General features: G+C 70.0%; 105 protein-coding genes, 1 tRNA gene and 2 pseudogenes (2 of these 108 cut by a window edge). 46 read left to right on the top strand and 62 right to left on the bottom strand.

What is annotated here, in order from left to right; genetic code table 11:
• Positions 1-155, bottom strand: the 5' end (the start) of a protein-coding gene (hsaA, locus tag LX14_RS03495) for a 3-hydroxy-9,10-secoandrosta-1,3,5(10)-triene-9,17-dione monooxygenase oxygenase subunit (protein WP_253645881.1). 1027 nt of this gene lie to the left of the window's left edge; the window shows 155 of its 1182 coding nt (coding positions 1-155); the start codon lies at positions 153-155; its stop codon lies off the left edge, out of view.
• 198 nt (positions 156-353) lie between these two features.
• Between hsaA and LX14_RS03500 the strand changes: the two genes are divergently transcribed.
• The 4 genes from LX14_RS03500 to LX14_RS03515 all read left to right on the top strand — a co-directional run bounded on the left by LX14_RS03500 (position 354) and on the right by LX14_RS03515 (position 3980).
• Positions 354-1556, top strand: coding sequence for a 3-ketosteroid-9-alpha-monooxygenase, oxygenase component (locus LX14_RS03500; protein ID WP_253645882.1), 1203 nt, complete (start codon positions 354-356; stop codon positions 1554-1556).
• Position 1557: 1 nt separating this feature from the next.
• Positions 1558-1932, top strand: coding sequence for a hypothetical protein (locus LX14_RS03505; protein WP_253645883.1), 375 nt, complete (start codon positions 1558-1560; stop codon positions 1930-1932).
• Positions 1933-2015: 83 nt separating this feature from the next.
• Positions 2016-2813, top strand: a complete 798-nt coding sequence (locus LX14_RS03510; protein ID WP_253645884.1) for a VOC family protein — start codon at positions 2016-2018, stop codon at positions 2811-2813.
• 243 nt (positions 2814-3056) lie between these two features.
• A complete protein-coding gene (locus LX14_RS03515) occupies positions 3057-3980 on the top strand; it encodes a type IV toxin-antitoxin system AbiEi family antitoxin domain-containing protein (protein ID WP_253645885.1) in 924 nt (307 codons plus the stop codon).
• Positions 3981-4154: 174 nt separating this feature from the next.
• On the opposite strand, the gene dmpG is transcribed toward LX14_RS03515, so the two are convergent.
• The 3 genes from dmpG to LX14_RS03530 all read right to left on the bottom strand — a co-directional run bounded on the left by dmpG (position 4155) and on the right by LX14_RS03530 (position 6956).
• Complete coding sequence (dmpG, locus tag LX14_RS03520) at positions 4155-5204, bottom strand: 4-hydroxy-2-oxovalerate aldolase (protein ID WP_253645886.1); 1050 nt, start codon at positions 5202-5204, stop codon at positions 4155-4157.
• Between the two features lies 1 nt (position 5205).
• Positions 5206-6105, bottom strand: a complete 900-nt coding sequence (locus LX14_RS03525) for an acetaldehyde dehydrogenase (acetylating) (protein WP_253645887.1) — start codon at positions 6103-6105, stop codon at positions 5206-5208.
• Positions 6106-6167: 62 nt separating this feature from the next.
• Positions 6168-6956 carry a 2-keto-4-pentenoate hydratase gene (locus LX14_RS03530; protein WP_253645888.1) on the bottom strand — a complete coding sequence of 263 codons (789 nt, stop codon included), beginning with the start codon at positions 6954-6956 and terminating at the stop codon, positions 6168-6170.
• Between the two features lie 135 nt (positions 6957-7091).
• Here LX14_RS03530 and kstD point away from each other — a divergent pair, with 135 nt between their 5' ends.
• Both kstD and chsH3 read left to right on the top strand, forming a co-directional pair.
• On the top strand, positions 7092-8819 hold the full coding sequence (gene kstD / locus LX14_RS03535; RefSeq protein WP_253645889.1) for a 3-oxosteroid 1-dehydrogenase: 1728 nt from the start codon (positions 7092-7094) through the stop codon (positions 8817-8819).
• Positions 8819-9679, top strand: a complete 861-nt coding sequence (chsH3, locus tag LX14_RS03540; RefSeq protein WP_253645890.1) for an enoyl-CoA hydratase ChsH3 — start codon at positions 8819-8821, stop codon at positions 9677-9679. Before kstD ends, chsH3 begins: the two co-directional genes overlap by 1 nt.
• 3 nt (positions 9680-9682) lie before the next feature.
• On the opposite strand, the gene LX14_RS03545 is transcribed toward chsH3, so the two are convergent.
• Positions 9683-10291 (bottom strand): TetR/AcrR family transcriptional regulator, encoded by a 609-nt coding sequence (locus tag LX14_RS03545; RefSeq protein ID WP_253645891.1) that lies wholly within the window; start codon positions 10289-10291, stop codon positions 9683-9685.
• A 99-nt stretch (positions 10292-10390) separates the two neighbouring features.
• Complete coding sequence (locus LX14_RS20600) at positions 10391-10522, bottom strand: hypothetical protein (protein WP_301283153.1); 132 nt, start codon at positions 10520-10522, stop codon at positions 10391-10393.
• A gap of 171 nt (positions 10523-10693) precedes the next feature.
• Between LX14_RS20600 and LX14_RS03550 the strand changes: the two genes are divergently transcribed.
• Positions 10694-12361, top strand: coding sequence for an MFS transporter (locus tag LX14_RS03550; protein ID WP_253645892.1), 1668 nt, complete (start codon positions 10694-10696; stop codon positions 12359-12361).
• Between the two features lie 9 nt (positions 12362-12370).
• Here LX14_RS03550 and LX14_RS03555 read toward each other — a convergent pair whose 3' ends face one another.
• From LX14_RS03555 to LX14_RS03585, 7 genes are all read right to left on the bottom strand, one after another.
• Entirely contained in the window at positions 12371-14065 is a 1695-nt protein-coding gene (locus LX14_RS03555; RefSeq protein WP_253645893.1) for an AMP-binding protein, read from the bottom strand.
• Positions 14062-15237 (bottom strand): lipid-transfer protein, encoded by a 1176-nt coding sequence (locus LX14_RS03560; RefSeq protein ID WP_253645894.1) that lies wholly within the window; start codon positions 15235-15237, stop codon positions 14062-14064. Before LX14_RS03560 ends, LX14_RS03555 begins: the two co-directional genes overlap by 4 nt.
• Positions 15234-15692 (bottom strand): hotdog family protein, encoded by a 459-nt coding sequence (locus LX14_RS03565; protein WP_253645895.1) that lies wholly within the window; start codon positions 15690-15692, stop codon positions 15234-15236. The genes LX14_RS03560 and LX14_RS03565 overlap by 4 nt, the downstream gene beginning before the upstream one ends.
• Positions 15689-16738: a bifunctional MaoC family dehydratase N-terminal/OB-fold nucleic acid binding domain-containing protein gene (locus LX14_RS03570; RefSeq protein ID WP_308214065.1), complete on the bottom strand. Its 1050-nt coding sequence runs from the start codon at positions 16736-16738 to the stop codon at positions 15689-15691. Before LX14_RS03570 ends, LX14_RS03565 begins: the two co-directional genes overlap by 4 nt.
• On the bottom strand, positions 16735-17901 hold the full coding sequence (locus tag LX14_RS03575) for an acyl-CoA dehydrogenase family protein (RefSeq protein WP_253645896.1): 1167 nt from the start codon (positions 17899-17901) through the stop codon (positions 16735-16737). Before LX14_RS03575 ends, LX14_RS03570 begins: the two co-directional genes overlap by 4 nt.
• Before the next feature lies 1 nt (position 17902).
• Positions 17903-18949 carry an acyl-CoA dehydrogenase family protein gene (locus LX14_RS03580; protein WP_253645897.1) on the bottom strand — a complete coding sequence of 349 codons (1047 nt, stop codon included), beginning with the start codon at positions 18947-18949 and terminating at the stop codon, positions 17903-17905.
• A gap of 219 nt (positions 18950-19168) precedes the next feature.
• Complete coding sequence (locus tag LX14_RS03585; RefSeq protein ID WP_253645898.1) at positions 19169-20299, bottom strand: beta-ketoacyl synthase N-terminal-like domain-containing protein; 1131 nt, start codon at positions 20297-20299, stop codon at positions 19169-19171.
• A gap of 277 nt (positions 20300-20576) precedes the next feature.
• Between LX14_RS03585 and LX14_RS03590 the strand changes: the two genes are divergently transcribed.
• On the top strand, positions 20577-23078 hold the full coding sequence (locus tag LX14_RS03590) for a sensor domain-containing protein (protein WP_253645899.1): 2502 nt from the start codon (positions 20577-20579) through the stop codon (positions 23076-23078).
• Between the two features lie 21 nt (positions 23079-23099).
• Here LX14_RS03590 and LX14_RS03595 read toward each other — a convergent pair whose 3' ends face one another.
• Complete coding sequence (locus LX14_RS03595; protein ID WP_253645900.1) at positions 23100-25304, bottom strand: acyl-CoA dehydrogenase family protein; 2205 nt, start codon at positions 25302-25304, stop codon at positions 23100-23102.
• Positions 25305-25505: 201 nt separating this feature from the next.
• On the opposite strand from LX14_RS03595, the gene kstR reads away from it, so the two are divergent.
• The 4 genes from kstR to LX14_RS03615 all read left to right on the top strand — a co-directional run bounded on the left by kstR (position 25506) and on the right by LX14_RS03615 (position 29636).
• Positions 25506-26153 carry a cholesterol catabolism transcriptional regulator KstR gene (gene kstR, locus LX14_RS03600; protein WP_253645901.1) on the top strand — a complete coding sequence of 216 codons (648 nt, stop codon included), beginning with the start codon at positions 25506-25508 and terminating at the stop codon, positions 26151-26153.
• On the top strand, positions 26150-27313 hold the full coding sequence (locus LX14_RS03605; RefSeq protein WP_253645902.1) for an iron-containing alcohol dehydrogenase: 1164 nt from the start codon (positions 26150-26152) through the stop codon (positions 27311-27313). Before kstR ends, LX14_RS03605 begins: the two co-directional genes overlap by 4 nt.
• Before the next feature lie 33 nt (positions 27314-27346).
• Positions 27347-27793, top strand: a complete 447-nt coding sequence (locus LX14_RS03610) for a DUF6264 family protein (protein ID WP_308214066.1) — start codon at positions 27347-27349, stop codon at positions 27791-27793.
• A 64-nt stretch (positions 27794-27857) separates the two neighbouring features.
• Positions 27858-29636, top strand: coding sequence for an acyl-CoA dehydrogenase (locus LX14_RS03615; protein ID WP_253645904.1), 1779 nt, complete (start codon positions 27858-27860; stop codon positions 29634-29636).
• Positions 29637-29658: 22 nt separating this feature from the next.
• Here the strand turns inward: LX14_RS03615 and LX14_RS03620 are convergent, their stop codons facing one another.
• The 4 genes from LX14_RS03620 to LX14_RS03635 all read right to left on the bottom strand — a co-directional run bounded on the left by LX14_RS03620 (position 29659) and on the right by LX14_RS03635 (position 33455).
• Positions 29659-29991: a DUF3140 domain-containing protein gene (locus tag LX14_RS03620; protein WP_253645905.1), complete on the bottom strand. Its 333-nt coding sequence runs from the start codon at positions 29989-29991 to the stop codon at positions 29659-29661.
• Positions 29992-30102: 111 nt separating this feature from the next.
• Positions 30103-31062: a ferritin-like domain-containing protein gene (locus LX14_RS03625; protein WP_253645906.1), complete on the bottom strand. Its 960-nt coding sequence runs from the start codon at positions 31060-31062 to the stop codon at positions 30103-30105.
• Between the two features lie 151 nt (positions 31063-31213).
• The gene (locus LX14_RS03630) at positions 31214-31969 is read right to left on the bottom strand and encodes a DUF8017 domain-containing protein (RefSeq protein ID WP_253645907.1); all 756 of its coding nucleotides are present in this window, start codon (positions 31967-31969) and stop codon (positions 31214-31216) included.
• Between the two features lie 292 nt (positions 31970-32261).
• A complete protein-coding gene (locus LX14_RS03635) occupies positions 32262-33455 on the bottom strand; it encodes an FAD-dependent monooxygenase (RefSeq protein ID WP_253645908.1) in 1194 nt (397 codons plus the stop codon).
• A gap of 67 nt (positions 33456-33522) precedes the next feature.
• Here LX14_RS03635 and LX14_RS03640 point away from each other — a divergent pair, with 67 nt between their 5' ends.
• Positions 33523-33987 carry a MarR family winged helix-turn-helix transcriptional regulator gene (locus tag LX14_RS03640; RefSeq protein WP_253645909.1) on the top strand — a complete coding sequence of 155 codons (465 nt, stop codon included), beginning with the start codon at positions 33523-33525 and terminating at the stop codon, positions 33985-33987.
• 107 nt (positions 33988-34094) lie between these two features.
• Here LX14_RS03640 and LX14_RS03645 read toward each other — a convergent pair whose 3' ends face one another.
• Positions 34095-36623 (bottom strand): ATP-dependent Clp protease ATP-binding subunit, encoded by a 2529-nt coding sequence (locus tag LX14_RS03645; protein ID WP_253645910.1) that lies wholly within the window; start codon positions 36621-36623, stop codon positions 34095-34097.
• Between the two features lie 311 nt (positions 36624-36934).
• Here LX14_RS03645 and LX14_RS03650 point away from each other — a divergent pair, with 311 nt between their 5' ends.
• Positions 36935-38374: an acyltransferase gene (locus tag LX14_RS03650; RefSeq protein WP_253645911.1), complete on the top strand. Its 1440-nt coding sequence runs from the start codon at positions 36935-36937 to the stop codon at positions 38372-38374.
• 39 nt (positions 38375-38413) lie between these two features.
• Here LX14_RS03650 and LX14_RS03655 read toward each other — a convergent pair whose 3' ends face one another.
• Together LX14_RS03655 and LX14_RS03660 are read right to left on the bottom strand one after the other, a co-directional pair.
• Complete coding sequence (locus tag LX14_RS03655) at positions 38414-39367, bottom strand: SGNH/GDSL hydrolase family protein (protein ID WP_253645912.1); 954 nt, start codon at positions 39365-39367, stop codon at positions 38414-38416.
• On the bottom strand, positions 39364-39786 hold the full coding sequence (locus LX14_RS03660) for a winged helix-turn-helix transcriptional regulator (RefSeq protein ID WP_253645913.1): 423 nt from the start codon (positions 39784-39786) through the stop codon (positions 39364-39366). Before LX14_RS03660 ends, LX14_RS03655 begins: the two co-directional genes overlap by 4 nt.
• Positions 39787-39903: 117 nt before the next feature.
• On the opposite strand from LX14_RS03660, the gene LX14_RS03665 reads away from it, so the two are divergent.
• Entirely contained in the window at positions 39904-40752 is an 849-nt protein-coding gene (locus LX14_RS03665; RefSeq protein ID WP_253645914.1) for an SDR family oxidoreductase, read from the top strand.
• A 4-nt stretch (positions 40753-40756) separates the two neighbouring features.
• Here LX14_RS03665 and LX14_RS03670 read toward each other — a convergent pair whose 3' ends face one another.
• On the bottom strand, positions 40757-41374 hold the full coding sequence (locus LX14_RS03670) for a TetR/AcrR family transcriptional regulator (protein ID WP_253645915.1): 618 nt from the start codon (positions 41372-41374) through the stop codon (positions 40757-40759).
• A 67-nt stretch (positions 41375-41441) separates the two neighbouring features.
• Here LX14_RS03670 and LX14_RS03675 point away from each other — a divergent pair, with 67 nt between their 5' ends.
• Both LX14_RS03675 and LX14_RS03680 read left to right on the top strand, forming a co-directional pair.
• Entirely contained in the window at positions 41442-42323 is an 882-nt protein-coding gene (locus LX14_RS03675; RefSeq protein ID WP_253645916.1) for an alpha/beta fold hydrolase, read from the top strand.
• 78 nt (positions 42324-42401) lie between these two features.
• Positions 42402-42599 carry a hypothetical protein gene (locus LX14_RS03680; RefSeq protein ID WP_253645917.1) on the top strand — a complete coding sequence of 66 codons (198 nt, stop codon included), beginning with the start codon at positions 42402-42404 and terminating at the stop codon, positions 42597-42599.
• A gap of 24 nt (positions 42600-42623) precedes the next feature.
• Here the strand turns inward: LX14_RS03680 and LX14_RS03685 are convergent, their stop codons facing one another.
• The 5 genes from LX14_RS03685 to LX14_RS03705 are packed head-to-tail and all read right to left on the bottom strand — an operon-like array spanning position 42624 to position 51142.
• Positions 42624-43364, bottom strand: a complete 741-nt coding sequence (locus tag LX14_RS03685) for a TetR/AcrR family transcriptional regulator (protein ID WP_253645918.1) — start codon at positions 43362-43364, stop codon at positions 42624-42626.
• Between the two features lie 20 nt (positions 43365-43384).
• Entirely contained in the window at positions 43385-44965 is a 1581-nt protein-coding gene (locus LX14_RS03690) for an FAD-dependent monooxygenase (protein ID WP_253645919.1), read from the bottom strand.
• Between the two features lie 9 nt (positions 44966-44974).
• On the bottom strand, positions 44975-46696 hold the full coding sequence (locus LX14_RS03695; protein WP_253645920.1) for a (2,3-dihydroxybenzoyl)adenylate synthase: 1722 nt from the start codon (positions 46694-46696) through the stop codon (positions 44975-44977).
• Positions 46693-49014, bottom strand: coding sequence for a hydantoinase B/oxoprolinase family protein (locus LX14_RS03700; protein WP_253645921.1), 2322 nt, complete (start codon positions 49012-49014; stop codon positions 46693-46695). The genes LX14_RS03695 and LX14_RS03700 overlap by 4 nt, the downstream gene beginning before the upstream one ends.
• A gap of 4 nt (positions 49015-49018) precedes the next feature.
• Positions 49019-51142, bottom strand: coding sequence for a hydantoinase/oxoprolinase family protein (locus LX14_RS03705; protein WP_253645922.1), 2124 nt, complete (start codon positions 51140-51142; stop codon positions 49019-49021).
• Between the two features lie 206 nt (positions 51143-51348).
• On the opposite strand from LX14_RS03705, the gene LX14_RS03710 reads away from it, so the two are divergent.
• Genes LX14_RS03710 through LX14_RS03725 form a run of 4 tightly spaced genes read left to right on the top strand, consistent with a single transcriptional unit; the run spans position 51349 to position 54302 of the window.
• Positions 51349-52104, top strand: coding sequence for a maleate cis-trans isomerase family protein (locus LX14_RS03710; RefSeq protein WP_253645923.1), 756 nt, complete (start codon positions 51349-51351; stop codon positions 52102-52104).
• A gap of 50 nt (positions 52105-52154) precedes the next feature.
• Positions 52155-52811, top strand: a complete 657-nt coding sequence (locus LX14_RS03715) for a VOC family protein (protein WP_253645924.1) — start codon at positions 52155-52157, stop codon at positions 52809-52811.
• Positions 52808-53077 carry a hypothetical protein gene (locus tag LX14_RS03720; protein ID WP_253645925.1) on the top strand — a complete coding sequence of 90 codons (270 nt, stop codon included), beginning with the start codon at positions 52808-52810 and terminating at the stop codon, positions 53075-53077. The genes LX14_RS03715 and LX14_RS03720 overlap by 4 nt, the downstream gene beginning before the upstream one ends.
• Positions 53064-54302 (top strand): alpha/beta fold hydrolase, encoded by a 1239-nt coding sequence (locus LX14_RS03725; RefSeq protein WP_253645926.1) that lies wholly within the window; start codon positions 53064-53066, stop codon positions 54300-54302. Before LX14_RS03720 ends, LX14_RS03725 begins: the two co-directional genes overlap by 14 nt.
• A 7-nt stretch (positions 54303-54309) precedes the next feature.
• Here the strand turns inward: LX14_RS03725 and LX14_RS03730 are convergent, their stop codons facing one another.
• The 3 genes from LX14_RS03730 to LX14_RS03740 form a co-directional block, all read right to left on the bottom strand.
• Positions 54310-55071, bottom strand: a complete 762-nt coding sequence (locus LX14_RS03730; protein ID WP_253645927.1) for a VOC family protein — start codon at positions 55069-55071, stop codon at positions 54310-54312.
• A 62-nt stretch (positions 55072-55133) separates the two neighbouring features.
• Positions 55134-56078 (bottom strand): lipase family alpha/beta hydrolase, encoded by a 945-nt coding sequence (locus tag LX14_RS03735; RefSeq protein ID WP_253645928.1) that lies wholly within the window; start codon positions 56076-56078, stop codon positions 55134-55136.
• Positions 56048-57055, bottom strand: a complete 1008-nt coding sequence (locus tag LX14_RS03740; protein ID WP_253645929.1) for an esterase/lipase family protein — start codon at positions 57053-57055, stop codon at positions 56048-56050. The genes LX14_RS03735 and LX14_RS03740 overlap by 31 nt, the downstream gene beginning before the upstream one ends.
• Before the next feature lie 101 nt (positions 57056-57156).
• On the opposite strand from LX14_RS03740, the gene LX14_RS03745 reads away from it, so the two are divergent.
• Entirely contained in the window at positions 57157-57651 is a 495-nt protein-coding gene (locus tag LX14_RS03745; RefSeq protein ID WP_253647873.1) for an RNA polymerase sigma factor, read from the top strand.
• Positions 57648-58901: a VOC family protein gene (locus LX14_RS03750; protein WP_253645930.1), complete on the top strand. Its 1254-nt coding sequence runs from the start codon at positions 57648-57650 to the stop codon at positions 58899-58901. The genes LX14_RS03745 and LX14_RS03750 overlap by 4 nt, the downstream gene beginning before the upstream one ends.
• 21 nt (positions 58902-58922) lie before the next feature.
• Here LX14_RS03750 and LX14_RS03755 read toward each other — a convergent pair whose 3' ends face one another.
• From LX14_RS03755 to LX14_RS03775, 5 genes are all read right to left on the bottom strand, one after another.
• Positions 58923-59810 (bottom strand): alpha/beta fold hydrolase, encoded by an 888-nt coding sequence (locus LX14_RS03755; protein ID WP_253645931.1) that lies wholly within the window; start codon positions 59808-59810, stop codon positions 58923-58925.
• Between the two features lie 21 nt (positions 59811-59831).
• A complete protein-coding gene (locus tag LX14_RS03760) occupies positions 59832-60023 on the bottom strand; it encodes a ferredoxin (protein WP_253645932.1) in 192 nt (63 codons plus the stop codon).
• Between the two features lie 10 nt (positions 60024-60033).
• Entirely contained in the window at positions 60034-61440 is a 1407-nt protein-coding gene (locus LX14_RS03765) for an aldehyde dehydrogenase family protein (protein WP_253645933.1), read from the bottom strand.
• A gap of 139 nt (positions 61441-61579) precedes the next feature.
• A complete protein-coding gene (locus LX14_RS03770) occupies positions 61580-62833 on the bottom strand; it encodes a cytochrome P450 (RefSeq protein ID WP_253645934.1) in 1254 nt (417 codons plus the stop codon).
• Positions 62834-62869: 36 nt separating this feature from the next.
• Positions 62870-63277 carry an SCP2 sterol-binding domain-containing protein gene (locus LX14_RS03775; protein ID WP_253647874.1) on the bottom strand — a complete coding sequence of 136 codons (408 nt, stop codon included), beginning with the start codon at positions 63275-63277 and terminating at the stop codon, positions 62870-62872.
• Between the two features lie 158 nt (positions 63278-63435).
• Between LX14_RS03775 and LX14_RS03780 the strand changes: the two genes are divergently transcribed.
• Positions 63436-63990 carry a TetR/AcrR family transcriptional regulator gene (locus LX14_RS03780; RefSeq protein ID WP_253645935.1) on the top strand — a complete coding sequence of 185 codons (555 nt, stop codon included), beginning with the start codon at positions 63436-63438 and terminating at the stop codon, positions 63988-63990.
• Positions 63991-63994: 4 nt separating this feature from the next.
• Here LX14_RS03780 and LX14_RS03785 read toward each other — a convergent pair whose 3' ends face one another.
• The 5 genes from LX14_RS03785 to LX14_RS03805 all read right to left on the bottom strand — a co-directional run bounded on the left by LX14_RS03785 (position 63995) and on the right by LX14_RS03805 (position 67624).
• Complete coding sequence (locus LX14_RS03785) at positions 63995-65284, bottom strand: M18 family aminopeptidase (protein ID WP_253645936.1); 1290 nt, start codon at positions 65282-65284, stop codon at positions 63995-63997.
• A 32-nt stretch (positions 65285-65316) separates the two neighbouring features.
• Positions 65317-65997: a phosphoribosylformylglycinamidine synthase subunit PurQ gene (gene purQ, locus LX14_RS03790; RefSeq protein ID WP_253645937.1), complete on the bottom strand. Its 681-nt coding sequence runs from the start codon at positions 65995-65997 to the stop codon at positions 65317-65319.
• Positions 65994-66233, bottom strand: coding sequence for a phosphoribosylformylglycinamidine synthase subunit PurS (purS, locus tag LX14_RS03795; RefSeq protein WP_253645938.1), 240 nt, complete (start codon positions 66231-66233; stop codon positions 65994-65996). Before purS ends, purQ begins: the two co-directional genes overlap by 4 nt.
• A 114-nt stretch (positions 66234-66347) precedes the next feature.
• The gene (locus tag LX14_RS03800; protein ID WP_253645939.1) at positions 66348-67055 is read right to left on the bottom strand and encodes a DUF2334 domain-containing protein; all 708 of its coding nucleotides are present in this window, start codon (positions 67053-67055) and stop codon (positions 66348-66350) included.
• An 80-nt stretch (positions 67056-67135) separates the two neighbouring features.
• Entirely contained in the window at positions 67136-67624 is a 489-nt protein-coding gene (locus tag LX14_RS03805; RefSeq protein WP_253645940.1) for a glutathione peroxidase, read from the bottom strand.
• A 173-nt stretch (positions 67625-67797) separates the two neighbouring features.
• Here LX14_RS03805 and LX14_RS03810 point away from each other — a divergent pair, with 173 nt between their 5' ends.
• The 3 genes and pseudogenes from LX14_RS03810 (at position 67798) to LX14_RS03820 (ending at position 70921) form a co-directional block, all read left to right on the top strand.
• Positions 67798-68304: a MarR family winged helix-turn-helix transcriptional regulator gene (locus LX14_RS03810; protein WP_253645941.1), complete on the top strand. Its 507-nt coding sequence runs from the start codon at positions 67798-67800 to the stop codon at positions 68302-68304.
• Positions 68301-69772: pseudogene (locus LX14_RS03815) on the top strand (DHA2 family efflux MFS transporter permease subunit). Before LX14_RS03810 ends, LX14_RS03815 begins: the two are co-directional and overlap by 4 nt.
• Before the next feature lie 399 nt (positions 69773-70171).
• Positions 70172-70921: a putative endonuclease domain-containing protein gene (locus tag LX14_RS03820; protein ID WP_253645942.1), complete on the top strand. Its 750-nt coding sequence runs from the start codon at positions 70172-70174 to the stop codon at positions 70919-70921.
• Positions 70922-71031: 110 nt separating this feature from the next.
• On the opposite strand, the gene LX14_RS03825 is transcribed toward LX14_RS03820, so the two are convergent.
• Together LX14_RS03825 and LX14_RS03830 are read right to left on the bottom strand one after the other, a co-directional pair.
• A complete protein-coding gene (locus LX14_RS03825) occupies positions 71032-73137 on the bottom strand; it encodes a S9 family peptidase (RefSeq protein ID WP_253645943.1) in 2106 nt (701 codons plus the stop codon).
• Positions 73134-74027 (bottom strand): phosphoribosylaminoimidazolesuccinocarboxamide synthase, encoded by an 894-nt coding sequence (locus LX14_RS03830; RefSeq protein ID WP_253645944.1) that lies wholly within the window; start codon positions 74025-74027, stop codon positions 73134-73136. Before LX14_RS03830 ends, LX14_RS03825 begins: the two co-directional genes overlap by 4 nt.
• Before the next feature lie 58 nt (positions 74028-74085).
• Here LX14_RS03830 and LX14_RS03835 point away from each other — a divergent pair, with 58 nt between their 5' ends.
• Together LX14_RS03835 and LX14_RS03840 are read left to right on the top strand one after the other, a co-directional pair.
• On the top strand, positions 74086-74385 hold the full coding sequence (locus tag LX14_RS03835) for an Rdx family protein (protein ID WP_253645945.1): 300 nt from the start codon (positions 74086-74088) through the stop codon (positions 74383-74385).
• Positions 74386-74454: 69 nt separating this feature from the next.
• Entirely contained in the window at positions 74455-74976 is a 522-nt protein-coding gene (locus LX14_RS03840) for a mycothiol transferase (protein ID WP_253645946.1), read from the top strand.
• A 1-nt stretch (position 74977) separates the two neighbouring features.
• Here the strand turns inward: LX14_RS03840 and purB are convergent, their stop codons facing one another.
• The 3 genes from purB to LX14_RS03855 form a co-directional block, all read right to left on the bottom strand.
• Entirely contained in the window at positions 74978-76408 is a 1431-nt protein-coding gene (gene purB, locus LX14_RS03845; RefSeq protein WP_372505245.1) for an adenylosuccinate lyase, read from the bottom strand.
• A gap of 63 nt (positions 76409-76471) precedes the next feature.
• Positions 76472-77068, bottom strand: coding sequence for a TetR/AcrR family transcriptional regulator (locus LX14_RS03850; protein ID WP_253645948.1), 597 nt, complete (start codon positions 77066-77068; stop codon positions 76472-76474).
• A 94-nt stretch (positions 77069-77162) separates the two neighbouring features.
• Positions 77163-78353, bottom strand: coding sequence for an aminotransferase class I/II-fold pyridoxal phosphate-dependent enzyme (locus LX14_RS03855; protein ID WP_253645949.1), 1191 nt, complete (start codon positions 78351-78353; stop codon positions 77163-77165).
• Positions 78354-78448: 95 nt separating this feature from the next.
• Here LX14_RS03855 and LX14_RS03860 point away from each other — a divergent pair, with 95 nt between their 5' ends.
• Positions 78449-79348, top strand: coding sequence for an alpha/beta hydrolase-fold protein (locus tag LX14_RS03860; protein WP_253645950.1), 900 nt, complete (start codon positions 78449-78451; stop codon positions 79346-79348).
• Positions 79349-79356: 8 nt separating this feature from the next.
• Here LX14_RS03860 and purD read toward each other — a convergent pair whose 3' ends face one another.
• From purD to LX14_RS03875, 3 genes are all read right to left on the bottom strand, one after another.
• Positions 79357-80613, bottom strand: coding sequence for a phosphoribosylamine--glycine ligase (gene purD, locus LX14_RS03865; protein ID WP_253645951.1), 1257 nt, complete (start codon positions 80611-80613; stop codon positions 79357-79359).
• A 32-nt stretch (positions 80614-80645) separates the two neighbouring features.
• A complete protein-coding gene (locus tag LX14_RS03870; protein ID WP_253645952.1) occupies positions 80646-81893 on the bottom strand; it encodes a low temperature requirement protein A in 1248 nt (415 codons plus the stop codon).
• A gap of 264 nt (positions 81894-82157) precedes the next feature.
• Entirely contained in the window at positions 82158-82649 is a 492-nt protein-coding gene (locus LX14_RS03875) for an FBP domain-containing protein (RefSeq protein ID WP_253645953.1), read from the bottom strand.
• A 168-nt stretch (positions 82650-82817) separates the two neighbouring features.
• On the opposite strand from LX14_RS03875, the gene LX14_RS03880 reads away from it, so the two are divergent.
• Positions 82818-84173: a styrene monooxygenase/indole monooxygenase family protein gene (locus tag LX14_RS03880; RefSeq protein ID WP_253645954.1), complete on the top strand. Its 1356-nt coding sequence runs from the start codon at positions 82818-82820 to the stop codon at positions 84171-84173.
• 73 nt (positions 84174-84246) lie between these two features.
• Here LX14_RS03880 and LX14_RS03885 read toward each other — a convergent pair whose 3' ends face one another.
• The gene (locus tag LX14_RS03885) at positions 84247-85401 is read right to left on the bottom strand and encodes an LLM class flavin-dependent oxidoreductase (RefSeq protein WP_253645955.1); all 1155 of its coding nucleotides are present in this window, start codon (positions 85399-85401) and stop codon (positions 84247-84249) included.
• Between the two features lie 133 nt (positions 85402-85534).
• Here LX14_RS03885 and LX14_RS03890 point away from each other — a divergent pair, with 133 nt between their 5' ends.
• Genes LX14_RS03890 through LX14_RS03900 form a run of 3 tightly spaced genes read left to right on the top strand, consistent with a single transcriptional unit; the run spans position 85535 to position 88948 of the window.
• Positions 85535-86758, top strand: a complete 1224-nt coding sequence (locus LX14_RS03890) for an LLM class flavin-dependent oxidoreductase (protein WP_253645956.1) — start codon at positions 85535-85537, stop codon at positions 86756-86758.
• A complete protein-coding gene (locus LX14_RS03895; protein WP_253645957.1) occupies positions 86755-88101 on the top strand; it encodes an NtaA/DmoA family FMN-dependent monooxygenase in 1347 nt (448 codons plus the stop codon). Before LX14_RS03890 ends, LX14_RS03895 begins: the two co-directional genes overlap by 4 nt.
• Positions 88102-88135: 34 nt before the next feature.
• A complete protein-coding gene (locus LX14_RS03900; RefSeq protein ID WP_253645958.1) occupies positions 88136-88948 on the top strand; it encodes an alpha/beta fold hydrolase in 813 nt (270 codons plus the stop codon).
• Here the strand turns inward: LX14_RS03900 and LX14_RS03905 are convergent.
• The 9 genes from LX14_RS03905 to LX14_RS03945 form a co-directional block, all read right to left on the bottom strand.
• Positions 88932-91061, bottom strand: a complete 2130-nt coding sequence (locus LX14_RS03905) for a glycosyltransferase family 39 protein (protein WP_253645959.1) — start codon at positions 91059-91061, stop codon at positions 88932-88934. The genes LX14_RS03900 and LX14_RS03905 overlap by 17 nt on opposite strands.
• A complete protein-coding gene (locus LX14_RS03910; protein ID WP_253645960.1) occupies positions 91058-92365 on the bottom strand; it encodes a bifunctional glycosyltransferase family 2/GtrA family protein in 1308 nt (435 codons plus the stop codon). Before LX14_RS03910 ends, LX14_RS03905 begins: the two co-directional genes overlap by 4 nt.
• Positions 92366-92469: 104 nt before the next feature.
• Positions 92470-93303 carry a hypothetical protein gene (locus LX14_RS03915; RefSeq protein ID WP_253645961.1) on the bottom strand — a complete coding sequence of 278 codons (834 nt, stop codon included), beginning with the start codon at positions 93301-93303 and terminating at the stop codon, positions 92470-92472.
• Between the two features lie 10 nt (positions 93304-93313).
• Positions 93314-93739: an HIT family protein gene (locus LX14_RS03920; protein ID WP_253645962.1), complete on the bottom strand. Its 426-nt coding sequence runs from the start codon at positions 93737-93739 to the stop codon at positions 93314-93316.
• A gap of 195 nt (positions 93740-93934) precedes the next feature.
• Entirely contained in the window at positions 93935-95287 is a 1353-nt protein-coding gene (locus LX14_RS03925; protein ID WP_253647875.1) for a sensor histidine kinase, read from the bottom strand.
• Between the two features lie 83 nt (positions 95288-95370).
• The gene (locus LX14_RS03930; RefSeq protein WP_253645963.1) at positions 95371-96069 is read right to left on the bottom strand and encodes a response regulator transcription factor; all 699 of its coding nucleotides are present in this window, start codon (positions 96067-96069) and stop codon (positions 95371-95373) included.
• Between the two features lie 98 nt (positions 96070-96167).
• The gene (locus LX14_RS20850; RefSeq protein WP_253645964.1) at positions 96168-96707 is read right to left on the bottom strand and encodes a methylated-DNA--[protein]-cysteine S-methyltransferase; all 540 of its coding nucleotides are present in this window, start codon (positions 96705-96707) and stop codon (positions 96168-96170) included.
• Positions 96704-97921 (bottom strand): winged helix DNA-binding domain-containing protein, encoded by a 1218-nt coding sequence (locus LX14_RS03940; protein ID WP_253645965.1) that lies wholly within the window; start codon positions 97919-97921, stop codon positions 96704-96706. The genes LX14_RS20850 and LX14_RS03940 overlap by 4 nt, the downstream gene beginning before the upstream one ends.
• A gap of 10 nt (positions 97922-97931) precedes the next feature.
• Entirely contained in the window at positions 97932-98336 is a 405-nt protein-coding gene (locus LX14_RS03945) for a RidA family protein (protein WP_253645966.1), read from the bottom strand.
• A 78-nt stretch (positions 98337-98414) separates the two neighbouring features.
• On the opposite strand from LX14_RS03945, the gene LX14_RS03950 reads away from it, so the two are divergent.
• Entirely contained in the window at positions 98415-99239 is an 825-nt protein-coding gene (locus tag LX14_RS03950; RefSeq protein WP_253645967.1) for a formate/nitrite transporter family protein, read from the top strand.
• Between the two features lie 150 nt (positions 99240-99389).
• Here the strand turns inward: LX14_RS03950 and LX14_RS03955 are convergent.
• Positions 99390-99461: transfer RNA gene (locus tag LX14_RS03955), tRNA-Thr, on the bottom strand.
• Between the two features lie 9 nt (positions 99462-99470).
• Here LX14_RS03955 and LX14_RS03960 point away from each other — a divergent pair.
• The 4 genes and pseudogenes from LX14_RS03960 to otsB all read left to right on the top strand — a co-directional run.
• Positions 99471-100904 (top strand): annotated as a pseudogene (locus LX14_RS03960) (threonine/serine exporter family protein); the annotation flags it as partial.
• A gap of 239 nt (positions 100905-101143) precedes the next feature.
• Positions 101144-101317, top strand: coding sequence for a hypothetical protein (locus LX14_RS03965; RefSeq protein ID WP_253645969.1), 174 nt, complete (start codon positions 101144-101146; stop codon positions 101315-101317).
• Positions 101318-101383: 66 nt separating this feature from the next.
• Positions 101384-102865: an alpha,alpha-trehalose-phosphate synthase (UDP-forming) gene (locus tag LX14_RS03970; protein WP_253647876.1), complete on the top strand. Its 1482-nt coding sequence runs from the start codon at positions 101384-101386 to the stop codon at positions 102863-102865.
• A gap of 128 nt (positions 102866-102993) precedes the next feature.
• Positions 102994-105552, top strand: coding sequence for a trehalose-phosphatase (otsB, locus tag LX14_RS03975; RefSeq protein WP_253645970.1), 2559 nt, complete (start codon positions 102994-102996; stop codon positions 105550-105552).
• Positions 105553-105652: 100 nt separating this feature from the next.
• On the opposite strand, the gene LX14_RS03980 is transcribed toward otsB, so the two are convergent.
• The gene (locus tag LX14_RS03980) at positions 105653-106474 is read right to left on the bottom strand and encodes a transglutaminase-like domain-containing protein (protein ID WP_253645971.1); all 822 of its coding nucleotides are present in this window, start codon (positions 106472-106474) and stop codon (positions 105653-105655) included.
• A gap of 112 nt (positions 106475-106586) precedes the next feature.
• On the opposite strand from LX14_RS03980, the gene LX14_RS03985 reads away from it, so the two are divergent.
• A complete protein-coding gene (locus LX14_RS03985) occupies positions 106587-107342 on the top strand; it encodes an SDR family NAD(P)-dependent oxidoreductase (RefSeq protein WP_253645972.1) in 756 nt (251 codons plus the stop codon).
• Between the two features lie 7 nt (positions 107343-107349).
• Here the strand turns inward: LX14_RS03985 and LX14_RS03990 are convergent, their stop codons facing one another.
• Both LX14_RS03990 and LX14_RS03995 read right to left on the bottom strand, forming a co-directional pair.
• Entirely contained in the window at positions 107350-108660 is a 1311-nt protein-coding gene (locus tag LX14_RS03990; RefSeq protein WP_253645973.1) for a L,D-transpeptidase, read from the bottom strand.
• Positions 108661-108742: 82 nt separating this feature from the next.
• Positions 108743-109804 (bottom strand): UDP-N-acetylmuramate dehydrogenase, encoded by a 1062-nt coding sequence (locus LX14_RS03995; RefSeq protein ID WP_253645974.1) that lies wholly within the window; start codon positions 109802-109804, stop codon positions 108743-108745.
• A 25-nt stretch (positions 109805-109829) separates the two neighbouring features.
• On the opposite strand from LX14_RS03995, the gene LX14_RS04000 reads away from it, so the two are divergent.
• The 6 genes from LX14_RS04000 to LX14_RS04025 all read left to right on the top strand — a co-directional run.
• On the top strand, positions 109830-110333 hold the full coding sequence (locus LX14_RS04000) for a DUF2505 domain-containing protein (protein WP_253645975.1): 504 nt from the start codon (positions 109830-109832) through the stop codon (positions 110331-110333).
• 25 nt (positions 110334-110358) lie between these two features.
• Positions 110359-110868, top strand: a complete 510-nt coding sequence (locus LX14_RS04005) for a DUF2505 domain-containing protein (RefSeq protein ID WP_253645976.1) — start codon at positions 110359-110361, stop codon at positions 110866-110868.
• 26 nt (positions 110869-110894) lie between these two features.
• Positions 110895-111683: a class I SAM-dependent methyltransferase gene (locus LX14_RS04010; protein ID WP_253647877.1), complete on the top strand. Its 789-nt coding sequence runs from the start codon at positions 110895-110897 to the stop codon at positions 111681-111683.
• A 62-nt stretch (positions 111684-111745) separates the two neighbouring features.
• Positions 111746-112549 (top strand): carbon-nitrogen hydrolase family protein, encoded by an 804-nt coding sequence (locus LX14_RS04015; RefSeq protein ID WP_253645977.1) that lies wholly within the window; start codon positions 111746-111748, stop codon positions 112547-112549.
• 102 nt (positions 112550-112651) lie between these two features.
• Positions 112652-113686, top strand: coding sequence for an LmeA family phospholipid-binding protein (locus LX14_RS04020; RefSeq protein WP_253645978.1), 1035 nt, complete (start codon positions 112652-112654; stop codon positions 113684-113686).
• A protein-coding gene (locus LX14_RS04025; protein WP_253645979.1) for a cryptochrome/photolyase family protein crosses the window boundary here: on the top strand, positions 113671-114009 show its beginning. 1185 nt of this gene lie beyond the right edge of the window; 339 of the gene's 1524 nt are visible here — the first part of the coding sequence; it begins with the start codon at positions 113671-113673; its stop codon lies beyond the right edge, outside the window. The genes LX14_RS04020 and LX14_RS04025 overlap by 16 nt, the downstream gene beginning before the upstream one ends.

Consider the following 114009-nt stretch of genomic DNA (forward strand, 5'->3'; position numbering starts at 1 on the left):
ACCAGCTTGAAGAAGCCGACCTCGTCCAGGCTGTCGATCGTCTCGACCGGGATGCGACGCTGGTCCTCGCACTCCTGCGCGCGCTTCTCGATCTCCGGGAGCAGCGCGGTGATCCTCTCCAGGACCTCTGCGCCGGCCTCACTCCGCTGCGACATCGCCTGAACTCCTCCGTGTCGGGGCTGTACGATGGCCAATATTAGAACACGTTCTCGTTTGTGTCGAGGTCGGTGCGTTCGGCCTCGTCAGAGCGGGAAACGGAAGCGATACCAGTGGCGTCGAAACGCCGGTTTTTGTAACATGTTCTCGTATCGGCAGCACCGTCGGCGCCCGCGTCGGCCAGGAGGAGGTAGGCGATGACCACATCGCAGGACGACGTGGCGGTCCGCGAGATCGACACCGGGACCCCACCCACGCGATTCGCCCGCGGCTGGCACTGCCTCGGTCTGGCATCGGAGTTCACCGACGAGAAGCCGCACGCGGTACAGGCTTTCGGCACCAAGCTCGTCGTCTGGGGTGACCAGACCGGCGAGATCAAGATCCTCGACGCGTACTGCCGGCACATGGGCGGCGACCTGTCGCAGGGCAGCGTGAAGGACGGGAACATCGCGTGCCCGTTCCACGACTGGCGCTGGAAGGGCAACGGCCGCTGCGCCGGCGTGCCCTACGCGAAGCGCGCACCGAAGCTCGCCAAGACGCGGGCCTGGCCGACGATGATCCGCAACGGGCAGCTGTTCGTCTACAACGACCCCGAGGGCGACCCGCCGCCCGAGGACGTCGTGATCCCCGAGATCGCCGAGTACGCCACCGACGAGTGGACCGACTGGACGTGGAACCGCATCGTCATCGAGGGCTCCAACTGCCGCGAGATCATCGACAACGTCGTCGACATGGCGCACTTCTTCTACATCCACTACGCCCTGCCCGACTACTTCAAGAACGTCTTCGAGGGTGAGACCGCCGCGCAGTACATGAACTCCCGCGGCCGGCCGGACATCGAGCTGACGTCCGCCTACGGCGACAGCTACCTGCGCTCCATCGCGGCGTACTACGGCCCCGCCTACATGCTGAACCCGATGCATCAGACCTATGGCGAGTACGCCATCGAGACGATCCTCACCAACTGCCACTACCCGATCGACAACAACTCGTTCGTGCTGATGTTCGGCGTCATGGCGAAGAAGCCTGCGGGCCTCACCACCGAGCAGGCGACCGGGATGGCCGCCAAGATCGCCGAGGGCGTCGAGGTCGGGTTCCTGCAGGACGTCGAGATCTGGAAGCACAAGAGCCGCATCGACAACCCCCTCCTCGTCGAGGAGGACGGGCCGGTCTACCAGCTGCGCCGCTGGTATGAGCAGTTCTACGTCGACAAGGCCGACGTCACCGAGGAGATGACGCAGCGGTTCGAGTACGAGATCGACACCACCAAGGCCTTGGAGAACTGGGGCATCGAGGTCGAGGACAACCTGCGCCGCAAGGCCGAGGGCGAGGACACCGAGGCCTCGGTGCGGGCCGAGCAGGAGAAGCTGTCGGCGACCAACGACGCCGCGAAGGTCTGAGATGACCCGCTCGGTGGAGGCGCAGGGGTGGGCGAAGGCCCCAACCTTCGCCGACGACCCCGAACGCCAACAGCTGGTGGCCGAGCACACCCGGCGCGACCGGTCGCACTATCTCGACGGCGGCCTGCACGAGATCGAGTGCCGGGCCTGCCACTCCTGTGTCCTGGTGAAGAAGATGTCGCCGTCGCAGACGAGCGTCCAGTGGACGGCCCAGGCGCGTGCGGGGTGCACCGAGCTCCGCGCGGTGCGCGAGTCGGGTGGAAACCCTGCGATGACACCGACCTGTGGACGGCTCTCGGCCAGCATCGATCACGGGGTCGCCGAGGGCATCATCCCGCCGCACGGCCCGTCCGACGATCCCGACGGCTATCTCTGACCCCCGCGACCTGACCCCTGCGATGATTTCTCGCGTCCGGCCCGGTCTGTACCGGTGACCACCCGACTGCGAGGAGATCCGCCGTGACCGACTACTCCGCACCCGCCGGTGCGCCCATCTGGTTCGACCTGATGAGTTCCGACCCCGCGCGAGCCGCCGACTTCTACGGCGGGTTGTTCGGGTGGCAGGTCGAGGCGCCCCGCCCGGAGTTCGGTGGGTACCAGAACTTCACACGCAACGGCCGACGCATCGCCGGGATGAGTCCGGTGATGGACGGAGCCGGCGTTCCCTCCGACGTGTGGTCGGTGTACCTGCACACCACCGACGCGGCAGCGACCACCGCGGCCGCGGAGAAGGCCGGCGCCCAGGTGCTGTTCCCGCCGATGGCGGTCGGGACCGAGGGGACGATGGTCCTCGTGTCCGACCCGGCCGGCGCGGCCATCGGGTTCTGGCAGCCCGACGAGCACCTCGGTTTCACCAGTTGGGGCGAGCACGGTGCGCCCTACTGGTTCGACTGTCTGACCAAGGACTACGCGGCGTCGACGGCGTTCTACCCGGCGGTCACCGGCGTCTCACTCCTCGAGGTCGGCACCGGCGGAGATCCGGACGCCGTCGGGCCGGATCGCTACTCGCAGATGATGTTCGGGGAGACGGGATACGGCGGGATCATGGACGCCGCGACGCTCCTGCCGGCCGAGGCCCCGTCGTTCTGGCAGGTGTACATCATGGTCGACGACGTCGCCGCCGCGACCGCACAGGTCACCCAGCTCGGCGGCGAGGTGATGATGGCCGGCGAGGACACCCCGTACGGCACCCTCGCCTCCGCCAAGGACCCCATGGGCGCGATCTTCTGCTACGCCTCGCCTCCCGCCGGCATGTAGTCGCCGCGCCGGCGCGAACCCGCGTCCTTCCCGCGAACCCGCGTCGTGTTCGGCGCGGGTTCGCTCGTTCGACGCGGGTTCGGGGCCGAGCGGCAGCACCCGCGCCATTCGTGCGGTCCCGCGCTGTGCTCGCTGACCCGTGCCCGGCAGGCCCACCCGCGTCGAGCTTCGCGCGGGTTCTCTTGCTCGACACGAATTCGTGCCGGCATGGATCCGAACGGGTGGCCGGAACGTCCAATCAGCATGCTGAACATCCCCATCGATCGGCACGGGATCGTGCTCCGCAGTCACGCCGTCGCGGCCGGTGTCAGTGACAGCGAGTTGGCGCAGGCGGTCGCCCGCGGCCAGCTGGTCCGACTGACCCGCGGTGCGTTCGCAGTCGCCGTGAACCGCAGACCGCGCGAACACCACCGACTCGCGGCGATCGCGGTGGCGGCGATCTGCCCCGACGCCGTCCTCAGCCACCAGTCGGCCGCGACCGTCCTGGGCCTCGAGATGCTCCGCCCCGACCTGGAGCGCGTGCACCTCGGCGTCGGGATCGGCACAGGTGCACACCACACACCGACACGTCACGAGCATGAGGTCGACCTCGGCACGGGCGACATCCTGGTCCGCGACGGGGTCCGGGTGACGTCGCTGGAGCGAACCGCCGTCGACGTGGCGTGCACATCGGCGATGGGGTTCGCCGGCGCGCTCGCCGTGTTCGACTCGGCCCTGCGGCTCGGCGCCGACCGCGACCGCATGGCCGGGATGCTGCTGGCCGCCCGACGTGGGGTGGGGCCTGCGCGGCGCGCCCTCCGGCACGCCGACGGACGCGCGGAGAACCCCGGTGAGCCGTGGGGCCGCGCGCAGATGATCGACGCCGGGTTGCCCGTCGACGATCTGCAACGGGAATTCGTCGACGACGACGGCCGGTTGGTCGCACGCACCGACTTCGCATGGCGCGACGTCCTGGTCGGCGAGTTCGACGGGATGGTCAAGTACCAGAAGCACCTGCGGCCCGGCGAGACGCCGTTCGAGGCGATGCGTCGCGAGAAGGATCGCGAGGATGCCCTCCGGAGGATGGGAATCATGGTGATCCGTTGGACCTGGGACGACCTGGTCCACGGCCGGGTGGTCCCGATGGTCCGTGAGTGGCTGACCCGTCTGGGGCTGATCGCCGCCTGACCCCGCCTCGTTCGCGAGAACCCGCGCCGAGCACGGCGCGGGTGGGCCTGCACCGCGCGGGTGCGGGAGAAGACCGCGGTGCGACAGGAACGACGCGGGGATGGCACCCGCGGCGGGCTCCTGAACCCGCGTCGTGCAGGGCGCGGGGTGGCGAGGTCGGCGCGGGAACGCCGGTCAGACTCCGGCGTTGGCGTCTTGTTTCTTGCGGAGTTCGAGGGCGATGTCGATGAGTTGGTCCTCTTGGCCGCCGACGAGTTTGCGGGCGCCGGCCTCGAGGAGGATCTCCGCCACCGAGACGCCGTACTTGGCGGCATGACCCTCGGCGTGCTTGAGGAACGAGCTGTAGCAGCCGGCGTAGCCCATCATCATCGCGGCGCGGTCCACGAGGCACTCGCTGGGCATGATCGGCGCGACGACGTCCTGGGCGGCGTCGGCGATCTTCATGAAGTCGATGCCGGTGCGGATGCCGAGCTTGTCGCACACCGCGACGAACGCCTCGACCGGCGTGTTGCCCGCGCCGGCACCGAACCGACGCACCGAGCCGTCGATCTGGCGGGCGCCTGCCCGTACCGCGGCGACGGAGTTGGCGACGGCGATGTCGAGGTTCTCGTGGCCATGGAAGCCGACCTGCGCGTCGTCGCCGAGCTCGGCGACCAGCGCCGACACCCGATCCGAGACCTGCTCGAGCACCAGCGCACCCGCGGAGTCGACCACATAGACGCACTGGCATCCCGCGTCGACCTGGATGCGGGCCTGCTGCGCGAGGACCTCCGGTGGCTGGCTGTGGCTCATCATCAGGAACCCGACCGTCTCGAGACCGAGTTCGCGGGCGAGCCCGAAGTGCTGGATGGAGACGTCGGCCTCGGTGCAGTGGGTGGCGATCCGACAGATCTGCGCACCGTTGTCCTGCGCAGCGCGGATGTCGTCCTTCACGCCCAGCCCGGGCAGCATCAGGAAGGCGATCTTCGCCGTCGTGGCGGTCTCCACCGCAGCGCGGATCAGCTGCTGCTCCGGGGTCTTGGAGAACCCGTAGTTGAACGACGACCCACCGAGACCGTCGCCGTGGGTCACCTCGATGACCGGGACCCCGGCGCCGTCGAGCGCGCCGACGATGTCGCGGACGTCCTGCTCGGTGAACTGGTGGCGCTTGTGGTGGCTGCCGTCGCGCAGCGACGAGTCGGTGACCCGGATGTCGAGGGTGTCGGAGTACGCGATCGCGCTCATGTCAGATCCCCAGCTTCTGCTTGGCCAGCTCTTCGCCGACCTTCGTGGCGGCGGCGGTCATGATGTCGAGGTTGCCCGCATACGGCGGCAGGAAATCCCCGGCGCCCTCGACCTCGACGAAGATCGACACCCGCGCCATGCCGCCGTTGACGACACTCGGCGGGTCGAACTGCGGGTCTTGCAGCAGCCGGTATCCGGGCACGTAGGACTGGATCTCCTTCTCACGCCGGTGGATCGACTCGGCGATCGCATCGGTGTCGGCGTCCTCTGGGATGGCGCAGAAGATGGTGTCGCGCATGATCATCGGCGGGTCGGCCGGGTTGAGGATGATGATCGCCTTCCCCCTATCGGCGCCGCCGATCGTCTCGATGCCCTTCGACGTGGTCTTGGTGAACTCGTCGATGTTCGCCCGCGTCCCCGGACCCGCCGACACCGAGGCGACCGACGCGACGATCTCGGCGTAGGCCACCGGCACCACCGACGACACCGCGTGCACCATCGGGATCGTCGCCTGACCGCCGCAGGTGATCATGTTCGTGTTGGGCTTGTCGAGGTGCTCGCGCAGGTTCGCCGGCGGCACGACCGCCGGGCCGACCGCGGCCGGCGTCAGGTCGATCGCGGTGATCCCCGCCGCCTCGTACCGCGGCGCGTACTCGCGGTGGACGTACGCCGACGTCGCCTCGAAGATCAGATCCGGCTTCTCCGACGACGACAACAACTCCTCGGCCCCACCCGACATGGTGATCAGCCCGTGGTCGGCGGCACGCTTCATGCCCTCGGAGTCCGAATCGATCCCGACCATCCAGCGCGGCGAGATCACCTCGGAGCGTTCGAGTTTGTACATCAGGTCGGTCCCGATGTTGCCCGACCCGATGATCGCGGCGGTGACCTTCTGCGGCACTGCGTGCCTCCTGCCCTGTGATGTGTGGTGCGCCCGGATGGGATCGCGGTTCGAGTGAGGTGTCAGCGGAACTGCAGCGACACCGAGCCCAGCCCGGTGAACTCTGCGTGGAAGTCGTCGCCGGGGCGGATGTCGATGGCGCGGGTCGCGGTGCCCGGGAGGATGACGTCGCCGGCCTTCAGCCGCACGCCGAAGGAGTCGACCTTGCGGGCCAGCCAGGCCACCGCGGTCAGCGGATTGCCCAGCACCGCCGAGGAGTTGCCCTTCGCGACGACCTCGCCGTTGCGGTGCAGCACCGCGTCGATGTCGCCGACGTCGATGTCCTCGATCCCGACACGCTCGTCCCCGAGCACCCATCCCAGCGACGACGCGTTGTCGGCGATCGTGTCGCACAGCGTGATCCGCCAGTCACGGATACGGCTGTCGATGAGTTCGATGGACGGCACCACCCACTCCACCGCGTCGACGACGTCGCCGTTGGTGCAGTTCGCCCCGGGCAGGTCCTCCCCGAGGAGGAACCCGACCTCCACCTCGACCCGGGGGAAGCAGAACGCGGACGCGTCGATCGGCGTCCCCTGGTGGTACTGCATCGTGTCGAGCAGATGCCCGTAGTCGGGCTCGTCGACGCCCATCATCTGCTGCATCGCCTCCGACGCGAGCCCCACCTTGTGCCCGGCGATCCGAGCACCTGCGTCGAGTCGACGGCGGATGTTGATCAGCTGGATCTCGTAGGCGTCGACCACGTCGAGATCGGGGTGGGCCGACGTCGGCGGATCGATAGCTGTCGCGCTCTCCTCCGCCCGCGCCAGGTCGTCGGCGATCCGTCGGCGGACGTCGTCGGCGACGGTCATGCGCGCTCCCTGCGGTGGTGGACGGGTTGGGCGTCCGGGCGGTCCCGTGGGGGTGGAGAACGGCTCACGGGCTGGTATAACTGGCTCGAGCGGCAATTCTATAACGTGTTCTAGAAATGTGTGAAGGGTGTGCCCATGACCAGCGCGAACACCTCCGGCGGCAGCGAGCTGCAGTCGGCCTACGACGTCGTCGTCGTGGGCTCCGGGGCGGCCGGGATGAGTGCCGCCATCACCGCGGCGTCCCGGGGACTGTCGACCGTCCTCATCGAGAAGGCGGCCCACTGGGGAGGGTCGACCTCCCGCTCGGGCGGCGGCGTGTGGATCCCCAACAACTCGGTGCTGCGCCGCGACGGTGTGCAGGACACCGACGCTGCCGCGCGCCAGTACGTGAAGTCGATCGTGGGCGACGTGGTGCCCGAGGAGAAGATCGACACCTACATCGACCGCGGTCCCGAGGCCCTGGACTTCCTCATCGACCACTCCGAGATCGACCTCGAGTGGGTGAAGAACTACTCCGACTACTACCCCGAGGCTCCCGGTGGCCGGCTGCACGGGCGGTCGTGTGAACCGCGTCCGTTCGACACCCGCCGGCTCGGTGCCGACGCCGCGACCATCCATCCGCCGTACACCAAGGCGCCGCTGAACGTCGTGGTGAAGCAGTCCGACTACCGGTGGATGAGCATGGGCCTGCGGCACTGGCGTGGACCGGTGAAGATGATGCAGGTCGGCGCCCGCACGTTCGGCGCGAAGATGACCGGCAAGCGGATCATCGGGATGGGCGCGGCCCTCATGTCGGGCCTGCTGCTCGGCGTCCGCCGCGCCGGCGTGCCGATGTTCCTCGAGACCCCTCTGCTGGACCTCGTGACCGAGAACGACAGGGTCACCGGCGTCGTCGTCGAGCACAAAGGTGAGCGGCGGACCATCACGGCCCGTCGCGGGGTCGTGCTGGCGTGCGGCGGTTTCGAGCACAACGAGGAGATGCGCCGCAAGTACCAGCGCGACCCGATCGGCAGCGAGTGGACCACCGGTGCGCCGTCGAACACCGGTGACGGCATCACCGCCGGCCTGAAACTGGGTGCATCCGTGTCGTTCATGGAGGACTCCTGGTGGGGTCCGACGTTCATGCTCCCGCGCGGCCCGTGGTTCGCCCTCGCCGAGCGGTCGCTGCCGCGCAGCTTCATGGTCAACACCCGCGGACAGCGCTTCATGAACGAGTCGCTGCCGTATGTCGAAGCGGTGCACCGCATGTACGGCGGCGAGTACGGACAGGGCGACGGCCCGGGCGAGAACGTGCCCGCGTGGCTCGTGTTCGACCAGGGTTACCGCGACCGCTACCTCTTCGCCGGGGTCCCGGGCCGCCAACCGCTGCCCAAGAAGTGGCTCGCGACCGGCAGCATCATCAAGGCCGACAGCATCGCCGAGCTCGCCGCGAAGATGGAGGTGCCCGCCGACGCGTTGCAGGCCACCGTCGAACGGTTCAACGGGTTCGCGAAGACCGGGGTCGACGAGGACTTCCACCGCGGCGAGAGCGGCTACGACCACTACTACGGCGACATCACCAACAAGCCGAACCCCGGCCTCGGCGAGCTGACGAAGGCACCGTTCTGGGCGGTGAAGATGTATCCCGGTGACCTGGGCACCAAGGGTGGGATCGACACCGACACATCGGGTCGCGCACTGCGCGCCGACGGTTCGGTGATCAGCGGGCTCTACGCCGCGGGCAACACCAGCTCCCCGGTCATGGGCCACACCTACGCCGGCCCGGGCGCGACGATCGGTCCCGCGATGGTGTTCGGATACCTCGCGGCACTGGACATGGCCGGACAGGGCGCCGACTCGGTGACCGACGCCCGGGCTGTCTGATGCCGATCGATCTCGACGTCGCGCTCGGCGCCGACCTGGGTTCGACCACGTTCTCGTGGTCCGCGTCGGATGTGGCGCTCTACAACCTGGCCGTCGGCGCGGCTGCCGATCCCCTGGACACCGAGGGGTTGCGCTACGTCGACGACCGTGACCCGAAGGTGTTGCCCACCTTCGCGACGGTGGCCGCGGGATTCCACGACGACACACCGCCGACGGTGTCCTTCCCCGGTGTCGAGATCGATCTGGCCAAGGTGGTCCACGGCAGTCAGCAGGTCACCGCCCATCGGCCCATCCCGGCGGCCGGGACGGCGACGACGCGGACACGGATCGCCGAGATCCAGGACAAGGGCTCCGCGGCGGTCATCATCCAGGAGTCGGAGACCACCGGGGACTCGGGCGACCTGCTGTGGACGTCGCGCTCGGCGATCTTCGCCAAGGGCGAGGGCGGTTTCGGCGGCGAGCGTGGGCGCTCCACCCGCGTCGATGTCCCCGATGGTGAAGCCGACCACGTCCTGACGGTGCCCACCCGTCCGGATCAGGCTCTGCTGTACCGCCTCTGCGGCGACCGCAACCCACTCCACTCCGACCCCGCGTTCGCGAAGGACGCGGGGTTCCCCGCGCCGATCCTGCACGGTCTGTGCAGCTACGGCCTGACGTGCCGGGCTGTCGTCGACGCGGCGCTCGGCGGTGACCCGACGGCCGTGGGGTCGTTCGGTGCCACGTTCGCCGGCGTCGTCTTCCCGGGCGAGACCCTGCGCATCTCGGTGTGGGACACCGGCGATCAGCTCGTGGCGGCCGCGGCGGCGATCGAGCGCGACGGGGCGCCGGTGCTCGGCAACGTCGTCCTCACGCGCGGCTGATCCTCACCGCTCGCGCGCATGCAGCGCGACGAAGCCGTCGACGGCCGCGCGGGCGGTCTTCTCGTAGTCGAACGACGGCAGCGTGCTGAGGCGACCCATCGCCAGCGGGCCGATGAGCAACGACATCGCCAGCACGCGGTCGACGTCGCCCAACAGCTCGACCGCGTCCGGGCTCGACAGGACCTCGTCGAACGGGCGGAGGAACTGATCGGCGACGCGTTCACGCAGCGTGAGCATCTCGGCTCCCTCGCGCACCCGGTCCACCGATCCGGTGTCGAGGTCGACGCCGAGCGAGAGCCACGCGAGGACGGTGGTCGTCGCCGGGACCTCCGCGATCAGACGCGCCTGGGCGAGAACGAGTTCGGTCAGTCGGTCGTGCACGGAACCCGTCGCCGACGGGGCCGGGGCGGTCGGCATCACGACGGCGAACGCGGCGGCGACCAGTTCCGTCGTGCTCGCGAAGTGGCGGTAGAACGTGGCGCGGCTGACGTCGGCGGCGCCGATGACGGCATCCACGGTGACCGCGGCGGGTCCGTGCTCGCGCACCAGTCCCGCAGCGGCGTCGACGAGCTTGGCACGGGACCGGGCCGGTCGCGGGTCGCTGCGTCGCACCGTGTCACCACCTCTCGTCGTTCGACCGTCGCCGAGAAGTGTACGAGACTGTTAGTCTCAAAAATGTGGCGCACCGACGCTGGTCGGCGCGTCCGATGGTCAGCCCATCGACCCCATGACCAGCAACATGCCGATCACGAGTCCGACGAGAGGGGCCAGCATGGCGACGATCCGCCAGATGCGCACCGAGGTGCTGGAGTGGGATGTGTCGCGGGGGGAGATCGCGGCCATGATCACGGTTCCTTTCGCCCGGGGCTGCGTCGACCCGGAATGAGTGATCTTGTGACTAGCGACAACCAGAGTGACATGCGTTACACACGTGACACGGGAGGCTGCGCGTGTCTCGTGGTCACGATCGGACAACACCCCGGTGACGAGCGCCCGAACGGCGAGGGCTGACCGATGACCGTCACGACCCCGACCACCGCCACGAAGCCGGACAAGCTGGCGCTGCGGGACATCTGGCTCATCGTCGTCGCGTGCTCGGCCCTGAGCGCGGTCGTCGCCGCGATGGCGTCGCTCAACGTCGCCCTCGCCGAGATCGCCCCGGACATCGGCGCCGACTCCGCGCAGATCACCTGGCTCGTCGACGGATACACGCTCACGCTCGCTGCGCTGCTGTTGCCGTGCGGTGCGCTCGGCGACCGGTTCGGCCGACGGGGTGTGCTCGTCGTCGGGCTCGTCATCTTCGCGATCGCGTCGGCGCTGGCGATCGTGCTGTCGACCCCGGAGGAGATCATCGCGACCCGCGTCATCGCGGGCGCCGGTGCCGCGCTGGTGATGCCGGCGACGCTGTCGCTCATCACGTCCGGGGTACCCGAGAGCAGACGACCCCTGGCCGTGGGCATCTGGGCCGGCGTCGCCGGCGCCGGCGCGATCCTGGGGTTCCTCGTCACCGGCGTCCTGCTCGAGTTCTTCTCGTGGCACTCGATCTTCATCGCCTTCGCCGTGGCGGCGGCGTCGATGGCGCTGCTGTCGTTGACCATCGGGAGCTCCCGCGACGCGAACCCGCCCCGATTCGACGTCCTCGGCTCGATCACCTCGGCGGTCGCGGTCGCCGCGTTCGTGTTCGGGCTCATCGAGGGCCCGATCCGCGGATGGGCCGACCCCCTCGTTCTCGTCGGGCTCGTCGGCGGTCTCGTGCTCGCGGCGATCTTCGTCTGGCTCCAGCTCAGGGGCACGCGCACCCTGCTCGATGTCCGACTCTTCCGTCGACGCGCCTTCGGTGCCGGGTCGTTCGCGATCGCGCTGCAGTTCATCGGGTCGTTCGGCGTGTTCTTCCTGGTGCTGCAACGCTTCCAGATCATCATGGGCTACTCGCCGCTGAAGTCCGCTCTGGCCCTGATCCCCCTCGTCGTCGTGGTGATGGTGATGTCCCTCGTCGGCACCTGGGCCGCGGTGCGGTTCAGTTTCCGTGCGGTCATGCCCGTCGGGATGTTCGTGTTCGGCGTCGCGATCGTCGTGCTCGGGGTGTACGACTCCGACACCTACTGGGTGATCGCCGCCGAGCTGAGCGTGATGGCGTTCGGCATCGGACTGGCCGGTGCGCCGGCGACCACCGGCATCATGGTGTCCACCCCCGCCGACAACCAGGGGATCGCCTCGGCGGTGAACGACACCTCGCGGGAACTCGGTGCCGCGATCGGGATGGCACTGGCGGGCAGCATCGTCGCGGCCGGGTTCACCACGCGCATCAGCGGCACCGTCGACGCCGCACGTGAGCAACTCCGGGGCGTCGCCCAGCAGCTGTCGGCATCCGGTCGTGTCGCCGACGGCCAGGCGATCCTGGGCCAGATCGACACCATCACCGACCGGATCGGCAAGTCGCTGGCCGAGGCCTCGGCCGTCGCGGATCAGCTTCGACAACGCATCCCGGGTCCTGTGGCCGACACCATCGCGTCCGGCGCACGCGACGCCTTCCTGGCCCCGATGAGCCAGGCCTACATCGTCCTCGGGTCGATCGTCGTCGCCGGGTCGGTGGTCCTGTTCTTCTGGACACCGACCCGCATGCCCGACGCGCAGGACGCCGCACCCATCGACACGGGTGAGCCCCGCTCAGGCGAGGTCTGACCCCAGCCCCTACCGCCCAGAAGACGGGGTGTTCACGCCGGTGGCGGACTCCAGGGCCGAGGTGGCTGTGGCGCTCGCCCACCGGTAGTCGGCCTTGCCCGCGGGGCTGCGCTTCACGGCGTCGACGGGCACGACCAGTCGCGGGACCTTGTAGCCGGCGAGACTCTGCCGACAGTGGGCCTGCAGTTCCTCCATCGTCGGGGGTGTCGCGCCGTCGGGCGCGGAGACGACCGCGGCCACCTTCTGCCCGAAGCGCTCGTCGGGGACACCGACCACCAGGACGTCGGCGACGTCCGGGTGTCCCTGCACGACAGCCTCCACCTCTTCGGGGAAGACCTTCTCGCCGCCGGTGTTGATGCACCCCGATCCGCGACCGAGGAAGACGATGCTGCCGTCCTCCTCGAGCCGACCCATGTCACCGAGGATCGCCGCGCGCCGCCCGTCGGGCAGGGTCACGAACGTCCGTGCCGACTTCTCCGGGTCCTTGTAGTAGCCCAACGGGACCCGACCGACCCGGGCGATGTAGCCGATGTCCGGCGACCCGGGCTCGACCGGCGTCAGCGACTCGTCGAGCACCGTCATCCCCGGACTCGGGGCGGACCGCAGCGTGCCGTGCTCGTCGATCAGGAGTTCGCCGTCGTTGCCGGTCTCCGACGCACCGAAGTTGTCGCGGAACCAGAGGTCGGGCTTGACCGCCCGCATCCGTTCGCGCACCGAGGTCGACCAGATGGCACCGCCGTTCGTGATCGACAGCAGGCCTGTCACGTCCAGGGTGCCGGCCGCCTGTCGCCGTTCCATCTCCGCGACGAGCGGTGCACCCATCCCGTCCCCGACGATGAGGATGATCTGCACCCCGCCGTTCTCGACGGCGTCGAGGACCTTCGAGGCGACGAAGTCGCGCTGCAGGACCAGGCGTCCACCGTTGATGAAGAACATGAACATCGAGTAGATCGCGGCGCCGTGCATCAGCGGGGCGGCCAGCAGGAACGACAGCGGCGCAAAGGTACTGGCGTTGTGGGCGATGGCGGCGAGGTCCGTGAGCGACTCCGGACCGTAGGGGTTCCCGCCCGACAGCGGCTTGTGGAAGAAGTCGTCGTGGCGCCACATCACGCCCTTCGGATAGCCGGTGGTGCCACCGGTGTACAGCAGGTACAGCTGATCACCGGTGCGCGGCGCGAAGTCCCGCTCGGTGCTCTGCCCGGAGAGGTCCACCGTGGCCACCGTCGTCGACGCGGACGCGGCGGCCGCGAGCTCGTCGACGGTGTCCCCGACGACGAACACCGTGTGCACCCGGCTGCCGGGCAGCACCGACGCCAGCGTGCGCTGATGCTCGGGCAGCTCGACGACGACCGCGGTGACGTCCGCGTTGTCGACGATGTAACCGAGTTCCGCTGCGGTGTAGCGGTAGTTGACGTTCACCGACGTCGCACCGATCTTGAGCAACGCGACCATCGCGTAGACGTGCTCGAGGCTGTTCTTGAGGTACAGCGCGACATGGTCGCCGGGGCCGATGCCGTGGGCGAGGAACAGATGCCCCATCGCGTTGGCGCGCTCGTCGAGTTCGCGGTAGGACACGTCGGTGCCCTCGTATCCGATGGCAGGACGGTCGGGTACGGCGTCGGCGATGGCCTCGAAGATGTCGCCGAGGTTGAAGTCGGTCTCCACCTCGCCGGTCGTGGTGGGCGGCACTGTCGTGTCGGTCATGTCGTGAGAACCAATCCACTCGTGGGGACGCCGGTGCCGGCGGTGACGACGACCCGTCGGGCGTCGTCGACCTGGTTCACCGACGTCCCGCGGAGTTGCCGGACGCCCTCGGCGATGCCGTTCATCCCGTGGATGTAGGCCTCACCGAGCTGCCCGCCGTGGGTGTTCAGCGGGATGCGGCCACCCACCTCCAGGGCGCCGGGCTCCCGCACCAGGTCCTTCGCCTCACCCCGACCACAGAAGCCGAGCTCCTCGAGCTGCATGAGCGTGTAGGGGGTGAAGTGGTCGTAGAGGATCGCGACGTCCATGTCGTCCGGGCGCAGGCCGGACTGCTCCCAGAGCTGACGGCCGACCAACCCCATCTCGGGCAGACCCGCGAGGTCGTCACGGTAGTAACTGGTCATGATGTATTGGTCCTGACCGCTCCCCGACGCGGCCCCGGCGATCGCGACGGGGGTGTGCGGGAGGTCGCGCGCCCGCTCGGCCGAGGTGATCACCAGCGCGACACCGCCGTCCGATTCCTGACAGCAGTCCAGAAGGTGCAGCGGCTCGGCGATCCACCGTGAGTTCTGGTGATCTTCGAGGGTGATGGGTTTGCCGTGGAAGAACGCGGCCGGGTTCACGGCGGCGTGCTTGCGGTCGACGACGGCGATCCGTCCGAAGTCCTCGCTGGTGACGCCGAAGTCGTGCATGTACCGCTGGGCGACCATGGCGACGAACGCCGCGGGTGTCGACAACCCGTGCGGGTAGCTGAAGGCGTTGTCGGTGCCGGACGAGTTGTCCTGCGCGGCCAGACCTGCGTTCACCTGCCCGAAGCGCATCCCGGACCGCTCGTTGAACGCCCGGTAGGCGACGACCACGTCCGCGACGCCCGTCGCGACGGCCATCGCCGCCTGCTGGACGGTGGAACACGCTGCGCCGCCGCCGTAGTGGATGCGGGAGAAGTAGGTCAGCTCGCCGATGCCCGTGGCGCGTGCCACCGCGATCTCGGTGTTGGTGTCCATCGTGAACGAGACCAGGCCGTCGACGTCCGCCGGTGTCAGGCCCGCGTCCGCGATGGCCGCGGTGACGGCCTCGGCGGCGAGCCGCAACTCGCTGCGCCCGGAGTCCTTGGAGAAGTCGGTGGCGCCGACACCGACGATCGCCGCCGCACCGGACAGTGACGCGGTCATCGATCGCCTCCGACAGAAGATTCCGACGCAGAAGAATCCGACACGGTGTGGTCCAGGACGACGGAGACGGTGGACACCACATGCTTGCCCAGGGAGTTCGTCCCGACCACGTCGACGGTCGCAACCCCGGCGTCGAGTGCGGTCACCGTCCCGGTCAGCGCCAGGGTGTCGTAGGCGTACCACGGGACACCGAGACGCAGGGTGATGGACCGGATCCGGGCTCGCTGTCCCGCCCAGTCGGTGACGAACCGTCCGACGAGACCGGTGTCGGTGAGGATGTTGACGAAGATGTCCTTCGACCCCTTCGCGTGTGCGAGATCGCGGTCGTGGTGGACGTCCTGGAAGTCGCGGGTCGCCAGAGCGCTCGACACGATGAAGGTCGGGGTGGCCTCGATCCGCAGTTCCGGCAGTCCGATGCCGACGGTCGCGGCCGGCGGGGCAGTCGAGACGGTCACGCGGTTCCTCCGGTCTCACGAGCGCGCCAGGCGTACAGCGTCCACGGTCCGTCGGCACCCGGGGGACCGTCGGGATCAGCGGGGAAGTCGAGAAATTCGACCTCGACGGGCAGTCCGATCCGCACGTCCGCGGGGTCCACGCCGCGCAGCTGACCGAGCATCCGCACACCCTCGTCGAGCTCGACCAGGGCGACGACGAACGGCAGCGTGCGGCCCGGGACGCGGGGGGCGTGGTGGACGACGAAGCTGTGGACGAGGCCGGTGCCCGCGGCGACCTGGTGATCGATGGGCGCACCCGGCGCCGACCACAGTGCGGGCACAGGCGGATGCACCAGCGTCCCGTCGGGCCGGCGTTGCAGGCGGAGTTCGTGCGCGGCGACGCCCTCCCAGAAGAAGGCGGTGTCGCGGGAGGCGCTGGGGCGCATCATGGTCGCGGCGTCGAGGTCGGAGGTGTCGGCACCGGCCGACGACGTGATCCCGTCCTGCGCCGCCACGGCCTGCGGGCGGAACTTGAGCATGCGGAACTCCATCTCGGCGACGACCTCGTCACCCACCCGCCACATGTTGCGGGTGGTGAAGAACCACCCCTCACCGAGGCCGGTGGTCTTGGGGCCGACGACATCGGTCAGCTCCGAGGACAGCGTGATCTCCTCGCCCGGCCGTAGGTACCGGTGGTAGGTGGAGTCGCAGTTGGTCGCGACGACCGAGGTGTAGCCGGCGGCGTCGAAGAGTTCCGATGCCGCACCCAGCGGGTCGTCGTCGGCACGTCGGCCGTGCAGGCCGCGCATCGTCCACACCTGCGCCATCGCCGGTGGCGCGACGATGCCGTCCCATCCGGCTGCCCGCGCGGCGTCGTCGTCGGTGTAGATCGGGTTGGTGTCCCCGATCGCCTCGGTCCAGTTCGCGATCATCGGGGTGTTCACCGGGTCGCGTCCGGCGACCGGCGCACTCGCACCGCGTGCCCGGATCGCCTCTGCGGCGGCGCGGATCGCGTCCGGGTCGGACGCGTCGTCGACACGAGGAGCGGTCGCGCTGTCGACGCTCACCGTGCCGCTCGCGGCAAGCCGAGTCCCGCCGTGGAGATCATGTCGCGCATGACCTCGTTGACCCCGCCACCGAAGGTGATCACCGAGTTCCGCTTCTGCTGGGCGTCCAACCAGTCGACGAGGTCGGCGGTGTCCGGGTCGGTGAGATCCCCGTGGCGGGCGATGATCTCGTCGATGATGCGCCCGATCCGCTGGATCCGTTCGGTCGCGAAGACCTTGGTCGCCGCGGCATCGGCCATCGAGATCGACTCGTTGCCCGACGACGCCACCTGCCAGTTGAGCAGCTCGTTGATGCGGGCGATCCCCGCGATCTCGGCCAGGGCGCGTTTCACGTCGGGGTTCTTCGCGGGCACCGTGCCGTCCGCTCCGGGTCGTTGCGTCCATGCGGCCACGCGGGCGAGGAGACCGTCCACCCGGCCGGCGGGTCCGAGCATCACGCGTTCGTGGTTGAGCTGTGTGGTCAACAGCTTCCACCCCTTGTTCTCCTCACCGACGAGCATCCCGGCCGGGACCCGGACGTCGGAGTAGTAGGTGGCGTTGACGTGGTGGGCGCCGTCGGCGGTGATGATCGGGGTGAAGCTGTAGCCCGGGTCGGTCGTGTCGACGATGAGGATCGAGATGCCCTTGTGCTTCGGCGCGCTCGGATCGGTGCGCACGGCGAGCCACACGAAGTCGGCGTCGTGTCCGCCGGTGGTCCACAGCTTCTGGCCGTTGACGACGTAGTCGTCGCCGTCGCGGACCGCCGCGGTGCGCAGGGACGCGAGGTCGGTCCCTGCCGCGGGCTCGCTGTAGCCGATGGCGAAATGCACCTCACCCGCGAGGATGGCCGGCAGGAACCGCTCCTTCTGCTCCGCGGTGCCGTACACCTGCAGCGTCGGCCCGACGGTCTGCAGCGTGACCGCGGGCAACGGCACGTCGGCGCGGGCCGCCTCGTTGACGAAGATCTGTTGCTCGATCTCGCCGAAACCCTTGCCGCCGAACTCGGTCGGCCATCCGACCCCGAGCCACCCGTCGGATCCCATGCGCCGGATCACGGCACGGTAGGTCGGACCGTGCCTCTCGGTGCGCATCACCGCGTGTTCCTCGGGCGTGACGAGAGTCGAGAAGTACTCGCGCAGTTCGGCCTTGAGGGCGCGCTGCTCGGGTGTCAGATCGATGAACATGTCAGAACTCCTGCTCGGCCAGTTCGTCGAGACGTGCGGTGGGGCCGCCGACCAGGCGGGCCAGATCCTTGACGACGGAGAAGTAGCGGTGCAGCGGGTAGGTGATGTCGACCCCGACACCCCCGTGCAGGTGGGTCATGGTGCGGACCGTGGCCGGCAGTTCCGCCGCCAACCACCACGTCGCCAGTGCGAGGTCACGGTCGGCGTCGAGCCCTTCCGACAGGCGCCACATCGCCGCGGTGACGGCGAGGTTCATCGACCGCGCCACGACGTAGACGTCGGCGAGTTGCTGGCTGACCGCCTGGAACGTGCCGATCGGCCTGCCGAACTGTTCACGGTTGGTGACGTGGTCGGCCGTGATGCGGGTGGCCCCTGCGACCAGCCCGTCGGCGTAGGCCGCCAGCGCGACGCGGTACAGGTCGCGCACCGTGCGCGCATCGGCGGCGACACGGGTCGTGGCACGCAGCGCGACGCGGTCGAAGGCCACCGAGTACTCACCCCAACCGGACGACGTGGTGGTGCGGGTGAGGCGGACGCCGTCGGCGCCGGCGTCGACGAGGACGGCACCGGCATCGGTGGTCACCAGGATCGCGGCGGCACCCTCGGCGTGGAGCACCCCGACCTTCGTCCCGGTCAGGACGTCGTCGGCCGAGGTCGTCTGCGGGCTCGCCGTGATGGCGGCGCCCGGTTCGGAGACGGCCACCGCGATGTGGCCGCCGACCGCGAGGATCTCGGCGATCCGGGCCGCCGCGTCGCCCTCGCCGGCGGCGATCCCCGCGACGATCGTCCCGATCGCCGGGGTGACGGCAGCGTGCTCGCCGAGTGCGCGCAGGAGCGGGGCGAGCCCCAGCACGCCGACACCGTCGCCGCCGTGGGCCTCGGGCAGGGGGAGACCGGCGACGCCCGCGGCCACCAGCGCGGACCAGAGCGACCCCTCGAAGCCCGGTGACGCGACGAACCGGTCGTCCCAGACCGGTTGGTGGCGACGCAACACATCCGTGGCCACGTCCGCGACGGCGGTGGCCGTCGAGTCCAGCGTGAAGTCCATGTCCGCGCGCACTCCGTTCCCTGCTGAGCGGCACCGGTGTCGCGGCCCTGCTCGGACCGGCGCTCCGACCGCAAATCTAGAACCTGTTCTAGTTATAGCAGCGATGGGATGTCAAACACAGCACGGACAGCCGGGGAGACGTCGATGTCCCCCCGGCCGCCCGCCCCGAGCGTCCCCGGCACGCTCGGGGTCCGTCCGGACGGTGCCCGGACCGACCCGTCACGCAGTGGGACCGAACACCATCGCGGCGGTGTATCCCCCCATCCCCAGCGAGGTCTTGAGGGTGAGACCCGGTTCCGCCGGCGTCGCACCGTCGAGCAGCGTGTCGACGGTCGGCGTGGACACCTGCGGCGACGCCGGGATCCGGCCGTTCTCGAACGACAGCAGCGACGACGCCACCTCGACCGCGCCGGCCGCGGCCTGGCAGTGACCCACCAGAGGCTTCACCGAGAACACCGACGCCCCGGGCACGACCTCGCGCGCCAGGACACCCTCGGCGGCGTCGCACTGCGCGGTGCCCGGTCCGTGGGCGTTCAGGTACCGGATGTCGCCGGCGTCGACGCCGGACATCGTGAGGGCCTCGTCGACGCACCGACGGACCTCGGTCAGTGACGGATCGATGGACGTCGGGTGATATCCGTCGTGGGTCAGCGATCCGCCGAGCACGTCGGCGTACCCGGGTGCGTCCGCGCGATTTGTCATCGTGAACGCGATCGCGGCCTCACCGAAGCTGAAGCCCCGGCTGCCCTCCTGGAACGGACGGCACGCCGACAGCGGTTCGTCGTCGGTGATGGCGACCCCGAGCTTCGTGAACATGTGCACGATCTCCGGCGTGGCCGAGAGGTCGGTGGCCACGACGATCACGTCGTCGACCATGTCCGCCGCGAGCCACGTCCGCGCGGTGATGATCGCGGCCACGCCGGAGGCGCACATCGACGACACGCTCACCACCGGGCCGTGGAAGCCGTACTCGGCCATCAGCAACGACGGCGCCGTCGACGGGGTGACCGCGACGTACTGCCGGCCGGAGAACGATCCCGCCGGCGCAGCGAGCATGGGGTGCATGGCCGTATCGCCCATGACCGCGGCGTGGACGACGCCGACACGACGGCCTGGTGTCCACCCCCGCTCGAGCGCGTCGTCGATGGCCTCCCGCGCGGCGAACCGCAGGGCCCGCATGTAGCGGGTGGGTCCGTCGCCGGGATCCCCGCCCTCGGGGACCATCGAGACCCAGCCCGGTTCGGTGGCGTCGGGCCCGAAACCGTCGCGCATCGACGCCGACGGCTTGCCCGAGACGAGGCCGTCCCACAGCGCACGCCGTCCCCAGCCGTACCCCGTCACAGCACCCATGCCGGAAATGCGGGCCAGAGTTGGTGAATTTCCCATCATGAACTCCTTGTCGAATTCGACGACAAGCGATCGCTTATCGTGTATCGCCCCAGGTCAGGGGGCATCTACCACGATGTCCTACGAATGCCGTACAGCGCGAGTGCAGGAGAAGTCACAGACCCCGGGAAAAAGCTTTCGCACTAGCAGTCACCTGCGATATCGCTGTGCGGGACAATGGCGGTGGCGTCGTGGTCGAACCGGTGCCCGTGAACGGGCGAGTCGAGGGGTCGGAGAGGTCGTGGATGACGGTGACGATCAGGAGATCGACGATCAGGACATCGTCGCGCCGGCGGCCGCGCCGATGACGTCACCCGCCGCCTCCTCGTCGGTCGCCGAGCGCTATCGCCTGCTGCTCGAGCTCAGTCCGGACTCCATCGCGGTCCACCAGCACGGCGAGATCGTCTACGTGAACTCCGCGGCCGTGCGGTTCGCCCGCGTCGACGATCCGGCCGCGCTCATCGGCCGGCCCATCTCCGACTTCGTCCACCCGGACTCGCTGCCGCGCATGCTCGAACGCATCACCGCCATGGGTGCCGAGGCCGGGGCGTCGACGATCCCCGAGGAGATGTTGATGACCAACTCGACCGGGGAGACCCGGACGATGGAGGTCACCTCGGTCCGCACCGTCTGGAGCGGCGAGCCCGCCTATCAGGTGATCATGCGCGACGTCGCGGCCCAGAAGGCCGCCGAGATCGCGCTGCGCCACCAGGCGGCGCTCGTCGACCACGTCAGCGACGCGGTGATCTCGGTGGACGCGCAGCTCGCCGTCCGCTCGTGGAACCAGGGGGCGCGCAGGCTCTACGGGATCGCGCCGATCGGTGCCGTGGGACTCCCGCTGGCGACCCTCGTCGGCGCGGACATCGATCCCCAGCGCATCCTCGCCACGGGTGGGTCCGTCGACGCCCTGCACCACCGCGGCGACACGGGGCGACCGATCATGGTGCACCTGTCGGTGACCGCGCTGGGCGACGGCTACCTCGTGGTCGGCGCGGCCACGCGCCGCCCGCTCATCGAGCGCCTGGGCACCATCCTCACCTCGCTGCACCAGGCCGTCGTCGTGGTCGACGAGGACGGGCGCGTGGCGCTCGCGAACCCGGCCGCGCTGGCGGCGTTGCAGGTGACCGCCCCACAGGTGCCCGGCCTGCCGTTCGACGACATCGGGCTGGACTTCCCCGACGACGCCACCTCACCCGTCGCGGCCTGCCTGCGCACCGGTCGGCCCGTCGTCGACAGGCTCGCGACGATCGAGACCCCGGACGGGCGGCGGTGGTTGTCGTGCAGCGTGCGCGCGATCGACGACGACGTCGACGTGACCGCCGCGCTCGTGTCCATGGTGGACATCACCGATCACCACGAACGCACCTCACAGCTCGCCTGGGAGGCCAACCACGACTACCTGACGGGTCTCCTGAACCGCGGAGGTGTGCTGCGGCGCCTCGCCACCCACCTCGAGGCGCTCACCGACGCCGACGACCGGATCGCGGTCTACTACCTCGATCTCGACAACTTCAAGCTCGTCAACGACTCCCTCGGTCACTCCGTCGGCGACGAGGTGCTCCAGGAGATCGCCCGGCGGCTCGACGGCGTCACGCCACCCGGCAGTGCGATCGGACGGATCGGTGGGGACGAGTTCGTCATCGTGACCCCACTGTCCGCGGACTACGCCGACAGCATCGAGCGGCAGAGCCTGCAGGTCCACGCCGCGGTCAACGGTCCCATCGCGCTGGGGTCCCGCAGCGAGCGCCTGACCATCAGCATCGGTGTCGTCGTGGCCGGCGTCGGTGACACCCGCACGCCGACAGATCTGCTGCGTGACGCCGACATCGCTCTCTACCAGGCGAAGCTCGAGGCCAGTTCGCAGACGCCCTACGTCCGGTTCCGCGTGGCCCACCGCCAGGACCTGCAGCGCCGACAACGGATCGAACAGGACCTCCGTGCGGCCATGCACGCCGACGCCGAGGGCCTGCACCTCGAGTACCAACCGGTCGTCACGACCGGCGACCACCGTGTGGTCGCCGTCGAGGCGCTGTTGCGCTGGGACCACCCGGAGTTGGGCCGCATCTCCCCCGCGGAGTTCATCCCGATCGCCGAGATGACCGATCTCATCGACCTCGTCGGTGAGTTCGTCGTGCGCACCGCCACACGCGAGTTCACGCAACGCCCCTGGACCACCGATCTGACGTTGTGCGTCAACGTGTCCCGACGCGAACTGTCCGACCGCGCACTGCTCTCCCGCCTGAACCGCGCCCTGATCGAGACCGGACTCGCCCCCGAGCGGTTGTGCGTCGAGATCACCGAGAGCGCGCTGGCCGCCATCGACTCCCGCGCCCCGGCGACGGTGGCCGCGGTGCGCGAGCTGGGCATCCAGGTCGCGATCGACGACTTCGGCACCGGCGCATCGTCGTTGAACCAGCTCTACCGGATGCCGATCAGCATCCTGAAGACGGCCAAGCCGTTCGTCGACGCCCTCGACGAGAGCGTCGAGGCGCGCGCAATCCTCTCCAGCATCGTCGCCATGGCCCACACGACCGGGATGCGGGTCGTCGCCGAGGGTGTCGAGACCTCCAGCCAGGCAGCGAAGGTCGCGGGCGTCGGCTGCGACTTCGCGCAGGGGTACTACTACGCGACACCGCGTCTGCTGGCCGACATCGAGCCCCTGGTGCGCGCGGGCACCACCGCGACCACCCGGGTCGGCACGGAGGGGCAACCCTCCCCCGACTTCCGCGACGACGCCCGCTGACCCGACCGGGTCAGTGCGGGGTCACCGCGGCAGGCCCAGGATCCGTTCCGCCGCGGCGGTCGCCAACACCTGCGACGTGCCGCCGGCGATGGTGAGACACCGGTTGCGCAGGTAGAGATCTGCCGCGTCGGACATCGCGAGACCGTCGGGACCGAGCACCGACAGCGCGAACTCCGGTACGTCCTGACGGTGACGCGCGCCGATCAGCTTGCGCACACTCGAGATCGCCCCGGGGTCGGTGCCGGCGAGCTGCTGGACCACCGACCGCGCGTCGAGCACCCGACCGATCTGGGCGTGGACGCACAACCGCCCCAACCGGTCTCGTGCGACCGGGTCGAGCCCAGCCGGTGCGTGGGCGAGCTGGTCCAGGAGGGATTCCATCTCCTTGCCCAGTCCCCCACCGCCCATCGCCACCCGCTCGTTGGCCAGCGTGGTCCGCGCGAGGCGCCACCCGCCGCCGGTCTCGCCGACGAGACAGTCGTCGCCGACGAACACGTCGTCGAGGAACACCTCGTTGAACAGGGCGTTGCCGGTGATCTCGCGCAGCGGGCGCACGTCGATGCCGGGACTGCGCATGTCGACGAGGAAGTAGCTGATGCCCTTGTGTTTCGGGGCGTCCGGATCGGTCCGGGCGAGGCAGATCGCCCAGTCGGCGTTGTGCGCCTCGGAGGTCCAGATCTTCTGGCCGGTGAGCAGCCACCCGCCGTCGGTGCGCACCGCCTTCGTGCGCAGGGCGGCGAGATCCGACCCGGCCTCGGGCTCGCTGAAGAGCTGACACCACGTGATGTCGCCGGCGAGGGTCGGTGCGACGAACCGGTCACGCTGCTCGTCGGTCCCGTGTTCAAGAATGGTCGGGATGGCCCAGCCCGCGATGACGATGTCGGGGCGGGCCACCCCGGCCCTGTCGAGTTCGTCGTCGACGAGCAGCTGCAACGCCGGACCCGCACCGAGCCCGTACGGACGCGGCCAGTGCGGCATCAGGTAGCCGGAGTCGGCCAGGGCCCGGCGGACGTCGTCGGAGGCGGCGATGCGCTCGCTGGTGGCGCGGACCTCGTCGCGCAGGTGTTCGGAGTCGGACAGGTCGACCTCGACGCGTCGTCGCGTACCGGAGAGCACCGCCCCCGCGACCGCGTCGTGCCAGGGCGTCGTCCCGCCCAGCTGCTGTCGCAGCGAGAGTGCCGCCCGCAGATAGAGGTGTGCCGCGTGGTCGAACGTGAAACCGATCCCGCCGAGCACCTGGATGCAGTCGGCCGCGGTCGCGGCGGGGAGGTCGGCGGTGGCCGCGGCCGCCACCGCGGTGGCCAGTCCGAGTTGGGCCGTGGAGTCAGAAGAGAGGGCGTCAGAAGAGAGGGCGTCGGACACGGCGTGCGCGGCGTCCCAGGCCGCCGCGGTCATCTGCTCACTGCGGCAGAGCATCTCGGCGCAGAGGTGCTTGACCGCCTGGAACGAGCCGATCGGCTTCCCGAACTGCTCACGGAACTTCGCGTGCTCGGTCGCGGTGTCGAGCGCCCAGCGGGTCAGACCGGAGGCATACGCCGCGTACCCCGCCACCACCGCGGCACGGACGAGCTCGTCGGGGGCTGCGAGAACCGCCGAGTCGGGGACACCCACGCCCCGCAACGAGACCACGGCGACGGTGGCGGTGCCGTCGACCGCCGACATCACCTTGCTCGCGACGCCCGGGCCGTCGGCGTCCACGACGACCCACCGGGTCGCCGAGTCGACGACGACCGCCAGCATCAGCAGACCGCCGGGATGCAGGCCGACCGCGGTGAGGTGATCGGCGTCGAGGACGAGCGCACCGTCGACCCGACGGCCGGAGACCGTCTCGGTCGACGATGCGGACAGCGCCGACGGCACGATCCCCACGGGCCGCTCTCCCGCCATGACCGACTCCGCCAGGTCGGCGACATCCGGGCCGGCGACGTCCGGGCCGCCCGACGCGAGGAAGTGCGCCGCGACGGCGGTGGGCACCACCGGACCGGGCACGAGATCGTGTCCGCACTGCTCGACCATCACGGCCAGGTCGACGAACGGTGCGCCGAGCCCGCCGGACTCCTCCGGCGCGGTCACGGCGAAGAGGCCGAGCTCGGCGGCACCGGGCAGCAGGGCGGGCTCGGCGCCGTCCAGCGCACCGCGTACGGCGGACACCGCGTCGCCGCGTGCGGCCCATCGATGGACGGCGTCGGTGAAGGACGCGTGGTCGGCCGAATCGGCGATCGACATCGGCGGATACTCCCTCGTCATACGTGTCGCGCGAACTAGAACGTGTTCTAATCATGCCATGCCGCATCACGCCGCGAATCGCCGTTCCCCGGCCCGGGGGAATATCGTGGTCGTAACGGATGAAGGGTCGCCGACGGGATCGGGGTGCAGTCGACGTCGGTCGACCGTCACTCCCGCGGCGCGTGACGTGAGGAACTGACCATGGCCACCCCGGCGACGAACGGCGGCACGACGACAGTCGCCACGGCGGCGACCGACGCCGACCTCGGCTCCACCGCCCAGCGCGAACGCCGTCGTCGCATCCTCGACGCCACGCTCGCGCTGGCCAGCAAGGGTGGCTACGACGCGGTGCAGATGCGCGCCGTGGCCGACAGGGCCGACGTCGCGGTCGGGACGCTCTACCGCTACTTCCCGTCCAAGGTGCATCTCCTCGTCACCGCGCTCTCCCGCGAACTCGCCCGCGTCGAGGGACGCGCCGACCGCTCGAAGCTGCAGGGCGACAACGCCGTCGAGCGACTCCGGCACGTGCTGGACCTCATCACCCTGGCCATGCAGCGCGATCCCCTCCTGACGGAGGCCATGACGAGGGCGTTCATGTTCGCCGACGCGTCCGCCGCCACCGAGGTCGACGCCGTCGCCGGCATCATCGACCGTCTGCTCGCCGGCGCCATGGCCGAGGACGAGCCGACCGACGAGGACCTCAAGATCGCGCGCGTCATCTCCGACGTCTGGATGTCCAACCTCGTGCAGTGGCTCACCCGTCGCGTCACCGCCACCGACGTCACCAACCGCCTCGAACTCACCGTGGAACTGCTGCTCGCCGGCCGCGACTCGCGAGAGGCGGGGTGACACCGGCCGCGATCGCGCTGCCCCGGCTGGTCCACATCGGCGCCGGGGCGCTCGACCGCCTCGGGTCCGTGATCGCGACCCTCGGCGTCCACCGGCCCGTGGTCGTCACCGATCGCTTCATGGTCGAGTCCGGCGTCGCGCAGCGGGTGATGGACCTGCTCGTCGCGGCCGGGACCACCCCCGCCCTGTTCGACGGCACCGTCCCCGACCCCACCACCGACTCGCTCGGCCCCGGCCTGGACGCCGTCCGGGCGGCGCATGCCGATGCCGTTGTCGGGCTCGGCGGCGGCAGCCCCATCGACACCGCCAAGGCGCTGTCGGTGCTGTACGCCAATGGCGGGACGATGACCGACTACCGCGCGCCCGGGCCCTACACGGGACCCGCGCTGCCGATCGTCGCGATCCCGACCACCGCCGGGTCCGGCTCGGAGGCCACGCAGTTCACCGTCATCACCGACAGCGTGACCGACGAGAAGATGCTCTGCCCCGGCCTGTCGTTCCTGCCGGTGGCCACCATCGTCGACGTCGACCTCACCATGACGATGCCCGCGCGACTGTCCGCCGACACCGGCGTCGATGCACTCACCCATGCGATCGAGGCGTACGTGAGCCGCAAGGCCAACCCCGTCAGCGACGGACTCGCGGTGGCCGCGATGCGCACCATCGCGGGAGCGCTGCGGCGCGTGTACGCCGACGGCACCGATCGCGACGCCCGGGCGGCGATGATGGTCGCCGCGACACAGGCGGGGATGGCCTTCTCGAACGCCTCGGTGGCACTCGTCCACGGGATGAGCCGGCCCATCGGTGGTCATTTCCACGTCGCCCACGGCCTGTCGAACGCGATGCTGCTGCCCGCGGTGACGCGGTTCTCCGTCGACGCGGCGCTCGACCGCTACGCCGACTGCGCCCGCGCGATGCGCATCGTCACCGACAGCGCCGACGATCGCACGGCCGCGTACGCCCTGGTCGACGAGCTGACGTGCCTGTGCGCCGACGTGGAGGTGCCGACACCGGCGACCCACGGGATCGACGCCGACGCCTGGGCGGCACGCCTGCCGGTGATGGCCGAGCAGGCCCTGGCGTCGGGCTCACCGGCGAACAACCCCCGCGTCCCCGACGCGGACGAGATCGTCGCGCTGTACCAGCAGATCTATCGCTGACCCCGTCTGAGTAGAACCCCCCACGCCGGATGGGTGGCGACACCGACGCCGTGGCCCGCCCGGCGTCCTACCGTTCGGGACATGACCTCGCCGTATCCGCAGCCGTACCCCCAGCCGTATCCGCAGTACGCGCCCGCGTCCCGCCCCATGTCGCGGACGAACACCGCCGACGTGATCGTCACCAGCCTGCTGATCGCCACCCATGTCGCGGTCGTCGGCGCATCCGCGTTCTTCAGCATGTTCTATGCGATGGCGAGCGACCCGTGCGGATCGGGCACAGCGTGCAACACCGGGAACATCGGGTGGGCCTACGCCGTGACCGACCTCGGGGGCATGGGCGTGCTCCTGGCCGCGTCGATCGTCGCCGTGGTCCTCATGGTCCGGCGTCGGATCGCGTTCTGGGTGCCGCTCGTCGGGATCGCGGTCCACGTCGGGCTGATGGCGCTGTCGTTCTCCCTGCTCGACAGCGTCGTCCCCTGACCCGAAAATGCCGGGGATCCGCGGTCGGCGCATCATGGCTGCCATACCGATGAATGGGAGACCCATGGCCGAGCCGCTGTCCCGTCGAGACCTCGACTTCCTGCTGTACGAGTGGCTCGACGTCGTCGCGCTGACCGAGAGGGAGCGTTTCGCCGAGCACTCGAAGGACACCTTCGACGACGTGCTGTCCCTCAGCGCCGACATGGCCGAGCAGCTGTTCGCGCCGCACAACAAGAAGGCCGACCAGAACGAGCCGTACGTCGGCGAGGACGGCCGGGTGGTCCTCATCGACGAGGTCCACGAGGCCCTCGCCGAGTTCCGGAAGTCCGGACTCACCGCCGGCTCGTTCGACGAGGCCGTCGGCGGGCTGCAGCTGCCGAACGTCGTCAGCCGGGCCTCGCTCGCGTTCTTCCAGGCCGCGAACCCGTCGTCGTCGACGTACCCGTTCCTCACCGTCGGCAACGCCAACCTGCTCATCGAGTACGGCACCGACGAGCAGATCGACACGTGGGTCAAGCCGATGGTGGACGGACGGTTCTACGGCACCATGTGCCTGTCGGAGCCGCAGGCGGGGTCCACCCTCGCCGACATCACCACCAAGGCCGTACCCGCCGACGACGGCAGCTGGCGGCTGACCGGCACCAAGATGTGGATCTCGGCCGGCGAGCACGAACTGAGCGAGAACATCGTCCACCTCGTGTTGGCGAAGACACCCGGCGCTCCCGCCGGCGTCAAGGGCATCTCGCTGTTCATCGCGCCCAAGTACCTGGCCGACGGCACCCGCAACGACATCGCCCTCGTGGGCCTGAACCACAAGATGGGCAACCGCGGCACCACCAACTGCCTGCTCAACTTCGGCGACGGAACCCATTCGCCCGCACCGGAGAAGGGGGCGGTCGCCTACCTCGTCGGCGAGGAGCACCTCGGGCTCACCTACATGTTCCACATGATGAACGAGGCCCGGATCGGCGTCGGGTTCCTCGCGACCGCCATCGGCTACGCCGGGTACCAGGCCTCGCTGGAGTACGCGAAGGTCCGCACACAGGGACGTCCGCTGGACAACAAGGACCCGTCGTCGCCGCCCGTGCCGATCATCGACCACGCCGACGTACGACGGATGCTCCTGGCGCAGAAGTCCTACGTCGAGGGTGCGCTGGCCCTGGGCCTGTACGCGTGCACCCTCGTCGACGAGGAGCAGACCTCGACGGGACAGTCCCGCGACGACGCGCACCTGCTCCTCGACGTGTTGACGCCCATCGTGAAGAGCTGGCCGTCGCAGTGGTGCCTCGAGGCCAACAGCCTCGCCATCCAGGTCCACGGCGGCTACGGCTACACCCGGGACTACGACGTCGAGCAGTTCTACCGCGACAACCGGCTCAACCCGATCCACGAGGGCGCCCACGGCATCCACGGACTCGACCTGCTCGGCCGGAAGGTCGTGATCAACGGGGGCAAAGGTCTCGCACTGCTGGTGCAGACGATCACCGCCACCATCGACCGCGCCGTCGCGGCCGGTGGTGCCGCAGCCGAGCACGCCGCCGCGCTGAGGACCGCCGTCGACCGCCTCGCCGCGGTCACCGCGGCGGTGTGGTCGACCGGGGACCCGACCGTCGCGCTCGCGAACGCCACGGTGTACCTCGAGGCCGCGGGGCATGTCGTGATCAGCTGGATCTGGCTGGAGCAGCTCCTCGCGGTCGGCGAGAAGCAGGGCGACTTCTACGACGGGAAACGTGCTGCCGCGCAGTACTTCTTCCGCTACGAGTTGCCGAAGACAGGCGCCCAGTTCGATCTGCTGGAGTCCCTGGACCGCACCACGGTCGACCTCGATCCCGCCTGGCTGTAGGTCGACCGCCGCGGCCCGCGGTCTACTTCAGCGGGTCGTTGCCCCAGTTCATCAGGGAATAGCGCCACTTGGTGTCGGTCACGTCGCCCTTCGGCTCCTGCGCGCGATGGCGGTGCACGTAGCCGACGACCTTGCGCATGTGGGCGGCGTCGTCGTCGGTGAGGTCGGACTTGTTCGTCCGGAGTATCTCCACGATGCGTCGGCCCGACTCGTGCCCGGTCGACTCGCCGCCGTCCTTCGACTGGCCGACGGACCGCGACTCGTCGGTCTGCAGGAACTCCTCGAGTTCCTTCGCGGTCATGTTCACGGCGTCCTGCCAGTCGTCCCAGACCTCGGCCACAGCGTCGTTCGTCACGCTCACTCCTCAGACACGAAGGGACGCAGCCGTGCGGCTGCGTCCCTTCGGATAACCATGTCGCCGGGGGCTCATTCCCCGATGGGCATCACTCGACCGACGACGGAGTCATCACTCGACGCCCACGATGTCCTTCGCGATGGACGCGAGCTGCGTCTGTGCGGCGGAGACGACGCCCTGGCGGTTCTTGTGCGCCTCCTCGTAGTCGACCACGAGGCGGACGTCGGACGGCTTGTCGAGGTCCTTGATGGCGGACACCGCCGACGCCACGGTCAGGTCGTCGTAGTCCGCGATCGGCAGGTCCTGCGCCGACAGCGTGCCGGTCACGGCGCGGGCGCTGTGGATGGTCTCGGCGATGCCGGTCGCACCGGTCTCGCGGGCGGCCTCCTCGGCGGCCTCGAGCGCCGCGTCACGGCCTGCGGTGAGGGTGACGGCGACGGTCTCGGTGGTCTCCTTCGCCGCCGAACGCAGCCCGCTGACGCGCTGCGGCAGCTTCGTGACGCTGTCGATGACCCGATCGGCGCCGCGGGCGACGACCGTGCCCGGCAGCGTGACCGCGGTGGTCAGCAGGCCGGTGGCGAACTGCGAGGGGGTACGGCGCAGGGCTACGGGGCCACCGATGGCCTCCTCGGCGAGGACGGTGGTGAGCCAGTCGACGGTCGCCGTGTGCGCGGTGATCAACGTGTCGGCGAGGTCGACGACATCCCCGAGATCGTGTGCCGTGGCCAGGGCCTTGAGGTACTTCGACCGGCCGAGCAGTTGGTACTCGAGCTGGAGGTCACCGAGGAGCGTCTCGTCGAGGGGCTGTGCCTGCTCGAGCAGGGTCTTGCCCGCGGCGATGCCGCGGCCGATGAGCGGGCGGATGATCTCCGGCAGCCCGCCCAGATCCCGCAGCGCCTTCTCGATGGCGAGCGCGCGGACGCGACCGTTCTCCGCGTTCTGGGTGAGCTCGTCGACGACGGCGTCGGTGCGGGCCTGCAGGACGCGCGTCTGCGCGATCTGGATCTCCGTGTGGGTGAGCGTGAGCAGAACACTCAGCTGCGAGCGAACCGGCGTGGTGGATGCGGCCATGATCGGACCTCCTGGATGTCGGTTGACGTGCTTCTCAACGGTGGAGTCGACCGTGCGCCTCCGATCTACACGCAACCGTGGCGAAGGTCACGATGACAGCGGCACACAGGCCACAGCGGCCACAGGAGGCTCGGTGCGCTGCGCGCGGGGCTCAGCGCGCTGCGCGCAGGGTGCTCACCATCCGATCGCCGTCGGAGGGAACGACCGCGCCGGGGACGCCCTGGGGCAGGGAGATGACGAAGAGGACCGTGCCGGGCTGTCCGGGCACGGTCGTCGCGACCATGCTGTGCAGCGCCGTGGTCCCCTGGCAGGCCGACGGTTCGATCCCGGAGACGGCGGCGACCATCTGCACCGCAGGTCGCCCGCTGACCGAGAACCGCCGCATCTCGCTCAGCTTGACCCGGGGCACGGTGCCCGAGTCCGACGTGTAGATGTCGGTGACGAGCGCGGCCTCGTCCCGCAGCGCGGTGTCGATGTCGCCGGTGCTCGCGGCCCCGGGCAACCCTGCGACCGCGAGGGAGCTCTTCGGGCATCGCGGCGACTCGAGCGAGGACGCACCGCTCATCGTCCGGATGGGGCAGTACCCGAACGGACCGTCGTCACACTTCTTCTCCCAGCCCACCAGTGAGCTGCAGCTCGCGACGGTCCACGTCGACGGGACGTCGTAGGCCAGTCCGCGTTTCCCGGCCACCGTCTTCCACCCGGCCGGTGTGGTCGACGCCGCTGTGGCCGGCGGGCAGGTGTCCTCGGCATCGGCCGACGACGACGGCGCGTCCGTCGCGGTGGACGACGGCGCGGAGGTCGTCGAACTCGCCGCGGTGGTCGTGCTCGAGTCGTCGGAGTCGCGCAGGACGACGACTCCGAGGACCACGACGACGACCACGAGAGCGAGGACGACGCCGACCACGATGGCGACCGTCCGGCCGCTGCCACCCCCACCGGGCGGCTTCCCGGGCGGTCCTCCGGGGCCCCAGGGCGGCGGACCGGGTGGTGGTCCCCACCCGGGAGGTGGACCCTGCGGCGGGATCGGCGGCCCCCACCCGGGTGGCGGTCCCTGGGGTGGCGGTCCCTGGGGCGGCGGTCCCTGGGGCGGAACCCACCCCGGTGGCGGTCCGTACGGCGATCCCATCTCCGGCCTCCCTGCGTCGTCTCGCGCAGGAAGGTATCAGCCGCCGGTCAGGCGTACGACCGCGAGAGCCTCACCGCGCCAGGGCGGGGTCGGCGTCGACGCGGTAGTCCGTCACCCACGACTGCGACCGGTCGGTGACGACGTAGCGGAACACCACCCGCATGATCGCCTCCGAGATCACCCGCTGCACCGCTCCTGGGGTCTTCGCCGACGACGATCGCGCACCCATCGCGACGATCTTCTCGACGCGTCGACGCCGGGCGGTCTCGAAAGCGGCGAACGCCGTCGCGGGGTCGTCGGTGTGACGCGCCAGCAGATCACCCATGACCACGGCGTCCTCCAGCGCCATCGACGCGCCCTGGCCCGAGCTCGGCGCGGGCGCATGGACGGCGTCACCGATGAGGCCGAGGCGGCCCCGGTACCAGTGCGGGACGGAGGGCAGGTCATGGGTGTTGTCGCCGGCGAGGTCCAACCGTCCCGCCGCGATGAGAGCGGCGAAGGGGCTGTCGTCCACCGCAGCGAGGTCGGTCAGATGCGAGCGCCAGTCGTCGGCCGTCGTGGCGGCACGCTCGTGGTCCGAGACGGCCTCGCGGGGCTCGTTGACGAACCAGACGACACGGCCGTCGGCCACCGGCAGGGCGCCGAAGAAGGCGCGCCGTCCGAACACGAAGGTCCAGACGCCCGGGGCGAGACCGTGATCGGTCCCCGCCGCGGTGATCCCGCCGAAGTTGACGAGGCCGAGATACCGGCCCGTCGGGGCACTCGTGTCGATCGCCCGCCGCACCGCGGATCGGATCCCGTCCGCCCCGATGACGACGTCGGCGGAGCGGGTCGTCCCGTCCTCACAGGTGACCGTGGCGATGTCGGAGTCCGTCGACGCCGAGGTCACCCGGACGCCCTTGACCACCTCGGCGCCGCGATGCCGTGCCAGGTTGAGCAGTGCGGCCGCGAGATCGGGGCGGCGGAAGGACAGGGCGGTGGTCCCGTCGGCGAGCGGTGCACCCGCCCCGATCATCCCGAGCCGTCGGCCCGTCGCACCGAGGACGAGATTCCCACCGGTCGGCGACCCCAGCGCGCGGACGTCGTCGAGGGCGCCCACCGCGGCCAACGCCGACAGCCCGTTGGGCGTCACCGTGAACCAGGACCCCTGGTCCCGCCGCCCGACCGCGGACCGTTCCAGCACGGTCACATCGACCCCGCGGTCCCGCAGTGCCATCGCGAGCACCGGCCCCCCGATCCCTCCCCCCACCACGAGTGCGCGCATGCCACAATCCCTTCTACGAGAGTCGTACGATTCGATTTTCGAATGATTCGAATATCGAAAGGTAAGCATGCCAGGCCGTTCCCGTCAACAGGCCATCGCCGACGTGGGCACGGCGATGCAGCACTACCAGCGCAGCGTGCAGGCCTTCGACGACGCCGTCGGCCGCAGACTCGGCGTCGGACCGGCGGACCAACGCTGCCTCGACTGGCTGTCCGAGGGGCCCCTGACGGCCAAGGAACTCGCTGTCGCCACCGGCCTCCGGCCGGCGGCCACCACGGCGCTCATCGACCGCCTGGAGGCGAAGGGGTTCGTCCGCCGGACGCCGTCACCGGACGATCGGCGGCGCGTCCTCGTCGAGATGACCGAGGAGGGCCACGAGCGCGTCTGGGAGGCCTATGGGCCGATGGTCACCGAGGGGCAACGCCTCTTCGACGGGCACACCGTCGCGCAGTTGGACGCCCTGACCGACCTGCTCGAGCGCATGACGGCCCTCACCGAGACCCACCGCGACCGGGTCACCGGGTCGGACTGATCGGCGGACCCACCCCGGACATGACGAAGGGGCGCAACCGTGACGGTTGCGCCCCTTCGTTGTTCAGCGGGTCAGGAGCCGGCCCTGACCTATTCGGCGGCCCTGGGCTACTCGGCTGCCTTGGTGAGCTCCACCGGCGACTCGGGCAGCTCGACGGGCTTCTTCTCACCCTTGAAGGTGAACTTCACGTCCTCGCCGTCGCCTTCGCCGTCCCAGTTGTCGACGTCGACGAGCACGATCTGACCGGGGGTCAGTTCGTTGAAGAGGATCTTCTCCGACATCTGGTCCTCGATCTCGCGCTGGATCGTGCGACGCAGCGGACGAGCACCGAGCACGGGATCGAACCCGCGCTTGGCCAACAGACTCTTGGCCTTGTCGGTGACCTCGAGGGCCATGTCCTTGTTCTTCAGCGCGGTCTCCACCCGGTTCAGCATGAGGTCGACCATCGAGATGATCTCGTCCTTGGTGAGCTGGTGGAAGACGACGATGTCGTCGATGCGGTTGAGGAACTCCGGGCGGAAGTGCTTCTTCAGCTCGTCGTTGACCTTCTGCTTCATCCGCTCGTAGTTCGAGCCGGAGCCGTCACCCGAGGAGAAGCCCAGACCCACGGCCTTGGAGATGTCCGAGGTACCGAGGTTCGAGGTGAAGATCAGGACGGTGTTCTTGAAGTCCACCGTGCGGCCCTGACCGTCGGTGAGACGGCCGTCCTCCAACACCTGCAGCAGCGTGTTGTAGATCTCCGAGTGCGCCTTCTCGATCTCGTCGAACAGCACCACCGAGAACGGCTTGCGGCGGACCTTCTCGGTCAGCTGACCACCCTCTTCGTAGCCGACGTAGCCGGGAGGGGCACCGAACAGGCGCGACGCGGTGAAGCGGTCGTGGAACTCACCCATGTCGATCTGGATGAGCGCGTCGTCCTCACCGAACAGGAAGTTCGCCAGCGCCTTCGACAGCTCGGTCTTACCGACACCGGACGGACCGGCGAAGATGAACGAGCCCGAGGGACGCTTGGGGTCCTTCAGACCGGCGCGCGTACGACGGATCGCCTTCGACACGGCCTTGACCGCCTCGACCTGGCCGATGATCCGCTTGTGCAGCTCGTCCTCCATGCGGAGCAGACGGGTCGTCTCCTCCTCGGTGAGCTTGAACACGGGGATGCCGGTCCAGTTGCCCAGGACCTCGGCGATCTGCTCGTCGTCGACCTCGGCGACGACGTCCATGTCGCCCGAACGCCACTGCTTCTCCCGCTCGGCGCGCTCGGCGACGAGCTGCTTCTCCTTGTCGCGGAGGTTGGCGGCCTTCTCGAAGTCCTGGGCGTCGATCGCCGATTCCTTCTCCTTGCGCGCCGACGCGATCTTGTCGTCGAACTCGCGGAGGTCCGGCGGCGCGGTCATCCGACGGATGCGCATCCGCGCGCCCGCCTCGTCGATGAGGTCGATCGCCTTGTCCGGCAGGAAGCGGTCGTTGATGTAGCGGTCGGCCAGGGTGGCCGCGGCCACGAGCGCACCGTCGGTGATGGACACGCGGTGGTGGCTCTCGTACCGGTCGCGCAGACCCTTGAGGATCTCGATGGTGTGCTCCACCGACGGCTCGCCGACCTGGACCGGCTGGAAACGACGCTCGAGAGCGGCGTCCTTCTCGATGTACTTGCGGTACTCGTCGAGCGTGGTGGCACCGATGGTCTGCAGCTCGCCCCGGGCCAGCTTCGGCTTCAGGATCGAGGCGGCGTCGATCGCGCCCTCGGCGGCACCTGCGCCGACGAGCGTGTGCAGCTCGTCGATGAACAGGATGATGTCGCCGCGGGTGTTGATCTCCTTGAGCACCTTCTTCAGGCGCTCCTCGAAGTCACCGCGGTACCGGCTGCCGGCCACCAGCGACCCGAGGTCGAGGGTGTAGAGCTGCTTGTCCTTGAGCGTCTCCGGCACGTTGCCGTTGACGATGGCCTGCGCGAGGCCCTCGACGACGGCGGTCTTGCCGACACCGGGCTCACCGATGAGGACCGGGTTGTTCTTGGTGCGGCGGCTCAGCACCTGCATGACCCGCTCGATCTCCTTCTCGCGCCCGATGACCGGGTCGAGCTTGGCGTCGGCGGCGGCCGCGGTGAGGTTGCGGCCGAACTGGTCGAGCACGAGCGAGGTCGACGGCGTGCCGGACTCCGAGCTGCGTCCGCCGGTGCCGGCCTCCTGCGGCTCCTTGCCCTGGTAGCCCGACAGCAGCTGGATGACCTGCTGTCGGACGCGGTTCAGGTCGGCGCCGAGCTTCACCAGCACCTGGGCGGCGACGCCCTCGCCCTCACGGATCAGGCCGAGCAGGATGTGCTCGGTGCCGATGTAGTTGTGGCCGAGCTGCAGCGCCTCACGCAGCGAGAGCTCGAGGACTTTCTTGGCGCGCGGCGTGAACGGGATGTGTCCCGACGGGGCCTGCTGGCCCTGGCCGATGATCTCCTCGACCTGGCTGCGGACACCCTCGAGCGAGATGCCGAGCGACTCGAGCGACTTGGCCGCGACACCCTCGCCCTCGTGGATGAGGCCCAGGAGGATGTGCTCGGTACCGATGTAGTTGTGGTTGAGCATCCGCGCCTCTTCCTGGGCGAGGACGACAACCCGGCGAGCGCGGTCGGTGAACCGTTCGAACATTGTTCTCCCTTACGACGTGGTAGCCCCTCGACGCGGACGCCGGGGAAGCTGTGTGGCACTCGATCACCGGAGACCCCGTGTGGGTACACGTCACCTGCGTCGATGCCCTGCGTCCACTGTAGTGGCCGCGATCGGACGGCACCGGTGTTGCGTCACCGTCCATCCGGTGCGAACCCGGACACCTGCGACAACAGTGCAGGTGAGCGGTCCGATACCACGGTGAATACGCCGTCAGCGAACGGCACCGGGACACGCTGACACCGCCGCGGACAGCGGATTGCCAGCATCGGGTCGTATCGTCAGGACCCGCGATGGTTCCCCCCGGCCCGCGCTCCCGCACCGAGCCTGCGCCCACCCCAGCTCCCGCGGCAGCGGTCGATCCGGTCGAACCGGACGAAACACCCACCGAGCCGCCCGCGGCGACACGTCCCGCGAAGGACCGGCACCTCCACCAGATCGATCTCGTCCGGATCGTCACGTTCGCCGCCGTGATCCTCGACCACGTCATGTTGGGCCCCGCCGCGCCCCAGGGATCGTCGACGGTCGGTGGCGTCGGGGTCATTCTGCGCTACACGCGGTACTCGTTCTTCGCGCTGACCGGTTTCGTCCTGACCTACCAGTACCGGCACCGCGAGCTGGAGGTCGTGCCGTTCTGGCGCCGCCGCTTCAAGCTGATCGGCCTGCCCTTCGTGGTGTGGAGTCTCTTCTACTGGCTCTACGGGCACTACACCACCGGCGGCGTCGCGAACATCGTCGACACCGTCCGCTCCGCCCACGCCGCCGCACTCGCCGCGAAGAGCCTCGCCTACGACCTGATCACCGGCACGGCCTGGTACCACCTGTACTTCCTGTCGGTGAGCATGCAGATCTACCTGGTGTTCCCGGCCGCCCTGTGGGTGCTGCGCCGCACGTGGGGCAAGCACCGCTACCTGCTCGCCGCCAGCTTCGCCTTCCACGCGGTGCTGCTGTACCTGATGGTCCGTCCGCAGCACGGGATCTTCACCCACGGCGTCGTCGGGCTCGTGTGGCGTCACCTCGAGGTGACGATCTTCCCGTACCAGTTCTTCATCCTGTCCGGCGCGATCGCGGCCATGCACTTCGAGGCCTTCCAGGCGTTCGCGCGACGCCGGCGGATGCAGGTGTTCGCGGTCGGCGCGGCCGTCGTCGCCGGGACCCTCGGCTACTTCCTGTACCTGGTGCACCACGGCGAGCCGATGTTCCGGGCCACGAACGTCTTCATGCTGCACAACACGTTCGCTTACGTCGCGATCATCGCGATGCTCTACTGCGTCGGCACGCTGTGGCAGGAACGCCGCACCCCGGGCTCGGTGCCCGCCCGGTTCCTGACCACCGCCGCAGACCGGTCCTTCGGGATCTATCTCGCCCACGCGCTCGCTCTGGACGTGGTGCAGTCGACCCTCGTCCGCGACCTCCACACGAACTCGGCGGTCCTGATCATCGTCGACTACCTCGCGACGGTGGCCGTGACCATCGTGATCGTCGAGGCGCTGCGACGGTCGCCGCTGAGCCTGGTGACCACCGGCCGCAGCATGATCGACCCCGGCAGGCAGGACCTCATCCGATCGGCCCTGGTGGGCCTGGCGGCCGCGATCGTCGGCGTGACACTGCGGTACACCGCGTCGCCGCTCACGGGCACAGCGCTCCTGGGAGCCGGTGCGCTGATGCTGCTCTCGGCCGCCTGGGTCACGTGGCGCCGACACGCGACACGCCCACCCGCTCCCGTCGGCTGAGCTCGAGAGTCGGCCGGGCGCGAGGAGTCGGCCGGGCGCTCAGCTCGGGACGGACGCGGGCACGACGCCGGCGGTCCTGATGGCGTCGATCGTCAGCGCGGCCATCGCTTCGCGACCCGCGGCGTTCGGGTGATAGGGCGCAGGCGGGACGAACCCGGACACCCAGGGGTCCGACGAGCAGACCGTGTGGCCGGCGGCCTGCGCCGCGGCGTCGACCAGGATCGCCCCGGAACGATCGGCGGCCGCGCGCGTCGCGGCGGTCAGGCGATCGAAGGTGGCGACGGTCTCGGCTGCCTGGGCCGGGGTCAGCGGGACGTCCGCGCACAGCGTCGCAGAGGGGTCGAGCACAGAGGGGTCGAGCACGGGGATGTAGTCGACGATCATCACCACCGCCCGCGGTGCGCGAGCCCGCACCGCGTCGACGACGGCCACCATCGCGGCCTCCAGCGCCGCGTACTCGCCGTCGGAGGACACCGACGACGGCCGCTCGGGATGACAGTGCCGCAACCGATGTGCCTGTCGCGCCGGCGCGTTCGCGCAACTGAGGTCGGTGAGACGCGGGATGTAGTGGACGTCGTTGCCGCCGGTGGTGACGGTGACGAGGTCGGTGTCGGCGGTCACCGCGTCTATCTGCGGGCGGGTGGCGCGTCCGGGTTGTGCGCGACGCAGGATGTCCGGGATCGTCGAGCCCGAGCAGGTCACGTCGGTCAGGTCCATCGACTCCGCGGCGGCGACCCGGTGCGGGTAGTCGTCGCCACCGCGCAGGCACCGGCGGTCGACGATGTCGGAGGAGTCCGGCCCGGCTGCGTAAGAACTCCCGAGCGCGACGTAGTGCACGACGCGCTCGCCCACGGTCGCGCTGCTCGGCGTCGTCGGCTCGTCGTCGGTGGCAGGTGCGCCCCGCCACGGGATGCTGACGGCGACGACCACCGCCACCACGGCGACGACCGTCACCGCGACGGCTGATCGCCGTCGTCCACGCCTGATCCTCACCGCGCGGACGGACCTCCGACGGCGACGTCCTGGGGCGCGTGCGCGTCGTCGTACTCGGCACGCGCCTCGACCACGTCGCCCACCGAGGACTGCACGGTCTCGACGAGGGCGGTCACCGGTCCGGCGACGCGGCGGCCCAGCTCGGTGAGCGAGTACTCGACGCGCGGCGGGATGGTCTGCAGCACGGCGCGCGAGACGAACCCGTCGCGCTCGAGTGACTGCAGGGTCTGGGAGAGCATCCGCTCGCTGACACCGTCGACGCGACGGCGCAGCGCGTTGAACCGGAAGTCACCCTCGGCCAGCGCCGCGATCGCCAACACCGCCCACCGGGTCGTGAGGCCCTGCAGGATGTCGCGCGAGTTGCAGTTGCGCGCGAAGACATCAGCCTCGAGGGAGGGATCGATGTCGTCGGTGTGCACGCGGAGATCATAGCGGACCAGGTGGGCACGCATGCTCAGCCGCTTGCACTGTCTTATTTGTTAGTGCTATCTCTTGTGTCATCGCAGACGCGATCGAGACCGGACGAAGGAGACACGGTGACCACCTACGCAGTGACAGGCGCAACAGGACAACTCGGATCGGCGGCGGTGGATGCGCTCCTCGCCCGGCATGTCGCACCCGCCGACGTCGTCGCGATCGTGCGTGACCCGGCGAAAGCGGGCTCGCTGCGCGACCGCGGGGTCGAGGTTCGCGTCGCCGACTACGCCGACGGTGCGGCCGTCCGCGCGGCCCTCGAGGGCGTCGACCGGCTGCTGCTCGTGTCGGGGTCCGAGGTCGGCAGCCGCGTCCCGCAGCACTCGACCGTGATCGACGCCGCGCGCGACGCGGGCGTCGCCCTGATCGCGTACACGAGCATCCTCCGCGGCGCCGACAGCGGACTGGCCCTCGCCGGCGAACACGCCGAGACCGAGAAGCTCCTCGCCGCGTCCGGGATCGACGTCATCCTGCTGCGCAACGGGTGGTACTCGGAGAACTACGTCGCCGCGCTGGCGCCGACCCTGGACGGCGGCGTGCTCTACGGCGCCGCCGGCGAGGGGCGCGTCGCCCCCGCCGCGCGGGCCGACTTCGCGGCCGCCGCGGCTGCGGCACTCGTCGACGGGACCCCGCGGGTGTACGAACTCGCCGGCGCGGAGAGCCTCTCCTACGGCGACATCGCCGAGGTTCTCGCCGAGGTGTCGGGGAAGCCGGTCCGCTATCAGGACCTGCCGCAGGCGGACTACGCCGCGGCGCTCGCGCAGAACGGCGTGCCCGCCCCGATGAACGAGGTGCTGGCCGACTCCGACGCCGGGATCGCCCGCGGTGAACTCGACGGCGACGCCGGCGACCTCGCCGGGCTCGTCGGCGACCTCACCCCGTTCCGCGACGTCGTCCGCGCGGCGCTCTGACGCCTCACCCGGCCGCGAACGAGTCGATGAGCCGGTCGAGGACGACCAGCATCTCGGCCCGGGCGCGGTCGGGGTCGTCGGCGGCGGCGACGTAGAGCGCGGCCTCGTCGATCGCGGCGATCGCGATGTGGGCGAGAGGTCGCGTCGGCTGCTCGGCGATGGCGCCGACCTGCACCGCGGTCTGCAGCATGCCGCCGACGAGAGCCATCCCGAAGTGCTCGCCCCGTGCCCGCCAGTCCTTCCACCCCATCACCGACGGCGCCTCGACGAGCACGATCGTCTGCGCCACCGGGTCGACGAACGCCTCGAGGAACACCCGGGCGCCCAGCCGCATCGCGGCGAGCGGGTCGGCCTCCCCCGCCTCGACGACGCGCTCGGCGATGGTCTGCGTGATCTCGCCCTCGACCTCGTCGAAGACCGCGACGAACAGACCCTTCTTGTCACCGAAGTGGTGGTAGAGCGCCCCGCGGGTGACGCCCGCGGCGTCGACGATCGCCTGCGTCGCGACGTCGGCGAAGGGGGCCGCGCCGAACAGGGGGCGTGCGGCCGCCATCAGCGCGCTGCGCGTGGCCGCGTTCCGCTCGGACTGGGTGCGGCGTCTCGGCCGACCGTTGACTTCCATACCGGCTGTATGTAACTTTCGTACAAGCTGTTTGTAAGTGACTTCCGACGACGAGAGCGTAGTCGACATGGCCGATCACCCCGCCCCCTCCACGCAGGCGCAGTTCGCCTCGGCCATCGGCCCGATCCCGTACAGCGTCGTCGGCCCCGACGACACCGATGCGCCGACTGCGGTGTTCGTGCACGGCGTCCTCGCCGACCACCGGTTGTGGTCGGGTGTGGCGGACCGGCTCGCCGCGCGCGGGGTCCGCAGCGTCTTCCCGACGCTGCCCCTCGGCGCCCACCCCGTCCCGATGTCGGCCGACGTCGCGCTGACGCCCGCGAGTGTCGCTGCAGCGATCGCCGGTCTCGTCGACCATCTCGACCTGCGGGCGATCACCCTCGTCGGGAACGACACCGGCGGCGCCCTCTGCCAGTTCCTGCTCGCCGCACAGCCGGACCGCGTCGGCCGCGTCGTGTTCACCAACTGCGACGCGTTCGACGTCTTCCCGCCGCAGCCGTTCCGACAGGTGTTCGCACTCCTGCGGCGTCCGTCGATCCTGCGCGCGATGATCCCGACGATGCGCCTGACCGCGCTGCGCCACAGCCCGCTCGGCTACGGGCTGCTGGCCCATGCACCCGACACCGACCTGACCCGATCGTGGATCGACCCGCTGCTCACCGACGCCGCGATCCGTCAGGACCTCGTGCGCTTCCTGCGCGCGATCCGTCCCGCCGACCTCGACACGATCACCCACTCGCTGGCCGGCTTCGACAAGCCCGTCTCGCTGGTGTGGGGATCCGACGACCGCTGTTTCACACCCGAGCTGGGGCGCCGTCTCGCCGACGTCTTCGCTGACGCGGAGTTCACGCCCGTCCCGGGTGCCCGCACCTTCGTGCCGCTCGACGTCCCCGACGCCGTCGCCGATGCGGTCGTCGCCATCGCCGCCCGCAGCGACGCCCGGCCCTGATCCGCTCCTCGATCCGCAGGACATCGACGCCGTCGTCGTCGTACATTTGTCCACACGGGGGACGACGGAAGGAGCACCATGCGGACGACACGACGGGCGGCAGCAGTTCTCGGAGCGGCTGCGATCGCGATGACGGTGGCGGGCGCCGGGCCGGCGGGCGCCGCGGAGCTGACCCCGACACCGGCTGCGAGCCAGGGCTTCACCTTCTACCTGCCCCTGGGCTGCACCGGCGGTCTGGGGTGCCTGCCGGTGACCATCGCCTTCCCGGGGAGCTGACGGGACCGGCCAACCCTCGCGCTGTCACCGTTCACCGGCGTCACCTCGGACCACTCGCTCGAGGAGATCGAGCTCCCCACGGATGCGGCCGATCACCTGCGCAGGGCCCGACATGCCGTCCTCGGCGTAGGACACGTCGGTCACCGAACGGACAGCCATGTCCGCCAGCGCCCGCGCCACCGACCGATCGGTGTCCACGCTGTCGGCCCGGTGCCACCACGCGATCCAGTTGAGCATCCCCACGATGCCCAGCGCATGGGTCCGGGAGTCGCCCCGGACGAACTGGCCGGACTCCATCCCCGCCTCGATGACGGTGATGAGTTCCTTCAAGACCTGCCGTCGGCTCGTCCGGTAGGTCTCGGCGAGGTGTTCGGGGAGTTCGGCTTCCGAGCGGATGAGCAGACGAAAGCGTTCCTGGGTGCGGATCTGGTGTTCGGCGAGGCTTGTCGCCATCGTCCGGAGCTTGGACGCCGGATCCAGGTCGCCGGCATTGATGTCGTGCAGAGCTGCGGCCGGTTCCTCGACGATCTCACTCACCAGGCGGGCGAACAGGGCGTCCTTGTTCGCGACGTAGTGGTACAGCGCAGGACGTGTGAGGCCAGTCGCGTCCGCGATGTCCTGCAACGTCGTCCTGGCCAGACCACGCTCGGCGAACAGCCGAGTGGCCTGCTCCATGATCTCCCGCTCGACCAGTTCGCGCCGAGCCCCGCCACGCGTACCGCGATCGCCCTCGCGACTGTTCCCCTCACCTACCCCATTCGCCATCTGCGCAGGATAGAGGGCGGTCAGGCCGGTGCCGAGCGCACGGCTCGGGCCGTCAGCGACCGGTCATCCCGGACGGACATCGATACGAGATCCGTCCGGTGGGCCACGACGCCGGCGACGAGGTCGTCCCGGTGGACCTCGGGGGCTTCCACGACCACGATCGCGTCGTTCTCCCGTCGCAACCGCTCTCCGAGGTCCAGGCGGGAGAGAACCGCGTCGCGATCGCTCGGACCGGTCACCCATACGACGGGAGCATGTGCGGTGGTGGCGACGACCCGGTCGGCGTCCATCGACCAGGCGGACCGCAGATCGGTGTCGACCACCGACGTCGTGGGGGCGTCGCGGAGGTCGTGTGTAGCGATGCGGTCTGCGAAGTGTCGACCGTGTCGGTCCAGGGGGCGAGCAAGTGTCCAACTGGCGATGTCGGTGGACGGGATGTCGCCGGGGGACACACCGGCGAACTCGGCGAGTCCCGTCCTCGCGACGTCGGGTGACGAGGACGCGAAGCGGTCCACGCTGACTTTCCCCGCCCGGGTCATGTAGGCGAGCATGAGCTGTGCTGGGTGCATGCCCGCGCGGCCCGGGAACGAATCCCACCATGCCTCGCTGCGCCGCGCGATTGCCTGCAGGTGTTCCACCCCGGGCCGACGTCGGGACTCGTACTGCGCCAGGGCATCGGCCAGGGAGTCTGCGCGCTCGACGGCGGCGGTCAGGGCGATGGCGTCCTCCATCGCCAGCTTCGTACCGGACCCGATGGAGTAGTGCGCCGTGTGTGCTGCGTCGCCGAGGAGTACGACGTTGCCCCGGGACCACTGCGCGCACCGCACGGTCCGGAACCGGGTCCACCGGGTGCGGTTGCCGATCAGTCGATGGCCTGCGAGGCTGCCGCCGAAGGCGTCCGCGAGATAGTCCAGGGAGACCTGGTCGCTCTCGCCCGGGGGCGTCGACTCGGTCGACACATCGAACCCTGCTGCCCGCCAGGTCTGTTCGTCGGTCTCGACCAGGAACGTGCTGCGGTCATCCGCATAGGGGTACGCATGTGCGACGAACGTGCCGTGCTGCGTCGTCGCCGGCGTGAAGATCGCTGTGGGCAGCGCGAAGTCGGTGCCGCACCACAGGTACAACCCCTCGCCGACGGAGAATGTCGGCCTGAACGCTTCCGGGTCGGCGGTGCGTGTCGCACTGTTCACACCGTCGGCGGCGACAATCAGATCGGCGTCGATCTCGTCGGCGGCGACGCGCGACCCGTAGACGAGTCGCACACCCGCGGCAGCGGCATGCCGGTGCAGGATCGCGAGCAGCGTCGTACGCGCGATCGCGAGCAGGTTGCCGTGGGACAGTCGCGCCTCCCCGGCCGGGACCTGCATGGCCATGTCGTGCTGCCACGCCGTGGAGACGATGTCCTCGAACGACTGAGGATCGGCGGAATGCAGGTTCTGTTGAGTGCGCGAGGCGAGTCCGACGCCGAACCCGAACGTGTCCTCGGGAGCGACCTGTTCGTAGAGGCTGACGTCGCAGTCGGGATGGCTGCGTTTGAGCAGCCGCGCCGCGTACAGGCCCCCGGGCCCACCGCCCAGGACGGCGATACGGTGAAGTCTCATCTGTGTTCCTCAGTGTGTGTTCGGCGCGGTGGACGACATGCCGGTGCGGCCCTCCGGGGCATCGACCTTGGCTGCGATGTCGGCGCGCAGTGTCTTCTTGTCGACCTTGCCGACGGGCGTGGTGGGCAGGTCCTGCACCCATTCGAGACGTTCGGGCCATTTGAACTTCGCGACGCCGAGCACCGTCAGGTGCTGCTGCACCTCGCCCATCGACAGAGGGCGGCCTCTGCTGACCAGATAGGCGCAGGTGCGTTCCCCCAACCGCGGGTCGGGCATCGCGACGACCGCGGCGTCGACGATCTCGTGGTGGCGGACCAGCAGCAGCTCGAGCTCCTCTGCGTTGATCTTCTCGCCGCCGCGGTTGATGACGTCCTTGATCCGACCCTCGATCACCACGCAGTCGAGCCCGTCGATGCTCTCGATGCGCGCAAGGTCACCGGTGCGGTAGAAGCCGTCGCTGGTGAAAGCCCGGGCGTTGTGGTCATCCGCGTCGAAGTACCCCGGGATCGTGTACGGCCCACGGCAACAGAGCTCGCCGATCGACCCCGCGTCGACCGGCTCCTCCGACCCGGGTTCGAGGATGCGAATCTCGTCCTCGCGCGCGATGGGAGTTCCCACCGTGGTCGCGCGTGCACGTGGTGACGCATCGCGGGGCGTGACCAGGAACAGTCCCTCGGACATCCCGAACAGTTGCCCCGCCCACCGGGATCGGCCGTCGTCGACCCGTGCGAACAGGTCGGGACGCACCTTTGCGCCGGACAGCAGCACCGTCGACAGGTGCTCACGCGCTTCGTCGAAGAGCGTGCCGCCGACCGCCTGGTAGTGCCCGTGACCGATCAGGACGTCGGTGACACGCTCGCGTGCCATCAGCGGGAACGCCTGCGACACATCGGCCGTGGTGAGGACGAGGCATGCCCCCACGGAATGCGCCGCGTGCAGGCCACAGGTGATCCCGGCGTTGTGGACGATCGGGATCAGGTGTGCGACGCGGGTCTGTTCGGTCCACCCCAGACGACGGGCGTAGAGCAGTGCGTTGTCCCAGTACTCCACGTGCAGTCGTGGGATGACCTTGGGGACACCGGTCGTGCCACCGGACAGCTGGAACGCGCAGATGTCGAGCGGGTCGACACCGGCGGTGATCTCGTCGACGATCCGCCGTGCCTCGTCGTCGCCGATCTGCGAGCCGAGGTCCTCGAGGGCGAACGTGACGTTGTCGGTCGGGTGTTCGCCGATGGTGACGATGTGGCGCAGTGTCGGATGATCACGACCGCGGTCGCGGGCGAATCCCACGAGGTCGAACGAGAGCCCCGCCTCGACGATGTGCCCGACCGCACCCACCGCTCGCGAGATGTGGTCGATCTCGTGCGCGCGGTGTGCGGCGAGGGTCGCCACCGGGATGAGTCCGGCCTTCACGCAGCCGTACCAGGCGAGGATCGTCGACATGCGGTTGGTCACCTGGAACAGGACCGGATCGCCGGGCATCAGGCCGAGTCCGACGAGGCCGGCCGCGATGCGGTCGGTTCGTCCGTCGAGCTCCGCGTAGGTGAGCGAGCCCTCCGCGGTGATGACGGCGGGGCGGTCCCGGTGCCGGGCCACGGTCTCGCGGAACCGGTGTGTCACCGGCGCGTCGGTCCACTCCCCGGCGCGTCGATACCGCTCGGCGAGATCGTCGGGGTGGGCGACGAGGCGTTGCCCCCACCGACCGTGAGACCTCGGGAGGGTGGCCGTCATCCGCCGGCCACCGCTGGGAGGATCTGCGCGAGGTCGGCCAGTCGGTCGGGATGATCGGCCGGGACCACGCCGGAGAACAACGCGGTCCAGCAGCCGGGGCAGCACTGCTGTCGGAACACCACCTCGGTGTCGACGTACTCCGACGGGTCGGATGTCACCTGGGCCCCCGCCGTGGAGGTCGGGCCCTCGTAGCGTGCAACGTCGAGTCGTCCGGTCGTCGTGTCGCCCAACAGGCGTCCACAGTGGGCGCAGCCCACGACCTCGGCGTCCCCGATGGTCACCGTCGCGAGGTTGTCGTCGAGGCGACGCGCCCTCGTCAGGTCGATCGTCGCGTCCTGGGTCGCCGGCACGGTGGAGCGATCCTTGCGCTCCCCGCGGATGTCCGCACGACGTCGCGTCGTGGCGTCGTCGTCGACGGCGCCGTCGGCGATGACCACGCCGTAGGTGTCCGTCGCCCCCGCCTCACTGATCTTGCCCTCGCGCAGATCGACGGCGACGGCGCCGGGATCGCGACGGATCGGGTCACCGTAGCCACCGCCTCCCTGCCAGTGCATGTAGAGGACCTCACCGGGCGCGAGGTAACTCTCGGCGTAGCAGGCACCGATCTCCTGCCGGCCGCCGATCTCGGCGACAGAACCGGGGATGGCACCATCGGAGAGGATCGTCGTGATCGCGGTGTCCCGGGCCAGGATCTCCAGACCGGTGTTGCCGGGCAGACCACCCGCGAGACCGGAGTTCTGCGCGACCGCTTTCCCGGCCGAGGCGAACACGAGTCCCATGGGAACGCTGGTGCCGTGCGGGGTGACCGCGAGGGATGCGCTCACGCCACCGCGGTGGCGGCCTGGGCCGCCGGAGTCGGGCTCCTCCCGACGCCACAGGGTGAGCAGCGGGTACAGGAACTCGGTCATCTCGGTGTCGGGGACCCGTCCCATCGGGATGCAGAAGAGGCCACCGGTGTCCATGCCATCGGCGACGGGGCGGGCACCGTATCCACCGGCCATCGGCTCCATCATGATGTTCAGGAACGGGACCGGGACCTCCCCGCGCTCGTCGAGTCCCGCGACCACCGCGGTGTCCCACGTGCCACAACACGATGCCTGGACGTTCTCACCGAACTCGATGTGGCGGTCGAGCATCTGAGCCAGACACTCCGCGATCAAATTGCCCGTCAACCACGCCGGCCCGATCGGACCCCGACTGACGGCAGCCGGGAATGTCGCGTTGTTGATCGTGCCCTCCTCCGACACGAGGTCGAAGCAGCGCATGAGACCGCCCGCGGACCAGGGGATGTCGCCGGCCAGGATGGGCAGCAGCGCCAGCATGACCCCGCCGCGCATGCCGGCGTAGGTGCAGTTGATGACGCCGACCTGCGGGTCGGTTCCGGTGAAGTCGAAGGTCAGGTGGTCGTCACGCTTGGTCATCGCGACCGTGATCTTGTGGATGTCGCGGTCACCGACCTTCGCCTGGTCCTGATATCCCGTCGCGCGCCACGTCCCGTCGGGTAGATCGGAGAGCTTGCCGCGCAGTCGACTCTCGGCATCGGTCATCATGCGCTTCATGACGGCTTTGACGGTGTCCGCCCCGTACTGCTCGATCACCGACAGCAGACGGTCACGGCCGACGCTGTTGGCGCCGACCTTCGCGCGCAGGTCCAATCCGACCAACATGGGGACCCGGGACCGGCGCACCCACAGGTCGGCGACGTCTCGCTGCAACTCGAAGTCGCGCACCACCTTCACCGGGGGTGTCGGCAACGATTCGGAGAACACGTCGTTCGCGGACGGGTCGAACGACCCGAGCCCCGAGCCGCCGAGGTCGGGCTCGTGACAGATCGCGCTGGTCCACCCGAACAGCGCGCCGTCGTGGAACACCGGCTGGTACACGATCACATCGCTCTGGTGCAGGCCACCACCCACCCAGGGGTCGTTGCAGAGGAACATGTCCCCTTCGAGGATCCCGGGGTTGAGGGAGCGGTGCTGCAGGGTCCAGTAGATGGCCAGGTCCACGGCACCGACGAGCATCGTGTTGTAGAGGCCGACCTGCACCTCCTGACCCATCTCGTCGCTGACCGCGAAGTCGAAGTCGTTGGCGTCGGTGACGATCGGGGACCCGGACATGCGCTTGAGCGCCTCGCCCATCTCGTCGGTGACCGACCACAGCCGGTGCCGGATCACCTCGTAGGTCAGCGGGTCCACGGCGTCGATCTGCTCCTGCGTGACCGAGTGCACGGGGAGATCCGGTGGGAGAGAACGACGAAGGGCCTCGACGTCGACGGGTCGGCTCGAGAAGACCTCGGAACCGGGGATCGGTGCGGTCATGGTGTCACTCCTGAGGAAGGTCGGCGGTGTCGACGGTGATGACGAGATTTCCCAGACGGTCGATCCGGCCGGTGGTGTGGTGGGGGACGACGACGGTCGTCGTGGGGACCTCGATGATCGCGGGACCGGGGACGACGTGGCCCGCGCGCAGACCGGTGTAGTCGTAGACGGCGGTGTCGACGTAGCCGAGGCGACCGTCGAGACACACGGGACGACTCCCCACACGGGCGGTGCCCGCGTCCGACGAGTCGGCGTCGGCCAGCTCGGGCAGCTGGGTGGAGAACGGCAGCACACCGGTGCCCCGCACCCGGTAGGTGATGGCCTGGATGCCGGCCTCCCGGAATCCACTGTCCTTGCCGTACAGCTCGGCGTAGCGCCGTTCAAATGATTCTGCGGCCCCGACCATCTCGGTCGACGTCAGCTGTCCCGCCTCGACCGGGGTGGCCACCTCGGCGAGCTGCATCGAGTAGCGCATGTCGATCTCGCGCTCGACGATGACCGAGGCGAAGTCCAGGCCCTGCCGTTCGAGTTGCTCGCGCACCTGCTCCTCGAGCATCTTGAAGTTCTGTTCTGCACGCGCGGGGTCCACCGGCATCGCGGCGGGGTCCGACAGTTCTCGCGCCAGCACGACATCGGAGGACGCGAGCCCGTACGCGGAGAACGCCGACGCCACCTGTCCCAGCGGCACGACGACCCGGGAGACACCGATCTCCTGGGCGTAGAACCCACAGTGCGCGGGACCCGACCCACCGAACGCGTAGACGATGAAGTCACGGGGGTCGTGCCCGGCCTCGACGACCGTCTTGCGCAGGAGATCGCCGGTCTGCGCGTTCTGGACCGCATAGATCGCCGCGGCCGCGTCCTCGACCGATAGACCCAGGGGCTCGGCGATCCGCGTCCTGATGGCCTCGCGCGCCAGCGCGATGTCGAGCGGCTTGCGGCCACCGAGGAGCCCACGCGACGGGAGGATGCCGAGGACGAGGTTGGCGTCGGTGTTGGTCGGTTCGGTGCCGCCCTGGCCGTAACAGGCGGGTCCCGGCACCGCCTGCGCACTGTGCGGACCGATCTGCAGGTTCCCGCCGGCGTCGACCCACGCGATCGCACCTCCGCCCGCGCCGATCGCGTGCACCTCCAGGGTCGGCACGTTGATGGGGTGGTGGTTGATGATCGTCGTCGAGGCGCGAACGGGTTCGCCGTCGACGACCAGACCGACGAGGAAGGTCGTCCCGCCGGCGTCGGTCGCGATGATGTTCTCGTGCCCGAGCTGTCGGCCCAGTGACAGCGACCCGATCACACCACCGGTGAGAACCGAGCCGACGGTCGAGATCGCGTTCGCCGGCGCCTCCGAGGCCTCGACAGCACCGCCGTTGCTCTGCATGACCAGTAAGGGGCCCGCCAGGTGTGCCGACCGCAGACGGGCCTCGAGCTCACCGAGGTAGTCGCGGAGCCCGGGCCCGATCTGCGTACTCATGATCGTCGTCGCGTTGCGTGCGAACTCGCGGATACGAGGGCTGACCTCGCTCGACAACGAGACGAAGACCGACGGGTCGATCTCGGCGACGATCTCGCGGATCCGCCGCTCGTGGGCCGGGTTGCGGAAGGACCACAACAGTGACACCGCGATTGCACGAATCCCCTGGTCCAGGAGCGCGGTCACCTGGAGGCGGACGTCGTCCTCGTCGAGCGCGACGATCACCCGTCCATCCCGGTCGACGCGCTCGGTGACCTCCAGGGCGTGTTCCTTCGGGATCAGGCCGTGGGACTTGCTCTGCGCCATGACGTTCTGCAGCTGCTCGGGCGATCGACCGAGGTACCGACCCTCGACGTTCATGATGTAGATCGAGTCCCGGTGACCCTTGGTCGTCAGGAACCCGACATCGGGGACCTGACCCATGACCAGGGCGTTGAGCGACGACGTCGTGCCGTGGGCGATGTGGTGGGTGTCGGCGAGCATGTCCTCGAGCGGCCGGCCGAGGTGCTCGGCCAACTGGTCGAGCACGTCCATCACGCCCTGCGAGTAGTCCGGCGGCGTGGACGGCGCCTTGCCGGCGACCACCAGCCCGTTCCCATCGTCGAGGACTGCGTCGGTGAACGTGCCTCCCACGTCCACGCCGATCACATAGGCCATGCGGAGCAACCCCTTCGGTCCGGTGGGTCGCCCCACATGTTTACGTTCACGTCGATTATTTGACGCGACTGACATCGCTGTCAAGGACCGCGGGTGATCGACATCACCGACCACGCCGACCGGGGCCTTGACTGGGTGTCACGAACGTCGAATAATCGTCGTCAGCGTCAAAACACCTGAGAGCTCACCCGACGAAAGCTGCGCACATGGATGTCCACCACATCGGACTGGTCGTACCCAGCTCCAACGTGACCGTCGAGAGCGAGATCCCCGAGCTGCTGGGTCGCCACCCGGCGTCGCGGTTCTCGTTCCACTCGACCCGCATGCGCATGCATTCCGTCACCCCGGCCCAGTTGGCAGCGATGAACGCCCAGCGCGAACGGTGCGTGCTCGAGATCGCCGATGCGGGGCCCGAGGCGATCCTCTACGCGTGCCTCGTCGCGGTCATGGTCGGCGGAGCAGGAGAGCATGCACGCGTCGAGGGCGCGATCGCCGAACAGCTGGCCACCGGTGGATCGGACGCCGTGATCCGGTCCAGTGCCGGCGCGCTCGTCGAGGCCCTGACCGATCTGGGTGCACGACGGATCGCACTCGTGACGCCCTACATGCGTCCCCTCGCCGCGCAGGTGGTCGCCTATCTCGAGGCCGAGGGGTTCGAGGTCGCGGACTGGGCAGCACTCGAGGTGGCGGACAACGCCGAGGTCGGTCGGATCCCGGGCGCCGACGTCATGGCGGCAGCACGCTCCCTGTCGCTGACCGGCGTCGACGCACTCGTCCTGTCCTGCTGCGTGCAGATGCCCTCGCTCGACCTGATCGAGGCGGCCGAACAGGAGTTCGCGGTGCCGGTCCTGTCCGCCGCGACCGCCGGCGCGTACAGCATCCTGCGCAGCTTGGGGCTCGCGGCGGCGGTCGACGGCGCGGGGTCTCTGCTGCGTTCCGACCTGAGCTCCGTCCCCGCCTGACATCGGCACACGCCGTCGTACCACCGACCCACGTCTCCGAGAGGATTGCAATGCCCCACAACGACCACAGGGTTCGAGGGGTCGACCACGTCGCGTACCCGACGTTCGACCCGACCGGGACCGTCCGCTTCTACCGGGACGTCCTGGGCTTCCCTGTCGTCCACTCCATCTGCGCCGCGGGGTGGGGTCCCGACAAGCACCCCGACTTCATCCACTTCTTCTTCGACATAGGCAACGACGACCGGCTGGCCTTCTTCTACTACTTCGGGCTCGAGCCGTTCGACGGCGGCCCGCTCGGGGACGTCTACTCCCGCTTCGCCGAGGACGTCCCGATCTTCTTCATCCGCTCCCGCCACCTCGCCATCCACGTGGACTCCGAGAAGGACCTGCTCGACTACCGTCGCCGCCTCGACGACTCTGAGTGGCCGGTGGAGATGCAGATACAACACGAGACCATCGAGTCGATCTACACCCACGACCCGAACGGCTACATGATCGAGATCACCCGTGCGATGCGCCCGGTCACCCCCCAGGAGGACCTGGACGCCAACATCACGATCGACGCGCTTCTGGACGTCGTTGCCGGCGGCGCGCCCAGCATGTCGGCGCTACTCGACCGCAAGGCGGAACTCATCATGGAGCGTGCGGTCGAATGGCAGGACCGGCACGACAAGCTCGCCGGTTCCTTCGAGGCGGTGGACCGGTGACGACGCTCTTCATCCTCGACGTCCCCGAGAACAAGGCCGTCGCGGTGGTGGCAGCAGAGGGCGACGGTGTGAGCGTCGATCACCACGGACCGTACTTCCGTGTGACCGCGACGGGAACGATCACCATCGACCGCCGCGCCACCGGCTGTCGCCATGCCGTCTGGTACAGCTGCGTGGCAGGTCTGCTGGACGCGGCCATCACACAGTGGGACAAGGACGCGCTCGTCGTCGAGCACGCTGCAGGAGCTCCGAGTGCGGACGGCTGACGCGACGTCGGGTCTCGGCGCCGGGCGCTACATCGAATCCGCGGCAGCGCCCGAGTCGACGGTGACAACCGTTCACCAGTTGACCACCGCCGACGGCGCCACCGTCTCCGGCGTGCTGCGCACGGTCCCCGGTGCACAGACCGTCGTCGCCCTGATGCACCCACGCCAAGATCTCACCCACCACGTCCTCGTCCCCGAGCTCCTCAAACGAGGCTTCGCTGTGTGGACTCAGGGGACGCGGTCGGTCAACAACGACGTCGACCTCATCCACGAACAGGCGCTCCTCGACGTCGCGGCGGGACAGGTCTTTCTCCGGACGCGATCGTTCGGATCCGTTGTCACGGTGGGCCATTCCGGCGGTGGGGCATTGTTCGCCTTCTACCACCAGCAATCCGGAATGTCGCCGAGCAACCGACTCGCTGACACCCCCGCGGGCAGGCCGATCGACCTTGCATCCGCCGACATGCCCACACCGGACGGTGCGATCTTCATGGCACCACACCCGGGTCAGGGCGTGTTGCTGGAACGCCTCATCGACCCGTCGGTCATCGACGAAGCGGACCCGTTGAGTGTCGACCCTGCCTTCGACGCCTTCAACCCGGACAACGGGTTCGCGGAACCACCGACGCCGGCGGAGTACAGCGACGAGTTCGTCGGGCGATACCGCGCCGCGCAGCGTCGGCGCATCGAGCGCATCGACGCTGTTGCCGCCGAACGGGTCGCGACTGCGAACGCGGCCAGGAGTCGCCACCGCGCCTCAGGCGACCCGGCTGACCGACGCGACGCGATCGCTCCCCGGCTGCTCACCGTGTATCGCACAGACGCCGATCTGCGCTTCACCGACCTGCGGCTCAGCCCGAACAAACGACCCTATGGGTCGTTGTTCGGACGGCGACCCGACCTCACCGACTACGGGCTCGTCGGGTTCGCGCGCACGCTGACGCCGGAGGCGTGGATGTCGACTTGGTCCGCCACCACCAGCCGCGCCGGACTGGTCCGCTGCGCGCCGGGCGTCGCGGCGCCCACGCTGTTCATCGAACTGACCGGCGACCAAGCATGTTTCCCCGAGGACGCGGAGGAGGCGGTCGCCGCGCTCGGGTCACCGGACGTCACCCACCTGTCCGTCGACGGGACCCACTTCGGCGGCCCCCTCCACCCCGGGGGCCCCACCGGCGCGAGCCTCGCCGCCGCACACATCGGCGGATGGCTCGACGATCGGTTCTGACGTCACGTCAGTGCAGCACCGACAGGACGTTGCCGGACGGGTCGGTGAACCAGGCGATGTCGGGGCCCATGCCGACGGAGCGGCCGCGCATGACGCCCTTCTCGTCACACGACATGCCGTCGTAGCGGAGCGTCTGGACACCCTTCGCCGCGAGGTCGTCGACGGCGACGTCGATGTCGGGAACGGGGATGTTGAGCACGGTGAAGCCGGCGGGTTCGTGGTCGGGCTTGGGGTAGACGATGACGCGCGTCCGCCGATCGAGATGCAGTGTCAGCAGGCCCATCTCGTTGCGGTCGGCGCGCAGGCCGAGGACGTCGGAGTAGAACGCCGCCGCCGCGTCGACGTCGCGGACGGCGAAGCCGCTGAACGGTGTCATCGACGCCTCCTGCGCCTCCCGCTCCATCGCGTCGGAGAGCCGCATTATCTGCACCAGGTTGCCGTCGGGGTCGAGCGCGGTGCCGAACCAGTTGCCGTCACGCTTCTCGACCGGCGCGCGCCATCCCAGCCCGAGCCGGTCGACGCGTGTGGCGGTGGCCTCCACGTCGTCCACCTCGACGTTCAGGATGACCCGGGCAGGCTCCTGGGTCGGGCCCGCGATGTCGTCGCGGGAGTCGATCATCAGATAGAAGCCGTCGAGGTCGACGACCTCGTACCCCTTCTCGTCGCCGACCTTTTCGACGGAGGCGTCGAACACCTCCGCGTACCAGTCACGCAGACGGCCGGGGTCGTCGCTGGAGAGCAGGGCGCTGAAGATCGTTCCGGTTGCCATGTCGGTACTGACCGGCCGCGCGCCCGGAACTCATCGCGCACGCCGAACTCGTCGTGCGTCCGTCAGCCAGGGATCCCCGGAGCCACTGGGACGCACGGCACCGGGACGGGATGCGCGGGGTCGAGTGCGTTCCGCACGATCGCGACGGTCCGGGGGGACGAGACCAGCGACAGGTGGTCGGATCGGTCGGCGGCGCAGGAGTCCTGCACGACGACGTTCCGCGTCCGCGGGCCGGGGACGAGACCGTCCGTCCAGGGCACGACGATGCCGTCGTCCCGCGTGAGCACGTTGGTGTAGTCGATCCCCGGCGAGTACGGGCTGCCCCCGGCGTTGATCGCCCGCATGAACGACGAGCCGTAATCCTCCTCGTTGCATTCGGGGTAGGGCCAGGCACTCGCGGGGAGCCCGACCGCGCGGATCGCCGCGACGGCGTCGTCGCACCCGGACGAGTCCTGGCCCTTCCAGTACGGCGCGAGCGAGACGTACTTCCCCACCACCGACGCCCCGCCGCGGTAGCGCACCCAGTACTGCGGCATGAGCGTGCCCTCGGAGTGACCGACGATGTCGACCTTCGCGGCGCCGGTCGCCGCCCGCACACGGTCGACGAAGGACCCGAGCTGCTTCGAGCTGTCGACCATGCTGATCAGTCCGCCGAGCTGCGACACCGGATAGGTCGCGCCGGGCAGGGTCCCGTAGGTGAGTGCGAAGACGCAGTAGCCCGCGTTGGCCAGTGCGGGTGCGAGCGTCGCCCAGTTCGTCTGCCGGTTGCCGCCGGTGCCGTGGACGAGGACGACCGGATCGGGGTGTGCCGACGACGGACGGCAGCCGAAGTCGTTCGTCCCGGGCAGCGAGCCGCCCGGGTGCGCCAGCTCCGCGCGGGCACCGGCGAAGAAGTCGTAGGTGACCGGCAGCGGCGGGCGCGCCGACGCGGGAGCGACGACGGCGACGGCCGCCACGAGGGCGCAGGCGAGGACGATCAGCCGAAGAACGGCGGGACGAACATGCACGGCACATCCTCCTTCGTCGTGGGGTCGAGCGCGTTGAGCACATGGCGTGCCGCGCGCGGTGATCCACAGATACCCAGATGGTCACAGAAGTCCTGGCCGCAGTTGCGCTGGACGACGATGTTGGTGACGTCCTGGTCGGCGCTCGTCGGCGGCAGCTGACCGCTCGTGTAGGGGCGGACGAACTCGTCGAACCTCGTCGAGATGTTCGTGTAGGCGATGCCGGCGACATACGGCCCGCCGTCGGCGTTCATCGCCGCGATGAACGCCGACCCCCGCGTCATCTGCGACACCGCGCGGCACGGGAGGACCCGCAAGGGATCGATGCCGAGCCGGACGTCGACGGTGTGCGCCACCCCGGCGCCGAACGCGGTGGTCCCCTCCCACAGCGGCGCGAGGGAGACGTATCTGCCGATCCGATCCGCGCCGCCGAGGAACTTCGCGTAGTGGTTGGGCACGAGCGTCCCCTGCGAGTGGCCGACGATGTCGACCTTCTCCGCTCCCGTCGCCGCCAGCACCCGCTCGACGAAGTCGCCGAGTTCTGCGGCGCTGTCCTCCATGCGCGCCATCCCGCCCATCGCCGACAGCGGCCACGGCGTGCGTCTGATGGCGCCGTACGTGAGCGTGAACACCGAGTACCCGTGCGCGGTCAGCAGCGGGACGTAGGTCCCCCAGTTGGTCTGTCCGCCGCCGCCGGTCCCGTGCACCAGGACCACCGGATGGGGATGCGCGGGGTCGACGGGGTCGTCCCAGCGGTTCGCGCCGGGCAGCGACCCCCGCGGGTTGGCGATCTCCGGACCGATCCCGGAGAAGAAGTTGTAGGCGACCTCGGCGTGGTCGGTACGCGGGGCCGGGTTGTCGACCTCCTGGTCGGGGGCGAGTTCCCCGACGTGCGGACCGCCCCGGCCGAGCAACCCGCCCAGGCGCATCGGGATCGTCAACGCGTCCGCGAACACCCTGCCGAACGGTCCGGTCGCCACGGGCGTCAGAGTACTTCCGCGAATTCCTGTGATTCGACCGACGGAAACCCGCGCGCCGCGACGACGATGTGGACGTGAGCGATGGACCCGGTCCCGAGGCGGTGCTGGCGGTGTACGACGAAGCCCTTCCCGCCGTCTACGGCTATGTGGTGCGTCGCTGCGGTGACCGCGCTGTCGCCGAGGACGTCACGTCGGAGACGTTCCTCGCCGCGATGGACAGCATGCGACGCCCGGACCCGCCGACACCCACGACGGCGTGGCTCATCGGGGTCGCCCGTCACAAACTGGCCGACCACTGGCGCCGCCAGGCACGGACGCCCGAACCCGTCGGCGACACCCCCGACGCCGGCCACGACGACTGGGACGTCGAACTCGACAGGATGGTCGCCGAGTACACGCTCGCGCGCTGCACGCCGCTGCACCGGGCGGTCCTGACGCTGCGCTACGTCGACGACTGCACGGTCGGGCAGTGCGCGGAGGCACTGGGGCGCAGCGTCGCTGCGACCGAATCGCTCCTCACCCGCGCCAAGCACGAGTTCCGCACGCGCTACCCCCACGAGAAACACCCGAGCGCCGCGAGAGGAGGTCGGCGATGACCACCCACGACCCGCTGGCCGTCCTGCGCGCCGAGAACCACCCCGTCGCACCCGACCCCGCGTTCACCGAGCACCTGCGTGAGCGGTTGCGTCGCGGCGTCACCCTTCCTGAAGGAGTCGACATGACGATCACCGTGGACACACCCGTCGCGACCGCGCCGGCCGTGGAGCGCCCGGGGGCGTTGCCCTACCTCGCCGTCGACGACGCGGCCGCCGCGATCGACTGGTACGTCGAGCATCTGGGCGCCCGCCTGCGCGGTACGCCCATCGAGATGGAGGACGGCCGCATAGGCCACGCCGAGCTGGAGATGGGCGGGGGTGCGGTGTACCTGGCCGAGGCGTTCGACGAGATCGGCCTCGCCGCCCCGGCTCCGGGCGCAGTGTCGGTGAGCCTGATGCTCGCCGTCGACGACGCCGACGCGGCCGTCACGCAGGCCGCCACCGGTGGCGCGACCGTGCAGCGCGAACCGTACGACGCCCACGGATCCCGCACCGGTGTCGTCATCGACCCGTTCGGACACCGCTGGATGCTGTCCGGGCCGGCACCGACCGGGATCGCCGCCGACGACCGGGCCCACCCCGGCGACGTCGTCTACCTGTCGCTGTGGTGCCCCGACGCCGCACGCGCCGAGGCGTTCTACTCCTCGGTCCTGGGCTGGGAGATCGACGACGGTCAGGTGACGAACCTGTCGCACCGTCTCGGCATCTCCGAGGCGCCGGACCGCCGGACGATCTTCGCCGTGTACGCCGTCGACGACCTCGACGCGGCACGATCGGCCACTCTCGCCGCCGGCGGGTCCGTGCCCGACAACACCGCCGCGCGGCACGATGCCGTCGATCTGGTCGATCCGCAAGGAGTCGAGTTCGCGGTGACCGTCCCGGACCCGTCGGTCGGCCGCGGCGAGATGCACCCGTCGGGACACGGCGAGCTGACCTACCTGACCGTCCTCACCCCAGACAGTGCGGCGTACCGCGACTTCTACGGGCAGGTCCTCGGCTGGGAGTTCTCGGCCGGTCGGATCGACGACGGGTGGGAGGTCGTCGACAGCAGACCGCAGATCGGGATCGGTGGCGGGGCACAGACATCGGAGGCTGTCGCGATGTGGACTGTCGATGACATCGAGGCCGCGGTGCGGCGGGTCGTCGAGGCCGGTGGTCGCGTCGTCGATCCGGTCGCCCGGCAGCCCTACGCGACCACGGCCGAGTGCGTCGACGACCAGGGCATCCGCTTCTGGCTCGCGCAGTACTGAGATCCCTCTCGCCGAGGTCGGTCAGGCGGTGAGGACGCGGATCGCGTCGGCGAACTGCCCCGGGAGTTCCTGGGGCGGGTTGTGACCGCAGGCCATCTCGCGGACGGCGACGAGATCGTCGAAGTGGGCGGCGTGGTCGGGCGAACCGTAGAGCGCGGCGACCGTGTCCTCGGTCGGGTCGACGACGACGGCGGGGACGGAGATCACCGGCGTCGCGGCCAGTGCCCGCTCGGCGTCGTCGTATGCCGGGTGCCCCGCGGCGAGGCCGTAGCGGTGGCGGTAGGAGTGCGTGGCCACGTCGACGAAGTCCGGGTTGTCCAGCGCGGCCGCGCTCGCGGCGAACTCGGAGTCGCCGAAACGCCAGGTGGGTGACCACTCCGTCCACAGGATCTGCGCGAATTCCTCACGGTGGGCGGCCAACCCGACCCGGCCGCGCTCCGAGTGCAGATACCACTGGTACCAGTAGCGCTTCTCCAGGTGCGGGGCGGCGGGCGTCCGTGCCGCGGCGGCGATGTCCTGGACGAGGTAGCCCGAGACGCTCACCAGACCGGACACCATCTCGGGCCAGAGCGCGGCGACGACGCACGCGGCACGGCCACCCCAGTCGTACCCGGCCACGACAGGCCGTCGCAGGCCCATGGCCTCGATCAGCGCCCGCAGATCGTGTCCGAGTGCCGCCTGCTGTCCCGACCGCGGCGTGTCCACATCGGCGAATCGTGTGGCGCCGTATCCCCGGAGGTACGGGACGACGACGTCGTGGCCGGTGTCCGCGAGCAACCGGGCGACGTCGTCGTATCCCCGTGGGCTGTAGGGGAAGCCGTGCAGCAACACCACGGTGGGGCCGGTCGGGTCGCCGTGGCGTTCCACCGCGACGTCGAGGACACCGGCACGGACGGTCGAGGTCTCCATACCCCGATCATGCCGAACCGCTCAGGCGTCGTGCAGCTCGATGGCCTGCGTCGGGCAGTCGACGATCGCGCGGCGGACGCTGTCGACCTTGCCGTCCACCGCACTGTCGTCGACCTGCACGTCGCCGGAATCGGCGAGCTCGAAGACGGCGGGCGCGGCCATCTCGCAGTTGCCGGACGCACAGCACACGTCCCGGTCGACGGTCACCCGCATGACGGACCTCTCACAACATGCGACGCAGCAGCTTCACCGCGCGGTCACTGTAGGGCGGATAGATCAGCGACAGATCGGGTTTCGCCGGCTTGGCCAGCACCGCCTTGCGGTGACTGAGCGCCTCGAAACCCCACCTGCCGTGGTAGGCGCCCATGCCGCTGGCCCCGACACCCCCGAACGGGAGGCTGGGTACGAGGCAGTGCATCGCGATGTGGTTCACCACCGCGCCACCGGACGGGATCGAGTCGATCATGCGCTGCGCCAACGCCTTCGACGACGTGAAGACATAGCTGGCCAGCGGCTTGGGTCGCGCGTTGACGAACGCGATCGCCGCCTCGGGGGAGTCGACGGTGAGGACAGGCAGGATCGGGCCGAAGATCTCGTTCTCCATCACGGCGTCGCCCGGGCCCGGGTCGAGGACGATGGTCGGTTCGATCCGCTCGTTCGCCCGGTCGACGCCGCCGCCGAGGACGACCCGCCCGCTGGTCGCCTCGATGTAGGAGGCGAGACGCTCGAACTGCCGTGCGTTGACGATGGGCACGGTCGGCTCGGTCTTGTCGGCGCGGAACTCGGCGATCGTCGCGCGGATCTTCTCGACGAGGCTGTCGACCACCGACGGGTCGGCGAGGACGTAGTCGGGGGCGATGCAGGTCTGGCCCGAGTTGAGCAGCTTCGTCCACGCGATGCGGCGCGCAGCGACGTCCACGTCGGCGTCGGCGGCGACGTAGACGGGGCTCTTGCCGCCGAGCTCCAGGGTGACCGGGGTGAGGGTCGGGGCCGCGGCGGCCATGATCTTCTTGCCGACCTCGGTGCCACCGGTGAACACGGCGTGGTCGAAACCCAGGGCCAGCAGGTCCTGTGTGGTCTGGGCGGCTCCCTCGACGACGCGGAACGCCTTCGTGTCGAGGTACTGCGGCACGATCCGCGCCAGGAGCGCCGACGACGCCGGGGCCATCTCCGACGGCTTCAGCACGGCACAGTTGCCGGCCGCGATCGCCGCGACGAGCGGACCGAGCGTGAGGTACACCGGGTAGTTCCACGGCCCGATCACGAGCACCACACCGAGCGGTTCGTACTGCACCCACCCGCGCGCGGGCAGCTGCGCCAGCGGCATCGACTGACGCTGCCGCTTCATCCACTTCTTGAGGTTCTTGCGCGCGAAGGTCGCCTCGCCCTTCGTCGACGCGACGTCACCGAGCCAGGCGTCGAAACCGGCGCGTCCGAGGTCGGCGTCGAGGGCCGCGACGATCTCGTCCTCGCGTTCGTCGAGCATGCGCTCGAGCGCCGACAGCTGCCCGAGACGCCAGTCGAGGGTGCGGGTGACGCCGGTGGCGTGATGTCGACGGAGATCGGCGAGCAGGGAGGGATCGACGCGGTCGCCGTCGATCGCGGTCACGTCGGTGGTGGGTGCAGCCATGGTGTTCCTTCTTCTCTCGACGGCCCCGTCGGGGGTCAGACATGCGGGGCCGGGACGACGCCACCGGTCGGGTACATCCTCGCCCATCGACGCTCGCCGGTCGGTCGGATTCGCAGCGTGGACTGCCCGGACCCTCATGTCAGCGGAGCGTGTAGGGCATCGACCGCACCGCATGGACGAAGTTCCCGACGAGCGGCTCGGGCTCGCCGAGCACCAGGCCCGGTGCGCGGGTGATGAGCCGGCCGAACAGCTCGCGCAACTGCGTCTTCGCGAGGAACGCGCCCATGCAGTAGTGCGGCCCGCCGCCCCCGAACCCCAGGTGCGGGTTGGGGGACCGCGTGAGGTCGAAGCGGTCGGGGTCGTCGAAGACGTCGGCGTCGCGGTTGCCCGACGGGTAGAGCAGCAGGACCCACTCCCCCGCCCGGATCGGCTGGCCCGCGATCTCCGTGTCGACCAGGGCGGTGCGACGGAACGTCATGACCGGCGTCGCCCAGCGCACGAACTCCTCGATCGCGGTCGGCATGACCCCGTCGAGGTCGTCGACGAGGAGCTGACGCTGCTCGGGGTGGTCCTGCAGCGCCCTCGCGATGAGGCTGATGGTGTTGCGGGTGGTGTCGTTGCCGGCGACCGACAACAGCACGAAGAAGGCTGCGATCTCGTCGTCGGTGAGCTGCTCGCCCTCGACCTCCGCCTGCACCAGCGCGGTCATCAGGTCGTCCTGCGGGTGCGCGCGTCGCGCGTCGACGAGGTCGAGGGCCAGACCGAGCAGGGTGACGAGCGACTCGGCGAGGATCTCACCGGGCTCGCGCCCCGCGGCCACGTCGGGGTCGTTCCAGGACACCAACCCGTCGGCGTGGTGGGCACCGGTCTCCCGCAGTTCGGGCGGCAGCCCCATCATCTCGTAGATCGTCCACATCGGGAGGCGCTTGCTCACCGCGGAGACGAAGTCGCCCTCGGGGTGGGCGAGCAGGTCGTCGACGATCGATTCCGCCTGACGACGGATCTGGTCGGCGATCGCGGCGACTCGACGGGGGGTGAAGGCGGCACTGACCAGCCGACGCAGCGTCGTGTGGCGCTTGCCGTCCATCGCCAGGAACGACATCGACGCCTCGAGCATGTCCTCGGGGACCTCCTCGATCATCACGCCCTGACCCGACGTGAACAGCTCGGGATGCTTGCTCACCCAGGCGATGTCGGCATGGCGGGCCACCGCCCACACGCCGGGCTGCTCGGGCGTCATCAGCCCGCCTTCGACCGGTGGGTGCCAGCTCACCGGCGCCTGCGCGCGCAGCCGCGCGAAGGTGGCCTCGCGCTCGGCGGCGGACCCCGCCCAGAACGAGATCGGCGAGATGGAGTCGGGGTGGAACGTGCGGTCGACCGACGGTGCGCTCATGGGTGTCCTCCTCGGACGGCGGGGATCGGGTGCGGCTCAGGCGACGACGAGATCGTCGCGTCCGTCGGCGCGCAGACGCTCGACGTAGACGGGGAACAACTTCCTCGACAGCGGCGCCAGTCTGAGCATCGTGGCGATCTCACCGGACACGGTGATGCGCTTGCGCGCCATGGCCATCGGCAGGTTCACCCTGCCCTGCCAGTAGGCGTTGCTCACCGCCGACGACATCGCCATCGTGGCCGTCGCCGGCGGCGCCCCGGGACCGTCGGGGTGCACAATCCCCGATCGGGTGTCGATGACGAGACGGGCATCCGGTTCGGTGCACTCGACGGCGAGGACGATGCCGACGGCGGCCAGCTTCGGGCCGAGCTCGGGGTCGGCGAACGCGGTCTCGAAGATGCCCCCGATGTAGCGGCGGACCTCCTCGGCCGTCGAGAACCCCACCGCGTCGGTCGTCGTCATCGCCCACCTCCGTGTCCGCATCAGGCCCGCCAGCCGTGGCCTGCGTCACAGTAACATAAGTCGTGTTATGGCACCCGTGCCTTCGTGGTCCCCACATGTGTCCTGCGAAATACGCCCCACGACCCCTCTAGGCTGGCTCCATGCCCGCCACGACATCCCGACACGCCTACCTGGAGACAGGGCTCGGGATCCTGGCCGATCGGGGCTACGGCGGCCTCAAACTGGCCGAGGTGTGCCGGCGGCTCGGGGTGACGTCGGGGTCCTTCTATCACTTCTTCCCGAACTGGGGCGCCTACACCTCCGAGCTCATCGAGCACTGGCGGTCGGAGAGCAACACCGCGCTCATCGAGCACGTCCGGTCCGAGCCGAACCCCCGGCGGCGCATCGACATCCTGCGCGGGATCGCGATGTCGCTGCCGTATCACGCGGAGGCCGCGATCCGGACGTGGAGCAGCCTCGACCCCGAGGTGCGCGCGGTCCAGCAGGCGGTCGACGCGTCGCGCTACGAGGTCCTCGTCGAGTCCGCCGAGGCCATCATGGGCGACCGCCGTCGGGCGGAGTACTTCGCGAAGTGGTCGATGTACCTGCTCGTGGGATACGAGCAGATCACCCTCGACGACGACCCCGACGCTCTGCAGTGGCTGTTCGCCCGCGCCGAGGAGGCACTGGACACCCACGCCGACACGGATCGGTGACCGGTCAGCTGGGGGCGAGGAACGCCTGCAGCGCAGCGGAATAGGACGCCACGTCGGCGGCGCCCATCACCTCGCGGGCGCTGTGCATCGCGAGCTGTGGCGCGCCGACGTCGACCGTCGTCAGCCCGGTGCGCGTCGCGGTGATCGGACCGATGGTGGAACCGCACGGCAGATCGGCCCGGTGCACATACCGCTGCAGCGGCACACCGGCGTCGGCGCATGCGATCGCGAAGACGGCCTCACCGCCGGCGTCGCTGGCGTACCGCAGGTTCTGGTTGACCTTGAGCACCGGCCCACCGTTCACCGCGATGGTGTGCGACGGCTCGTGCCGGTCCGGGTAGTTCGGGTGGGTGGCGTGGGCCATGTCGCCGGAGGCGCAGACACTCCCGGCCATCGCGGCCAGGAACCCGTCGCGATCGCCCCCGCGCGCCAACACGATCCGTTCGAGCACGGTGATCAGGAAGTCCGACGCCGCACCACGATCCGAGCCGCTGCCGACCTCCTCGTGGTCGAAGAGCGCCAGCACCCTCGTGCCGGCGGCCCCCGCACGGTCACGGGCGTCGAGGAGAGCGCGCAGTCCCGCGTAGCAGGTGCCCTGGTTGTCGAGTCGTGGTGCGCTGAGCAGGTCGCCCGTGGCACCCACCACCGCGCTGGGCGCGAGATCGTGCGTCATGATCTCCCAGCCGAGGACGTCCCCCGCCGCGACACCGGCATGGTCTGCGACGGTCTCGACGAAGCCCGGGCCGCCCGGCACACCCCACACCGCGTTCACATGTCGCTGCGGGTCGAGCGAGACGCCCTTGCGGTCCTCGGACAGGTGGATCGCAAGCTGCGGCACGCGCAGGATCGGTTCGTCGATGCGGAACAGCACCTCGCGGACCCCGTCGGATGCGCGGAGCGCGAGTCGACCGGACACGCCGAGATCGCGGTCGAGCCAGGAGTTCAGCCACGCACCGCCGTACGGCTCGAGACCCACCATGGCCAGTCCGGCCGAGGAGTACTCGGGATGCTGCTTCACCCGCAGGTTCGGGCTGTCGGTGTGACCGCCGACGATCCGGAACGTCGCGTCGTGGGCATCGCGTGCATCCCACGCGATGATCGATCCCCCACGGACGACGAAGAACGTTCCCGCGGAATCGGATCCGACGCGGTCACCCCAGGGATCGGTCTCCGACAGCTCCGTCCACCCGGCATCGCGCAGCGCGGCGGCGACGGTGGCACAGACGTGGAACGGAGACGGTGAGGCGTCGACGAAGGCGGCGAGCCCCGTCGCGTCGGCCGTGGTGGTGATCATGCTGCCGTGGCGGTCATGGTGCGCAGGCGATCTCAGGCGGTGGCGAGCACCGCGTCGAGCGCGGAGTAGAGGAGGCCGAGGCCGTCGTCGCTCGGGCCGGTGAGCGGCTCGGTGGCGTGCTCGGGGTGCGGCATCAGTCCGACGATCCGCTTGTCGGCACTCGCGATCCCGGCGATCGCGTTCAGCGACCCGTTCGGGTTGTCGCCGGCATACCGGAAGACCACACGGCCCTCGCCCTCGAGCTCGGCGAGCACCTCGCTCGACGCGACGTAGCGTCCCTCACCGGATTTCAGCGGGATGAGGATCTCGGCGCCGGCCTCGAAACGGCTGCTCCACGCAGTGTCGGTGGAGACCACCTCGAGCCACTGGTCGCGGCAGACGAAGTGCAGACCCAGGTTGCGGGTGAGCGCGCCCGGGAGCAGCCCGGCCTCGCACAGCACCTGAAAGCCGTTGCAGATCCCCAGGATCGGGGTCCCCCGGGTGGCGGCCTGGACCACGGCACCCATCATCGGCGCGAAGCGTGCGATCGCCCCGGCGCGGAGGTAGTCACCGTAGGAGAACCCACCCGGCACGACGACCGCGTCGACCCCGGCGAGGTCGGCGTCGGCGTGCCACAGCGCGACGGGCTCGGCCCCGGCCAGGCGCACCGCGCGTGCGGCGTCGACGTCGTCGAGGGTTCCCGGGAAGGTGATGACACCGATCCGCGCGGTCACGACGAGACCCGGCTGACGGTGAAGTCCTCGATCACGGTGTTGGCGAGGAGTTCCGAGGCGATGCGCTCCAGGGTGACGTCGTCGACGTCGCCGTCGAGTTCGAGCTCGAAGCGCTTGCCCTGTCGGACGTCGGCGACACCGGAGAACCCGAGTCGGCCGAGGGCGCCGACGATCGCCTGGCCCTGGGGGTCGAGGATCTCGGTCTTCGGCATCACGTCGACCACAACACGCGCCATGCGCACACTCCCTGTCTGTCGCCGTCGGGCACAGCGAGCAGGTGCGCGCCACGCACCGGCTCCGCCCGAGGATTCGCGCGTCACTCTACCGGCCGGGACCCCGGGGGAACGACCTCAGGCCGCCCCGCGCCCGACACCCGCGACGGTCAGGTCGCGATAGGTGGCCGGGGTGAGTCCGTGGTGTCGAGCGTGGTCCACGCAGTCGAGGAAGGTGGCCCGCGCGAGCGGGGTCTGCAGGTGCTTGGCCGCGATCGACAGCCGTACGTGCCCGCCCCGTCGCCCCGTGCGGTTCGTGGCGGCGACGACCATGCGACACCACCACGGATCGACCCGGAAGCCGTCGCCGAACCCCAGGACGCGTGACCTCGTGGACTGCCCGGTCGTCAGGTCGTCCCATCCGGTGAAGCCCAGGTTGACGCCGAATCCCGCCCGCGGCAGAGCCGAGAGCGCGCCGGGGGACGCGGTCCATCGGGGTGCCGCGAAGATGCGGGTGCGCAGGCCGCACGTCTCCAGCACGCGGTCGGCGGCGGCGAGCCGCAGGCCGGCCTCGTGGGCGTCGATGACGGCGAACTCGGCACGCCGACGTTTCGTCGGGGCCTGGTCGTAGCCGTGGAGGACGATCGCGTCGTCGCCGGCGCGGCGCTCGCGCAACCAGCTCACCGTGGCGGGGTCCTCGTGCAGGCGATATCCGTGCTTGAGGCGCGGTGACACCAGCAGCGACGTCGGGACGTCGCGAGCAGCGAGGTCCTCGACGAGGACGCGCACGTCGTCGAGGGTCTCGGTGCGGATCCCGGAGACGGACACATACAACCGACCAGCCATGGCACCGAGTGTGGTGTCCGCAGGTGAGGCGATGGTGGATGCGACGTGTACTCCGGTCGAACGCCGGGAGCCGATCGTCCTCAGTCGCCCAGGACGTCCTCGATCGCGGCGATCACCTCGGGGGCGTCGGGCTCGGTACGGGGCCGGAACCGCCGCACGACGGTGCCGTCGGCGTCGACGAGGAACTTCTCGAAGTTCCACTGCACGTCGCCGGCCTCGCCGTCGGCGTCCTGCGCCTTGGTCAGCTCCGTGTAGAGCGGGTGGCGGTTCTCCCCGTTGACGTCGGTCTTCTCCAGGAGCGGGAAGGTGACGCCGTAGGTCGTCGAGCAGAACGTCTCGATCTCCTCCGCGGTCCCCGGCTCCTGCCCCATGAACTGGTTGCACGGCACGCCGACGACGGTGAGTCCGCGGTCGCGGTAGTCCTCGGCGATCTTCTCGAGGCCGGTGTACTGCGGGGTCAGTCCGCACTTGCTCGCGACGTTGACGACGAGGACGGGTCCGCCGAACTGGCCCAGGGTCGCCTCCTCGCCGCGAAGAGTGGACAGCGGGATCTCGGTGAGTGCGCTCATGGCGACGAGGGTAGGCCACAGCAGCACGGATGCCGGGTCCCGGCGGGCACGGATGCCGGGTCGCCGCATCTCCCCCGGTCGCGGTGACCATCGTCTCTTCCGCCCCGGGTGGTGACCGAACCCACAGTCACTTGCATTGGCGTCGATAGTTGCGTGCGCGTTACCTTTTCTCGGTGCAGGGGGAGACCGTGGGTGAGGTGTCGACAGAGGCGACGTTCGACGTCCTCGTCGAGTTCATCAACCGCCTGCTGTGCACCGCCGAGGTCGACGCGATCGACGGGCTGATGTCCACCGACATCTCGTTCTCCCACTTCCGCACCCTCATGGTGCTGGCCGGTCGGGCTCGGGCGCTCTCCCTGAACGAGTTGAGCGAGGTGCTCGGACTGTCGCTGGCGGCCACGGGCCGCAACGTGGACAAGCTGGTGGGTCTCGGACTGGTCGACCGTCGCGAGGACCCCGCCGACCGGCGCGTCAAGCGGGTGTCCCTCACCGACGAGGGGCAGCACAAGGTCTCCGAACACCTCGACAGCAAGGAGGACGAGTTCCGGAATTTCCTGGACCGTCTGCCCGCTGCACTCCGCAACGACCTGCACTCCGCACTGAGCTCGATAGTCACCGGGGACTATCTCGCCGATCCCGATCCGGTGTTCACCCACCGACGTCAGAAAGCGAACCGATGACCACCTCCCAGGCACCGACGACCCCGGCCGCCGACGCGGCGCCGGGCCTCGACGCCCGCACCCTGAAAGTCGCCGCAGTCGTCGTGCTCGGCGCCATCATGTCCATCCTCGACACCACCGTCGTGGCCGTCGCGCAGAACACCTTCCAGGAGGTGTTCTCGACGTCCGCGGCGAACGCGGCGTGGACCGCGACCGGCTACACGCTCGCCCTGGCCGCCGTCATCCCGCTCTCGAGCTGGGCCACAGCCCGATTCGGCACCAAGAACGTCTACCTGCTGTCGCTGGTGCTCTTCGTCATCGGCTCCGTGCTGTGTGCCTTCGCGTGGAACATCGGTTCGCTGGTCGCCTTCCGCATGCTGCAGGGCGCGGGCGGCGGCATGCTGATGCCCGTCGGCATGATGATCCTGACCCGCGCGGCCGGCCCGGAGCGCGTCGGCTCGATCATGGCCGTCCTCGGCATCCCGATGCTGCTCGGCCCCATCGCCGGGCCCATCCTCGGCGGCGTGCTCATCGAGTTCGTCTCGTGGCACTGGATCTTCCTCATCAACGTGCCGATCGGCATCGCGGCGATCGCGTACTCGGCGTGGATCCTCGACGGTGACGAGGAGAAGTCCAAGCCCTCGTTCGACTTCGTCGGACTGCTGCTGCTCTCGCCCGGTCTCGCGGTCTTCCTCTTCGGTGTGTCGTCGTCGAACGAGGAGGGCACGTTCCTCGCGGCCAAGGTGCTGATCCCGATGGCCGTCGGCGCGATCCTGATCGTCTCCTTCGTGGTGCACGCCCTGCGCGGGAAGAAGCCCCTGCTCGACCTGCGGCTGTTCAAGAACCGCACCCTGAGCGTCACCATCGTCACGTTCACGTTCTTCCTGATCGCGTTCTTCGGTGCGTCGCTGCTGTTCCCGCAGTACTTCATCGGGGTCCGCGGCGAGTCCACGTTGATGGCCGGTCTGCTGGTGGCCCCGCAGGGCATCGGCGCGATGATCACCATGCCCATCGCCGGCCGCATGACCGACAAGATCGGTCCCGGCAAGTTCGTGCTCACCGGCATCGTGCTGATCGCGATCGGCCTGGGCGCCTCATGTTCCTCGGCGCGGACACGTCGTACTGGCTGCTCGGCGGTGCGCTGTTCGTCCAGGGTCTCGGCATGGGCATGTCGATGATGCCGATGATGTCGGCTGCGCTCGCGACGCTGAAGGCCGAGTCCGTCGCCGACGGCTCGACGCTGGTGAACGTCGTGCAGCAGACCGCTGCGTCGATCGGCACCGCGGTCATCTCGGTGATCCTCGCGACGAACCTGAAGTCGCTGGTGCCGCCGACCCCGTCGGGTGCGGCCGGTGCGTTCGGTGACACCTTCGTCGTGGCCGTCGTGCTCATCGCCATCTGCCTCGTGCCGGCGTTCTTCCTGCCACGCAAGAAGATCGCGGTCGCGACGCCCGACGGCGAGCCCGCCGCACCGATGATGGTGCACTGACACACCAGGTCTCACGAACGGCCCCCGGCACACACCGTGCCGGGGGCCGTTCGCTGTTTCGACCCCTGCGACCCCAAACCCCCGTAACCCTGCCCCGAAACCCCGCCCCGAAACCCACCCTCACCCGTCGAGTGGGCGTTTACAGACGTCGAGTGGGCGTTTACAAACGTCGAGTGGGCGGCTACAGACGTCGACTGGGCGGCTACGGACGTCGAGTGGGCGGTGGACGACCGGGTGGAACCACATCACGCCCGCCCGCGTCCCATGAACATGGTCCACCTACCGGAGGCGCACGCCGCCGCACCGAGTCATATCCGGCAGACGGACGCAGCCGCCCATCGGACGAGAAGAGAGTTCGACCGGCTGCACCGTGGCGTCTACGCGGATCCCGCAGTCACGTTGAGCGCGACCGACCGCATCCGCGCCGCTCATCTCAGCGCCGGCCCCGCCGCGGTCGTCGCGGGCCTCAGCGCCCACTTCCTCCACGGGACGCGCTATCCGGACATCAGCGGCGACGTCGAGGTCATCCGGGACCTGCGTGGTCAGGGACGGCGACGGACCGGGGTGACCATCATCCGCACCGACCGGCTCGGCGCAGACGACATCGTCGACATCTCGGGGATGCCTGTAACCAGCGTTGTCCGCACCGCGTACGACCTGGGGAGGCGCCGACCCGACTGGCTCGCGCTGGGCCACCTCGACGACCTCGCCCGGTGTTCGGGGCTCGACCTCTCCCAGCTCTGGGCGTACACGCGCGATCACGACCGTGCACGCGGCATCTGCCAACTTCGCGAGTTGGTCGGTCTGGTCGACCCACTCTCCGAATCACCGGGAGAGAGCTGGACCCGGCTGATCATGCATCGCCACCAACTCCCCCGACCCGAGAGCCAGATCGAGGTGTTCGACGACTCGGGCGCGCTGATCGCCCGGTTCGACCTCGGCTATCGGCGGTACAAGATCGGCATCGACTACGACGGGGTCGACTACCACTCGTCGGAAGAACAAAAGCTGCACGATCTTCGCCGCGACGGCGCAGTGAGGCAGCGAGGGTGGATCCCGCTGCGAACGAATGCGGCGGCGCTGTCGTCAGATGAGGTCGGCGAGATGGCCAGGATCGAACGCGCCCTTGAACTCCGAGGCCACCGATGAGCGCCGGCCGCCGCGTGGTGCCCACTCGACGTCGCCAACCGCCCACTCGACGTCTGTAAACGCCCAGTCGACGTTGTTAACCGCCCACTCGACGGGGTGAGAGGGTCGGGTCAGAGGGCCTTCGTCTGGCGGAGGACCCAGGCGTGCTCGAAGGCGACCTCTTCCCACTGCTGGTAGCGACCACTCACACCACCGTGGCCCGCACTCATCTCGGTCTTCAGCAGGATCGGCGCATCCGAGGTCGTGTGTGCCTGCAGCCGTGCCACCCATTTCGCGGCCTCGGTGTACATGACCCGGGTGTCGTTGAGCGACGTCAGCGCGAGGATCGCGGGATACGGCTTCGCCTCGACGTTCTCGTACGGGGAGTAGCTCTTCATGTAGGCGTAGACCTCGGGATCCTCGAGCGGGTTGCCCCACTCGTCCCACTCGATGACCGTCAGCGGCAGCGACGGGTCCAGGATGGAGGTCAGCGGGTCGACGAAGGGCACGACGGCCAGGATCCCGCTGAACAGCTCCGGGGCGATGTTCGCGACGGCACCGATGAGCAGTCCGCCCGCCGAGCCTCCCTCACCCACCAGTTGCGACGGCGTCGTCGCCCCCGTGTCGACGAGATGCTGTGCGGCGTCGACGAAGTCGAAGAAGGTGTTCTGCTTCGTCAGCGTCTTGCCGTCGTCGTACCAGTGCCGCCCCATCTCGCCGCCACCGCGGATGTGGGCGACGACGAACACGACGCCACGGTCCAGCAGCGACAGCCTCGCGATGGAGAACGACGGATCCATGCTGGCCTCGTACGAGCCGTATCCGTAGAGCAGCGTCGGCGCCGGCCGCTGCACGCCGCGGCGTGCGATCACCGACAGCGGTACCCGGGTCCCGTCGCGCGCGGTGACCCACTCGCGTCGTTGCTCGTAGTCGGCCGGGTCGTACCCACCGAGAACGGGCTGACGCCGCAACAGGATCCGTTCACCGGTCGTCAGATCGAGGTCGAGGACCTCCGACGGTTCGATGAAGCTGGTGTAGCCGATCCGCAGTCGGGGTGCGGCCCATTCCGGGTTCGACGCCAGGCCGGTGGAGGCGAGCTCCTGCTCGAACTCGACCTCGGCGAACGCGATCTCGTCGTCCGCACCGACACCGCGCAGATCAGCGACGGCGATACGCGGTGTCGCGCCCCGGCGGTAGCTCAGAACCAGGCGCTCGGCGAACGCGTCGACACCCTCGATCCGGCGTTCGGTGTCATGGGCGACGACCACCCGTGTCGACGTCGGGTCGTCGACGGGCGCGGAGACGATCTCGAAGTTCTCCGCGTTCTCGTTGTGCGTGATGAGGAACCGGTCCTCGCCGCCGATCACCGCGTGTTCCACGTCGTACTCGACGCCGTCGCGACGCGGCCACACGACCGTGAACTCCCCCGTGGGGTCCGACGAGTCGAGGACATACGCCTCGGAGGTGATCTTGGAACCGAGGACGATCATCAGGTAGCGGTCGCTGCGCGTCGTGCCCATCCCGACCCAGTAGCGCTCGTCCGGCTCGTGGAAGACTCGGACGTCGTCGGAGCCGGCACCGATGTCGTGCCGCCACACCGTGTCCGGACGCCAGGCGTCGTCGACGGTGAGATAGAAGACGTGGCGACCGTCCGCCGACCACGTCGCCCCCGGCGCCGTGTTCTCGACGGTGTCGGGCAGGAGTTCCCCGGTCGCGAGGTCCTTGATCCGCAGCGTGTACCGCTCGTCACCGACGGTGTCGACGGCGTAGGCAAGCAGACCGCCGTCGTCGCTGACGGAGAACGCGCCGAGGGAGAAGAACTCGGTCCCCTCCGCCTCGAGATTCGAGTCGAGCAGGACCATCTCGCCGTCGAGGGGATCGTCGCCGACGGTGGGCGGGTTCCAGTCGTCGTCGGCGCGGATCGGACACCGGCAGCTGACGCCGTACTGCTTGCCCTCGGCGGTCCGCGAGTAGTACCAGAAGCGACCACGCCGGACCGGGACCGACATGTCGGTCTCCTTGGTCCGGGACTTGATCTCCCCAACGATGGCCGCCCGCAGGTCGGCCAGCTCGGCGGTGTCGGCCTCGGTCAGCGCGTTCTGCGCCTCGAGGTACGCGATGACCTCCGGATCGTCCTTGACGCGGAGCCACTCGTACTCGTCGACGACGACGTCGCCGTGATGCTCCCGCGTGGTGGGCACCTTCTTGGCCGTCGGCACCTCCGGGCGGGCGGTCACAGCGACGCTCCCGGCCACTGCGCGAACGCCAGACCCGAGATCGTCTCGTACGCCTCGATGTAGCGGGCTCGAGTCCTCGCGACGACGTCGTCGGGAAGGGGCGGCGGTGGGGTTTGCCCCGTTCTGTCCCATCCCGATTCGGGTCCGGTCAGCCAGTTGCGGACGATCTGCTTGTCGAAGCTGGGCTGCACGGCGCCCGGGGTGTGGATGCTCGCGTCCCAGTACCGCGACGAGTCGGGTGTGAGCACCTCGTCGGCGAGGACCAGCGACCCGTCGGCGTCGACCCCGAACTCGAACTTGGTGTCGGCGAGGATGATCCCGCGGCTCGCGGCCAATTCTGCTCCCCGCATGTAGATCTCGAGTGTGGCGTCGCGCAGTGCGCGGGCGGTGGGCTCACCGACCCGGTCGACGACACCGGCGAAGTCGATGTTCTCGTCGTGGTCACCGACGGCGGCCTTGCTCGCGGGGGTGAAGATGGGCACCGGCAGGCGCGAGGCCTCCTGCAGTCCCTCCGGCAGCTCGATCCCACAGACGGCGCCGGTGGCGCGGTAGTCGAGCAGACCCGATCCCGTCAGATAACCGCGGGCCACACATTCGACGGGCAGCATCGGCAGCTTGCGCACCACCATCGAGCGGCCCAGTTCCGCGGCGGGGATGCGCGGGTCCTCGGGCCCACCGGCGAGGTGGTGGGGGACGCCGAGTGTCTCGAACCAGAAGAACGACATCGCCGTGAGGACCCGACCCTTGTCGGGGATGAGGCTGTCGAGCACGTGGTCATAGGCGGAGATGCGATCCGTCGACACCATCAGCAGCGTGTCGGCGTCGATCTCGTAGAGCTCACGGACCTTGCCCGACGCCACGTGGCGGTAGGACGCGAGGGTGGGACGCATGGCCCCAAGGCTAGTGGTGGGCCCCTCGCGGCACGCCGCGCGCCTATCCTCGTCACGCATGACGACGCCCGAGGTCTCCCGACCGACTGTGCGCATCCGCTACTGCACGTTGTGCAACTGGCTGTTGCGCGCGAACTGGATGTCGGCGGAGCTGCTGTCGACGTTCGGGACCGAGCTGGACTCGGTCACCCTCGTCCCCGGCACAGGCGGCGTCTTCGCCGTCGACGTCGACGGCACGCCGGTGTGGGACCGCGCCACCGACGGCGGCTTCCCCGACGCGGCCGAACTCAAGCGTCGCGTGCGCGACGTGGCATTCCCCGACCGCGACCTCGGACATGGCGACGTGCGCACCCCCTGATCTGCGGGGAATGCGCGACCACACCGTCGCGCGTTGCACCGAGAGCCCCTGCCGACCCGAGGAGTCACCGTGACCGACACCGACACCGCCCTGCACGACGTTCTCACCGACGCGTTCACCCGCGCCGACGACGCCGTCACCTCGCTCACCGACGGTTCGTCCGCGACGCGACTGACCCATCGGGTCGACGCCGACGCCAACACCATCGCCTGGTTGATCTGGCACTCCTCGCGCATCCTCGACGACCACGTCGCGGGACTGACGGGTGAGGAGCAGGCGTGGGCGCAGTGGCGCGACCGCTTCGCGCTCCCGTTCGACGACTGGGCCACGGGGTACGGACAGAGCAGCGAGGACGTCGCCGCGGTGCCCGGCGACGGCGATCTGCTGGCCGGGTACTTCCACGTCGCGCTGACCGGCGCGCTCGACTACATCCGCCGTCTCGACGCCGACGAGGTGGAGCGCATCGTCGACGAGAACTGGGATCCCCCGGTCACCGCCGGCGTCCGCCTGGTCAGCGTCCTCAACGACATCACGCTGCACATCGGGCAGGCGCAGTTCATCGCCGGCATCGCCGAGCGCGCCGGGGTCTGACCTAGAGGATCGGGGCAGGCGTGTAGCGGGCGGCGTCGGGGTACTGATCCGCGAGCCGGCCGACCGCCGCGACGACGTCGGCGACCTGCTGCTCGGCGGCGCCGATGAACGCGTGCTTGTCGGCGAGGGCCGCGTCGAGCGCGGCGCGGTCGAGCGGGAGACGGTCGTCGGCGGCGAGGCGGTCGAGGAGGTCGGGTTCGCGGCCCTCCTCCCGCATCGCCAGCGCGACGGCGACCGCGTTCTCCTTGATGGCCTCGTGCGCGGTCTCGCGTCCGACGCCGGCACGCACCGCGGCGATGAGCACCTTGGTGGTCGCGAGGAACGGCAGGTAGCGGTCGAGTTCGTTCGCGATCACCGCGGGATAGGCCCCGAACTCGGCGAGCACGGTCAGGAACGTCTCCATCAGCCCGTCGACGGCGAAGAACGCATCGGGCAGGGCGACGCGGCGCACCACCGAGCAGAAGACGTCGCCCTCGTTCCACTGGGCGCCCGCGAGTTCGGCCGTCATCGACGAGTACCCGCGCAACACGACAGCGAGACCGTTCACGCGCTCGCAACTGCGGGTGTTCATCTTGTGCGGCATGGCCGAGCTGCCCACCTGACCCGGCTGGAACCCCTCGGTGACGAGCTCGTGGCCTGCCATCAGGCGGATGGTGTGCGCCATCGACGACGGCCCGGCCGCCACCTGCACGAGCGCGGAGACGACGTCGTGGTCGAGTGATCGCGGGTACACCTGACCGACCGACGTCAGCGACCGCGAGAACCCGAGGTGCGCCGCCACTCTCGATTCGAGGGACGCGAGCCGCCCGGTGTCGCCGTCGAGCAGATCGAGCATGTCCTGCGAGGTCCCCATCGGGCCCTTGATGCCCCGCAGCGGGTATCGGTCGATCAGCTCCCGCAGGCGGGTCAGCGCGATCAGGACCTCGTCGGCGGCGGAGGCGAACCGCTTGCCCAGCGTGGTCGCCTGCGCGGCGACGTTGTGGCTGCGACCGGCCATCACCACCGACGCGTACTGCGCCGCTCGGTCGGCCAACCGCGCCGCGACCGCCACACCGTGGGCGTGGACATGCTCGAGTGATCGCAGGATCTGCAGCTGCTCGACGTTCTCGGTGAGGTCGCGGCTGGTCATGCCCTTGTGGATGTGCTCGTGACCGGCGAGGGCGTTGAACTCCTCGATCCGCGCCTTCACGTCGTGCCGCGTCACCCGTTCCCGATCGGCGATCGACGCGAGGTCGACGTCGTCGACGACGCGCTCGTAGTCCTCGATGACACCGTCGGGGACGTCGACACCGAGGTCGCGCTGCGCGGTGAGCACCGCGATCCACAGGCGACGTTCGAGGACGATCTTGTGCTCGGGGGACCACAGCGTGACGAGGTCGGCCGATGCGTATCGGCCGGCCAGGACATCGGTGATGCGCGGCTTGTCAGACACGCGGCTCATTCTGCCCCGCGCGGACACGACGACCCCAATCGCGCCGCAGCGAGGCGCGGGAGATCAGCGGTCGCTGGGCGCCAGCGTCTCGACCACGTGGCACAGCGCCTCGTAGGTCAGCGCGTGCACGTCGTCGACGCAGTCGGACAGCGCGCGCACCACCGCACCCTCCTCGACGGCCATCAGGTGGGCGACACCTCCGGGTGTCGGTGATCGATGCGACTTGCCGAGCACCTCGTGGTGCAGCTCGCCGATCAGCTTGCCGCGGTTGGCCAGCAGCGGCCGCAACCGCGGGAACCGCTGCGCCAGAACGACTGTCTCGCACCGGGTGACGAGCAGATCGCGATCCTCGTCGCTGCCGACGAACACGTCGGCGAGCGCCTCGGCGCTGGCCTCGCACCCGCGACGGCGGCGGGCAAGGTGGGTCGCGCGATCGCGGATGGCGTCCTCGTCGTGGTGACTGACATGGGTGACCGCCTCCACCACGAGGTCCTCGAGCGACTCGAAGTAGTAGGTCGTCGACGCCAGCGGGAGTTGCGCACGGTCGGCGACAGCGCGGTGCCGAACTGCGTCAAAACCGCCCTCCATCAGCAGATCTCCGGCGGCGGCGATGAGACGAGCACGACGCCGCAGACCCTTCGGAGTCGCTGCTGACGTCATGGGAGGACATGCTGCCAAATCCGGGGTTGCCGTCGGCGCGTTTTCGCTGGTCTGGTGCCGTCGGCGGCGTGTCCGGTGCGGGCGCGTCGCCGCGTCAGCCGCGGGACAGGACCGGACCGAGCAACTCGAGCCCGCGGTCGATGTCGGTGCGATCGCCCGCGAAGCTGAGACGGATGGTGCGCGTGCCACGCACGGTGTCGAAGTCGACTCCCGGGGCGACCGCGACACCGGTCGTGCGCAGGACGTCGGCGCTCCACCCGAGGCTGTCGTCGGTGAGGTGCCCGATGTCGGCGTAGAGGTAGAACGCCCCGTCGGGTGGGGCGATGTCGGTGACACCGAACGCCGTCAGCCCGGCCACGAGCGCATCGCGGTTGGCGGTGTAGCGGGCCACGTGGGCGTCACACTCCCGCAGCGACGCGTCGTCGAAGGCGGCGACCGCCGCGATCTGCGACAGCGTCGGCGGACAGATCGTGAGGTTCGCGGTCAACCGCTCGACCGCCCGGCGATAGCGACGCGGCACGAGCATCCACCCCAACCGCCAGCCCGTCATGCAGAAGTACTTGGAGACCGAGCCCATAACGACCGACTCCCGCGAGGTGGACCAGGCACACGACGTCGGCGGCGCACCCGGGTGCTCGATGCCGTGGTAGATCTCGTCGGAGATGAGCAGGGTGCCGTGGTCGTCGCACCACCGCGCGAGGGCGGCGAGGTCGTCGGGCGGGATGATCGTGCCCGTCGGGTTGGCGGGACTGGCGACGATGAGACCGGCGGGCGGGTCACCGAGGGCGTCGAGCATCTCGACGGTGGGACAGAAATCGTGCTCGGGCCCGCAGTCGAGTTCGACGACCTCGCAGCCGAGGGCCCGCAGGGCGTTGCGGTAGGCCGGATACCCGGGGCGCAGCAGGACGACCCGGTCGCCCGGGGAGAACGCGGCCAGGAAGATCAGCGTGAACGCCCCCGACGACCCGGTGGTGACCACGACGTCGTCGGGATCGACGTCGAGGTCGTAGCGACGACGGTGGTACCCCGCGATGGCGCCGCGGATCGCGGCGGTGCCGACCGACTCCGTGTAGCCGAGCAGGTCCGACGAGATCGCGTCGACGACCGCGGCCCGCACCGGCGCCGGAGCCGGTTTGGAGGGTTGTCCGGCGGCGAGCGACACCACCTCCAGGCCCTCGGCCCGGCGTGCGGCGCTCGCGGCGAGCACGTCCATGACGTGGAACATCGCCACGTCCGAGCGGGCGGACGGACCGGGGACCACGGGTCCCGGGCGCTGGGTGGTCATGGATCGCAGCGTAGGCGAGAGCCGGTACCCTCAGGGCTCGTCATCAGCCGAGACGGCGGTCGTCGCAGACCGCGGTCGTGTCGGGGAGAGAGGGCATGCGCGCAGTCGACCGTCGCACCGTTCTGGGTGCGGGAGCCGGATTGAGCGCACTGATCGCCCTCGGTGCATGCGCCCGGGACGACGACGCGCCGCGCAAGCAGGCCCAGACCCGCACCCAGGACGAGGTGTCGCCGGAGTCCACCGTGTCGACCGCCCCGAAGCCCGGCGACCCCGCCCTCGTCAGCGGGTCGTTCGTGTCGGCGAAGATGCTGGGCCGGCAGACGCGGTGGATCGTCGCGCGCCCACCCGGCGTCACGGGGGTGCTCCCCGTCGTGGTGGTGCTGCACGCGCTCAACACCGACGAGAAGACCGCGTTCATCAGCAGCCTGCAGATGCACCGCTACCTCGCACAGTCCGTCGCGGCGGGCACCGCGCCGTTCGCGCTCGCGGCCCCGGACACGGGCCGCAACTACTACCACCCGCGCGTCGACGGCACCGACGCCGCGGCGATGATCATCGACGAGTTCCTCCCGATGCTCGCCGCCGATCCCTCGTTGGGCCTGTCGACCGAGCGCATCGGCCTGTACGGGTGGTCGATGGGCGGGTACGGCGCGCTGCGCCTCGGCGCCATCCTCGGACCGCGTCGTGTCGTCGCCATCGCGGCGAGTTCGCCTGCGCTGTGGGGGGATCCGCGCTCGTTCCCGCCCCGCGCGTTCGACGGCGCGGAGGACTACGCCGCGAACTCGCTGTTCGGACAGCAGGCCGCGTTCACGCAGATCCCGCTGCTCATCGACGTCGGCGCGAGCGACCAGTTCTACCTCTATACCCGGCAGTGGATGGCGGGACTGCATCCGCCCGCCGCCTTCACCACCTCGCCGGGTGGCCACAACAACCGCTTCTGGCGCAGCGTCCTCCCGGACCAGATGGCGTTCCTGGGACGCAATCTCGCCACCTGAGCCGCGGTTCAGGGGATGGCGATCCGGCCCTCGAGCGCGGCGAGACCGATGTCGGTGCGGTGGTGCGCCCCGGCGAGGCGGATGCCGTCGACCCGCTCGTAGGCCGCAGCGCGTGCCCGCGCGAGGTCGTCGCCGACACCCACGACGGCGAGCACCCGGCCACCCGACGACACGACGACACCGTCGGCGTCGGTCGTGGTGCCGGCGTGCAGGACACCGGCCTGGTCGGCGCCGGTGATCGGATCCCCGGTGCGGGGCTTGCCCGGGTAGTTCTCGGCGGCGACGACGACGGTCACGGCCGCCCCGTCCCGCCATCGCAGGGGCTCGAGGCCGGCCAACGTGCCCGTCGCGGTGGCGTTCAGCGCCTCCCCCAGTGGGGATTCCAGCAGCGCCAGCACCGCCTGGGTCTCGGGATCACCGAAGCGACAGTTGAACTCGACGACGGCGGGTCCGTCGGCACCGATCGCCAACCCGGCGTACAGGAGGCCACTGAACGGGCATCCCCGCGAGACCATCTCCTGCGCAACAGGTCTGACGACCTCGTCGACGATGCGCCCGACCATGTCCTCGGGAAGCCAGGGCAACGGGGTGTAGGCACCCATCCCGCCGGTGTTGGGGCCCTGGTCGCCGTCGCCGACACGCTTGTGGTCCTGCGCCGGCAGCAGCGGGACGACGTCGGTGCCGTCCACGAGGCAGAACAGCGACACCTCGGGTCCGTCGAGGAACGACTCCAGCAGCACCGGATGTCCGGCCTCGAGGAGGTCGGCCGCGTGTGCCCGCGCCGCCGCCCGGTCCGGGGACACGACGACTCCCTTGCCGGCTGCGAGTCCGTCGTCCTTCACCACCCAGGTCGGTCCGAAGCGGTCGAGCGCGGCGTCGAGGTGCGCGGGGGTGTCGACGATCTCGCTGTGCGCCGTGCGCACCCCGGCGGCGGCCATCACGTCCTTGGCGAACGCCTTCGACCCCTCGATCCGCGCGGCGGCGGCACTCGGTCCGAAGGTGGCGATACCGGCGTCGCGCAGCGCGTCGGCGACGCCGAGCACCAGCGGCACCTCGGGGCCGATGACCACGAGGTCCGCGGCGACCTGCCGGGCCAGCGCGACGACGGCGTCGGCGGAGGCGACGTCCACGGCGTGGGTGGTCGCGAGCGCCCGGGTGCCAGCGTTGCCGGGTGCCACGTGCAGGTCGTCGACCCCAGGGTCGGCCGCCAGGCCGAGAAGTAACGCATGCTCACGTCCGCCGGACCCGATGACCAGAACTCGCACGGGGCAGGACTCTACCGTCGCCGTCGGCGACGTCAGGACGAGCGCAGGCGCACGAGCGCCTCCGCGCGGCGCCTGGTCCCGACAGCCTCGTCGACGGCCACGATCCCGACCGGGGCCACGGCCGCGATGACCAGCGCATACACCAGCGGCACCCCGGCGGCCGCGGCGGCGACGGCCACACCGAGGACGACGAGCCCGCCCAGCGTGAGCGCGGCGTTCAGGACGTCGAACTCGACCAGATACGAGTAGGTGAGCGTCAACATCACGAAGTACACGGCGAGCGGCACCGCGACGGCCGTGACCACGACGGCCGCCCCGACCTCGGAGTGGTACTCGATGTACAGGGCGGCGACGTGCAGACCGGCACCGACCGCGGCGATCGCCATGAACACGAGGATGTGGGAGTACCCCCAGACGAAGCACTTCGAGCGGTCCCGTTCGAGCGCGTCACCGGTGGGGACGACGAAGTAGATCCACCACAGCGAGAAGGTGATCGCGATGCCCGCGAGGCCGAGGACGACCGTCTGCACCGTCCACCCCTGTGCCGCGATCACCGACTGCAGCGCGACGGCGGTCCCGACGATCCCCTCCCCCAGGGTGATGATCGCCAGCAGCCCGTAGCGCTCGGCGATGTGGTGCGGGTGCCACGGTGTCGGCATGCGCCGTTCGGCGACGAACGGCCCGGCCAGCTCGACACCCACGAGGACGACGGTCGCGACGAGCGTCGGGACGAGCGCCATCTCGAGCACGATGACGACCACCCACCCGATCTGCGCGACGAGGATCGCCACGGCGTAGGTCAGGCACGTGCGCCGGTAGGTCTCGCTCTGCGTCGCGGCGCGCAACCACTGGACCATCATCGCCACCCGCATCACGACGTAACCCAGGACCATCACGCGGTTGTCGATGGTGGCGCCGGAGTCGACGGAGGAGAACACAGACGCGACACCGAGGGACAGGATGAGCACGCCACCCATCTGCACCATCGTCACCACGCGGAAGACCCAGTCGTCGGTGTCGAACGCGGAGGCGAACCAGGAGAAGTTGATCCACGCCCAGATCGTCGAGAACGACGCGAAGAGGAACCCGACGATCGCGGTCCGGTAGTGCCCCTCGGCGAGGTACTCGGCGACCTGGACACCCGCGACGGAGAACGCGACGACGAAGGTGAGGTCGAAGAAGAGCTCGAGGTCGGACGCCGTGCGACCGTCCTCGTGGTGGTCGCGACCGGTCATCCGGCGCAGTCGGTGCGCGACGGACGGCGTGGCGTCGACGGTCATGGGTCCTCCCGGTCACTGCCCGCCCGGTCGTCGGGGGCGGTGCTGTCGGTGACCGTATAGCGAGGGTTCGCGACCCGCGGACTCAGCCCGTGAGGACAGGCGCCTCCGGGTGCACGGCCGCAGCCGCGGCCGCCAGGGCGGAGACGTCGAGGCGGAGTGACCGACGCCAGCGCCGGATGCGGGACCAGCGGTGTCGGGACATGCCGTGGACTCTCGCGGGCGCTGCGTCCCGGGTCCAGGGTTGTGGTCACGCTGATCGCAGGGTCAGCCGACGACGCGGGCGACGAACGCCGCCATGTTCTCGCGCACCCGCGTCACCTTCGCCGCGATGTCGAGGTCCTCCTTGTACTGCTTGCCCAGCGACGGGGTCTTCGTCCCCCGCGCATAGGCCGAGCACGCGAGGTCGGCGCAGATGTAGGCCCCGACGGTGTCCCCGCGCCGCCCCGCCGGACCGGCCTTCGCCGCGGACATCAGCGCGACCCCGCCGGACGGGTGCGTCGTCAAACAGATGGTGCACATCTGGGCGCGTCGGGTACCGCCCGCCGCTCGGCGCAGCGCGATCCCGACGATCTCGTCGTCGACGCCGGGGGTCACGACGTAGCAGCGGCCCGCGTAGGTCGCGTCCGCCCAGCCGAGGAAGTCGAGGTTCTCGAAGTCCAGTGTCCCGAGGGCCGTCGGGACCGACAGACGCTTGGCGTCGCCCTTGGAGCAGTTGACGAACGACGACCGGATGTCGGCCTCGGAGACGGGGAGCATTGCCCGACCGTAGTCATCGGCCCGTGAGCCCGACAAAAGGTTTTCGTCGCCGCGCCCTCCCTTGTGCTCAGCGGACGCCTAACCCTTCACCTCTCGCCCCACCCTGAGCAGCGTGGCACCGGTCGAGAGACGTTCCGATCCACCACGAACTCCGGGCAGGAGCCACACATGACAGACACGACCCGATCGGCAGCCGTCGTCGGCGCCGGTATCGCCGGCACCACCGCAGCACTCGGACTGCGTGACGCCGGTTTCGACGTCACCCTCTACAGCGACCGCGACCGCGCCTCGCTCCGCGACGACGTACCACCGACCGGTACGGCGGTCCTGTTCGGCAAGTCGAAGGACTACGACGCGTCGATCATCGAGGACCTCTACTCCGTCGGGAACACGAGCGGCATCAGCGCGCGGCTGTACGCGGGCGACGGCGACGACCGGGCACAGGTCCTCGAGTTCAACCCCGACTTCCACTACGTCACCCAAGCCGTCGACGTGCGGCTGCGCTCCGACGACCGCATCGGCCGGTTCCTCGAGCGTGGCGGCCGGTTCGAGGTGCGCGCCATCGACGCCGCCGCCCTCGACGAGATCGCCGGCGCCCACGATCTGACGCTGGTCGCGACCGGCAAGGGCGGGCTCGCCCAGCTGTTCGGTGTCGACGAGTCCCGCACCGTCTACGACCGGCCGCAGCGCCACCTCCTGCAGATCGTCCTCAAGGGCCTCGACCAGGGCGAGGACGTGTTCGCCTACCGCAACCGTGAGGGCGGCAAGCACGACCTCTACAACCTCGACGCGGACAACGGTGAGGCGTGGCTCGGCCCGTACCTGCACAAGGACGAGGGCCTCACCTGGGCGTTCCTCGGATTCGCCAAGCCGGAGGGCCAGTGGGTCGACCGCTTCGCCGCCGCGACCGACCGCGAGTCGGCTCGGCAGATCGTGCTGGACCTCTACCGCGACTACTTCCCGCATGACCTCCCCGAGGTCGAGAAGCTGGAGATCGTGGAGTCCGACGAGAAGTCCTGGGCGAAGGGCGCGGTCACCCCGGTCGTGCGGAACTCCACGGCGACCACGGCGAGCGGTCACGTCGTCGCGGCGATCGGTGACACGGCGATCGCCGTCGACCCGGTGGCCGGACAGGGTGCACAGAACGCCCTCGTGCAGGTGTCGGAACTGGTGAGAGCCGCTGCCGCACACGAGGGGCCGTTCACCGCGGACTGGCTGTCGGAGCAGTTCGAGAAGTTCTGGGAGCTGCGCGGGCACGCCGCCGTCGAGGTGACACGCCTGTTCCTCGGCCACCCCGACTACGCCGAGCACCTCGAGCTGGCGTTCCCGGCCGCGGCGGTGAACACCGACATCGCGTCGGCGTTGTTCGGGCTGCTGTCGGACCCGAACCCGCTGCTGACGTTGAAGACCCGCGACGACATCCTGGGCTTCATCTCCGCGGTCGCCGGGGAGCCTGCCGAGGACGTGCTGGCGAAGTTCACCCCCGCCGGCGACTTCACCCGGGCGGAGCCGGTCCCGGCCTGAGCGGTCCCCGACGCACACCGCCCGCGACGATCCTTCGTCGCGGGCGGTGTCGTGTGCACAGGGTCGGGCTGGGTCAGGCCGGCAGACCCCACGCCTTGGCGAGGAGTTCGTAGGACCGGAAGCGGTCCTGCTCGTCGTGGGTGACGCTGGTGACGACGAGTTCGTCGGCACCGAGTCCCCGTGCGAGAGTCTGCAGTCCGTCGACGACGGTGTCGGGCGAACCCACGATCTGGGTCCGGATGCGGTCGGACACCACCGCCAGCTGATCGTCCGAGAGGGGGTGCGCCGACCGGGGATACGGCTGCGCGCCCTTGCCGGTGCGGATGTCGTGGACCCAGCCCCCGAAGCCCGCGGCGAGTTCCCGCGCGGTCTCGTCGTCGTCGGCGACGACGACGTCCGCCGAGGCGATGACATACGGCTCGGCGAGGTGTTCGGACGGTCGGAACGCCGCGCGGTACGCCTCCACCGCGTCGAGCGCCCCCGACGGGACGATGTGGTAGGCCGCGACGAACGGCAGACCGCGCTCGCCGGCGACACGTGCGCTCTGGCCGCCGCTGCTCCCCAGGATCCACACCGCCACATCGGCTTCGGCCGCCTGCCACGACCGCAGCGGGACCGGTGTGTCCGACGTCGGCGGCGCGACCGCGTAGGTGCCGTCCAGCAGCGACAGCACCGTGTCGACGGCGTCGTCGAAGTCGGGGATCTGTGCGCCGGGGAACACCAGTGCCTCCGTGGAGGCGGCGATCGTCGGCGAGCCCAGGAGTTCCTTCGGCAGCGGGAAGGGCGCAGGGATGAGGAGACCGTCGACGACGCGGTCCTCACGGGGCGGTCGCGGGGCCGTCGACGGTCCGGCGGGCGCGGCTGCCGTCGTCTCCGCGCGTCGCTGCACCGATCGACCGAGACCCAGATCGAGACGGCCTGGATGCAACGCGGCGATGGTGGCGAACGACTCGACGGCACCGACCGGCGTGCTGAACCCGATGAGCACGGCGGCCGAACCCACGCGGATCGTCGTCGTCCGCTCGGCGACCAGGGCGACGAGAGCCGCGGGCGATGCGCCCGCGACGGCGGCGAAGTGGTGCTCGGCGAGCCAGTACCGTGAGTAGCCCCACTGCTCGGCGGCGACCGCGAGATCGATGGTGGTGCGCAGGGCCTGCGTCGCGGATCCGCCCTCGGGGATCGGCGACAGGTCGAGCACGGACAGCGGTATCGGCGCGGCAGACGTCACCCGATCGTGTCTAGCGCGCACCCGGGGTCCGGCGCCCGGGTTGTGCTCAGGGTGATCGCATGTCGCCCGTCCGGGATCACCCGTGCCACCGTCGGGGTTCGCATCGATGGACGCGTCGACGACAGGAGTACCCGTGACCGTTTCGTCAGACCACATCCACCTGGTGGTCGCCCTGGAGGGCGCCGGGTGGCATCCGGCCGCGTGGCGTGAGGACACCGCCCGACCGGACGCACTCCTCGGTGCCCGCTACTGGGTGGACCTGGTCGCGACCGCCGAGCGCGCGGCGGTCGACGCCGTGACCATCGAGGACTCGTTCGGGCTGCGGCCGACGAAGCGACGCGATCTGGAACCCCGCACCGACCTGGTGTCCGGGCGTCTCGACGCCGTGCTGCTGGCCAACCGGATCGCTCCGACCACCAGCCACATCGGCTTCCTCCCCACCGCGGTGGTGACGCACACCGAGCCGTTCCACACCTCGAAGGCCATCGCGACCCTCGACCACGTCAGCGGGGGTCGGGCCGGTGTGCGACTGCAGGTCTCGGCGCGCCCGCACGAAGCCGCGCTGTTCGGACGTCGGGAGTTCCCCGCCGGCGCCGCGTCGGACCCCACCGACCCCGCGAACGCGGCGCTCGTCGGCGACCTGTTCCGTGAGGCGCACGACTACGCCGAGGTGCTGCGCCGACTGTGGGACTCGTGGGAGGACGACGCCGAGATCCGCGATGTGGCGACCGGCCGGTTCGTCGATCGGGACAAGCTGCACTACATCGACTTCGAGGGTGCGTGGTTCTCGGTGCGCGGCCCCTCCATCACGCCGCGATCGCCGCAGGGCCAACCGCTGATCGCCGCGCTCGGGCACCAGGCGGTGCCGTTCGAGTTCATCGGCGAGTCCGCCGACATCGGGTTCATCACGCCCGCCGACACCGACGAGGCAGCCGACATCGTCGCCGCGGTGGACGCCGCGCACCGGGCCGCCGACCGGAGCGAGCCGGTCCGCATCCTCGTCGACCTCGTCGTCGTGCTCGGGGACACCACCGAGCAGGCCCGCGACACCCTCGCGCGCCTCGACGACCGCTTCGGGTCGCCACTGCGCAGCGACGCGGAGATCGTCGCCGGGACGGCCACCGACGTCGCCGATCGCATCGTCGAACTGACCGCGGTGGACGGGATCTCGGGTCTCCGTCTTCGTCCGGCACGACTCCCCGACGACCTCACACGCATCGCCGAGGATCTCGTCCCCGAACTCCGGCGACGCGGTGTCTTCCGCGAGCAGTACGGCGAGAGTTCGCTCCGGGAGCGGTTCGGGCTGACACCGCGACCCGTCAACCGGTACGCCACGACAGGAGGCGCGTCAGCATGAGCAAGCAGGTCCACCTCGCCGCACACTTCCCCGGCGTGAACAACACCACCGTGTGGAGCGATCCCGCCGCGGGCAGCCACATCGACTTCTCCTCGTTCGTCCACTTCGCGCAGACCGCCGAGCGCGCCAAGATGGACTTCCTGTTCCTCGCCGAGGGCCTTCGGTTACGTGAGCAGAACGGGAGGATCTACGACCTCGACGTCGTCGGACGACCCGACACGTTCGCGATCCTCTCCGCTCTCGCCGCGGTGACCACCCATCTCGGGCTGGCCGGGACGATCAACTCCACGTTCAACGAACCCCTCGAGGTGGCACGGCAGTTCGCCACCCTCGACCATCTCAGCGACGGCCGCGCCGCGTGGAACGTCGTCACGTCGTGGGACGAGTTCACCGGCGAGAACTTCCGGCGCGGCGGGTACCTCCCGCAGAGCGAGCGGTACACGCGCGCACAGCAGTTCCTGCAGGTGGCGACCGAGTTGTGGGACTCGTGGCGCGACGACGACGTCGTCGCCGACAAGGAATCCGGGCAGTTCCTGGCCCGCCCGGACGTGGGTGCGTTCTCCCACACCGACTCCCAGTTCGACATCGCCGGCCAGTTCTCCGTCCCCCGCAGCCCACAGGGGCGCCCGGTGATCTTCCAGGCCGGCGACTCCGACGCCGGACGCGACTTCGCCGCGCAGCGCGCGGACGCGATCTTCTCGCGGCACGCCACCTACGACGAGGGCCGGGCGTTCTACGCCGACGTCAAGGGCCGTCTGCCCGGCTTCGGTCGCGCGCCCGAGGACCTGCTCATCCTCCCGGCCGCGACCTTCGTCCTGGGTGACACGGACTCCGACGCCGCCGACATCGCCCACGAGGTCCGGCTGCAGCAGGTCAGCGGCGCCACCGCCATCGCGTTCCTGGAACAGATGTGGAACCGCGATCTCTCCGACCACGACCCGGACGGCCCGCTGCCGTCCGTCGATCCCGTCCCCGGTGAGAACACCGTCGCGCGGGGGCGGGCCAGCGTGCGCCACCACCGGGACCCGGTAGAGGTGGCACAGGAGTGGCGGGCACTCGCCGAGTCGAAGAACCTCTCCACGCGCGAGCTGATCGTCGAGGTGACCAGCCGCCAGAACTTCGTCGGGTCGGCGCGCACCGTGGCCGACACGATCGAGAAGTTCGTCGCCGACGACGTCTCCGACGGCTTCATCCTCGTCCCGCACATCACGCCCGGCGGCCTCGACCGCTTCGCCGACGAGGTGATCCCGCTCCTGCAGGAGAAGGGCGTGTACCGGACCGAGTGGGAGGGCACCACGCTGCGCGACAACCTCGGGCTGACGGGCGCGCGCGTCGGCGGCTGACGGGACCGGTCCGGCGCACCGCTATCCTCCGCGCATGGATCTGCGGCATGACGTCATCGGTGACGGCCCCACCCTCGTCCTCGTCCACGGCGTCATCCACCGCCGACAGGCGTGGAAGCCCGTGGCAGACCTGCTCGCCCCCTACCGCCGGGTGGTGGTGGTCGATCTGCCGGGACACGGGGAGTCCGACGACTTCGAGCGGCCCGGTGCACAGCGCGTCGCGATGATGCTCGACGAACTCAGCGCGTTCGTGCAGGAGGTCGGCGACGGGACCGGTCCCGCACACATCGCGGGCAACTCGCTGGGCGGGTACCTGGCACTGAGTCTCGCCGCGCGCGGGGAGGTCGCGACGGCCACCGCGCTGTCACCGGCGGGGTTCTGGCGCAGTCCCTCCGAGCAGTCCCGCGCCATCGGCCGGTTCAAGGCCCTGCGGGCGGCCGCGTCGGTCATGGGTGACCGCGCCCCGTCGCTGTTCCGCAGTCGCGTCGTCCGGTACCCGTCGCTGGCCCCGTTCTTCGCCCATCCGAGTCGCGTGTCCTACGAGAACGCGGTCGTCGACGTGAACTCGTTGCGCAGCAACACCGCTCTGGACGACGGGATCGACTCGGAGTTCGTCTTCCCGCCCACCACCGACCCGACGGTGCCGGTCACCGTCGCCTGGGGCACCCGCGACCTGATCCTCCCGCACGGCCAGAGACACCGTGTGCAGGAACGTTTCCCGCAGGCCCGGGTGATCTCGGTCCCGGGTGTCGGCCACGTCCCCATGACCGACAACCCGGAACTGATCGCCGCTGTGCTCCTGGCGGGCAGCACGACGCCGGCCGCAGGCCCTACCGCGGATCGGTGAGGTCGTACAGGGTCACCGATCCGACGGTCCGCGCGGTGTAGGTCTTCTCCACCCATGCGGTGATGTCCGACGCGGTGCCGCGGGCGTTCATCCCGCCGCCGAACCCGCCACCGGCAATGAACCAGTGGATCTTCCCCTCGCGGACGTACTGCTGGAACTGCGCGAGGGTCGGCGACGGATCGCTGCCGTTGAACCCACCGATCGGCATCACCGGCTGCTGGGTCGCCAGCTGATACCCCGACGCCGAGTTGGAGCCGATGGCCGCGGCCATCCACGTGTAGCGGTCCGCGTCACGCTCGAGCAGCGCCGTCAGCTCCGCGGACGGGCGGGACCCCTCGAGCAGGCCGCCACCGGGGCCGCCCATCCCACCGAACCCGCCGGCCCGCGAACCGGTCGCGCCCGCCGCACCGGGCAGACCCGCCTGACCGGGCTGACCCTGCTGCGCACCGAACCGACCCGGTCCTGCCTGCCCGCCACCGAACTGACCGGCACCGGGCTGGCCTGCCCCGAACTGGCCGGGACCGCCACGTCCGCCGAAGCGACCCGGCCCACCGTGGCCGCCCGGGCCGAACCCGCCGGCCACGCGCGGTCCGGCACTGATAATCGAGCCGCTCACCGACGACGACACCGTGTCGACGGCGTAGGCCGCGGGCCCCGCGAGACCGAGGATCACCGCCAGGGCCGCACCGATCGCTGCCACGCGGGGGATCCTGGTCAGCACCACGGCGACCGCCGCGATCACCGCACCCACGAGGACGATCCACCGCAGCCACGGGACGAAGTCCGACGAGCGTCCGAGGAGGACGAAGGCCATCACGCCGGTCGCGACCACCGAAGCCGCGAGCACCGCCCGGACCCAGATGCGCTGTCGCTCAAGCCAGCACATCCACCCGGCGGTCCCGACCACCCCGGCGATCGCGGGTGCCAGCGCCACCGTGTAGTAGGCGTGGAAGATCCCCGACATGAAGCTGAACGTCAGGTAGGTGACCGCGAACCAGAGCAGCATCACGACGAGCAGCGCCCGGCGCAGGTCGGTGCGCGCGGCACGACCACAGATCACCAGCGCGGCGACACCCAGGATGACCGCGGCCGGGATGAGCCAGGCGATCTGGCCGCCCTGTTCCGGCTGGAACATCCGCCAGAACCCGGTCTCACCCCACATGCTGCCGCCGCGGCCACCCGGACCGCCCGCGGGGAACCCCGCGGCGCGGGCGAACTCGGCGAAGGCGGCGTTGTTGCGGCCACCGCCGGGCATCGTGCTGCCGGTCTCGTTGCCCGTGAGTCGCCCGAAGCCGTTGTAGCCGAACGTCAGTTCCAGGATCGAGTTGTGTTGTGAGCCGCCGATGTAGGGACGCGAGTCCTTCGGCCACAGGGTGACCGCCAGGACCCACCACCCCGCCGCGACGACGAGTGCCACACCGGCGGCGAGGAGATGTCCGATGCGCTTGACCCAGGAGTGCTGCCCGAACGCGAGGTACGCGATCGCGAGTGGTGGGATCACGAGGAACACCTGGAGCTGCTTGGTGAGGAACCCGAACCCCACGAAGGCACCCGTGAGCACCATCCATCGGATGCGGCCGTCGTCGATGCCGCGCAGCGTCGCCCACACCGCGCCCAGCATCAGCAGGACGAGCAGCGCGTCGGGGTTGTCGAACCGGAACATCAACGCCGCCACGGGGGTCAGGGCGAGGGCGAGTCCGGCGAGCAGGCCCGCCTGCCACCCGACGTACCGCCGCACGATCGCGGACAGCAGCGCGACCGATGCGACACCCATGAGAGCCTGGGGCACCAGGATCGACCAGGAGTTCAGACCGAAGACCCGCACCGCGATGCCCGGGATCCACAGGGACATCGGCGGTTTGTCGACGGTGATGGAGTTGGCCGCGTCCGACGACCCGAAGAACCACGCCTTCCAGGACACAGAGCCGGCCTGGATCGCCGCGGAGTAGAAGGAGTTCGCCCAACCGTTGGCCGACAACCCCCACAGGTAGAGGACCGCCGTCCCCGTCAGGAGCAGACCGAGACCCCAGCGGTCGGGTCGGGCGACACGTCGGCCTCCCGGCGAGACCGGCTGCGGGACGTCGGTCCTGGTGGTGTCGACTGTGCTGGTCACCGGGCCACCTCGGCGGGGGCGTCGGCGTCGTCGGAGGTCTCGCCGCGGAACACCCACCGCAGCGCGACGAACCGTGTCACCGTTGCGACGAGGTTGGCGAGCACGAGGACCGCGAGCTGCACGTGCTTCGACGCGCCGGGCGCTGTCGTCTCGAGGACCCACAGCGACCCGGAGGTGAGCGCCCAGCCGAAGACGAACACCACGAAGCCCTGCATGTGGTGTCGCGCTGCGCCGTCGCGTCCCTTCACGCCGAAGGTGAAGGCGCGGTTGGCCGCGGTGTTGAACACGGCGGTGACGAGCAGGGCGACGAAGTTCGCGGCCTGCGCCCCCATCATCGGGTGCAGCAGCAGGTACAGGACGGCGAACGCGACGGTCGAGATCACGCCGATCAGCGCGAAGCGGACCAGCTGACCGACCATCCCCCGCGGGACGCCCGCGACCTGAGGGTCGTCGAATCGGTTGCGTCCCAGTGAGCGTCGCAGATCGGCCACGGGGAGATCGCCCTTCGCCAGGGCGCGTCCCACACGCCAGCAGCCGCGCAGGTCCTTCAGCGCGGTGTCGACGATGTCGACCTTGGAGTTCGGGTCGTCGACCCAGTCGACCGGGACCTCGGCGATGCGCAGGCCGACCCGCTCGGCGAGCACCAGCAGTTCGGTGTCGAAGAACCACCCGGTGTCCGCGACGTAGGGCAGCAGGGCTTTCGCGACGTCGGTCCGCACGGCCTTGAAGCCGCACTGGGCGTCGGAGAACTTCGCCCCCATCGTGGTGCGCAGGATCAGGTTGTAGCTGCGGGAGATGAACTCCCGCTTGGCGCCGCGGACGACCCGCGACGACCGCGACAGCCGCGACCCGATCGCGACGTCGGAGTGCCCCGACAGCAGCGGGGCGACGAGCGGCATGAGCGCGTTGAGGTCGGTCGAGAGGTCGACGTCGCAGTAGGCGACGACGGTGGCGTCGCTTGCCCGCCACGTCGCGTTGAGTGCGCGACCGCGCCCCTTCTCCGCGAGATGGACGACGCGGACGCAGTCCATGGTCTGGGCGAGTTCGACCGCGACGGCGAGGGTCGAGTCGGTGCTCGCGTTGTCGGCGATGGTGATCCGCGCCGAGTACGGGACGCGCGTCCGCAGGTGCTCGGCGAGCCGCTCGACACAGGACGCGAGGTCGGTCTCCTCGTTGTAGACCGGCACCACGACGTCGAGCGCCGGGGTCCTCGGGGTGCGGTCGACCACGACCGTCATCTCGGGGTCGCCGGCCCCCTCCGGACGTCCTGCGCCCCGGGACCGGTCCATGGTGTCTGCTGTCATGACGCAGACTCTCGTGCGCTCCACTGTCGTGGCTCTGCGCGCAGACTGTCAGATTGCTGTGAGCGGGCGCGGTGCCGGATCCGTGCAGGTCGGGCGACTGCCGTTCAGGAGCTGCCGGCGAAGAACAGTTGCAGGGCCGGCGCCGGATCCAGGGCGGTCCCGACGTTCGCCACGACGATGACCGCGAGCAGTGCCGCGGCGACGGCGAACACGACGGTCGACGCCGCGGCGAGTGGCCGGAGCGCGGTGCCGCGGGCGGCCCGGCGCGCTGCGCGTCCGACCGCGACCGTGAGTACGGCCAGGCCGAGCACGACGACACCCAGACAGATCGCGAGCACTGCGTGGTAGCGCCCGAAGTCCCGGACCAGTGCACCGATCGCGGGATCCTCGGCACCGTCGGCGACACCTGCGCTCGCCGCGGCGCGCACGCCGGACAGATCGTCGTCGGCGCGGGCGCGGGGCAGCAGGCTCAGGGCCGACGACGCAGGGGCGAGTGCGCCCTGGACGTTCGCGACGACCACCACCATCGCGGCCACCGCGGTCGATGCGACCAGGCCACCCGTCGCGGCCCATCGCGCGCGGTCGAGTCGGGTGGACGCGGTGCCGGCAGATCGCGACAGCCCACGACCGAGGAGTGCGAGTGCACCGACCGCGACCAGGCCGAACACGACCTTCACCCAGTGGTAGTGCGCCCAGTAGTCGGTGAGATCCCCGAAGGCACCGGTCATCGCGGCCGAGTGCCGACCGAGGAAGTCGGCGACCCCGACGCGCGCGGCGTCGCCGAGCCCTCGCCCGTCGCCGATGCCTGCGTCGTACGGGTCGCCGGCGATCAGAGTCGGTGCGACGACGAACCCGACGCCACCGACGACCGCTGTCGCCGCCCACACCCAGCTCGCACGGTGAGGTCGCGATCTCGATGCGTCGACGGTGTGTGTCATCGTCGTCGGCTCAGTCCGCGGTGTGCGCGGACTCGCCCGCCGCGCGCAGGGCCGCGCGGATCTTCTCGGCGGCGTCGTCGAGGGCCGCCGGATCGGGGTCCTTCTCGGCCTGGGCGAGGTCGAAGGTTTCCAGCGAGTGCGCCGGGAAGACGTGGATGTGCAGGTGCGGGACCTCGAGCCCGGCGATGAGCAGACCCATCCGCGGGGCGTCGAACGCGTCGCGGGTGGCGCGACCGACGGTCTGGGCGACCGTGGTGAGGTGCGCGAACACACCGGGGTCGACCTGCTCCCAGTGGTCGATCTCCTCGCGGGGGACCACCAGCACGTGCCCCGGGGTGACCGGGTTGATGGTGAGGAAGGCGACGGCGGTGTCGTCCTTCCACACGAAACGTCCGGGTATGTCGCCGTTGATGATCATGCTGAACACCGATGCCATGCGCCGATCGTAGGCCCGGGGTCCCCTGATGCCCTGTCCGGCTGACGCGACGTGTCAACCGCCCACTCGACGTCTCCAACCGCCCACTCGACGTCTTCAAACGCCCACTCGACGTCTTCAAACGCCCAGTCGACGTCTTCAACCGCCCACTCGACGGGTTGCGACGGGGGTGCGACGGAGCCGGGCCGACGCGCCTCAGTCCTCCCGGGGCAGACGCACCCGGAAGGTGGCACCGCCGCCGGGGGTGTCGACGACCTCGACGGTGCCGTCGTGGGCGTCGACGATGGCCGCGACGATCGACAACCCGAGTCCGCTGCCGCCCGCGGCGCCACCGCGGAATCGCGAGGTGTCCCCGCGGAAGAAGCGTTCGAACACGCGGTGACGGTCCTCCGGACCCAACCCCGGGCCGGTGTCGACCACCTCGATGATCGCCGAGGTGTCGTCGGTCCCCACCCGGGCGACGATCGCCGCCTCGTCGGGCGTGTGCCGGATCGCGTTGGCGAGCAGGTTGCTCAGCACCTGCGTCAGCCGGGGCGCGTCGCCGACGACCATCGGCACCCCGGGCCCGTCGATCACCTCGAGGGCGATGTCTCGCTGCGGTGCCGTCGCGCGGGCACTGTGCACGGCGTCGGACGCCAGGGACAGCAGGTCCACCTGTGCCCGCTCGAGCGGTCGCTGCGCGTCGAGGCGGGCCAGCATCAGCAGCTCCTCCACCAACAGCCCCATCCGCTGCGCCTCGTGTTCGATCCGCGACATCAACTGGTCGGGATCGGTCATCGCACCCTGGCGGTAGAGCTCGGAGAACCCGCGGATCGAGGTCAACGGCGTCCGCAGTTCGTGGCTGGCGTCGGCGACGAACCTGCGCATGAGGTCCTCGGACGCGCGGGCCTGCTCCTCCGATGCCGCTGTCGCCGCGAACGCCCCCTGGATCTGGTGCAGCATCGCGTTCAGGGACATGGCGAGGCTGCCGACCTCGGTGTTCGGCGCCGATTCCGGGACGCGGTGGTCGAGGTCGCCGCCGGCGATCTTCTCCGCCGTCTCCTCGACCCGACGCAGCGGCCGCAGGCTGGTGCGGACCAACACGTACCCCAGGCCCCCGACGACCACCATCACCGCGAGGCCGATGCCGAGTTGCAGCCAGATGAGGCGCTGCACGGTGTCGTCGACGTCGGTGAGCTTGATCGCGACCACCGACGTGCCGAAGGAGTTCACGGTCTTCACCACCCGCCATCGGGTCGACGAGCCGTCGGCCGATCCGACCGTCTGCGGGTCGTCGCCGATCCGGGAGAGGTCGTCGACGGCCGGATCCCCGCCGACGTCGTTGATGGTGAACGGGGCGCTGTCGGAGCGGATGATCCGCACCCAGTACGGCGACGGCGGTCTCCGTTCGTCCTGCGGCGGCCCGATGCGGTCGTTGCCGCGGGGCCGTGCCCAGCTGTCCGCGGCACCGACGAGCCCGTTGTCGGTGCGGTCGACGAGCCGGTTCTCCATCGCCGACGTCACCGACACCCCGGACACCAGGAGCCCGACCGCGAGGACGACGACCATCAGCGCCACCAGCGACACGCGCAGGGGTACGCCCCGACGACGCCGTGGGACGGCCGCCGGAGGTGTCACGAGCGCTGCGGCGGTCACCGGGGTTCGCGCATCACATATCCCACGCCCCGCAGGGTGTGGATGAGTCGCTTCTCCCCCGTGTCGACCTTGCGCCGCAGGTAGGACACATACGACTCGACGACGTTGACCTCGCCGCCGAAGTCGTAGTTCCAGACGTGGTCGAGGATGCGCGGCTTCGACAGGACCGTGCCGGCGTTGATCATGAAGTAGCGCAGCAGCGTGAACTCCGTCGGCGAGAGCGCGACCAGTTCACCGTTCTTCCACACCTCGTGGGTGTCGTCGTCGAGTTCGATGTCGGCGAACGTGATCCGGCTGGGCTCGGGTTCCTTCTCGCCGAAACCGCTGCGCCGCAAAATCACCCGGAGACGTGCCACGACCTCCTCGAGACTGAACGGCTTGGTGACGTAGTCGTCGCCGCCGATGGTCAGGCCGGTGATCTTGTCCTCCATCGAGTCCCGGGCGGTGAGGAACAGCGCCGGGGCCTCGACGCCGTCGGCCCGGAGCCTGCGCAGCAGACCGAACCCGTCCATCCCGGGCATCATCACGTCGAGCACGAGGGCATCGGGGCGGAAGCTGCGCGCCTTGTCGATCGCGGCGGGCCCGTTCGCCGCCGTCGCGACGTCGAAGTTCTGGAACTTCAGCGACACCGACAGCAGTTCGAGGATGTTGGGCTCGTCGTCGACGACGAGGACGCGGGCACCGGAATCAGACATGCTGCCACCTTCCGACGCCGTGCTGGGTCGAGCCTGCGAGAAACCTGGACGATCCCTGTGAACGCTCACCAGCGTCGCACGTGCCGCCGGGCGGGTGCTCAGAACAGCGTCGGCTCGCCGAACCCGACCACGCCCTCGGCGGCGAGGATGGCGCGCTTGGTCGCGACGCCGCCGGGTGCGGAGAAGCCCCCGATCTCGGTGCCGGCACCGAGCACGCGATGGCACGGCACCACGATGGGGAACGGGTTGCGTCCCATCGCGCGACCGACGGCCTGTGCGGCGCCGGGCGCACCGACGAGTGCCGCCACCTCGCCGTAGGTCGCGACCCTCCCGCGGGGGATGGACCGCAGCACCCGGTACACGCGGCTGTCGAAGTCGGGGAGGTCGTCGTCGGCCAGGACGACGTCGTCGAGCGTGACGTCGTCACCCCGCAGCAACGCCGCCATCCGGTCGGCGATCTCGACGATCCGCGCGGGTGGTGTCGCCACCGGCGCGCCGAGGTGGGCCACGACGCTGGCGGCGTCGGTGTCGGGCAGGGCCGCCGCCGTCACGCGGGCCTCGTCGTCCCACGCCACACCGCACGGTCCGAGGACGGTGTCGACGACATGACACCCGACCGTCCCTCTCGCTCCGGTCACCGCGCCACGTCCTTCATGAACGGTGCGGGATATCCGGGCGTCGCCTTCACCTCGCCCAGCCAGGTCCCGAGGGCGTCGGCACGACGCGTCAGCTGTGCGACGACCCGCTTCGGCAGCTTCTCGAGCAGGTGGAGTCCGACCCCACCGTCGTCGCGGCGGTACCAGCCGCCGACGATCCGACCGTCCCACCACGCCGTCTGTCCACCGTTGCCGTTGCGGTCGAAGACGTGCGCGGCGTGCGGCGCGAGGTACCAGTCGCGCTGCTTCCAGCCCATCGTCGTCGGATCGAGTTCGGGGAGCAGGAACCCCTCGGCGGTCACCGGCTCCACGGGGTCGACGTCGTCGGACAGGACGTACCCGAGCGCCCACTCGTCGGCGCCGACCGCCACGTCGACCTCGACGACGTCGAGCTCGGCGATCGCCGCGCGCACAGCGGCTTTCGTGGAACCCAGCCACCACACGATGTCGGTCTCGGTGCCGGGACCGAACGCACGCAACCACTTCCGGACGAGCGCCACGTGCCCCTCCGCCACGGTGCCCGTCTGCGGCGGGCCGCCGAGCCACGCGTCCATCGCCGACCACCGCGGACGCGACACGTGCCACCCACCGGTGTTGACGCCCCGCACGATCTCGCCTGCCGCACTCATCATGTTGAGGACACGCGGCGCCATCGGGATGGAGCCGCCCCAGCTCTTGTCGACGGCGATGGACACCCGCCCGTCGAGCTCCGGCAGTCGCTCCCGCAGCTCGGCCGAGGTCGCGTCACCCCCGTCGGCGAGGTGCGCGCGGACGGCCGCGGCGGCGGTGTCGATCCACCCCTCCGGGTCGGGGAAGTCGGGACTGCGCCGTAGGTCCCGGAGCATGTTGGTGCGTTCGGAGGCGGACACCCTGGGCCCCACGGCCGCGATGGCGTCGGCGAGGGTGTCACGGTCGAGCACGAACGCGGTCCTGCGCATGCAGAGGTGCCGCACCAGCGACCGGTCCTCGTAGAGCGCCTGCTGGAGATGGGCCGGGGTGACCCCGTCGACGCGAGCCCAGGCGGCGAGGTACACCGTCGGCGGGCAGGTGGCGTGCAGCGCGACGAGATCGCGCGCGAGCCGACCCACCGCCGCGGGATCGGAGGCGTCGAGTCGGGTCGAGGAGACCAGGTGATGCCGCGCCAGCATCCGTGCACGCCGCTGCGCGACGTCGATGCGGGGTCGCGCGGTGGACATCAGGCGCAGGTCACGATGCCGGCGGGAGCGCCGCGACCGCCTCGATCTCGACGAGTTGCTCGTCGTGGGCGAGCACCGTGACCCCGAGCAGCGATGCGACCGGCTTGTGATCGCCGAAGGCGGCGGCGACCGCGTCCCACGCCACCGACAGATCGGCCTGGAGACTCTCGGCGACGTAGACGGTCACCTTCGCGACGTCGGACAGGGCGGCGCCCGCGTCACGCAGTGCCACCTCGAGGTTGGCCATGCACTGGCGCGCCTGCGCCTGCACGTCGCCGGGGGCGACGGTGGCGCCGTCGGCGTCGATCGGGGCGGCGCCGGCGGTGAAGACCACCGAGCCGGGGGACGCGACGGCGATGTGCGACCACCCGCCGTCGAACAGCGAATCGGACGCAGCGAGACGGAGGTGCGACATGTCCGCATCCTACGTCCGCGCGACGAGCCCCTCCCGACGCCCGTATCGTCGACAAATGACGAATCCGCGACGCCCACGGTGAGCGACGACCGCACCCGACGCGAGGTCGGCAGCAACGACGGGCCCCTCGAGAACGAGCTCGAACGCAGCTTCTCCACCGTCGTGACCGAGGGTGCCGAACGCCTGCACCGCACCCTGCGCACGGTGCTCATCACGGGGCTGTTCGGCGGCATCGAGGTGGGCATCGGCGTGATGGCGATGCTCGCGGTCCTGCACGAGACCGGCAACCACCTGCTCGCCGGGCTCGCGTTCTCCATCGGGCTCATCGCCATCTACCTCGCCCACAGCGAGTTGTTCACCGAGGACTTCCTCATGCCGATCGCCGCGGTGGTGGGCCGCGACGGCCGGGTCCGCGACCTGGTCAAGCTGTGGGTCGGGACGCTCTCGGCCAACCTCGTCGGCGGCTGGGTGATCATGGTGATCGTCACCCAGGCCTTCCCCGAGTGGTCGTCGACGCTGTCGGAGTCGGCCCATCACTTCGTCGACGCCCCCCTGGACTGGCAGTCGGTGTGTCTGGCGGTCCTGGGCGGATCGACCATGACGCTGCTGACCCGGATGCAGCAGGGCACCGACTCCCCCGTCGCGAAACTCGTGGCGTGCGTGGGTGCCGCGTTCCTGCTCGCCGGACTCCAGCTGTTCCACTCTGTCCTCGACTCGCTGCTGGTGTTCGGCGCGATCGTCTCCGGCGCCGATGTCGGCTACGGCGACTGGCTGTCGTGGTTCTGGTACACCGTGCTGCTCAACATCGCCGGCGGGATCGTGTTGGTGACCGCCCTGCGGCTGCTCCGCACCCAGGAACTGATGCGCGAGGAGCGTCAGGACTCGCGCCATTCGGAGGTCTGACCCGGGTCTGATGTCGTGAAGCAGATCACCCGCGCGAGGAGCTGTCGTCGGGAACCCGCGCGGGCCACGAACCGTTGCGGTCAGGTGGGTTTCGCCGATGGCACACCGGGACATACGGTGTGCGCGAGAGCGGGCCTCGAGGGCCATGAGAGCCCCCTGTCGGGTTTGAACCGACGACCGCTCGCTTACAAGGCGAGTGCTCTACCACTGAGCTAAGGAGGCGTGGGCAGCGTGCGTGAGTATATCGGCAGGATGATGCGGCCATTGGCCGGATCCCGCCGGGCGACGATCGACACCATCGAGCCGCTCACCTCCGCGCTCTCCCCCCGCCAACCCGTCGACCTCACCGACGACGGCGCGGTCACCGAGGTGCTCGACCTCGCCATCAAGGTCGGGTCCGTCCTGCTCGACTCCGGCACCGGCGCGATCGACACCCAGACCCAGATCCGTTTCGTCGCAGGCATGTTCGGTGTCGAGCGGTGCGAGGTCGACGTCACCTACAACACGATCGTCGTCAGCGCGCGGCGTGGTTCGGCGCTGCCGCCGGTGACCGCGATGCGCACCGTGCACTACCGCTCCCTCGACTTCACCCGGCTGGCGCAGGTGGACCGCCTCATCCGCAAGATCCGCGGGCTGGCCGTCACACCGTCGGAGGCGCACGCGGTCATCGACGAGATCGTCGCCGCGCCGCACCCCTACCGACGGTGGATCGCGACGGTGGCGTGGTCGACGTTGGCCGCCTCGCTGGCCGTCGCCTTCGGTGGTGGGGTCTGGGTGGCCGTGGTCGCGTTCCTCACCACGGCCGTCATCGACCGCGTCAACCGCGTGCTGAACACCTACGGGACACCCATCTTCTTCCAGCAGCTCACCGGTGGCTTCATCGCGGTCATCCCGGCCGCGGTGGTGTTCCGGTACTCGGCGAGTCTCGGGGTCTCCGTGGCACCCACGCTGGTCATCGCGGCGGGCGTCACCGTGCTGCTGTCGGGGTTGTCGCTGGTGGGCTCGGTGCAGGACGCCATCACCGGCGCGCCCATCACCGGGGTCGCCCGGTTCTTCGAGCTGCTCATCATGACCGGCGGCATCATCGCGGGCGTCTCCATGGCCATCCGGCTGCTCGAGGCGACCGGCATCCTGCTGCCCACGATCACCAGCACGACGTCGCTCGGGTTCTCCGACGCGCCCGCGCAGGTCGCCGGTGGTGGTGTCGCGGCGATGGCGTTCGCGCTCGCCAGCTACGCCGAGCAGCGGGCACTGCCGGTCGCGTTCTTCGCCGGCGTCCTGGGCACCGCGGTGACCGCCGTCGCCGCGCTCGTCGGCATCGGCAGCGTGATCGCCTCAGGGGTCGCCGCGGTCGCGGTCGGGTTCCTCGGTGGTCTGCTCGCCCGCCGCGCCCTCACCCCGCCCCTGGTCGTCGCGGTCGCCGGGATCACCCCGCTGCTCCCGGGTCTCGCGGTCTACCGCGGTCTGTACGGCGTCCTCAACGATCAGACGCTCGACGGCTTCACCGCACTCGCCGCCGCGCTCGGCACCGGTGCCGCGCTGGCCGCGGGCGTCACCTTCGGCGAGTTCCTGGCCCGCACGCTGCGGCGTCCGCGCATCACCTCCCGTCCGACGCGTGCTCTGCTGACGGCGCGGTCCGCGCTGCGTCCGAAGAGGTTCACCCGCCTCGATCCCGCGACCCGCCAACCGGACACCGCCGCCCCGGTCCTGCACACCGACCACCTCATCGAGGTGCACACCGGCGCGCTGAGCGGCATCCGTGAGCGACTCGACGCGGACATGGCCGCGCACGAGCACTCACCCCGTCCACCGCAGGCCACACCCGCCCCGGCAGAACCCGTACCGGCGTCCCAGCGGCACCGGCGGTCGCCGGGAGTGCCCCGTGACCGAGTAAAGTGACGCTCATGCCTGGGAAGACGACCGACAAGACCGACCTCGTCGACGACGACCTCGAGGCGGTCGCGGAACAGACCGCCAGTGCGGCGCGTCGGGTCGTCGCGACCTTCGCGACCGACGCCGAGGAGTGCCGCATGCTGCTGTCGATGCTCGGCATCGCGCACGCAGCCGGCGACAACTGATTCGTGACCACGGCCGGCACATCCACCCCTGATCCGACGGCTCCGAGCGACCACACCTCGGCCGAGATGGACATCCCCGCCGAGGTGGCGCAGACGGCTGATTTCGTCGTCGTCGCCAACCGGCTTCCCGTCGACAAGGAGACCCTCCCGGACGGGACGGTGCGCTGGAAGCGCAGCCCGGGCGGCCTCGTCACCGCGCTCGAGCCGATCCTGCGGTCGCAGACCGGGGCCTGGGTGGGCTGGTCCGGAGTCCCCGATTCGGCCGACAATCCCGTCGTCGACGGCTTGCAGCTGGTCTCGGTGCCGCTCTCCGCGCAGGAGATCAACGAGTACTACGAGGGCTTCTCCAACGCGACCCTGTGGCCGCTGTACCACGACGTGCTGGTGAAACCGGAGTACCACCGCGAATGGTGGAACTCCTATGTCGAGGTCAACCGGCGCTTCGCCGAGGCCGCGTCGACCGTCGCCTCCGAGGGCGCGATGGTGTGGGTGCAGGACTACCAGCTGCAGCTGGTGCCGAAGATGCTCCGGATGCTGCGCCCGGACCTGAAGATCGGCTTCTTCCTGCACATCCCGTTCCCCCCGGTCGAGCTGTTCATGCAGCTGCCGTGGCGCACGGAGATCGTGGAGGGCCTCCTCGGGGCCGACCTCATCGGCTTCCACCTCCCCGGCGGCGCCCAGAACTTCCTCTACCTCGCGCGACGCCTCGCCGGGCAGGCGACGTCGAAGGGATCCGTCGGCGTCCGCGCCAAGTTCGGCGTCGTGCAGGTCGGTTTCCGACACGTCCGTGTGGGCGCGTTCCCCATCTCGATCGACTCCGGTGCGCTCGACGCGACATCGAGGTCGAAGAAGATCCGCGACCGCGCCGCCGAGCTGCGCCGTGATCTGGGCAACCCGAAGACGATCATGTTGGGCGTCGACCGCCTCGACTACACCAAGGGCATCGACGTGCGCCTGATCGCGCTGTCGGAGCTGTTGGCCGAGGGACGCGTCGACCCCCGCGACACCGTGATGATCCAGCTGGCCACCCCGAGCCGCGAGCGCGTCGACAGCTACATCAAGATGCGCGCCGGGATCGAGCAGCTCGTCGGCAACATCAACGGCACCCACGGCGAGGTCGCCCACCAGGTCGTGCAGTACCTGCACCGGCCGGTCGAACGCGACGAACTGATCGCGTTCTTCGTCGCCGCCGACGTGATGTTGGTGACGCCGTTGCGCGACGGCATGAACCTGGTCGCCAAGGAGTACGTGGCGTGCCGCAGCGACCTCGGCGGCGCCCTGGTCCTCAGCGAGTTCACCGGCGCCGCGGCGGAGCTGCGCTCGGCGTATCAGGCGAACCCGTACGACCTCGACGGGGTGAAGGACGCCATCGTGAGCGCGGTGGCGCAGACCCCCGACGAGGGTCGTCGCCGGATGCGCGCTCTGCGCCGACAGGTCCTCGCCCACGACGTCAGCCGCTGGGCGGAGAGTTTCCTCGGCGCCCTGGCCGCGGCCAACGACGTCGCGACGGGCGAGAACCGCAGCGTCGACCTCGTCGAAGACGACTAGTCGCGCGAGTCGAAGACGACTGGTCGCGCGAGTCGACGACGACTGGTCAGGCGAGTCGACGGCGACTGTATTTCTGTGCGACGTCTCCGATTGGGCCCGGCACGCGCGCGGGTCCTAGACTTTCCCCGGTGAGCGCACAGGACCTGGCACCCGAGTTGCGACGCGCGCTCAAGGACATCGCCCGCACGCCGCGACTCCTCGTCGCCTCCGACTACGACGGCTGCATGGCACCCATCGTGTCCCGTCCGGAGGACGCCCGCCCCAACCCCGATTCGGTCCGCGCGATGCGTGCCATCGCCGACCTCGACTCGACCACCGCCGCGGTGATCTCCGGTCGCGCGCTGCGTGACCTCGCGACGCTGTCGCGGCTCCCGGCCGAGGTGCACCTCGTGGGCAGCCACGGCAGCGAGTTCGACATCGGCTTCGTCCACGAGATCGGCCCGGCGGCACAGGAACTCCTGGCCACGGTGGTCGGTGAGTTGGAGGCGATCGCGGTCGACTACGAGGGCGTGACCGTCGAGTCGAAGCCCGCGAGCACCGCGCTGCACGTCCGCAACGCGACCGACGTCGACGCCGACGCCGCGCTGCACCGTGTCCGCACCGGTCCCGCCACCTGGGACGGCGTGCAGGTCACCGAGGGCAAGTCCGTGATCGAGCTCGCCGTCATCCGCACCGACAAGGGCCAGGCGCTCGACATCCTGCGCCATCAGGCGGGTGCGGGTGCGGCGATCTTCTTCGGCGACGACGTGACCGACGAGAAGGCGTTCCGTCGGCTGCACGGCCCCGACTTCGGCGTGAAGGTGGGCGACGGCGACACCCTGGCCACCTACCGCGTCCCGGACACCGACCAGGTCGCCACCGCGCTGGCGTTCCTCTACGAGGAGCGCCGCGCCTGGCTGCGGGGCGAGAACGCGGCCCCGATCGAGCGATTGACGATGCTCGCCTCGCCGCGCACCGTCGCGCTGGTGACCCCGGACGCCAAGGTGTGCTGGATGTGTCACCCGGAGCCGGACTCGGCCGCGTTGTTCGCGAGCCTGCTCGGCACCGTCGACGCCGGCGAGTTCGGCATCCGCCCCCACGTCGGCGACGACCGCCGACCGCCGCTGCCACAGAGCCAGCGCTACGTCGACGGCACCATGACCGTCGCCACGCGGTGGGCCGGTCTCGAGGTCATCGACTACCTCCCGCACGACGTCGCCCCGGGCCGCACCGACCTGATCCGCGTCGTCACCGGCGCCGTCCCCGCGCTGGTGGAGTTCGCCCCGCGCCCCGAGTTCGGTCAGACCAGCGTGCAGATCGAACCGGTCGAGGACGGGCTGCGCGTCTACGGCTCGAACGACCCGATCGTCCTGCGTGCACCCGGTGTCACCTGGCGCGTGGACACCGAGCGCTTCTATCAGCGCGCGACGGCCGTCGTCGACCCGTCGTCGGGACCCATCGTCTTCGAACTGCGGTGCGGCACCGACTACATCGGCGAGGAGGAGCGCACCGAGGCGCAGCAGCGGGCGATCGCCGAGGAGTACTGGCGATCGTGGGCGGCCGATCTGCAGCTGCCCGCGCTGAAGCGTGACCTGATGAAGCGGTCGGCGCTGACCCTGAAGGGACTGGTCCACGCCGACTCCGGCTCGATCATGGCCGCGGGCACCACGTCGCTGCCCGAGGAGATCGGTGGCGTCCGCAACTGGGACTACCGCTACTGCTGGCTGCGGGATGCCGCGCTGACCGCGTCGGCGCTGGTGTCGGTGGGCTCCCTGCACGAGGCCGAGGGCTACCTGACCTGGCTGTACCGCGTGCTCGGCACCATCAGCGGCCCGGAGTGGCTGCACCCGCTGTACACGCTGCACGGGGGTGGCCTGCCGCCCGAGGCCATCATCGACTCGCTTCCCGGGTACGCGGGCTCGCGGCCGGTCCGGGTCGGCAACGCCGCGAACCAGCAGGTCCAGCTCGACGTGTTCGGGCCCATCGTGGACCTGATCGGCCATCTCGCCGACGCCCGGGCCGCCGGCGGGGCGCAGGTGCCGCTGACCGACGCCGACTGGGACCTCGTCGCCAACATGGTCTGGGCCGTCGAACGCCGCTGGTTCGAGCCGGACCACGGCATCTGGGAGATCCGCGGCAACCCGCGTCACCACGTGTACTCGAAGGTGATGTGCTGGATGACCGTCGCGCGCGCCATCACGATCGGCGAGCGGTTCGGTCGCGAGATCGAGCCCGGGTGGACGGTCCTGCGCGACGTGATCGCCTCGCAGGTCCTCGACCAGGGGTGGAACCCGACGGTCAGGTCGTTCACCGCCGCCTACGACGGCACCGACCTCGACGCGGCCACGCTGCACATCGGGCTGTCCGGACTCATCGCCGCCGACGACCCGCGCTTCACCCAGACCGTCGAGGCCACCGAGGCCGAACTGCGCAGCGGCGCAACGGTGTACCGCTACCACCACGACGACGGGCTGCCCGGCGGCGAGGGTGGCTTCCACCTCTGCGCGGCGTGGCTCGTCGAGGCGTATCTCCTGATCGGTCGCCGCTCGGACGCCGAGGCCCTGTTCGACCAGCTCGTGAAGGCCGCCGGCCCGACCGGACTGCTGTCGGAGGAGTACGACCCCGTCGCCGAGCGCTCGCTGGGCAACCACCCGCAGGCCTACAGCCACATCGGGCTGCTGCGCTGCGCCGCGCTGCTGCAGGCCTGACGCTGCACCTCGTGGTCAGACGCTCCACCTGTTCGAGGACGCTCCGCCTGCAGGCGGAGCGCGCTTCGACAGGTGGAGCGGGAACCCTGGAAGTGGAGCGTCAGCCGATGGTGAGCTGCTGGGTGCCGTCGTCGATCGGGAGGTCACCGGAGACGGTGGCGATCACCTGGTAGGCGTCGAGGGAGATGGTGCCGCGGTGGTTGTCGAGGAACGCGGTGTCGGCGGCGTCGCGACCGGTCGCGATGCGCACCAGACTCTGGCGCGGCGCGAGTCCCGTCGCGTCGACGACGAGCCAGCGGTCGTCGACGAGGGCCTCGGCCACCGCGTGGAAGTCCATCGGATCGCACCCGGGGGCGTAGACCGCGACCAGCCGTGCCGGGATGTTGAGGGCCCGCAGCAGCGCGACGACGAGGTGGGCGTAGTCCCGGCACACCCCGGCACCGGCGAGCAGGGTGTCCGCGGCGCCGTCGATCGGATCGCTCGCACCGGGCAGGTAGTTCAGGCGACGCGCCACGAACCGTGCGACCTGCTGCAGGAGATCGGCCGGGTCGGCGTCGAGGTCGAACTCGCCGGTGACATACCCGAAGAACTTGTCGGCCTCGGCATATCGACTGGGGCGCAAGTAGACCGAGCGATCACCGATCTCCACGGCCACCGGGTCGGCGGGTGAGGTCACCGACGCGGAGTAGTTGACCAGGACCTGCCCGGACTCCACCGACAGCTGGTGGATGCGGCTCCCGCTCTCCGCTGTGATCTCCTTCGGCGTGACGGGGTTGCCGTCGACCGTGATCGACAGCGACTCCGTCATCTCGAGCCCGGGGAGCTTCGCGACGGTGATCTGGAACTCGAGTTCGGTGGGTGCGTCGACGCGGATGTCGAGCATGGCCGACACCTCACGCGGCGGGGTGATGGCGTCGGACATGAAGGCCTCCTGGGGAGCGGCACGCTGATGTGGCGACCCCCCGACTGCTGCACGGCGTCCACCCTGATCGCAACCGTAGTGCCGCGCGTGGGTGGCCGTAAACTCGGTGACCGTGAGCACCGACAGCACCTCCACCGACCGTCGCGTCGCCGTCGTCACCGGGGCCAGCTCCGGCATCGGGGCGGCCACCGCGAGAACTCTTGCGGCACAGGGATTCCATGTGATCATCGGCGCCCGCCGCACCGACCGTCTGCGGGAACTCGCCGACGAGATCGGCGCGACCGCCGTGGCGCTGGACGTCACCGACGACGAGTCGGTCGCCGCGTTCTGTTCCGGACTCGACCGCGTCGACGTCCTGGTGAACAACGCCGGTGGCGCGAAGGGCCTGGCCATGGTCGCCGAGGCCGATCTCGACGACTGGCGCTGGATGTGGGAGACCAACGTCCTGGGCACACTGCGCCTGACCCGCGCGCTCCTGCCGGCCCTCGAGGCGTCGGGCGACGGGCTGATCGTGACGATCACGTCGATCGCGGCCCTGGAGGCCTACGACAACGGCGCCGGCTACACCTCGGCGAAGCACGCGCAGGGAGTCCTGCACCGCACCTTGCGATTCGAGTTGCTGGGCAAGCCGATCCGGTTGACCGAGATCGCCCCCGGGATGGTCGAGACCGAGTTCTCGCTCGTCCGCTTCGACGGCGACAAGGACAAGGCCGACGCCGTCTACGACGGCCTGACGCCGCTGACCGCCGACGACGTCGCCGAGGTCATCGGGTTCGTGGCGTCCCGACCGCCGCACGTCGACCTGGACCTGATCGTGCTCAAGCCGCGCGACCAGGCCAGCGCCCGACGCAACATCAAGACCGGCTAGGGCCGGCTCAGCCCGTCCGGCCCTGCGTCGCCGGCTGCGGGGCAGTCGTGGAGATCCCCGACAACTGCGGGGCGCCCGAGGGGGTGGCCGGCGCCGAGGACTGGGTGACCTCGCCCTGCAGCGCCGACATCGACTTCCAGTCGTCCCAGCTGAAGGTCCAGTCGTAGATGTCACCGTCCGCCGCGGACAACGGGATCCGCGTGTTGGTGACCTCGACGGGGTCGCCGTAGATGGCGACGTTGAAGTACTGCTGCGCGTTGTCGAGCGACAGGTTGATGCAGCCGTTGGTGACGTTCGACGACCCCTGCACCCCGGTGGTCTCGGGGTTGGCGTGGATGAACTCGCCGTTGTTGGAGATGCGCACCGCGAACCGCTCGCGCACGTTGAAGTACCCGGCGGCCGGGTTCGACATGTAGAAGTCCTCGTGCTTCTCGCTGACCACGTGGATGCCCGACCGCGTGACGTTGCGGTCGAGGTCACCGCTGCCGTAGCTGCACGGCAGGGTCATCAGCACGGCACCGTCGCGCACGACGTCGATCTTGAACGAGGTGGCGTCGGCCTTGACGATCTGCGACCGCCCGATGGTGAAGTTCGAGGTGACGTCGGCGGCGCCGTAAGCGCCGTCGCCGTGGTCGAGGCCGTAGAGCTTGCCGACCATCGAGACCGTGGTGCCGGGCGCGAAGTACTCCTTCGACCGCCAGTGCGCCCGCGATCCGTTGTCCTCGGGGAGCCATGCCCAGCTGCCCTCGGTCTCCGGCTTGGTCGTGACCGTGAGCGCCTTCTCCACGGCCTTCTTGTCGGTGACCGTGGAGTCGAACTTGAGGATCAGGGGCGCGGCGATGCCGACCTCCTGGCCGTCGGCCACGTTGATGACGACGTTGATCTGTTCCTGCGGGTTCAGGGTGGTGAACGACCCCTGCACCGGGATGGTCTTGCGGTCTTCGCCGATCGCCGACCCGGACCACGTGTAGCTGCCGCCGTACCCGAGGGGTTCGGTGACGGTGAACGTCGTCCGGTCCTGCGACAACGCGCCCTGCACGACGGTCCCGCGTGCGTTGGAGAGCTTGACGTCGGGGTTCAGCTGGCCCTTGTCGACCTTGACGGAGAAGGTCGCCGTCGGGCTGGGCGCATCCTTGGCGTCGAGCGCGGGGGTGAAGGTGAGTGTCGCGGTCGGCTCGGCGCTCTTCGACGCCGCAGCGCCGGTGGTCGAGCCCTTGTCGCCGGTGGAACACGCGGCGGCGGCGACACCCGCGGCGCCGACGGCGAGCGCGGCGAGTGCACCGCGCCTGGTCATCTGGGCACGGGAGACGGCAGTCATGTCCGCCGAGGATACCGGGTACCGCAGGCGATCCCGACGAACCCGCAGGTCGCGGGCCCGTTCGAGACACGATTCACACAGGTCAGATGTCCAACGAGCACCCGACGAGGACGGGCTCGGGGTGCAGGGACACCCCGAACGCGTCGTACACGCCGTCACGAACCCGCCGCGCGAGCGCGACGATGTCCTGCGAGGTGGCCGTCCCGCGGTTGGTGAGTGCCAACGTGTGCTTCGTCGACAGGCGGGCGGGCGCCTGGGCGTCGGGGAAGCCGCGGGTGAAGCCGGCGCGCTCGATCAACCATCCCGCCGACAGCTTCACGCCACCCTCGGCGGGGAACCGCGGCATGTCCGTCGACCCGGTACGGGCACGCACCGCTGCCTCGATCGCCGGCAGGGCGTCCTCGGTCACGACCGGGTTGGTGAAGAAGGACCCCGAGCTCCAGGTGTCGGGATCGTCGGCGTCGAGGACCATCCCCTTGCCCGCCCGCAGGGCGAGGACGGCGGCACGGACGTCGGCGACCGGCGCGCGATCGCCCATCGCGACGCCGAGCGCCGTGGCCAGCTCCCGGTACCGGACGGGTGCGCTCACGCCGTCGTCGGTGAGCCGGAACGCGACGCTGAGCACGATCCGCTCGTCGCGGTGCTTGAGCGCGCTGGTCCGGTAGCCGAGGCCCAACGCGGCCGGTGCCACCCAGGTCCGGGTCCCGTCGGTGCGGTCGAACAGTTCGACCCCGTCGAGCACGTCGGCGACCTCGACGCCGTAGGCGCCCACGTTCTGCACCGGCGTCGCCCCCACCGATCCCGGTATGCCCGAGAGGCATTCGAGCCCGCCGAGCCCGCGCGCGACCGAGTCGGCGACGATCGCGTCCCAGTCGGCGCCCGCGCCGGCCGTCATCCGCACGCCGCCGTCGGTCAGCGGCTCGACGGCGACGTCGGCGTGGGTGACCTTCACGACCGTCGCGTCGACACCGTCGTCGCCGACGAGCAGGTTGGACCCACCGCCGATGATGAACACGGGTTCCCCCGCGGCGTCGAGGCGGGAGACGGCGGCCACGAGGTCCTCGGCCGACGCCGGCGTCACGAGAGCGCGGGCCGGACCGCCGACGCGCATCGTCGTGAGCGACGACAGCGACACCCCGGACATGGGCCAACGGTAACGTCTGCAGACCATGGCGACGAAGCTGCAGCATCCGGTGACCTATCCGCTGGGTATCGACCGGGTCCGCGCGGCCGTGAGCGACCGCGCGTACTGGGAGGCCCTCGCCCAGAGCGTGAAGAAGTCACCCGGCGAGGTGCGGTCGGTGACGGTCGACGGCGACACGGTGGCCGTCGAACTGACGCAGCGGATCCCCTCGGACAAGCTGCCGTCGGTGGTCACGTCGATGGTCAACGGCGACCTGTCCATCGAACGGTCGATGACCTGGACGTTCACCTCGCCGACCTCGGCCGACGGCCGTTTCAGCGCGACGGTCCCGGGTACACCGGCCACCACCGAGGGCACGTTCTCGCTGCGCGAGGAGGCCGGCGCGACCGTCGCGGACTTCTCCGGTTCGGTCACTGTCCGAATCCCGTTGGTCGGCGGCAAGATCGAGAAGATGATCAGCCAGAACATGCTGACCCTGTTCGACGCCGAGCGTGACTTCACCGTTGCGTGGGACGCCGAGAAGCACTGAGCACCCCCCGGGTAGCGTGAGCGCCATGGCGCGCCGACTCAGCTACTCGGCTCGGTTCGAGCACCCGACCGAGACCGTCTACTCCGCTCTGTCCTCCCGACAGTTCTGGGACGATCAGATGGTCGAGTTCCGCAAGCTCACCCCGCAGTCCGACGTCGACAAGTTCGTCGTCGACGAGAACGGGATCGACATCGTCCTCGTGCAGACGCTGCCCCGCTCGGACCTGCCCTCGATCGCGAGTGCGGTGATCAAGAAGGACATGGTCATCACCCGGACCGAGAAGCTCGGCCCGTACCACCCGGAGAAGACCGAGGGCACCTACACCGCGGGCATCCCCGCAGGTCCGGGCAGCCTCACCGGGGTGCAGGAGCTCTTCCCCACCGAGACCGGCTCCACGTTGCGGCGCACCACCGAGGTCAAGGTGTACGTGCCGTTCGTCAACGGCAAACTCGAGCAGCTGATCCTGGTGAACCTCGTCGACCTGTTCCGCGGCGAGGCCGAGTTCACGGCCGACTGGATCGCCGCCAACCGCTGATCCCCACCCGGGAGATCGCTGCTGTGGTGGACCGTGCCGGACGCGCCGCCGACGGCCACATCACCCGCGGCACGACAAACGTCGGCCGGTTGCGTCGCATCGACCGATGGATCGCCGCGCGCCCCGAGATCGTCGATCGACTCCGGGCGGCGTCCTCACCCCTCGTCGTCGACCTCGGCTACGGCGACCGCCCGGACACCGCAGTCGACCTGCACCGACGTCTGCGGGACGTCGTCCCCCACGTCGCGACGGTCGGCCTGGAGATCGACCCCGATCGCGTCGTCGACGACCGCGACGGCGTCCGCTTCGCCCGCGGCGGGTTCGAGCTCGCCGGCCTGTCGCCCCACCTCGTGCGCGCGTTCAACGTGCTGCGCCAGTACGACGAGGACCAGGTCTGGCCGGCCTGGGCGCGGATGCAGGCCGCACTCGCACCGGGCGGCCAGATCGTCGAGGGCACCTGCGACGAGATCGGCCGACGCTGCGCGTGGGTGGTCCTCGACGCCGAGGCGCCCCGGACCCTCACCCTGGCCTGGGATCCTGCCCACAGCGAGCGCCCGTCCGACGTCGCCGAACGACTGCCCAAGGCCCTGATCCACCGCAACGTGGCGGGCACCGGCATCGGGGACCTGCTCGTCGCCGCCGACCGGTGCTGGGACGCGGCGGCCGCCTACGCGCCGTACGGCCCGCGGTTCCGCTGGGCGCGGGCACGGGATGCCCTGGCGCAGAACGGGGTGCCCTGCGAACGCCCACGGCGCCGTGAGCACGACAACACCCTGACCGTCCCGTGGTCGGTGGTGGCGCCGGCCGGTCGCTAGGCCGTCTCGCCGGGCCGACTCAGAAGGCGGTCTCACCGGGCCGTCTCACTAGACTGGGGCCCATGCGAGTGGCGATGGCGCAGGTGGCGGCCGGTACCGATCCCGAGGCCAACCTCGAGACGGTGCGTGCGCGGACCGCCGAGGCCGCCGGGCGCGGGGCCGATCTGGTGGTGTTCCCCGAGGCGATGATGTGCCGGTTCGGCGTCCCGCTGGGACCGGTCGCAGAGCCCCTCGACGGCCCGTGGGGTGCCGGCGTCCGCGACGCCGCCGTCGCGAACGAGGTCACCGTCGTGGCGGGGATGTTCACCCCCGGCGACGAGCACGAGGGCCGCCGCCGGGTGGTCAACACGCTCGTCGCGGCAGGCCCCGATGGCACCGTGACCCGCTACGACAAGATCCACCTGTACGACGCCTACGGGTTCCGCGAGTCCGACACCGTCGCCCCGGGCACCACCCCGGTCACCATCACCGTCGAGGGCGTCACTGTCGGGCTCGCCACCTGCTACGACATCCGCTTCCCCGGACTCTTCACCACCCTCGCCCGCCGGGGCGCCGAGGTGATCGTGGTGCCGACCTCCTGGGGGTCGGGGCCCGGCAAGATCGAGCAGTGGCAGGTGCTCACCCGCGCCCGCGCCCTCGACAGCTCCACCGTCGTGATCGGTGTCGGACAACCGCTGCCGACCGATCCCGCCGTCGCCGACGCCACCGCACCGACGGGCATCGGGCACTCGATCGTCGCCGACCCCTATGGACGAGTCCTGGCCGAATACGGCGACGGCGTCCACCTCGACGTCCACGACGTCGACACCGGACCGGTCACCAGGGCCCGCCGCGACATCGCCGTCCTGGACAACGCCCGCCTGTAGACCGGCCGCCTGTCGATCAGCAGCTGCGGATCGCGGTTTCCTCACCGAACCCTCAATCAAGTCACAACTGCCCGGCCCGGCCACCGGGCACAATCGACCACGATGACCGAACGCGATGAACCATCTCAGCAGGGAGCACGGTCCGACCCCGGCACCGAACGCATCCCCCAGCAGCAGCCCCCGCCGCAGGCGTGGTCGCAGACCCGGCCGTTCGAGTCCGGCTCCGACCCCTACTCCGGCGCCCAGCCGCAGGTCGACCCGCAGTACACCCAGCCTGCGGCCGACCCGGCGACGCAGGCACGCCGACCTCGGCGGCGCAGGGGCGTGATCGCGGGCGTGAGCGTCCTCGTCGTCCTCTTGGTGCTGGTGATCGCCGGTGTCGGCAGTGAGCTGTATCTGCGGAACGCGACGAAGGACTGCCTCGAGCAGTCCTTCACCACCGCGACGGGCTCGTCGGCGACAGTGTCGCTGAGCAAGAAGCCGATGCTGCTGCAGTACGTCACCAAAGAGGTGCCGTACGTGCAGATCGACGCCAACGGCGACAACGGGCAGGCCATCGAGCTGCACGGCCGGGCCGACAACATCACCGCCCGGTCCGACGGCTCGACGCTGGGTTCCCTGGACGCCACCGGCTCGGTCCCGTTCACGCGGATCGTCGAGCTGAGCAAGCAGGGTGCGCAGCAGTCCCAGTCGCAGGACCAGTCGGGCACGGGTCAGTCGGGCGAGTCGTCCGGGCTGGGCGGGCTGTTCGGGGGTTTCACGGTGAACAGCGTGACCGGCAACGAGGCGTCGGGGACGATGAGCATCGACGCGACGGTCACCGTCGCGATCTTCCCGATCCCCGTCAGCACCGAGATCAAGCCGGTCGTGACCGACGGGAAGTTGACCTTCCAGGTGGTCAAGGCCAGCGCCCTGGTGTTCGGCGTGCCCGCCGGGTTCGCGCAGACCATCGTCGACGGCGTCACGAAGTCGCTGTTCCCGCCGCTCTTCGACGACCTGACGTTCCAGAAGCTGACCGTCACCTCCCAGGGCGTCGACTTCGCGGTCCGCGGGTCGGACGTCCCGCTGAACGCGCAGTCCCTCGGCTCGACCCAGCAGGACACCGGGTCGTCACAGAACACGTGCAGCGTCCTGTGACCGCGGGCAAGAAGTCCCCGGATCCGTTGTGGCTCTTCGCCGACCAGCTCGGACCCCACATCCACTCCGCGCCGGAGCACGCCGATCGTCAGGTGCTGCTCGTCGAGTCGACGGCGGCCCTGGCGCGGCGCGGTGGGCACCGGCAGAAGGCCCACCTGGTGCTCTCGGGCATGCGGCACCTCGCCGCCGAACTCGGTGACCGTGCGGAGTTCTGGCAGGCCGAGGGGTACCGCGACGCGCTCGAGGGACTCGGCCGTCCGGTCGTCGTGCACGAACCGACGTCGCGCGCCGCCTCGGCGTTCGTCCACAGGCTGCACGACGAG

The sequence above is a fragment of the Williamsia deligens genome, from assembly GCF_024171765.1.
Classification (GTDB): Bacteria; Actinomycetota; Actinomycetes; order Mycobacteriales; family Mycobacteriaceae; genus Williamsia_A; species Williamsia_A deligens.

What these genes read in the sequence shown, in the direction of transcription:
- kstD (WP_253645889.1), top strand. Translation starts at nt 7,092, where the DNA reads ATGACCAGCGCGAACACCTCCGGCGGCAGCGAGCTGCAGTCGGCCTAC.
- LX14_RS03990 (WP_253645973.1), bottom strand. Translation starts at nt 108,660, where the DNA reads ATGACTGCCGTCTCCCGTGCCCAGATGACCAGGCGCGGTGCACTCGCC.
- LX14_RS03870 (WP_253645952.1), bottom strand. Translation starts at nt 81,893, where the DNA reads ATGACCGTCGACGCCACGCCGTCCGTCGCGCACCGACTGCGCCGGATG.
- LX14_RS03980 (WP_253645971.1), bottom strand. Translation starts at nt 106,474, where the DNA reads ATGTCCGACGCCATCACCCCGCCGCGTGAGGTGTCGGCCATGCTCGAC.
- LX14_RS03800 (WP_253645939.1), bottom strand. Translation starts at nt 67,055, where the DNA reads ATGGCTGGTCGGTTGTATGTGTCCGTCTCCGGGATCCGCACCGAGACC.
- LX14_RS03695 (WP_253645920.1), bottom strand. Translation starts at nt 46,696, where the DNA reads ATGACGGCCACCCTCCCGAGGTCTCACGGTCGGTGGGGGCAACGCCTC.
- LX14_RS03530 (WP_253645888.1), bottom strand. Translation starts at nt 6,956, where the DNA reads ATGACCGTCGCCGACGACGTCCGCCGACGGATCGCCGACGACCTGGCG.
- LX14_RS03670 (WP_253645915.1), bottom strand. Translation starts at nt 41,374, where the DNA reads ATGGAAGTCAACGGTCGGCCGAGACGCCGCACCCAGTCCGAGCGGAAC.
- LX14_RS03945 (WP_253645966.1), bottom strand. Translation starts at nt 98,336, where the DNA reads ATGTCGCACCTCCGTCTCGCTGCGTCCGATTCGCTGTTCGACGGCGGG.
- LX14_RS03875 (WP_253645953.1), bottom strand. Translation starts at nt 82,649, where the DNA reads ATGCTCCCCGTCTCCGAGGCCGACATCCGGTCGTCGTTCGTCAACTGC.
- LX14_RS03580 (WP_253645897.1), bottom strand. Translation starts at nt 18,949, where the DNA reads ATGGACTTCACGCTGGACTCGACGGCCACCGCCGTCGCGGACGTGGCC.
- LX14_RS03685 (WP_253645918.1), bottom strand. Translation starts at nt 43,364, where the DNA reads ATGGCGAATGGGGTAGGTGAGGGGAACAGTCGCGAGGGCGATCGCGGT.
- LX14_RS03830 (WP_253645944.1), bottom strand. Translation starts at nt 74,027, where the DNA reads ATGCGTCCCACCCTCGCGTCCTACCGCCACGTGGCGTCGGGCAAGGTC.
- LX14_RS03765 (WP_253645933.1), bottom strand. Translation starts at nt 61,440, where the DNA reads ATGGCTGCACCCACCACCGACGTGACCGCGATCGACGGCGACCGCGTC.
- LX14_RS03860 (WP_253645950.1), top strand. Translation starts at nt 78,449, where the DNA reads ATGCGCGCAGTCGACCGTCGCACCGTTCTGGGTGCGGGAGCCGGATTG.
- LX14_RS03750 (WP_253645930.1), top strand. Translation starts at nt 57,648, where the DNA reads ATGACCACCCACGACCCGCTGGCCGTCCTGCGCGCCGAGAACCACCCC.
- LX14_RS03690 (WP_253645919.1), bottom strand. Translation starts at nt 44,965, where the DNA reads ATGAGACTTCACCGTATCGCCGTCCTGGGCGGTGGGCCCGGGGGCCTG.
- LX14_RS03925 (WP_253647875.1), bottom strand. Translation starts at nt 95,287, where the DNA reads ATGGTCGTCGTCCTCGCGGTCGGGCTCCTGGTGTCCGGGGTGTCGGTG.
- LX14_RS03855 (WP_253645949.1), bottom strand. Translation starts at nt 78,353, where the DNA reads ATGACCACCCAGCGCCCGGGACCCGTGGTCCCCGGTCCGTCCGCCCGC.
- LX14_RS03515 (WP_253645885.1), top strand. Translation starts at nt 3,057, where the DNA reads ATGCTGAACATCCCCATCGATCGGCACGGGATCGTGCTCCGCAGTCAC.
- LX14_RS03835 (WP_253645945.1), top strand. Translation starts at nt 74,086, where the DNA reads ATGACGACGCCCGAGGTCTCCCGACCGACTGTGCGCATCCGCTACTGC.
- LX14_RS03760 (WP_253645932.1), bottom strand. Translation starts at nt 60,023, where the DNA reads ATGCGGGTGACCGTCGACCGGGACGTGTGCTGTGCGTCCGGCAACTGC.
- LX14_RS03805 (WP_253645940.1), bottom strand. Translation starts at nt 67,624, where the DNA reads ATGAGCGCACTCACCGAGATCCCGCTGTCCACTCTTCGCGGCGAGGAG.
- LX14_RS03635 (WP_253645908.1), bottom strand. Translation starts at nt 33,455, where the DNA reads ATGCGCGCACTCGTGGTGGGGGGAGGGATCGGGGGGCCGGTGCTCGCG.
- LX14_RS03650 (WP_253645911.1), top strand. Translation starts at nt 36,935, where the DNA reads ATGGTTCCCCCCGGCCCGCGCTCCCGCACCGAGCCTGCGCCCACCCCA.
- LX14_RS03595 (WP_253645900.1), bottom strand. Translation starts at nt 25,304, where the DNA reads ATGTCGATCGCCGATTCGGCCGACCACGCGTCCTTCACCGACGCCGTC.
- LX14_RS03895 (WP_253645957.1), top strand. Translation starts at nt 86,755, where the DNA reads ATGAGCAAGCAGGTCCACCTCGCCGCACACTTCCCCGGCGTGAACAAC.
- LX14_RS03645 (WP_253645910.1), bottom strand. Translation starts at nt 36,623, where the DNA reads ATGTTCGAACGGTTCACCGACCGCGCTCGCCGGGTTGTCGTCCTCGCC.
- LX14_RS03700 (WP_253645921.1), bottom strand. Translation starts at nt 49,014, where the DNA reads ATGACCGCACCGATCCCCGGTTCCGAGGTCTTCTCGAGCCGACCCGTC.
- LX14_RS03625 (WP_253645906.1), bottom strand. Translation starts at nt 31,062, where the DNA reads ATGGCCGCATCCACCACGCCGGTTCGCTCGCAGCTGAGTGTTCTGCTC.
- LX14_RS03675 (WP_253645916.1), top strand. Translation starts at nt 41,442, where the DNA reads ATGGCCGATCACCCCGCCCCCTCCACGCAGGCGCAGTTCGCCTCGGCC.
- LX14_RS03585 (WP_253645898.1), bottom strand. Translation starts at nt 20,299, where the DNA reads ATGGGTGCTGTGACGGGGTACGGCTGGGGACGGCGTGCGCTGTGGGAC.
- LX14_RS03680 (WP_253645917.1), top strand. Translation starts at nt 42,402, where the DNA reads ATGCGGACGACACGACGGGCGGCAGCAGTTCTCGGAGCGGCTGCGATC.
- LX14_RS03560 (WP_253645894.1), bottom strand. Translation starts at nt 15,237, where the DNA reads ATGACCGCGTCACTGTCCGGTGCGGCGGCGATCGTCGGTGTCGGCGCC.
- LX14_RS04000 (WP_253645975.1), top strand. Translation starts at nt 109,830, where the DNA reads ATGGCGACGAAGCTGCAGCATCCGGTGACCTATCCGCTGGGTATCGAC.
- LX14_RS03755 (WP_253645931.1), bottom strand. Translation starts at nt 59,810, where the DNA reads ATGGAGACCTCGACCGTCCGTGCCGGTGTCCTCGACGTCGCGGTGGAA.
- LX14_RS04015 (WP_253645977.1), top strand. Translation starts at nt 111,746, where the DNA reads ATGCGAGTGGCGATGGCGCAGGTGGCGGCCGGTACCGATCCCGAGGCC.
- LX14_RS04005 (WP_253645976.1), top strand. Translation starts at nt 110,359, where the DNA reads ATGGCGCGCCGACTCAGCTACTCGGCTCGGTTCGAGCACCCGACCGAG.
- LX14_RS03920 (WP_253645962.1), bottom strand. Translation starts at nt 93,739, where the DNA reads ATGGCATCGGTGTTCAGCATGATCATCAACGGCGACATACCCGGACGT.
- LX14_RS03965 (WP_253645969.1), top strand. Translation starts at nt 101,144, where the DNA reads ATGCCTGGGAAGACGACCGACAAGACCGACCTCGTCGACGACGACCTC.
- LX14_RS03550 (WP_253645892.1), top strand. Translation starts at nt 10,694, where the DNA reads ATGACCGTCACGACCCCGACCACCGCCACGAAGCCGGACAAGCTGGCG.
- LX14_RS03785 (WP_253645936.1), bottom strand. Translation starts at nt 65,284, where the DNA reads ATGATCACCACCACGGCCGACGCGACGGGGCTCGCCGCCTTCGTCGAC.
- dmpG (WP_253645886.1), bottom strand. Translation starts at nt 5,204, where the DNA reads ATGAGCGCGATCGCGTACTCCGACACCCTCGACATCCGGGTCACCGAC.
- LX14_RS03770 (WP_253645934.1), bottom strand. Translation starts at nt 62,833, where the DNA reads ATGAGCGCACCGTCGGTCGACCGCACGTTCCACCCCGACTCCATCTCG.
- LX14_RS03900 (WP_253645958.1), top strand. Translation starts at nt 88,136, where the DNA reads ATGGATCTGCGGCATGACGTCATCGGTGACGGCCCCACCCTCGTCCTC.
- LX14_RS03850 (WP_253645948.1), bottom strand. Translation starts at nt 77,068, where the DNA reads ATGACGTCAGCAGCGACTCCGAAGGGTCTGCGGCGTCGTGCTCGTCTC.
- LX14_RS04020 (WP_253645978.1), top strand. Translation starts at nt 112,652, where the DNA reads ATGACCGAACGCGATGAACCATCTCAGCAGGGAGCACGGTCCGACCCC.
- purS (WP_253645938.1), bottom strand. Translation starts at nt 66,233, where the DNA reads ATGGCGCGTGTTGTGGTCGACGTGATGCCGAAGACCGAGATCCTCGAC.
- chsH3 (WP_253645890.1), top strand. Translation starts at nt 8,819, where the DNA reads ATGCCGATCGATCTCGACGTCGCGCTCGGCGCCGACCTGGGTTCGACC.
- LX14_RS03915 (WP_253645961.1), bottom strand. Translation starts at nt 93,303, where the DNA reads ATGACACACACCGTCGACGCATCGAGATCGCGACCTCACCGTGCGAGC.
- LX14_RS03930 (WP_253645963.1), bottom strand. Translation starts at nt 96,069, where the DNA reads ATGTCTGATTCCGGTGCCCGCGTCCTCGTCGTCGACGACGAGCCCAAC.
- LX14_RS03575 (WP_253645896.1), bottom strand. Translation starts at nt 17,901, where the DNA reads ATGTTCATCGATCTGACACCCGAGCAGCGCGCCCTCAAGGCCGAACTG.
- LX14_RS03710 (WP_253645923.1), top strand. Translation starts at nt 51,349, where the DNA reads ATGGATGTCCACCACATCGGACTGGTCGTACCCAGCTCCAACGTGACC.
- LX14_RS03640 (WP_253645909.1), top strand. Translation starts at nt 33,523, where the DNA reads ATGCCAGGCCGTTCCCGTCAACAGGCCATCGCCGACGTGGGCACGGCG.
- LX14_RS03995 (WP_253645974.1), bottom strand. Translation starts at nt 109,804, where the DNA reads ATGTCCGGGGTGTCGCTGTCGTCGCTCACGACGATGCGCGTCGGCGGT.
- LX14_RS03705 (WP_253645922.1), bottom strand. Translation starts at nt 51,142, where the DNA reads ATGGCCTATGTGATCGGCGTGGACGTGGGAGGCACGTTCACCGACGCA.
- LX14_RS03730 (WP_253645927.1), bottom strand. Translation starts at nt 55,071, where the DNA reads ATGGCAACCGGAACGATCTTCAGCGCCCTGCTCTCCAGCGACGACCCC.
- LX14_RS03500 (WP_253645882.1), top strand. Translation starts at nt 354, where the DNA reads ATGACCACATCGCAGGACGACGTGGCGGTCCGCGAGATCGACACCGGG.
- LX14_RS03715 (WP_253645924.1), top strand. Translation starts at nt 52,155, where the DNA reads ATGCCCCACAACGACCACAGGGTTCGAGGGGTCGACCACGTCGCGTAC.
- LX14_RS03780 (WP_253645935.1), top strand. Translation starts at nt 63,436, where the DNA reads ATGCCCGCCACGACATCCCGACACGCCTACCTGGAGACAGGGCTCGGG.
- LX14_RS03940 (WP_253645965.1), bottom strand. Translation starts at nt 97,921, where the DNA reads ATGTCCACCGCGCGACCCCGCATCGACGTCGCGCAGCGGCGTGCACGG.
- LX14_RS03505 (WP_253645883.1), top strand. Translation starts at nt 1,558, where the DNA reads ATGACCCGCTCGGTGGAGGCGCAGGGGTGGGCGAAGGCCCCAACCTTC.
- LX14_RS03555 (WP_253645893.1), bottom strand. Translation starts at nt 14,065, where the DNA reads ATGACCGACACGACAGTGCCGCCCACCACGACCGGCGAGGTGGAGACC.
- LX14_RS03970 (WP_253647876.1), top strand. Translation starts at nt 101,384, where the DNA reads ATGGACATCCCCGCCGAGGTGGCGCAGACGGCTGATTTCGTCGTCGTC.
- LX14_RS03910 (WP_253645960.1), bottom strand. Translation starts at nt 92,365, where the DNA reads ATGACAGCAGACACCATGGACCGGTCCCGGGGCGCAGGACGTCCGGAG.
- LX14_RS03615 (WP_253645904.1), top strand. Translation starts at nt 27,858, where the DNA reads ATGGCCGAGCCGCTGTCCCGTCGAGACCTCGACTTCCTGCTGTACGAG.
- LX14_RS03880 (WP_253645954.1), top strand. Translation starts at nt 82,818, where the DNA reads ATGACAGACACGACCCGATCGGCAGCCGTCGTCGGCGCCGGTATCGCC.
- kstR (WP_253645901.1), top strand. Translation starts at nt 25,506, where the DNA reads ATGGCCACCCCGGCGACGAACGGCGGCACGACGACAGTCGCCACGGCG.
- LX14_RS20600 (WP_301283153.1), bottom strand. Translation starts at nt 10,522, where the DNA reads ATGGCCGCGATCTCCCCCCGCGACACATCCCACTCCAGCACCTCGGTG.